This window comes from Allobranchiibius sp. CTAmp26 (genome assembly GCF_017565405.1).
Classification (GTDB): Bacteria; Actinomycetota; Actinomycetes; order Actinomycetales; family Dermatophilaceae; genus Allobranchiibius.
This window is the reverse complement of the sequence record NZ_JAGEKR010000015.1, coordinates 115,344-216,501: the sequence shown is the minus strand read 5'-3', so window position 1 is coordinate 216,501 and position 101,158 is coordinate 115,344. Positions and strand designations below refer to the sequence as shown.

The 101,158-nt window shown below is 69.4% G+C and carries 101 protein-coding genes, 1 tRNA gene and 1 pseudogene (1 of these 103 running past the window's edge); 52 read left to right on the top strand and 51 right to left on the bottom strand.

Annotated features, from left to right (window positions below; translation table 11 throughout):
• Positions 1-138: 138 nt before the first annotated feature.
• On the bottom strand, positions 139-1,086 hold the full coding sequence (locus J4030_RS11555; RefSeq protein ID WP_208049367.1) for an SDR family NAD(P)-dependent oxidoreductase: 948 nt from the start codon (positions 1,084-1,086) through the stop codon (positions 139-141).
• Between the two features lie 34 nt (positions 1,087-1,120).
• On the bottom strand, positions 1,121-2,668 hold the full coding sequence (locus J4030_RS11550) for a DEAD/DEAH box helicase (RefSeq protein ID WP_208049366.1): 1,548 nt from the start codon (positions 2,666-2,668) through the stop codon (positions 1,121-1,123).
• A gap of 209 nt (positions 2,669-2,877) precedes the next feature.
• Between J4030_RS11550 and J4030_RS11545 the strand changes: the two genes are divergently transcribed.
• Complete coding sequence (locus tag J4030_RS11545; RefSeq protein ID WP_208049365.1) at positions 2,878-3,594, top strand: ferritin-like fold-containing protein; 717 nt, start codon at positions 2,878-2,880, stop codon at positions 3,592-3,594.
• On the opposite strand, the gene J4030_RS11540 is transcribed toward J4030_RS11545, so the two are convergent.
• Both J4030_RS11540 and J4030_RS11535 read right to left on the bottom strand, forming a co-directional pair.
• Positions 3,584-4,027 (bottom strand): HNH endonuclease signature motif containing protein, encoded by a 444-nt coding sequence (locus J4030_RS11540; protein ID WP_208049364.1) that lies wholly within the window; start codon positions 4,025-4,027, stop codon positions 3,584-3,586. The two genes, J4030_RS11545 and J4030_RS11540, sit on opposite strands and share 11 nt — an antisense overlap.
• Positions 4,028-4,039: 12 nt before the next feature.
• Positions 4,040-4,837: a DUF222 domain-containing protein gene (locus tag J4030_RS11535; RefSeq protein WP_208049363.1), complete on the bottom strand. Its 798-nt coding sequence runs from the start codon at positions 4,835-4,837 to the stop codon at positions 4,040-4,042.
• A gap of 239 nt (positions 4,838-5,076) precedes the next feature.
• On the opposite strand from J4030_RS11535, the gene J4030_RS11530 reads away from it, so the two are divergent.
• Positions 5,077-5,511, top strand: coding sequence for a GNAT family N-acetyltransferase (locus tag J4030_RS11530; RefSeq protein WP_307864667.1), 435 nt, complete (start codon positions 5,077-5,079; stop codon positions 5,509-5,511).
• Between the two features lie 123 nt (positions 5,512-5,634).
• Here the strand turns inward: J4030_RS11530 and J4030_RS11525 are convergent, their stop codons facing one another.
• Entirely contained in the window at positions 5,635-5,859 is a 225-nt protein-coding gene (locus tag J4030_RS11525; protein WP_208049362.1) for a DUF3107 domain-containing protein, read from the bottom strand.
• A gap of 127 nt (positions 5,860-5,986) precedes the next feature.
• Entirely contained in the window at positions 5,987-6,616 is a 630-nt protein-coding gene (locus tag J4030_RS11520; RefSeq protein ID WP_307864666.1) for a TetR/AcrR family transcriptional regulator, read from the bottom strand.
• A 109-nt stretch (positions 6,617-6,725) separates the two neighbouring features.
• Between J4030_RS11520 and moeB the strand changes: the two genes are divergently transcribed.
• The 3 genes from moeB (at position 6,726) to J4030_RS11505 (ending at position 14,394) form a co-directional block, all read left to right on the top strand.
• Positions 6,726-7,865 carry a molybdopterin-synthase adenylyltransferase MoeB gene (gene moeB / locus J4030_RS11515; RefSeq protein WP_208049361.1) on the top strand — a complete coding sequence of 380 codons (1,140 nt, stop codon included), beginning with the start codon at positions 6,726-6,728 and terminating at the stop codon, positions 7,863-7,865.
• A gap of 65 nt (positions 7,866-7,930) precedes the next feature.
• The gene (locus J4030_RS11510; RefSeq protein WP_208049360.1) at positions 7,931-11,077 is read left to right on the top strand and encodes an ATP-dependent DNA helicase; all 3,147 of its coding nucleotides are present in this window, start codon (positions 7,931-7,933) and stop codon (positions 11,075-11,077) included.
• Positions 11,074-14,394 (top strand): ATP-dependent DNA helicase, encoded by a 3,321-nt coding sequence (locus tag J4030_RS11505; protein WP_208049359.1) that lies wholly within the window; start codon positions 11,074-11,076, stop codon positions 14,392-14,394. Before J4030_RS11510 ends, J4030_RS11505 begins: the two co-directional genes overlap by 4 nt.
• 21 nt (positions 14,395-14,415) lie before the next feature.
• Here the strand turns inward: J4030_RS11505 and J4030_RS11500 are convergent, their stop codons facing one another.
• A complete protein-coding gene (locus tag J4030_RS11500) occupies positions 14,416-15,570 on the bottom strand; it encodes a phosphotransferase (RefSeq protein ID WP_208049358.1) in 1,155 nt (384 codons plus the stop codon).
• A 41-nt stretch (positions 15,571-15,611) separates the two neighbouring features.
• Here J4030_RS11500 and nudC point away from each other — a divergent pair, with 41 nt between their 5' ends.
• The 5 genes from nudC (at position 15,612) to J4030_RS11475 (ending at position 20,591) form a co-directional block, all read left to right on the top strand.
• Entirely contained in the window at positions 15,612-16,535 is a 924-nt protein-coding gene (gene nudC / locus J4030_RS11495; protein ID WP_208049357.1) for an NAD(+) diphosphatase, read from the top strand.
• A gap of 34 nt (positions 16,536-16,569) precedes the next feature.
• Positions 16,570-18,693 carry an ATP-dependent DNA helicase UvrD2 gene (locus J4030_RS11490; protein WP_279538154.1) on the top strand — a complete coding sequence of 708 codons (2,124 nt, stop codon included), beginning with the start codon at positions 16,570-16,572 and terminating at the stop codon, positions 18,691-18,693.
• 128 nt (positions 18,694-18,821) lie between these two features.
• Positions 18,822-19,034: a hypothetical protein gene (locus tag J4030_RS11485; protein ID WP_208049356.1), complete on the top strand. Its 213-nt coding sequence runs from the start codon at positions 18,822-18,824 to the stop codon at positions 19,032-19,034.
• 164 nt (positions 19,035-19,198) lie between these two features.
• Positions 19,199-19,486: a WhiB family transcriptional regulator gene (locus J4030_RS11480; protein ID WP_208049355.1), complete on the top strand. Its 288-nt coding sequence runs from the start codon at positions 19,199-19,201 to the stop codon at positions 19,484-19,486.
• Between the two features lie 274 nt (positions 19,487-19,760).
• Positions 19,761-20,591 carry a VOC family protein gene (locus J4030_RS11475; protein ID WP_208049354.1) on the top strand — a complete coding sequence of 277 codons (831 nt, stop codon included), beginning with the start codon at positions 19,761-19,763 and terminating at the stop codon, positions 20,589-20,591.
• Between the two features lie 15 nt (positions 20,592-20,606).
• On the opposite strand, the gene J4030_RS11470 is transcribed toward J4030_RS11475, so the two are convergent.
• Both J4030_RS11470 and J4030_RS11465 read right to left on the bottom strand, forming a co-directional pair.
• On the bottom strand, positions 20,607-21,929 hold the full coding sequence (locus J4030_RS11470) for an AarF/ABC1/UbiB kinase family protein (protein WP_208049353.1): 1,323 nt from the start codon (positions 21,927-21,929) through the stop codon (positions 20,607-20,609).
• Between the two features lie 18 nt (positions 21,930-21,947).
• Positions 21,948-22,721 carry a hypothetical protein gene (locus J4030_RS11465; RefSeq protein WP_208049352.1) on the bottom strand — a complete coding sequence of 258 codons (774 nt, stop codon included), beginning with the start codon at positions 22,719-22,721 and terminating at the stop codon, positions 21,948-21,950.
• A 124-nt stretch (positions 22,722-22,845) separates the two neighbouring features.
• Between J4030_RS11465 and J4030_RS11460 the strand changes: the two genes are divergently transcribed.
• Entirely contained in the window at positions 22,846-23,439 is a 594-nt protein-coding gene (locus J4030_RS11460; protein ID WP_208049351.1) for a M48 family metallopeptidase, read from the top strand.
• Here the strand turns inward: J4030_RS11460 and J4030_RS11455 are convergent.
• Positions 23,432-24,001, bottom strand: coding sequence for an NUDIX hydrolase (locus J4030_RS11455; protein WP_208049350.1), 570 nt, complete (start codon positions 23,999-24,001; stop codon positions 23,432-23,434). The genes J4030_RS11460 and J4030_RS11455 overlap by 8 nt on opposite strands.
• Complete coding sequence (locus J4030_RS11450; protein WP_307864665.1) at positions 23,998-25,473, bottom strand: zinc-dependent metalloprotease; 1,476 nt, start codon at positions 25,471-25,473, stop codon at positions 23,998-24,000. The genes J4030_RS11455 and J4030_RS11450 overlap by 4 nt, the downstream gene beginning before the upstream one ends.
• Before the next feature lie 121 nt (positions 25,474-25,594).
• Between J4030_RS11450 and J4030_RS18020 the strand changes: the two genes are divergently transcribed.
• The 3 genes from J4030_RS18020 to J4030_RS18540 are packed head-to-tail and all read left to right on the top strand — an operon-like array spanning position 25,595 to position 28,123.
• Positions 25,595-26,584 carry an NAD-dependent epimerase/dehydratase family protein gene (locus J4030_RS18020; protein WP_243763207.1) on the top strand — a complete coding sequence of 330 codons (990 nt, stop codon included), beginning with the start codon at positions 25,595-25,597 and terminating at the stop codon, positions 26,582-26,584.
• A gap of 4 nt (positions 26,585-26,588) precedes the next feature.
• Positions 26,589-27,014 carry a molybdenum cofactor biosynthesis protein MoaE gene (locus tag J4030_RS11445; protein ID WP_307864664.1) on the top strand — a complete coding sequence of 142 codons (426 nt, stop codon included), beginning with the start codon at positions 26,589-26,591 and terminating at the stop codon, positions 27,012-27,014.
• On the top strand, positions 27,011-28,123 hold the full coding sequence (locus J4030_RS18540; RefSeq protein ID WP_208049347.1) for a PDZ domain-containing protein: 1,113 nt from the start codon (positions 27,011-27,013) through the stop codon (positions 28,121-28,123). Before J4030_RS11445 ends, J4030_RS18540 begins: the two co-directional genes overlap by 4 nt.
• A 29-nt stretch (positions 28,124-28,152) precedes the next feature.
• Here the strand turns inward: J4030_RS18540 and J4030_RS11435 are convergent, their stop codons facing one another.
• Positions 28,153-28,692, bottom strand: a complete 540-nt coding sequence (locus tag J4030_RS11435) for a PPA1309 family protein (RefSeq protein ID WP_374221994.1) — start codon at positions 28,690-28,692, stop codon at positions 28,153-28,155.
• A gap of 65 nt (positions 28,693-28,757) precedes the next feature.
• On the opposite strand from J4030_RS11435, the gene J4030_RS11430 reads away from it, so the two are divergent.
• From J4030_RS11430 to J4030_RS11405, 6 genes are all read left to right on the top strand, one after another.
• A complete protein-coding gene (locus tag J4030_RS11430; protein ID WP_208049345.1) occupies positions 28,758-31,361 on the top strand; it encodes a UPF0182 family protein in 2,604 nt (867 codons plus the stop codon).
• A gap of 51 nt (positions 31,362-31,412) precedes the next feature.
• Positions 31,413-31,489: transfer RNA gene (locus J4030_RS11425), tRNA-Met, on the top strand.
• A 249-nt stretch (positions 31,490-31,738) separates the two neighbouring features.
• On the top strand, positions 31,739-32,122 hold the full coding sequence (locus J4030_RS11420) for a dihydrofolate reductase family protein (RefSeq protein WP_208049344.1): 384 nt from the start codon (positions 31,739-31,741) through the stop codon (positions 32,120-32,122).
• Between the two features lie 71 nt (positions 32,123-32,193).
• The gene (locus J4030_RS11415; RefSeq protein ID WP_208049343.1) at positions 32,194-32,928 is read left to right on the top strand and encodes a response regulator; all 735 of its coding nucleotides are present in this window, start codon (positions 32,194-32,196) and stop codon (positions 32,926-32,928) included.
• Complete coding sequence (locus J4030_RS11410; RefSeq protein WP_208049342.1) at positions 32,925-34,673, top strand: GAF domain-containing sensor histidine kinase; 1,749 nt, start codon at positions 32,925-32,927, stop codon at positions 34,671-34,673. The genes J4030_RS11415 and J4030_RS11410 overlap by 4 nt, the downstream gene beginning before the upstream one ends.
• Positions 34,670-34,984 carry an EthD family reductase gene (locus J4030_RS11405; protein ID WP_208049341.1) on the top strand — a complete coding sequence of 105 codons (315 nt, stop codon included), beginning with the start codon at positions 34,670-34,672 and terminating at the stop codon, positions 34,982-34,984. Before J4030_RS11410 ends, J4030_RS11405 begins: the two co-directional genes overlap by 4 nt.
• A 27-nt stretch (positions 34,985-35,011) precedes the next feature.
• On the opposite strand, the gene J4030_RS11400 is transcribed toward J4030_RS11405, so the two are convergent.
• Positions 35,012-35,437: a pyridoxamine 5'-phosphate oxidase family protein gene (locus J4030_RS11400; protein ID WP_208049340.1), complete on the bottom strand. Its 426-nt coding sequence runs from the start codon at positions 35,435-35,437 to the stop codon at positions 35,012-35,014.
• A 124-nt stretch (positions 35,438-35,561) separates the two neighbouring features.
• Between J4030_RS11400 and J4030_RS11395 the strand changes: the two genes are divergently transcribed.
• Together J4030_RS11395 and J4030_RS11390 are read left to right on the top strand one after the other, a co-directional pair.
• Positions 35,562-37,103: an AMP-binding protein gene (locus J4030_RS11395; protein WP_208049339.1), complete on the top strand. Its 1,542-nt coding sequence runs from the start codon at positions 35,562-35,564 to the stop codon at positions 37,101-37,103.
• A gap of 132 nt (positions 37,104-37,235) precedes the next feature.
• On the top strand, positions 37,236-38,222 hold the full coding sequence (locus J4030_RS11390) for an LLM class flavin-dependent oxidoreductase (protein ID WP_208049338.1): 987 nt from the start codon (positions 37,236-37,238) through the stop codon (positions 38,220-38,222).
• Here the strand turns inward: J4030_RS11390 and J4030_RS11385 are convergent.
• The gene (locus tag J4030_RS11385) at positions 38,219-39,187 is read right to left on the bottom strand and encodes a TIGR03619 family F420-dependent LLM class oxidoreductase (protein ID WP_208049337.1); all 969 of its coding nucleotides are present in this window, start codon (positions 39,185-39,187) and stop codon (positions 38,219-38,221) included. The genes J4030_RS11390 and J4030_RS11385 overlap by 4 nt on opposite strands.
• Positions 39,188-39,228: 41 nt before the next feature.
• On the bottom strand, positions 39,229-40,245 hold the full coding sequence (locus tag J4030_RS11380) for an LLM class flavin-dependent oxidoreductase (RefSeq protein WP_208049336.1): 1,017 nt from the start codon (positions 40,243-40,245) through the stop codon (positions 39,229-39,231).
• A gap of 152 nt (positions 40,246-40,397) precedes the next feature.
• On the opposite strand from J4030_RS11380, the gene J4030_RS11375 reads away from it, so the two are divergent.
• Positions 40,398-41,009, top strand: coding sequence for a TMEM175 family protein (locus J4030_RS11375; RefSeq protein WP_208049335.1), 612 nt, complete (start codon positions 40,398-40,400; stop codon positions 41,007-41,009).
• Here the strand turns inward: J4030_RS11375 and J4030_RS11370 are convergent, their stop codons facing one another.
• Entirely contained in the window at positions 41,010-41,351 is a 342-nt protein-coding gene (locus tag J4030_RS11370; protein ID WP_208049334.1) for a hypothetical protein, read from the bottom strand.
• Positions 41,352-41,487: 136 nt separating this feature from the next.
• On the opposite strand from J4030_RS11370, the gene J4030_RS11365 reads away from it, so the two are divergent.
• On the top strand, positions 41,488-41,964 hold the full coding sequence (locus J4030_RS11365) for an SRPBCC family protein (RefSeq protein WP_208049333.1): 477 nt from the start codon (positions 41,488-41,490) through the stop codon (positions 41,962-41,964).
• A gap of 6 nt (positions 41,965-41,970) precedes the next feature.
• On the opposite strand, the gene J4030_RS11360 is transcribed toward J4030_RS11365, so the two are convergent.
• The gene (locus tag J4030_RS11360) at positions 41,971-45,999 is read right to left on the bottom strand and encodes an FtsK/SpoIIIE domain-containing protein (protein WP_208049332.1); all 4,029 of its coding nucleotides are present in this window, start codon (positions 45,997-45,999) and stop codon (positions 41,971-41,973) included.
• A 342-nt stretch (positions 46,000-46,341) separates the two neighbouring features.
• On the opposite strand from J4030_RS11360, the gene J4030_RS11355 reads away from it, so the two are divergent.
• The 4 genes from J4030_RS11355 (at position 46,342) to J4030_RS11340 (ending at position 49,954) form a co-directional block, all read left to right on the top strand.
• The gene (locus J4030_RS11355; RefSeq protein WP_208049331.1) at positions 46,342-47,568 is read left to right on the top strand and encodes a CpaF family protein; all 1,227 of its coding nucleotides are present in this window, start codon (positions 46,342-46,344) and stop codon (positions 47,566-47,568) included.
• Positions 47,565-48,428, top strand: coding sequence for a type II secretion system F family protein (locus J4030_RS11350; RefSeq protein WP_208049330.1), 864 nt, complete (start codon positions 47,565-47,567; stop codon positions 48,426-48,428). Before J4030_RS11355 ends, J4030_RS11350 begins: the two co-directional genes overlap by 4 nt.
• Complete coding sequence (locus tag J4030_RS11345) at positions 48,425-49,330, top strand: type II secretion system F family protein (RefSeq protein WP_307864663.1); 906 nt, start codon at positions 48,425-48,427, stop codon at positions 49,328-49,330. Before J4030_RS11350 ends, J4030_RS11345 begins: the two co-directional genes overlap by 4 nt.
• Positions 49,331-49,393: 63 nt before the next feature.
• Entirely contained in the window at positions 49,394-49,954 is a 561-nt protein-coding gene (locus tag J4030_RS11340; protein ID WP_208049329.1) for a hypothetical protein, read from the top strand.
• 212 nt (positions 49,955-50,166) lie between these two features.
• Here J4030_RS11340 and J4030_RS11335 read toward each other — a convergent pair whose 3' ends face one another.
• From J4030_RS11335 to J4030_RS11275, 13 genes are all read right to left on the bottom strand, one after another.
• Positions 50,167-50,499 carry a hypothetical protein gene (locus tag J4030_RS11335; protein ID WP_208049328.1) on the bottom strand — a complete coding sequence of 111 codons (333 nt, stop codon included), beginning with the start codon at positions 50,497-50,499 and terminating at the stop codon, positions 50,167-50,169.
• A complete protein-coding gene (locus tag J4030_RS11330) occupies positions 50,496-51,368 on the bottom strand; it encodes a phage major capsid protein (protein ID WP_208049327.1) in 873 nt (290 codons plus the stop codon). Before J4030_RS11330 ends, J4030_RS11335 begins: the two co-directional genes overlap by 4 nt.
• Before the next feature lie 147 nt (positions 51,369-51,515).
• Positions 51,516-51,740: a hypothetical protein gene (locus tag J4030_RS11325; RefSeq protein ID WP_208049326.1), complete on the bottom strand. Its 225-nt coding sequence runs from the start codon at positions 51,738-51,740 to the stop codon at positions 51,516-51,518.
• A gap of 9 nt (positions 51,741-51,749) precedes the next feature.
• Positions 51,750-52,175: a hypothetical protein gene (locus tag J4030_RS11320; RefSeq protein WP_208049325.1), complete on the bottom strand. Its 426-nt coding sequence runs from the start codon at positions 52,173-52,175 to the stop codon at positions 51,750-51,752.
• Entirely contained in the window at positions 52,168-52,785 is a 618-nt protein-coding gene (locus tag J4030_RS11315; RefSeq protein WP_208049324.1) for a hypothetical protein, read from the bottom strand. The genes J4030_RS11320 and J4030_RS11315 overlap by 8 nt, the downstream gene beginning before the upstream one ends.
• Complete coding sequence (locus J4030_RS11310) at positions 52,782-54,182, bottom strand: phage portal protein (RefSeq protein WP_208049323.1); 1,401 nt, start codon at positions 54,180-54,182, stop codon at positions 52,782-52,784. The genes J4030_RS11315 and J4030_RS11310 overlap by 4 nt, the downstream gene beginning before the upstream one ends.
• Positions 54,179-55,690: a terminase large subunit domain-containing protein gene (locus J4030_RS11305; protein ID WP_208049322.1), complete on the bottom strand. Its 1,512-nt coding sequence runs from the start codon at positions 55,688-55,690 to the stop codon at positions 54,179-54,181. Before J4030_RS11305 ends, J4030_RS11310 begins: the two co-directional genes overlap by 4 nt.
• 160 nt (positions 55,691-55,850) lie before the next feature.
• Positions 55,851-56,228 carry a hypothetical protein gene (locus tag J4030_RS11300; protein ID WP_208049321.1) on the bottom strand — a complete coding sequence of 126 codons (378 nt, stop codon included), beginning with the start codon at positions 56,226-56,228 and terminating at the stop codon, positions 55,851-55,853.
• A gap of 415 nt (positions 56,229-56,643) precedes the next feature.
• Positions 56,644-56,856: a hypothetical protein gene (locus tag J4030_RS11295; protein ID WP_208049320.1), complete on the bottom strand. Its 213-nt coding sequence runs from the start codon at positions 56,854-56,856 to the stop codon at positions 56,644-56,646.
• Between the two features lie 78 nt (positions 56,857-56,934).
• On the bottom strand, positions 56,935-57,429 hold the full coding sequence (locus J4030_RS11290) for a hypothetical protein (protein WP_208049319.1): 495 nt from the start codon (positions 57,427-57,429) through the stop codon (positions 56,935-56,937).
• Positions 57,426-57,764: a hypothetical protein gene (locus J4030_RS11285; RefSeq protein ID WP_208049318.1), complete on the bottom strand. Its 339-nt coding sequence runs from the start codon at positions 57,762-57,764 to the stop codon at positions 57,426-57,428. Before J4030_RS11285 ends, J4030_RS11290 begins: the two co-directional genes overlap by 4 nt.
• Before the next feature lie 66 nt (positions 57,765-57,830).
• Positions 57,831-58,169, bottom strand: a complete 339-nt coding sequence (locus J4030_RS11280) for a hypothetical protein (protein WP_208049317.1) — start codon at positions 58,167-58,169, stop codon at positions 57,831-57,833.
• A 491-nt stretch (positions 58,170-58,660) separates the two neighbouring features.
• Positions 58,661-60,166 (bottom strand): recombinase family protein, encoded by a 1,506-nt coding sequence (locus J4030_RS11275; RefSeq protein WP_208049316.1) that lies wholly within the window; start codon positions 60,164-60,166, stop codon positions 58,661-58,663.
• Between the two features lie 108 nt (positions 60,167-60,274).
• Between J4030_RS11275 and J4030_RS11270 the strand changes: the two genes are divergently transcribed.
• From J4030_RS11270 to J4030_RS11255, 4 genes are read left to right on the top strand one after another with little or no spacing between them, the layout of a single operon-like run.
• Positions 60,275-60,466: a hypothetical protein gene (locus J4030_RS11270; RefSeq protein ID WP_208049379.1), complete on the top strand. Its 192-nt coding sequence runs from the start codon at positions 60,275-60,277 to the stop codon at positions 60,464-60,466.
• A complete protein-coding gene (locus J4030_RS11265; protein ID WP_208049315.1) occupies positions 60,466-60,879 on the top strand; it encodes a TadE/TadG family type IV pilus assembly protein in 414 nt (137 codons plus the stop codon). Before J4030_RS11270 ends, J4030_RS11265 begins: the two co-directional genes overlap by 1 nt.
• A gap of 56 nt (positions 60,880-60,935) precedes the next feature.
• A complete protein-coding gene (locus tag J4030_RS11260) occupies positions 60,936-61,346 on the top strand; it encodes a pilus assembly protein (protein WP_307864662.1) in 411 nt (136 codons plus the stop codon).
• 5 nt (positions 61,347-61,351) lie between these two features.
• The gene (locus tag J4030_RS11255; RefSeq protein ID WP_208049313.1) at positions 61,352-61,828 is read left to right on the top strand and encodes a pilus assembly protein TadG-related protein; all 477 of its coding nucleotides are present in this window, start codon (positions 61,352-61,354) and stop codon (positions 61,826-61,828) included.
• A gap of 25 nt (positions 61,829-61,853) precedes the next feature.
• On the opposite strand, the gene J4030_RS11250 is transcribed toward J4030_RS11255, so the two are convergent.
• The 4 genes from J4030_RS11250 to J4030_RS11235 all read right to left on the bottom strand — a co-directional run bounded on the left by J4030_RS11250 (position 61,854) and on the right by J4030_RS11235 (position 65,251).
• Positions 61,854-62,537, bottom strand: a complete 684-nt coding sequence (locus tag J4030_RS11250) for a response regulator transcription factor (protein ID WP_208049312.1) — start codon at positions 62,535-62,537, stop codon at positions 61,854-61,856.
• Positions 62,534-64,429 carry a histidine kinase gene (locus tag J4030_RS11245; RefSeq protein WP_208049311.1) on the bottom strand — a complete coding sequence of 632 codons (1,896 nt, stop codon included), beginning with the start codon at positions 64,427-64,429 and terminating at the stop codon, positions 62,534-62,536. The genes J4030_RS11250 and J4030_RS11245 overlap by 4 nt, the downstream gene beginning before the upstream one ends.
• A 127-nt stretch (positions 64,430-64,556) precedes the next feature.
• Positions 64,557-64,736, bottom strand: coding sequence for a hypothetical protein (locus J4030_RS11240; RefSeq protein WP_208049310.1), 180 nt, complete (start codon positions 64,734-64,736; stop codon positions 64,557-64,559).
• Positions 64,736-65,251, bottom strand: coding sequence for a hypothetical protein (locus tag J4030_RS11235; protein WP_208049309.1), 516 nt, complete (start codon positions 65,249-65,251; stop codon positions 64,736-64,738). Before J4030_RS11235 ends, J4030_RS11240 begins: the two co-directional genes overlap by 1 nt.
• Positions 65,252-65,426: 175 nt before the next feature.
• Here J4030_RS11235 and prfB point away from each other — a divergent pair, with 175 nt between their 5' ends.
• A complete protein-coding gene (gene prfB, locus J4030_RS11230; protein ID WP_208049308.1) occupies positions 65,427-66,545 on the top strand; it encodes a peptide chain release factor 2 in 1,119 nt (372 codons plus the stop codon).
• Between the two features lie 4 nt (positions 66,546-66,549).
• Here the strand turns inward: prfB and J4030_RS11225 are convergent, their stop codons facing one another.
• The gene (locus J4030_RS11225) at positions 66,550-66,876 is read right to left on the bottom strand and encodes a thiamine-binding protein (RefSeq protein WP_208049307.1); all 327 of its coding nucleotides are present in this window, start codon (positions 66,874-66,876) and stop codon (positions 66,550-66,552) included.
• A 150-nt stretch (positions 66,877-67,026) separates the two neighbouring features.
• Between J4030_RS11225 and ftsE the strand changes: the two genes are divergently transcribed.
• The 4 genes from ftsE to smpB are packed head-to-tail and all read left to right on the top strand — an operon-like array spanning position 67,027 to position 70,565.
• Entirely contained in the window at positions 67,027-67,830 is an 804-nt protein-coding gene (gene ftsE, locus J4030_RS11220) for a cell division ATP-binding protein FtsE (RefSeq protein ID WP_208049306.1), read from the top strand.
• A gap of 11 nt (positions 67,831-67,841) precedes the next feature.
• Positions 67,842-68,762, top strand: a complete 921-nt coding sequence (ftsX, locus tag J4030_RS11215; RefSeq protein WP_208049305.1) for a permease-like cell division protein FtsX — start codon at positions 67,842-67,844, stop codon at positions 68,760-68,762.
• A 9-nt stretch (positions 68,763-68,771) separates the two neighbouring features.
• On the top strand, positions 68,772-70,064 hold the full coding sequence (locus J4030_RS11210) for a M23 family metallopeptidase (protein WP_208049304.1): 1,293 nt from the start codon (positions 68,772-68,774) through the stop codon (positions 70,062-70,064).
• A 30-nt stretch (positions 70,065-70,094) separates the two neighbouring features.
• The gene (gene smpB / locus J4030_RS11205) at positions 70,095-70,565 is read left to right on the top strand and encodes an SsrA-binding protein SmpB (RefSeq protein ID WP_179479408.1); all 471 of its coding nucleotides are present in this window, start codon (positions 70,095-70,097) and stop codon (positions 70,563-70,565) included.
• A gap of 6 nt (positions 70,566-70,571) precedes the next feature.
• On the opposite strand, the gene J4030_RS11200 is transcribed toward smpB, so the two are convergent.
• Positions 70,572-73,007 (bottom strand): FHA domain-containing protein, encoded by a 2,436-nt coding sequence (locus J4030_RS11200; protein ID WP_208049303.1) that lies wholly within the window; start codon positions 73,005-73,007, stop codon positions 70,572-70,574.
• Between the two features lie 12 nt (positions 73,008-73,019).
• Positions 73,020-73,814, bottom strand: a complete 795-nt coding sequence (locus J4030_RS18290) for an FHA domain-containing protein (RefSeq protein WP_208049302.1) — start codon at positions 73,812-73,814, stop codon at positions 73,020-73,022.
• Positions 73,815-73,908: 94 nt separating this feature from the next.
• On the opposite strand from J4030_RS18290, the gene J4030_RS11190 reads away from it, so the two are divergent.
• Genes J4030_RS11190 through J4030_RS11180 form a run of 3 tightly spaced genes read left to right on the top strand, consistent with a single transcriptional unit; the run spans position 73,909 to position 78,001 of the window.
• The gene (locus J4030_RS11190) at positions 73,909-75,336 is read left to right on the top strand and encodes an NAD(P)/FAD-dependent oxidoreductase (protein ID WP_208049301.1); all 1,428 of its coding nucleotides are present in this window, start codon (positions 73,909-73,911) and stop codon (positions 75,334-75,336) included.
• Positions 75,337-75,371: 35 nt separating this feature from the next.
• Positions 75,372-76,658: a pitrilysin family protein gene (locus J4030_RS11185; protein WP_208049300.1), complete on the top strand. Its 1,287-nt coding sequence runs from the start codon at positions 75,372-75,374 to the stop codon at positions 76,656-76,658.
• The gene (locus tag J4030_RS11180; RefSeq protein WP_208049299.1) at positions 76,655-78,001 is read left to right on the top strand and encodes a pitrilysin family protein; all 1,347 of its coding nucleotides are present in this window, start codon (positions 76,655-76,657) and stop codon (positions 77,999-78,001) included. The genes J4030_RS11185 and J4030_RS11180 overlap by 4 nt, the downstream gene beginning before the upstream one ends.
• A gap of 10 nt (positions 78,002-78,011) precedes the next feature.
• Here the strand turns inward: J4030_RS11180 and J4030_RS11175 are convergent, their stop codons facing one another.
• The 3 genes from J4030_RS11175 to J4030_RS11165 are packed head-to-tail and all read right to left on the bottom strand — an operon-like array spanning position 78,012 to position 79,182.
• Positions 78,012-78,446, bottom strand: a complete 435-nt coding sequence (locus tag J4030_RS11175; RefSeq protein WP_208049298.1) for a PRC-barrel domain-containing protein — start codon at positions 78,444-78,446, stop codon at positions 78,012-78,014.
• Positions 78,446-79,024, bottom strand: coding sequence for a PRC-barrel domain-containing protein (locus J4030_RS11170; protein ID WP_208049297.1), 579 nt, complete (start codon positions 79,022-79,024; stop codon positions 78,446-78,448). The genes J4030_RS11175 and J4030_RS11170 overlap by 1 nt, the downstream gene beginning before the upstream one ends.
• A gap of 8 nt (positions 79,025-79,032) precedes the next feature.
• The gene (locus J4030_RS11165; protein ID WP_208049296.1) at positions 79,033-79,182 is read right to left on the bottom strand and encodes a hypothetical protein; all 150 of its coding nucleotides are present in this window, start codon (positions 79,180-79,182) and stop codon (positions 79,033-79,035) included.
• A gap of 137 nt (positions 79,183-79,319) precedes the next feature.
• Here J4030_RS11165 and J4030_RS18285 point away from each other — a divergent pair.
• A pseudogene (locus tag J4030_RS18285) lies at positions 79,320-79,451 on the top strand (DUF664 domain-containing protein); the annotation flags it as partial.
• 10 nt (positions 79,452-79,461) lie between these two features.
• Here the strand turns inward: J4030_RS18285 and gabT are convergent.
• The 5 genes from gabT to aroA form a co-directional block, all read right to left on the bottom strand.
• Positions 79,462-80,799 carry a 4-aminobutyrate--2-oxoglutarate transaminase gene (gene gabT / locus J4030_RS11155; RefSeq protein WP_208049295.1) on the bottom strand — a complete coding sequence of 446 codons (1,338 nt, stop codon included), beginning with the start codon at positions 80,797-80,799 and terminating at the stop codon, positions 79,462-79,464.
• 88 nt (positions 80,800-80,887) lie between these two features.
• On the bottom strand, positions 80,888-81,682 hold the full coding sequence (gene hisN, locus J4030_RS11150) for a histidinol-phosphatase (protein WP_208049294.1): 795 nt from the start codon (positions 81,680-81,682) through the stop codon (positions 80,888-80,890).
• Positions 81,679-83,448, bottom strand: a complete 1,770-nt coding sequence (locus J4030_RS18535; protein ID WP_208049293.1) for an FUSC family protein — start codon at positions 83,446-83,448, stop codon at positions 81,679-81,681. The genes hisN and J4030_RS18535 overlap by 4 nt, the downstream gene beginning before the upstream one ends.
• Before the next feature lie 2 nt (positions 83,449-83,450).
• Positions 83,451-84,533, bottom strand: a complete 1,083-nt coding sequence (gene rsgA / locus J4030_RS11140) for a ribosome small subunit-dependent GTPase A (protein ID WP_208049292.1) — start codon at positions 84,531-84,533, stop codon at positions 83,451-83,453.
• Entirely contained in the window at positions 84,530-85,831 is a 1,302-nt protein-coding gene (gene aroA, locus J4030_RS11135) for a 3-phosphoshikimate 1-carboxyvinyltransferase (protein WP_208049291.1), read from the bottom strand. Before aroA ends, rsgA begins: the two co-directional genes overlap by 4 nt.
• 40 nt (positions 85,832-85,871) lie before the next feature.
• On the opposite strand from aroA, the gene J4030_RS11130 reads away from it, so the two are divergent.
• The 5 genes from J4030_RS11130 to rsrA all read left to right on the top strand — a co-directional run bounded on the left by J4030_RS11130 (position 85,872) and on the right by rsrA (position 89,493).
• Entirely contained in the window at positions 85,872-86,723 is an 852-nt protein-coding gene (locus tag J4030_RS11130) for an SOS response-associated peptidase (protein ID WP_208049290.1), read from the top strand.
• Between the two features lie 4 nt (positions 86,724-86,727).
• On the top strand, positions 86,728-87,366 hold the full coding sequence (locus J4030_RS11125) for an alpha/beta family hydrolase (protein WP_243763204.1): 639 nt from the start codon (positions 86,728-86,730) through the stop codon (positions 87,364-87,366).
• A gap of 10 nt (positions 87,367-87,376) precedes the next feature.
• A complete protein-coding gene (fgd, locus tag J4030_RS11120) occupies positions 87,377-88,378 on the top strand; it encodes a glucose-6-phosphate dehydrogenase (coenzyme-F420) (RefSeq protein WP_208049289.1) in 1,002 nt (333 codons plus the stop codon).
• 207 nt (positions 88,379-88,585) lie between these two features.
• Positions 88,586-89,236 carry a sigma-70 family RNA polymerase sigma factor gene (locus J4030_RS11115; protein WP_208049288.1) on the top strand — a complete coding sequence of 217 codons (651 nt, stop codon included), beginning with the start codon at positions 88,586-88,588 and terminating at the stop codon, positions 89,234-89,236.
• Positions 89,233-89,493 carry a mycothiol system anti-sigma-R factor gene (rsrA, locus tag J4030_RS11110; RefSeq protein WP_208049287.1) on the top strand — a complete coding sequence of 87 codons (261 nt, stop codon included), beginning with the start codon at positions 89,233-89,235 and terminating at the stop codon, positions 89,491-89,493. Before J4030_RS11115 ends, rsrA begins: the two co-directional genes overlap by 4 nt.
• 75 nt (positions 89,494-89,568) lie before the next feature.
• Here the strand turns inward: rsrA and J4030_RS18675 are convergent, their stop codons facing one another.
• Positions 89,569-89,643 carry a 50S ribosomal protein bL37 gene (locus tag J4030_RS18675; protein ID WP_370639715.1) on the bottom strand — a complete coding sequence of 25 codons (75 nt, stop codon included), beginning with the start codon at positions 89,641-89,643 and terminating at the stop codon, positions 89,569-89,571.
• Positions 89,644-89,778: 135 nt separating this feature from the next.
• On the opposite strand from J4030_RS18675, the gene J4030_RS11105 reads away from it, so the two are divergent.
• The 3 genes from J4030_RS11105 to J4030_RS11095 all read left to right on the top strand — a co-directional run bounded on the left by J4030_RS11105 (position 89,779) and on the right by J4030_RS11095 (position 92,879).
• Positions 89,779-90,069: a hypothetical protein gene (locus J4030_RS11105; protein ID WP_208049286.1), complete on the top strand. Its 291-nt coding sequence runs from the start codon at positions 89,779-89,781 to the stop codon at positions 90,067-90,069.
• Between the two features lie 246 nt (positions 90,070-90,315).
• Complete coding sequence (locus tag J4030_RS18530) at positions 90,316-91,560, top strand: HD-GYP domain-containing protein (RefSeq protein WP_208049285.1); 1,245 nt, start codon at positions 90,316-90,318, stop codon at positions 91,558-91,560.
• The gene (locus tag J4030_RS11095) at positions 91,557-92,879 is read left to right on the top strand and encodes an HD-GYP domain-containing protein (protein WP_208049284.1); all 1,323 of its coding nucleotides are present in this window, start codon (positions 91,557-91,559) and stop codon (positions 92,877-92,879) included. Before J4030_RS18530 ends, J4030_RS11095 begins: the two co-directional genes overlap by 4 nt.
• A 4-nt stretch (positions 92,880-92,883) precedes the next feature.
• Here the strand turns inward: J4030_RS11095 and mctP are convergent, their stop codons facing one another.
• From mctP to J4030_RS11080, 3 genes are all read right to left on the bottom strand, one after another.
• Positions 92,884-94,614: a monocarboxylate uptake permease MctP gene (gene mctP / locus J4030_RS11090; RefSeq protein WP_208049283.1), complete on the bottom strand. Its 1,731-nt coding sequence runs from the start codon at positions 94,612-94,614 to the stop codon at positions 92,884-92,886.
• Entirely contained in the window at positions 94,611-94,886 is a 276-nt protein-coding gene (locus J4030_RS18280; protein ID WP_208049282.1) for a DUF3311 domain-containing protein, read from the bottom strand. The genes mctP and J4030_RS18280 overlap by 4 nt, the downstream gene beginning before the upstream one ends.
• A 75-nt stretch (positions 94,887-94,961) precedes the next feature.
• On the bottom strand, positions 94,962-95,402 hold the full coding sequence (locus J4030_RS11080; RefSeq protein WP_208049281.1) for a MerR family DNA-binding transcriptional regulator: 441 nt from the start codon (positions 95,400-95,402) through the stop codon (positions 94,962-94,964).
• A gap of 89 nt (positions 95,403-95,491) precedes the next feature.
• Between J4030_RS11080 and J4030_RS11075 the strand changes: the two genes are divergently transcribed.
• Positions 95,492-96,673: an acyl-CoA dehydrogenase family protein gene (locus J4030_RS11075; RefSeq protein ID WP_208049280.1), complete on the top strand. Its 1,182-nt coding sequence runs from the start codon at positions 95,492-95,494 to the stop codon at positions 96,671-96,673.
• Positions 96,670-98,220: an acyl-CoA carboxylase subunit beta gene (locus J4030_RS11070; protein WP_208049279.1), complete on the top strand. Its 1,551-nt coding sequence runs from the start codon at positions 96,670-96,672 to the stop codon at positions 98,218-98,220. The genes J4030_RS11075 and J4030_RS11070 overlap by 4 nt, the downstream gene beginning before the upstream one ends.
• A 15-nt stretch (positions 98,221-98,235) precedes the next feature.
• Here J4030_RS11070 and J4030_RS11065 read toward each other — a convergent pair whose 3' ends face one another.
• Both J4030_RS11065 and J4030_RS11060 read right to left on the bottom strand, forming a co-directional pair.
• Positions 98,236-99,534 (bottom strand): MFS transporter, encoded by a 1,299-nt coding sequence (locus tag J4030_RS11065; protein WP_208049278.1) that lies wholly within the window; start codon positions 99,532-99,534, stop codon positions 98,236-98,238.
• A gap of 59 nt (positions 99,535-99,593) precedes the next feature.
• Positions 99,594-100,229, bottom strand: coding sequence for a nucleoside triphosphate pyrophosphatase (locus tag J4030_RS11060; protein WP_208049277.1), 636 nt, complete (start codon positions 100,227-100,229; stop codon positions 99,594-99,596).
• A 147-nt stretch (positions 100,230-100,376) separates the two neighbouring features.
• Here J4030_RS11060 and J4030_RS11055 point away from each other — a divergent pair, with 147 nt between their 5' ends.
• A protein-coding gene (locus tag J4030_RS11055; RefSeq protein ID WP_208049276.1) for a DUF559 domain-containing protein crosses the window boundary here: on the top strand, positions 100,377-101,158 show its 5' portion. Its footprint extends 91 nt past the window's final position; 782 of the gene's 873 nt are visible here — the first part of the coding sequence; the start codon lies at positions 100,377-100,379; the stop codon falls past the right edge of the window.

Below are 101,158 nucleotides of genomic sequence, written 5' to 3'. Positions count from 1 at the left end.
TGGACGGCAAGGTGCGCTACCGCTACGTGATCGACACCAGCACCATCTCCGCCTGACACATCCCAGGCCCGTACGACGACAGGGTCGCGGCGCGCTCCATGGAGCGCGCCGCGACCCTGTTCGTCGTCTACGGGACGGTCAGGCGAACGCGTTCACACCTGTCAGCTGCGCAGAGAGCCGCCACAGCCGTTGCGCCTGCTCCGGGTCGTGGGCCCACTCCTTGACGCCCACCCGGTGCTCGCCGTCGGCCATCGGCGCGATGTCACAGTCCTCGCAGTAGACACCGCCGTGATCGGCGAGCTGCGCGGCGGTGGCGGCCCAGATCTGGGTGGCCGCTCCCTGCTCGGTGGTCTTGAAGACGTCGCTGGGCGTCCCGTGCTCGTCGATCCAGCCCATCGCGATCTGCTCCTCCTTCGGCAGGTGCCGCTGCAGGGGCGTGAGGATGCCACCGGGGTGCAGTGAATAGGCGTGGATCCCGCGGTCCGCGCCCAGCCGGTCCAGCTCGAGGGCGAAGAGCGCGTTCGCGGTCTTGGACTGCCCGTACGCGTCCCACTTGTCGTAGCCACCCGTGAACCACATGTCGTCCCAACGGATCCCGCTGCGGTGGTGACCGACCGAGGACACGCTGACGACCCGGGCACCGTCGGCCAGGTGCGGCCACAACCGGTTGACGAGCGCGAAGTGGCCGAGGTGGTTGGTCGCGAACTGGCTCTCCCACCCGTCGCCGACCAGCTGGTACGGCGATGCCATCACGCCCGCTCCGGCAATCAGGATGTCGAACGGGTCGCCTTGGGCCGCAAGGCCTTCGGCCGCCGTACGCACACTCTGCAGATCGCTGAGGTCGAGTTGGACCACCTGCACGTCCGGCACGTCGGCGAGCGCTTCGCGCGCCTCGGCGACCCTCCGGGCCGGGACCACGACCTGGGCCCCGGCGGCGTCCAGCGCGCGGACGCCCTCGATGCCGATCCCGCTGTAACCGCCGGTCACCAGAGCACGCCGACCGTGCAGGTCGATGCCATGGAGGACCTGGGCGGCCGTCGTGTCTGCGCCGAAACCGCTGCCGAGTGGGGTCTGTGTCGAGGTCATGCCTCGACGCTACGCCGGGTCGACGCGGCCGACTCTAGGAGCCTTGCGCGGAGCCGCCACGGGTGCGACGGCGGCTGCGCGAGCGCGCCGGGCGGTCGCCCGAGGCAGCCGGTGCGCTGCTCTGGGGTCCGCCGCGCTGACCGTCACGGCCACCACGGTCGTTACGGTCACCGCGCGAACGGTCGCTGCCGCCACGGGACGGCGCTCGGTGCGCCTTACCGGTCTCGCCGAGGTCCTCGAGGACCTCGGCGTCCAGGCCGGCGCGGGTGCGCTCCGAGCGGGGCAGCCGGCCGGTGGCCGTGGTCGGGATGTCCAGGTCGGAGTAGAGCTCCGGCGAGGAGGAGTAGGTCTCCGCGGGATCGGGGATGCCGAGGTCGAGGCCCTTGTTGATCAGGCCCCAGCGGGGCAGGTCGTCCCAGTCGACGAAGGTGACGGCGACACCGGTGTTGCCCGCACGGCCGGTCCGGCCGGTGCGGTGCAGGTAGGTCTTCTCATCCTCGGGACACTGGTAGTTGACGACGTGGGTGACGTTCTCGACGTCGATGCCGCGAGCCGCGACGTCCGTCGCGACGAGGATGTCGATCTTCCCGGCGCGGAACGCGCGGAGGGCCTGCTCGCGCGCGCCCTGCCCGAGGTCGCCGTGCAGCGAGGCCGAGGCGAAACCGCGCTCACGCAGGTCATCGGCGACCTTCGCGGCGGTGCGCTTCGTGCGGCTGAAGACGATCGTCAGGCCGCGCTCACGGGCCTGCAGGATGCGCGCCAGCATCTCCACCTTGTCCATCGCGTGCGCGCGGTAGACGAACTGCTCGATCGCGGCGACGGTGTGCCCGGAGTCGCCCTCTTCGTTGATCGCGCGGATGTGGGTGGGCTGGGTCATGTAGCGACGTGCCAGTGCCACGACGGCGCCGGGCATGGTGGCGGAGAAGAGCATCGTCTGGCGCGACGCGGGAGTCATCGCCAGTAGCTTCTCCACGTCGGGCAGGAAGCCCAGGTCGAGCATCTCGTCGGCCTCGTCGAGGACGACGGTCTGCACATAGGACAGGTCCAGGTGGCCCTGACCGGCCAGGTCGATGAGACGTCCGGGGGTGCCGACGACGACCTCGACGCCGGCGCGCAGTGCCTCGAGCTGCGGCTCGAACGCGCGACCGCCGTAGATTGCCGTCACCCGGATGCCGCGCAGCGCAGCAGCGGTCTTGATGTCGCCCATCACCTGATTGGCGAGTTCACGCGTGGGCGCGACGACCAGGGCCTGGGGCTTGCCCGGCGCGGGTCGGTCGTCGTACCCGGGGTCGGTGGGGGATGCGATCCGGTGCAGCAGCGGCACCCCGAAACCGAGGGTCTTGCCGGTGCCGGTCTTGGCCTGGCCGATGATGTCGTGACCGCCGAGGGCGACAGGCAGCGTCATGGCCTGGATGGGGAACGGCGCGTGGATGCCGGAGTCGGCCAGCGCCTGCACGATCAGCGGGTGGACACCGAAGTCGGAGAAGCTGGGCGGCGTCACGGGGCCGGCGGCCTCGGGCACGTAGGTGCCCACGTCGTCGGCGTCGTCGGGCAGGGTGATGTGGTCGGGCTGTGTCGTCATGGTGACGGGGATTCCTATCGAACGGCCCCACGCGTGCGGACACAGAGTCGCGCCACGGGTGAGTGGTTGGGGGAGCCGATCGGAGGATGTCGCTGCCGGCGCGAGCGCTGGCGGAAGTTGATGTCGAACGTGTCGTATGCCGACCGGGCACCTCTTTGACAACCTGCAGTCTACCGGTAGTTCCCATTGGGCCCCGCTAGCATCACGTGATGACCGACACGCCGACGCAGGCTTCCGACGCACGCCCTACCGACGAGGACCTGCAGGACCCCGCTTTCCGGTCGGGCGTGGCGGCACTGCTGGGGGTACTGGCCTACGGCGAGTTGAAGAGCTTCTTCGCCACGGTCGAGGACGCGGGGATGGCGCCCGGTGTCGGCCGCAAGGAAGCGATGGCGGCGTTCGCGGTGCGCGAGTTCGAGCACTATCAGGCACTTTCGGAGCGGCTGCGGCAGCTGGACGTCGACCCGCAGCGGGCGATGGAGCCGGTCGTGGACGCGGTCGACGAATGGCATCGCCGTACGAAGCCGAAGAACTGGACCGAAGGCCTGATGAAGGCGTACGCCGGTCAGTCGATAGCCACCGACTTCTATCGCGAGTGCGCCCAATGGGTGGATCCGACGAGCCGGACGCTCATGCTCGAGGTGCTGGGCGACAACGAGCAGGCCGACTACGTCGAAGCACAGCTGCGCGACGCCATCGCCGCCGATGGCCGGGTCGCCAGCACCCTGGCGCTGTGGGGCCGGCGGTTGGTCGGTGAGGCGATCACCCAGGCGCAGCTGACGATCGCCGAGAACGAGCAGCTGGAGAGGTTCCTGGTCGCTGACGGCTCTGGTAGCGGGATGTCGCTCGAGGAGTTGTCGGAACTGTTCACGCGGCTGACCGACGCTCACAAGGCACGGATGGAGACCCTGGGTCTCACTGCCTGAGCGGGCCGCTTCCTCGGCGGTGGAAGCGGACTTGGTCCAGGTGCAGGATCTCGTTGGTGGGTCCGGTGTAGCGCGGTGGTGGCGCAGTGTCGGGTGGGGGAGGTGCGGCGAGGGGTTCGATGGGGTGGCCGTGGCGGGTGGCGAATCGGAATCGTCCGGGGTGCTCGGGGTCCGGGTGGATGGTGTAGTCGCCGGTGTGGTGGCGGTCGTGGTGGTGGGGGCACAGGCTGATCAGGTTGGTCATGTCGGTGGGACCGCCGTCGGCCCAATGAGTCACGTGGTGGCATTCCAGGTGGTGGATGGTGAGGCAGCCGGGGTAGGTGCAGCCGCGGTCGCGGTCTTCGATCAGGCGGCGGGTGCGGCGGGGCACGATGCGGTGGGTGCGTCCGACGTTGACCGGTGACCCTTCTCTTTCCCAGACGGGCTGGAGCACCCCGTCGCAGGTCTACTTCCTGAGTAGGTGACGGGGCAGCGCGCCGCGTTTGTGGAGCCAGCCGTGTCCGGTGGTGTCTAGGTGCAGGTAGATCCGGAACTTGTCGCCGCGACCGGCGATGTCGGTGGTGCCGATCTGCAGCGAGCGAACGGCGAGTTGTTCCATCGCGTCGGCCATCCGCACCCGCCGCCCCTCGTCCTTGCTGCTGGCACCGGTGGTGGTGGCGAGGAAGAGGGCGTCTTTGGCTTCGGTGAGGGCTTGTTGGACCAGGGCGCCGATGTCGGCGGGTGCGGTGTAGGTCAGGTGGAACCGGTCGCGTTCGAACCACATCGCCAGTTCCGCGGGTTGCGCGGCGACGGAGAACGCGTCCGGCGGCGGTGGGGGTGTATCAGGCGTGTCGGGGTTGTCGGGCTGTTCGGTGAAGTCGTATTTCACCAGGGCGCGGCGCAACTGCGGGACGGTCGCGTGCACCGCCAACTGCACCACTGTCTCGTCGTACCCGGCGGGGGTGTGCGCGGCGACGACCGCAGCCTGCCCGAATGAGAGCCGCCCGGAGTGCACCTCCCGTTGGAGTGCGGGGAGTTCGGTGCTGCGGGTGGCGATCCGGACCAGGTCCCGTGCGGTGGCGGGGGAGACCCCGGCGAAGCAGGTCAACCAGTGTTCGGGGGACCGGATCCCGCTGATCGCCCACGTCTGGTGCTCGACCAGTCGGGTTACCAGGTCGATCAGGTCGGCGTGCGCGGCGTTCAACCGGCCACAGATCACCCCGACCTCGGCTAACGGATCCGTGCGCGAATCACGATCACGCACAGGGCTGTCCGTGCTGTCACTGACAGCTGCGAGGCCCCGTGTCGAACTCATGTACCCATACAAGCACCCACCACCGACAGCCCACGGTTGTCGACGAGGAGCTCTGCATCGGCGGGTGAACATTGGTGCTCGGGCCGCCTGTTGCGGCGCGAGCGCATACCTGTTGAACGAGCCGACCAGATTGTCAGCCGTCACGATGAGGGGACCAGCCTCTGTCGCGCGCTGGATATCCTCGACGCGTGGTGTTCGCCTGCGGAGACGTAGTCGTCGAGTCTGCGACACCGGACCTGGACGAGGTCCTCATGTTGTACCGATCGGTCGGTTGGGTCACCTACGTCGAGGCTCCGCAGGTTCTCCAAGCAGCTCTGGCCGGCTCGACCACCGTGGTGGTCGCCCGCCGCGCGGCGGTCTTGGTGGGTCTCGCCAGAGTCATCAGTGATGGCGCCACGATCTGCTACCTCCAAGACGTCCTCGTCCATCCGGAGGCGCAGCGCGCTGGGATCGGCCGCCGTCTCGTCGAGGCGGCGTTGCGGCCGTACGGCTCGGTTCGTCAGAAAGTCCTGCTCACCGACGATGAGCCCGGCCAACGAGCCTTCTACGAGTCGCTTGGCTACAGCGAGACGCGCGACTTTGGCCCTGGCACGCTGAGGGCGTTCGTCAAGTTTGATCAATGATGCTGCCGGCCCCGGCTGCGACCCGCACACCGCCCATGGAACGTGACCAGCAGTGACGTTCGTCGACGATGAAGGGCACCAAGCTTTCGAACCCCTGCACGGCCGGGCCGTGCGATTGCTGTGTCAGCTGGTGCCGAAACCGACCCGTCGAGCCTGCTCGGAGGCGACGTCGACGTACGCCAGGGCGGACGCCGAGACCGTCACGGTGTGACCACGCTCGTCGGCAAGGACCAGCGGTTCGCCGGACTTCAAGGCGGCCGCGACCAGATCGCGCACCTCGTCCGGGGTCTGCTCGGATTCGAGCACAACTTCGCGTGCCACGTGCTGCACGCCGATCCTGACCTCCATGGGGGTCCTTCCGGGTAGTCGGGGCGGCGTCGTACGCCGGCCTCCTCAGGTCGATTTCCTACCCACCGTAAGCGCCGCGACCCCCAGAAGATTCCATCGGGTGACCGCGCCGAAGGTGGGGCGGTTGCTATTCGCCGGTCTTCGGGAAACCGGCGAGGCCTCGCCACCCGAGCGCGATGACGAGACGCTCGGCCTCGGTGCGCGACATGCGTGTGGCCGGTTCCTGGTGCAACCAGTCCCGCGCGACCACCTGGGCCATGCCGACCAGCGAGACACCGAGCATCTGGGCCTGCTGGGGTGTGAGATCGGTGTCCTCGGCGATGACCGCGGCGATCGAGGCCGCGCAGGCACCGTCCATCTGGCGGACCCGTTGCCGCACCGCGGGTTCGTCGATGAGGTCGGACTCGAAGACGAGGCGGAATGCGCCGTCGTCGCGTTCGACGAACTCGAAGAACGCGCTCATGGCGGCCGCGACACGGGTGGCGTTGTCGTGGGTGGCGGCGAGCGCCTCCTGGACCAAGCGGGGCACCTCGTTGGTGTGCCGGTCGATCAGGGCGAGATAGAGATCGAGCTTGCCCGGAAAGTGCTGGTACAGCACAGGTTTGCTGACGCTGGCTCGGATCGCGATCTCGTCCATCGACGCGGCGTGGTAGCCGGAGTCGGCAAAGACGGCCTGCGCCGCCTCCAGCAGCTGCGCCCGGCGCGCGGATCGCGGAAGTCGCCCACCTCGGGCGTACACATCGGTCTGGCTTCCCACTCTGGCTCCATCCTCCGGCTTGACGCGATCCCGCCGCTGACTGCGTGCGAGCCCACCCCCTACCGGTGAGTTAGGTCGGCATCCTATTCCCACAGCTACCGTTGCCGACGTGACTCGTCAACCGCTGGCCGCCCCTGGACCACCGCTGCGTCGAGACCAGGTGCAGCGGTACTCCCGCCATCTGCTGCTCGACGAGATGGGTGACACGGGTCAGCGGCGGCTCGCCGCGGCGAGGGTGCTCGTGGTCGGAGCGGGGGGTCTCGCCGCGCCCGTCGTCTCCTACCTGGCCGCGGCCGGGGTCGGCCACCTGACCGTCGTCGACGACGACGCGGTGGAGCTGTCCAACCTTCAGCGGCAGGTGCTCTTCACCACGAACGACGTGGGCAAGGGCAAGGCCGAGGCGACGAGAGCTGTTGTGGCGCAGGCGAACCCCGATGTCGACGTCGACGCGGTCGTCGAGCGGTTCGGATCCGGGAACGCGCTGGAACTGGCCGCGGACCACGACCTGGTGGTGGACGCCACGGACAACTTCGACACCCGTTACCTCCTCAACGACACCTGTGTGCTCCTGGGCCTGCCGCTGGTGTGGGCGTCGGTGGAGCGCTTCTCGGGGCGGGCTGCCGTGTGGTCGGCCGGTGAAGGGCCCTGCTACCGCTGCGTCTTCCCCGATCAACCGCCGGCCGGAGCCGTCCCGTCGTGCGCGGAGGCGGGCGTGCTCGGCGCCGTACCCGGCGTGATGGGCGCCATCCAGGCGGCCGAGGCCGTCAAGCTGATCCTCGGGGTCGGCGAACCGCTGATCGGTCGGATCCTCGTGCACGACGCCATGGCCCAGAGTTGGGACACCCTGCCGGTCGCCGCCGATCCGGCATGCCCGGTCTGCGGCGCCGACCCCACCATCACCGCGCTGCCGCGCCAGGTCGCCGAGTCGCCGGTGCCCGAACTCGACCCGCCGGCGCTGCGTGACCTGCTGGCGTCCGGTGCAGCCCGGGTCATCGACGTCCGCACTTCTGCCGAGCGCGACATCGTGTCGCTTCCCTTCACGGAGCATCTGGACGCCGGCGAGGTCGGCGTACGACGAGTCGGCGTCCCGGACGGGCGCACCCTGGTGCTGCACTGCAAGTCGGGCGCGCGGTCCGCGGCCGCCGTCCGCACCCTGCTGCGCGAGGGGTACGACGGGCCGGTCGCCTCGCTGCGCGGCGGCATCCTCGCCTGGGCCGATGAGATCGACCCGGCACTCCCGCGCTACTGAGGACACGCCCCTCCCGGGAGGGTGAAGGTGTCGGTGGCCCGTGATGGGATGCGGGCGTGGTGAGGATGCGACGCGCTGCCGTGTCCGCGGCGCACAGGCCGACGTTGGACGACGTCCAGCAGCAGGTGGTGAGGGGGACCGAACGGTCCCTCGTCGTGCTCGGCGCCCCCGGCACCGGCAAGTCCACCGTCGCGATCGAGACGGTCGTGGCCGCCGTCGAGGGCGGTCTGCGTCCCGACGAGTGCTTGCTGCTCGCGCCCACCCGGGTGCAGGCCGCCGTACTCCGCGACCGGTTGACGGCTCGGCTGCAGGCCACCTCGACCGAACCGGTCGCCCGCACCCACCAGTCCCTGGCCTTCGGGATCCTGCGCGAGGCCGCCGCGCTGCACGGCGAGCCCGCGCCCAGGCTGTTGTCCGGACCCGAGCAGGACGTGGTCCTGCGGGAACTGCTTGCCGGGCACGCCGCCGGTGACGGGGCAGGTCCGCAGTGGCCCGACTTCGTGCGGGAAGCGTTGCCCACGAGGGGATTCCGGGCAGAGCTGCGGGATCTGCTGATGCGCGCCGTGGAGTGGGGACTCGACGGGGAGGCGTTGCGCGAGCTGGGGGTGCGTCACGACCGTCCGGCCTGGGTCGCCGCCGCGCAGGTGCTCGACGAGTACGACCGGGTGACCGCCTTGTCACGCCCCGGCGCGTACGACCCGTCGTGGATCCTCGGCGCCGCCGCCGCCCTGCTCGACACGGACGCCGAGGCGGCTGCGCGACTGCGTCGTCGCACCCGCCTCGTGGTCGTCGACGACGCGCAGGAGCTCACGCACGCGTCGGCGACGCTGCTCGACGCGATCGCGCACCCCGGCGCGCGCCTGGTGCTGCTGGGTGACCCCGACTCCACGGTGCAGGGTTTCCGCGGAGCCGATCCGCGGTATCTGCAGATGCTCGCGGACCGACGGGGTGCTCCCGAGCCGGTCGTACTCCCCAGGTCCTACCGGCTCGGCCCGCAGATCGGCGCCGCGACCGGCCGGGTCGCCGAGCGGATCGGCACGGTCGGTGCGGGCTCTCAGCGCGCTGCCGTACCGCTGGAGCGCGCGGACCACGTCGAGGTCGCGCTGTTGCGCGCGACGTCGCAGGAGGCGGCGTACGTCGCCGCCCGGCTGCGCGAGTGCCACCTCATGGAGGGCGTGCCGTGGTCGCAGATGGCCGTGATCGTGCGCGGGCAGGCTCGGGCCGTTGCGCTGCGCCGGGCGTTCGCTGGATCCGGCGTGCCGGTCGCGGTGCCGGCCACCACGCTGCCGGTCCGCGACGAACCTGCCGTGCGCCCCTTCCTGCTGCTGCTGGAGACCGCGATCGCACTCGTCGACGGGGAGCCCCATCCGATCACCTCCGAGGCCGCCGTCGACCTGCTGACCTCGCCCCTCGGCGCGGCCGATGCGATCGTGCTGCGGCGGATGCGCCGGGTGATGCGCGCGGCCGAGCTCGGCGACGGGGGCAGCCGGTCCAGCGACGAGCTGCTCGCCGACGCGGTGGTGTCCTCCGGCCCGCTCGACGACCCCGAGCTGGCGCCGGCAGCCCGCATCGCCCGTGTCCTGCGCGCGGGCCTCGCCGCGGGCGAGCAGACCGCTGCGAGCGCCGAGACCGTCCTGTGGGCGATGTGGTCGGCGAGCGGACTCGCCGACCAGTGGCGCGAGACCGCGCTCGCAGGCGGGGCGTCGGGGGCCCGGGCCGACCGCGACCTGGACGCCATGATGGCGCTCTTCGCGGCGGCCGCGGCCTACGACGACCGACTGCCGGGATCCGCACCCGCCGGCTTCCTGGAGCACATCCGCGGTCAGGACGTGCCCGGTGACCGCATCGTCCCCGCCGCGCCGGAAGGGGGCTCGGTGTCGCTGATCACCCCCGCTGCCGCCGCGGGCCGGGAGTGGCGTGTGGTCGCGGTGTGCGGCGTCCAGGAGGGCGTGTGGCCGGACCTGCGGCTTCGCGGTTCGCTGCTGGGGTCCGAAGCGCTCGTCGACGTCATGCGGGGTCTGCAGGCCCGGCTCGGGTCCGCCGAGCTGTTGCGCGCGGCGCAGGCAGCGGTCCGGTATGACGAGACCCGGCAGTTCCATGTCGCGGTCAGTCGGGCCGGTGAGCGCCTGCTGGTGACGGCGGTGCGCAGCGACGACGAACAGCCGTCGGCGTACCTGGATCTCATCGACCCGCCGCAGCAGGACGGCGACGGCGCGGCCGCCGAGGCGCGCCAGCCGGTCGGTGTCCCGGTGACGCTCACTCTCACGGGAGCGGTGGCCGCGCTGCGCCGGGAGATCGTGACCGGTCCGCCGCCGGCCGCCGACCGGGCGGCCGACGAGCTGGCCTTCCTTGCCGCGCAGCACGTGCCCGGAGCCGATCCGGCCCAATGGTGGGCGCTCACGCAGCTGTCCGACGACCGGCCGGTGCGCGCCGCGGATGCCGAGGTGCCGGTGTCGCCGTCCCGCGTCGAGGCGTTCGGCACCTGCGGGTTGAACTGGCTGCTCACCAGCACGGGCGGCGACGGACCCGACCTCGGCACCCGCAACCTCGGCACGCTGGTGCACGAGATCGCCGCCCTCTTCCCCGACGCCGACCTCGACACAATGACTGCCGAGCTCGACGAACGCTGGGCGCGGCTGGGCTACGGCGACACGTGGATGAGCGAACGCGACCGGGGCCGGGCCCACCGGATGCTCGCCTATCTGCACGACTACTTCGAGAAGGCCGCGGCGCAGGGGTGGAGTGAGGCCGGGGTCGAGGTGCGAATGGATCTCGTCGTCGGGCGGGCCCGGCTGCGCGGGTCGGTCGACCGACTGGAGTTCAAGGAGGGCGATGAGGGCATCAGGGTCATCGACTTCAAGACCGGGTCGTCCAAACCCAAGGCCGATGACGTCGCCGGCAACGCGCAGCTCGGCGTCTACCAGGTGGCGGTGACCGAGGGCGGGTTCGAGGCGAGCGACCGGACGGCGGGAGCCCAGCTCGTGCACCTCGGCACGGCCGCCGGCAAGAAGAGCTTCCTGCCCCAGCCGCAGCCGCCCTTGGACACCGCCGAGGAGCAGTCCTGGGCCCACGACCTGCTCGCCGAGACCGCCGAGGGCATGTCGTCGGCGCACGTGACCGCCACCCTCAACGAGCGCTGCCGCACCTGCCCGGTCCGCGGCTGCTGCCCGCTGCAGGAGGAGGGCCGTCGGCTGGGGGGCGATCAGGCGTGACATCGCGATGGGGCGCGGCGCATCTGGCCGACCAGCTGGGACTGCCCGCACCGACCGCCGAGCAGACGGCGGTCATCGAGGCACCCGCCGACGAGCCGCTGCTCGTGGTCGCCGGCGCCGGCTCGGGCAAGACCGAGACGATGGCCTCGCGGGTCGTGTGGCTGGTGGCCAACGGGTTCGTGCAGCCCGCCGAGGTGCTCGGCCTGACCTTCACCCGCAAGGCCGCCGGGGAGCTCGCCGAGCGCGTCGGCCGACGATTGCGCCAGCTCACCGCGGTCGGTCTGTGGCAGCCCCCGGTCGACCCCGACGGCACTCGCAGCCTCGCCGACATCCCGACGGTGCAGACCTACCACTCCTACGCGGGGCGGATCGTCTCCGAGCACGGCCTGCGGCTCGGCATCGAACCGGACTCCCGGCTGCTGTCGGAAGCGGCGGCCTGGCAGCTCGCCGCCGAGGTGGTCAGCGCGTACGACGGTCCGATGGAGCGGGTCGACAAGATGGAGTCCACCGTCGTGGCGGCGGTGGTCGATCTCGCCGGTGAGCTCGCCGAGCACCTGCGCAGCACCGATGAGGCGCGCGAATACCTCACGAAGGTCGTCCGGCACATCGAGGGCCTGCCCGCCACCGGGCGCATCAAGGGGTTGTCGCAGGACGACCGGGTGCTGCCCGCGACCCTGCAGGCGCGTATCGACCTGCTGCCGATCATCGAGCGCTACCAGGCCGCCAAGCGGGCGCGCACCAGTCTCGACTTCGCCGACCAGGTCGCGGTGGCGGCCCGCCTGGCGCGCTCCTTCCCCGACGTCGGGGCCGCCGAGCGGGCGCGCTACCGCGCGGTGCTGCTGGATGAGTTCCAGGACACCAGCGAGGCCCAGCTGGTGCTGCTGCGCTCGCTGCTGGTCGCACCGGGTGAGCCGACCCCCGTCACCGCGGTCGGCGACCCGCACCAGTCCATCTACGGCTGGCGCGGCGCGAGCGCGACCAGTCTCTCGTCGTACGCCGAGCAGTTCGGCGGCGAGAGCGGCACCCGCCAGCTGCCGCTCGCCACGAGTTGGCGCAACGACGTCGCGGTGCTGGACGTCGCCGACCGTACGGCGCTGCCGTTGCGCGAGGGGGGACTGCCGGTCGAGCCGCTGCGCCCGCGCCCCGGTGCGGAAGAGGGCGCCGTGGACGCCGCGTGGTTCGAGACCGCCGATGCCGAGGCGGCGTCGGTCGCGGAATGGATCGCGGGGCGTTGGTTCGACCGGCGCGGGAGGCACACCGGCGCGACCGCAGCCGTGCTCTGCCGCAAACGGTCGCTCTTCCGGTCGGTCGTCGAGCACCTGGAACGTGCCGGGCTGCCGGTCGAGGTCGTCGGCGTCGGCGGGTTGCTCACCACCCCGGAGGTCGGAGACGTGGTGAGTCTGCTGTGGGCCGTGCAGGATCCGACCCGCGGTGACCGGCTGATGCGGCTGCTCACCGGACCCGCGATGCGCCTGGGCGCGGCCGACCTCGCCGGCCTCTACGCCCGGGCGCGTGAGCTCAGCTTCCAGGAGAGTGGGGCGCGCCGCGCGGGCGACCTCGAGCAGGACTCCCGGGAGCAGCCCAGCATCGTGGAGACGCTCGAGCGGCTGCCGGACGCGCAGTGGCGCGGCCGGGAGGACGAGCGCATCGGCGAGGTCGCGCTGCACCGGCTGCGCTGGTTGTCCGGGGTGATCCGGCGGGTGCGCGCGATGACGGCGCTGCCGCTGCCCGAACTGGTCGGCGAGGCGGAGCGGCTGCTTGGCGTCGACCTGGAGGTGCTCTCGCGTGCCGAGCACACGCCCGGCTCCGCCCGGGTCCACCTCGACGCCTTCGCCGACGTCGCCGCGCAGTTCACCGCCCAGGCCGATCGACCGACCCCCAGCGGGTTCCTGTCCTGGCTGGACGCCGCGCTGCGCGAGGAACGTGGCTTGGAGACGACGTTCCTGGAGACCAACACCGCCGCCGTCCAGGTGCTCACCGTGCACGCGGCGAAGGGCCTGGAGTGGGACTACGTCGCGGTGCCGGGTCTGGTGGAGGGCACCTTCCCGGCCCACTCCAACCCGACCACCTGGAAGAAGCAGCACGACGGGTGGGCGATCGGCGCCTCCGGCGAGCCCGACCTGCACCACACCTGGGCCACCTCCGACACCGGTTGGACCGGCGGACTGTCCGGGCTGCCCTACGACCTGCGCGGCGACGTCGACGGGCTCCCCGAGTTCGAGTGGGCCGCCGACGACATCGCCGGCTACCGGGCCGCCGTGACCGACTTCAAGGGCCGCGGCGGCGCGCACGCCATCGCCGAGGAACGCCGGCTCGCCTACGTGGCCTTCACCCGGGCGCGGCACGGGATGCTGCTGACCGGCGCCGTCTGGGGGGCCGGCAAGAAGCCGCGGCTGACCTCGCGCTTCCTGCTCGAACTCCTCGACGCCGACCTGGTGCGCCGCGGCGCGTGGGCCGAGCTGCCGACCGATCCCGACGTCGTCAACCCCGCCGACGACGACGACCGCACCGCGACGTGGCCCGGCGACCCGATGGCATCGCGCCGCGCCACGCTGCACGACGGCGTCGAGCGGGTGCGCGCCGCTCTGGAACGCGCGACGGCGGACGGCCCGGTCGCGTTGCCCGACGACGAGCGCACCCACCGCCTGCGGGTGCTGCTCGCCGAGCGCGAGGCGCAGCGGGCCCGCCGCGAACAGCAGGTCGTCCTACCCGCACACCTGTCGACGTCGGCGCTGGTCGCGTTGGCGCAGGACCCGCAGCAGTTCGCGCTCGACGTACGCCGTCCCATGCCCGCGGCGCCCGCGCTCGCGGCCCGGCGGGGCACGGCGTTCCACGCCTGGGTCGAGCAGCACTTCCAGCGCGCCGCCCTGCTCGACATCACCTCCCTGCCCGGGTCCGGCGACGAGGACGCCGACCTCGACGCGGACCTGGAGGTCATGAAGGCCCGGTTCCTCGCCTCGGAGTGGGCCGACCGCACCCCCGTGGACGTGGAGGTGGCGCTGGAGACGTGGATCGACGGGATCAGCGTGCGCGGTCGGGTCGACGCGGTCTTCCCGTCCGCCGACGGTGCGGGCTACGTGATCGTGGACTGGAAGACCGGACGGCGTCCGAGAGGTGAACTGGCCGCCACCCGCGCCGTGCAGCTGGCGGCCTACCGGATCGCCTACGCGCGGTTGCACGGGATCGATCCCGAGCTGGTCGAGGGGGCGTTCTACTACGCGGCGACCGGTGAGACGGTGCGACCACCGCTGCCGAGCGCGCAGGAGATCGCGGCGGTCGTGGGGTCGATCCCGATCGAGGACGCCGACCTCGGCTGAGGTCGCGCGAGTGCCGCCCGGTCAGGTGCGGTCGGTGCTCACGCCGTCGTTCCCCGCGTCGCCACCCTGCTCGCCGGCGTCCTCCGCGACGCCGGTGCGTGGTGCGGGTGCGGCCGTGACGCCACCAGGACGCCCGGCCGTCGAGATCGGGATCTCGACGGTCTCGTCGTCGCCGGACAGGTCGTCCAGCGCCTCGACATCGTCGGGATCCACCGGATCGACCGGGGTCGCCGCGGGCGGTCGCTGGCGCACGAACGGCGACGGCATCAGGCGGTCGTCGTCGGCCGAGGTGTCGGCGAAGCGCCGCAGCGCGGCGGCCCGTCGGTCGATCAGCCGCTCGTCGTCCGCCGCGACCGCGTCCAGCAGCGCGGTCACCCGGTGCAGCTCCGCGCTGAGCCGGATGCGGCGCTCCAGGTGCACGTCCGGTTGCTCGCGGCGCGCTCCGGCGTACGCCTCGAGCACGGTGTCGAACGCGTCGGGGGAGGCCAGCACGAGCAGCGCAGCGAAGTCCTCGGCGGGGTCGGCGACTCCCGCGCGTTCCCACCCGTCGATCGCGGTGACCGTGCCGTCCGCGAGGACGTGCGCGCCCTCGAGGGTGCCGTGGGTGACGCAGGTCGCGAACTTCCAGAGGGTCACTTCCTCCAGTGCGCGTTCCCAGCGGGTGAGCAGCGTGGCGGGCACATGCCCGGTGCTGGCAGCGCGGTCGAGGGCGGCGAGACGGCGCGCGCGGTAGGCGTCGGCGTCGTACGTCGGCAGACCGGCCTCCTCGACCACGCGCGGGTCGGTGTCGTGCAGCGCGGCGATGGAGGCACCGACGGAGCGCGCCAGGCCCGACCCGGCGTCCAGCTCGCGCCACACCATCGGGGCACCGGGCAGCACGGGATGCACGACGACGGTGGTGCCGTCGTCACCGGTGGCCGTCCCCGCGACGTCCGGCACCGCGAACGGCATCCGGGTGCGCAGCAGACGCAGCAGGCCCACAGATGCCTCGAGGGCAGCGCCCGCCGCCGGGTCGAGGGCCGCGCGCACGGTCCAGGCAGTTCCCTCGGGGTCGGTCACGAGCACGGTCTGATACTGCGCACCGGGGGCCGTCGGCAGTTCCTGGACACTCACGGGCCGCAGGGTCGGGGTCGCGGCGTGGGCCAGGGCAGCGAGGGTGAGGATGGGGCGCAGCACGTGCTCAACGGTAAACGCAGGGCGGGCCGTAGCCTGGGACCGTGCCTGCGACACCCACGAGCCTGTCCGATCTGGTGCTGTCCCGCACAACGCTGGACCGCGCCGCCCACCGACGACGCGGACCCGGTCTGCTGCGGCAGCTGCTGACCCGGCCGCAGACCCGGGTCCTCGATCTGTTCGGCGATCGGGCACCCGTGCGAGAGGGCCGACTGGTCCTGCGGGCTCCGGAGAGCGCCGACGTCGATCGGTTGGCCGTCTTCCTCGGAGTGGCCGACGGCGTCGGTGGCGCGGACCTGGTCGCGGTCGACCACAGCGACGAGGAGGCGCCCGAGGACGCGGCGACCATGCGCAGCGTCGGGCTCGACCTCGACACCCATGACGTCGGCATCCTCACCACGGGCCTCGGCATCGTGAACTGGCAGCGCACACAGGGCTTCTGTCCTCGTTGCGGCGCCCGCGCCGAGGTGTCCGAGGCCGGCTGGGGGAGGCGCTGCACCCGTGAGGGCACCGAGCAGTACCCGCGCACCGATGCCGCCGTGATCATGTCCGTGATCGACGACGACGACCGGTTGCTGTTGGCCCGGGGCACCAGGTTCGGGGGCACCACGAACCGGATGTCGGTGCTGGCTGGTTTCGTGGAGCCCGGTGAGTCGCTGGAGCATGCGGTCGCCCGTGAGGTCGAGGAGGAGGTGGGCGTGAGCGTGTCGCAGGTCGACTTCCGCGGCGACCAGCCGTGGCCGTTCCCGGCGTCCCTGATGGTGGGGTTCGCCGCGCGCGCGACCTCGACCCGGCTAGTGCTGCAGGACGAGGAGATCGCCGCGGCACGCTGGTTCAGCCGCAGGGAGCTCGCGGACGCGCTGGGTGACGGGTCGCTCGGCGTACCCCCGTCGTTGTCGATCGCCCGGCACCTCATCGAGGACTGGTACGGCGGGCCGCTGCCGGAACAGGCCGGCGAGAAATGGTGATCCCCGTGGGCCCGAGAGGCACGGTGGGCCGCTGATGGCGAGCGCCGACGAGGTGCTGGCGGGACTGGACCCCGAGCAACGGGAGGTCGCCTCGCAACCGCTGGGCCCGATGTGCGTGCTCGCCGGTGCCGGCACCGGCAAGACCCGGGCGATCACCCACCGGATCGCGTACGGCGTGCTGTCCGGTGCCTATCAGCCCGGCCGGGTGCTCGCGGTGACGTTCACGGCGCGCGCGGCCGGCGAGATGCGCACCCGGTTGCGGGAGCTGGGTCTCCCAGGTGTGCAGGCACGCACCTTCCACTCCGCGGCGCTGCGCCAACTGCACTTTTTCTGGCCGCAGACCATCGGCGGTCCCGCACCGGAGGTGCTGAAGTACAAGGCTCCCGCCGTCGCCGAGGCCGGTTCGCGGTTGCGAATGCGGCTGGACCGGGTGGTCATCCGTGACCTCGCGGCCGAGATCGAGTGGGCCAAGGTCGCCATGGTCACGCCGCAGGGGTACGCCGTCGCGGCGCGCGCCGCCGGGCGGACTCCGCCCGAGCTCGACCTGACCGCGATGGCGCGGCTCTTCGAGACCTACGAGGAGGTCAAGACCGCGCGTGGCGTCATCGACTTCGAGGATGTGCTGCTGCTGATGACCGGCATCCTGGCCGAGCACGCGGACGTCTCCCGCGCCGTGCGGGCGCAGTACCGCCACTTCGTCGTCGACGAGTACCAGGACGTCAACACCGTCCAGCAGGCGCTGCTCGACCAGTGGGTCGGAGACCGCAGCGACCTGTGCGTGGTCGGTGACCCGGCGCAGACCATCTACTCCTTCACCGGCGCCAGTCCGCGTCACCTGACCGACTTCTCCCAACGCGACGGCGTGCGGGTGACGCGGTTGGTGCGCAACTACCGCTCCACCCCGCAGGTCGTGCAGCTGGCCAACCTCGTGTTGCAGGCCGGAGCCCGCGAGAGCGAAGGGGTGCAGTTGCAGGCCCAGTCCGAGCCGGGGCCGGTGCCGCAGCTGGTGCAGCTGCCCGACGACCAGGCGGAGGCCGACGATGTCGCCCGCCGGATCAAGGTGCTGATCGCCGACGGGGTGGCGCCGTCGCAGATCGCGGTCCTCTACCGGATCAACGCACAGTCCGAGGTCCTGGAGCAGGCGCTCTCCGCGGTCGACGTCCCCTACCTCGTCCGCGGCGGCGAGCGGTTCTTCGAACGCGCCGAGGTGCGCTCGGCGCTCGTCCTCCTGCGGGGTGCGGTGCGCTCGGACGACGGCGCCGATTCCCTCGGCAAGGTGGTGCGCGACGTGATCACCGCGGCAGGCTGGTCACCGCGCCGCCCGGGCGGCGGAGCCGTCCTCGAACGCTGGCAGTCGCTCGACGCGCTCGCGACCCTCGCCGACGACTTCGCCGACACGACCGGACTGCGGATGCGGGAGTTCGTGGCCGAGCTGGACCGTCGCGCCAGCGAGCAGCACGCTCCGACGGTCGAGGGCATCACACTGGCGTCGCTGCACGCGGCCAAGGGTCTGGAGTGGGATGCGGTCTTCCTCGTCGGCTGCTCCGAGGGTCTGCTTCCGTTCTCGATGGCCGAGGGTCCGGCGCAGGTCGCCGAGGAACGCCGGTTGCTCTACGTCGGCCTCACTCGCGCCCGCCGCCACCTGACCCTGACCTGGGCGGCGTCGCGCAACCCCGGCGGTCGCGCCTCCCGTAAGCCGTCCCGTTTCCTGCAGTCCGCGACGGCGGTCCTCGGTGAGGGCGCCCGTGGCCCGTCCCGCCCCGACGGATCCGCACGCACCTCCCGGGTGCGTACGGCGAAGGTGAGCAACTGCCGGGTCTGCGGCAAGGTGCTGCATGCGGGTGCCGAGCGCAAGATCGGCCGATGCGGGGACTGCCCGCCGGGTTACGACGAGGCGCAGTTCGAGGCGTTACGGGCCTGGCGACTGGCCGTCGCCACCGCCACGAAGGTGCCGGCCTTCGTGGTCTTCACCGACGCCACCCTGGTCGCGATCGCGGAGCAGAGACCGGCCGATCTGGGTGGCCTGTCAGGTATCTCGGGCGTGGGGGCTCGCAAAGTCGCGACGTACGGCGAGTCCGTGCTCGGCGTACTCGCGGGCGACGACCCGCAATCTGCGGCCGAAAAGTGTTGTGCTGCAATGAAATCCGAAGCAACATGACATTGGTCCAAGAATTCACGGTAAATCAGTTGCCCCGTCTTGTAGGGCACCCGTAACCTCGAACACGTTCAGCCCAGCCGCTTCGGTAGCGGCGTGGGGACCATGACAGCGAAAGGAGGGTCGGCCTGATGGAGAACATCACCGCCACGATCGAGCGCTTGCAGCGCACGGCGATGACGTCTGCCCAGATCACGATGCCGACCCTCGCGGAGTTCGCACGTTGGTCCCAGGGGCGCATTGTCGCTACCGCCATCGAGCGCCCGAAGTTCGCGCCGTACGGCAACGAAGTCGTCGACGACAACGCCCCGTCCCGTTCCGCAGCTTGTGGACCACCTGGCTGACATCAGCTCAGGAGTCTCACCTCCAGGCCGCGGAACCCACCACAGGGTCCGCGGCCTTTTTGTATGTCGCGGCCTTCGCACCGGAAGCGAAACCCATGCAGACCAGCACGACCCGTCAACAGCAAGCCCCCACAAGGGGCGCGACAACCAAGGAGGTGCCGGAGATGATGCTGACCGATCTGATCGATCACACCCAGCAGCAGCAGGACGCCGGGGCACGACTGCCGTGCCGGGCGAACGAAGCGGAACTGTGGTTCGCCGAGAGCCCGCAGGACGTGGAGTTCGCCAAGGCTCTGTGCGGTGACTGCCCGCTGCGGACAGCCTGCCTGGCCGGCGCCCTGGAGCGCTCCGAGCCCTGGGGTGTCTGGGGTGGGGAGCTGTTCGTCGGCGGCGTGACCGTCGCGAAGAAGCGACCCCGCGGTCGCCCGAGGAAGCACCCGGTTGCTGCGTGACCAGCGATCGACTCATGAATCGTCATATTTCACAAGGAGTTTCATCATGCACAGCATGCGGTACGTACAGGCGGTCACTCGACCTCCCGGTCGGACGGAGAAGCGAGGGATCCCTCGACCCGCTCACCAGATCACGAGCGAGGTGCGCCGGATCGAACGGCGTCGCTACAGGAAGCAGTAACACCGGCACCACGGGCCGGGTGGCCCACCACGGCCGCCCGGCCCGTTTGTCGTATCAGGGGACGATGTCGGCAGTCGGTGGGACGCTGACGTGATGGGTGAGACGGAGCAGCGGACCTATCCCGCGGGCGTGACGTGCTGGGTCGACACCGACCAGCCGGACGTCGAGGCGGCGCGGCAGTTCTACGGCGACCTCCTCGGGTGGACCTTCGCCGACGCGATGCCCTCGGCGGCACCGAGCAGATACGTCATCGCCCAGCGCGACGGGCGCGATGCGGCCGCGATCGCCGGCCCGGCGGAGGGCGCCGCTCGCTGGAACACCTATGTCGCGGTCGACGACGTGGACGCCGCCACCGCACGGTTGGCGGGTCTGGGTGCACGGGTGGTGAGCCCGCCGGTCGACGTCGGGCCAGGCGGCCGCACCGCCGCCATCGCCGATCCTGAGGGCGTGCCGCTGCGGTTGTGGCAGGCCCGCGAGCGCCGGGGCGCACAGATCGCGAACTCGCCCGGTGCGTGGAACTTCAGTGACCTGCACACGGCCGATCCCGCGGCCGCCGCGAGCTTCTACTCCGAGGCATTCCAGTGGCAGATCGCCGATCAGGGCTGGCTGACCTCGATCCGGGTCTCCGGCTACGGCGACCACCTCGAGCACACGGTCGACCCGGAGATCCGCACCCGGAACGCGAAGGCCCCCGAGGGCTTCGTCGACGTGATCGGCGGTATCCAGCACACCGGGAAGGGCGAAGAGCCTCATTGGCACGTGACATTCAGCGTGGCCGATCGCGACGAGTCCGTCGCGAAGGTGGAGCGCCTCGGAGGCACCGTGCTGCGCAGCTTCGAGACCGACTGGGTGCATGCGGCGACGATCCAGGACCCGCAGGGGGCGGTGCTCACGCTCAGCCAGTTCGCGCCCGAGAACTGGTGACCGACCTGCTGGTGGTCAGTCCAGCGGCGGGAAGTTCGCGCCGGGTACGGCCCGGTCCACGATCGAGCGGGCGGGCACGGTGCCCTCGATCTGGCTCAGGACCGCGATCCCACCGAGCCAGGCTCGGTGGATGAGCAGATAGCTGGGGGGCAGGTTGAGCTTCAGCCCGGTCGCGAACTGGGCGCTGCGCGGGTCGTTGACGTAGGCGAAGATACTGCGCATCCAGGCTCGGCTGAACTCGAACTCGGCGGTGTGCAACGGTTCGAGGAAGACGCTCAGGTACGCCAGCACCGCCTCGTCGTCCACGCGTACGCCGCGTCGGATGAAGCCCTCGGCGCGCAGCCCCTCCAGCAGGGCTGGCGCGTCACCGTCGACGGCCGCGTTGAGCAATCGGCCCAGCGCCGGTGGCAGGCCGTCGGGCAACCGGTTGATGGCACCGAAGTCGAGGACCCCGAGGCGGCCGTCGGGCATCAGGCGGAAGTTGCCGGGGTGCGGATCGGCGTGCAGCAGCCCCGCGCGCCCCGGCCCGGCGACCAAGAACTCGAGGTAGTGGGCGGCCGCGGTGTCGCGCTGCTCCTGGGTGCCGGAGGAGATGATCGCCGACAGCGGTGTGCCGTCGATCCATTCGCTGACGATCGCCCCCGCGGTGCTGGTCACGACGTGCGGGATCAGGTAGTCGGGGTCGTCGTCGTACGCGTCCGCGAACTGTTCCTGCATGGTGGCTTCGAGCTGGTAGTCGGTCTCCTCGGCCATCCGGCCCTTGAGTTCGTCCAGGATCGGGCCGACGTCGAGACCCGGCACCCAGCTGGTCGTGAGGCGCATCACCCGGGAGACCTGGTTCAGGTCCGACATGAGGGCCTCGCCGGCACCCGGGTACTGCAGCTTGACCGCGACCTGGCGCCCGTCCTTCCAGACGGCTCGGTGCACCTGCCCGATGGAGGCGGCTGCCACCGGCTTCTCCTCGAACGACTCGAACTTGCCGCGCCACCGGGTGCCGAATTCCTCGCGCATGATCCGGCGCACCGACGCGACGGGCATGGCCGGCGCCGAGTCCTGCAGCTTGGTCAGCGTCGCGCGATACGGCCCCGCGATCTCATCGGGTAGGGCCGCCTCGAACATCGACATCGACTGACCGAACTTCATGGCGCCGCCCTTGAGCGACCCGAGCACCCGGAAGAGCTGAGCCGCCGTCTGCGCCTGCAGCTCCGCGGCCACCGCCTCGGCCGGTTTGCCGCCGACCCGCTTGCCCAACCCGATCGCCGTACGCGCTCCGAATCCCAGCGGGAGGCTGGCGAGCTTGGCCGCGCGTACGACGCCCTTGCGGGGCAGGTCTGTCATGACATCGAGTATCACGCATCAACCGTCGGCGTCCGGGCAGCACCGGGGGTGCGCACGCCACAGCCGGTGCTGCACCCGGGGGCTCGGAGTGGTCACGGTCAGCGAGACCCCGACCGGCAGGGGGCGGCCGGTTAGGTGTCCGCGGACCACCAGCCCGACCAATCCGGACACCACGGCGCGCAGGTCGGCGGGGGCGAAGACGGGGACGAGCAGGTCCGGCGCGTCCGTGCCGACGGTCGCGATGGCGGCCCATCCGCGATCCCGGACCGCGCGATGGTGGTCCAGGCATCCCAGGCACGGGCCGACGCCCGGTCGGATGAGCGGGCCGATCACCGCGCGGCCGGCGCCCAACACCACCGGCAGGTGGGGGACGCCCTTGCGGTGCCAGCGCGCGGCGGCCGTGGCCGGCACGTGTTCCGCGGCGATCAGCACAGCCAGCGTGGTGCTGGCGGGGTCGGCGTGCGCGCCCATACCGGTCAGCACCTCGCGGACCGCGTCCGGCACACTGCCCGCGCCGGCGACGGCCACCGAACCCGACACCATGTCGGAGGCGCTCAGTCGTGACGCCGCGTCCCCGAGCAACCGCACCACGTCCGGCCAGCGGGAGGACGGCGGCCGGACGAGGTGCGCGCTGCCCCACTGACGGGCGGTCATCGGTCCCAACCCGACGACCGCCCGCGTCTCGGCGTCACTGAGACCGCTCACGACCAGGGCCCGCTCCGCTCCCAGGCCGAGCTGCACCTCGCCCGGATCCCGCAGGTGGGCGCGGAGCGGAACGGCTGCTGGGCTCATGGTGGGACTCCTCGTCGGTGCGGGAGTCCACACCCTGGCAGCGGGCCACGAAGGGCCGCAGGAGTTGTCCACAGGGCGCCCCTGCCCGCACGGCGCCGACGGTGGGGGCACCTACATTTGGCGTATGACGTCGTCCTCCGTCGCGCTCACGCCCGAACGGCCCGAGCCCGAGGTGGAGATCCGGCGGTCCACCCGGCGCCGGCGCACCGTCTCGGCGTACCGCGAGGGCGAGAAGATCATCGTGCTGGTGCCCGCCCGGCTCTCCGCGCAGGAGGAGGCCCGCCTGGTGGCGGACATGGTCGCTCGGGTGCAACGTTCGGCGGCCCGCCGCGCAGCACCCGGCGACGACGGCTTGCGCGCCGACGCCGAGCGGCTCTCGCAGCGGTACCTCGGTGGGCTGGCCACCCCCACCTCCGTGCGGTGGGTGGACAACCAGCGCACCCGCTGGGGTTCGTGCACACCGACCCGCGGCACGATCCGGCTCTCCTCGCGGCTGGTCGGCATGCCCGCGTACGTCGTCGACTACGTCCTGCTGCACGAGCTGGCCCACCTGCTGCGCCCCGATCACAGCCCGGCGTTCTGGGAGCTGCTCGGTGGCTATCCGCGGCTGGACGAGGCCAAGGCCTACCTCGACGGGGTGGCCTTCGGCGCCGGTCTGCCCGCGCTGGACGATGCGGACGCGGCCGACGTCGACGACCCGGACCGGCCTGCTAGCTGAGGTCCGCCAGCTGCGGGACGACGACCCGCAGCTCGGGGTCGGTGTCGCGCGGCAGGTCCCGCACGGGCCACCACCGCACGTCGTCGGACTCGTCCGAGACGTGGGGGAGTGCGCCGGGTGGGGCCGTCGCGAGGAACCGCAGATCGCGGTGCGACCGGCACCGCCCGAACCGCGAACTCAACTCGTGATGACTGAGGTGTGCCAGACCGGGGCGTGGCCGTAGGCCCGCCAGCCCCGTCTCCTCCGTCGCCTCCCGCAGGGCCGCGTCGGCCACGGATCGGTCGCCCGGCTCGAGGTGACCGCCGGGCTGCAGCCACAGCCGCGCCTTCTTGTGCAGCACCAGGCAGACGTTCTCGCCCCTCGCGTCGAGCACGAACATGCTCGCGGTGAAGTGGTCCGGCGGTCCGCCGCGCCACATCGCCTCCGGGCCGAGGGCCAGCGCTCGCACGAATTCGCCGCGGAGCTGCAGCTGGGCCGGGTCATTCGGAACATGGTGTGCCAGCAGGCTTCTGGCGTCGCTCGCTAGCGGCACGTACTTCTCGTACGCCGGGTCGAGACTCACCCGCGCGGGGTGCCCGGACCGTCGGTGCCGTCCGTGCCGTCCTCAGGATCCTGCTCGCCCTCGAACTCGGCCTCACCCTGCGCGAGCAGAGCGTCCAGCGCCGCGTCGACGTCGTCGCGCGGGGCCTGCACCTGCTCGCCGGTACGCCGCGCGACGTATGCCTGCGGGTCGTCGAGGTCGGCGGCGGTCGGCGCGAAGTCCGGGTGCTGCCACGACTCGTCCCGGGCGTCCGCACCGGCGGCGTCCTCGATGGCCGCGAACAGTCCGGCCGCGTCGCGCAGCCGGCGGGGGCGCAGGTCGAGGCCCACGAGGGAGGAGAAGACGCGCTCGGCGGGCCCGCCGGTGGCGCGTCGGCGGCGTACGGCCTCCGAGAGCGCCGCGGCGTGCGGCAGGTGGCCGTCGGCCGCCCGGTCGCTCACGACGTCGACCCATCCCTCGACCAGGGCGAGCAGGGTCTCCAGGTGGGCGAGCGCGCGGCGCTGCGCCTCGCTCGGCTCTGGCGTGAAGAGCGATCCCTGCAGGGCGCTCTGCATCGCCTGAGGGTCTGTCGGGTCGATGTCGCGCAGCGAACGCTCGATGCCCTCGGTGTCGATGCTGATGTCACCGGCGTAGCTCTGCACGGCGGCGATCAGGGCGGGGGCGAGCCACGGGACCGCGTGGAAGAGCCGCATCCGCGCGGCTTCCCGGGTGGCGACGTAGAGGTGCACCTCGCCGGCATCAACGCTCTGCCCCTCGGCGAACGCCGCGACGTTCGTCGGCAGCAGCACGATCTGATCGCCGTCGAGCAGCGGGATGCCGATCTCGGCGCCGCTCACCAGGTCGCCGGCGAGAGCACCGACCGCCTGGCCGACCTGCATCGCGAACATCGCGTTGCTCATCCGCGCCATCATCGGCTCGATCTGCCCCATCATGGCGCCGGGATCGGTGCCGGCAGGCAGCCCGAGCTGCTCCGCGGCGCCGTCCCCCAGCTGCCCCAGCTGTTCGCGCATCGCGTGCTGGATCGCGTTGCCCACGCCCGTCGCGACCGGCTCCACGAGCCGGCGCCACATCGGCATCGTGTGGTCGACCCACTCCGCGCGACTCCACGCGAGCCCGGGGCCGACGGCCGCGAAGCTGGTGACGTCGTCCAGCCAGAGATTGGCCACCTGCACGATCTGGTCGGTATCGGCCTTGGTGCGCGCGGAGACGGACTTGTCACCGTCCGTCGCGACCTGCTTGCGAGCGATGTCGGTGGCCATCTCGATGTTGAATCCGCCGTCCGCCGGCGCGGACATCATGGCCTGCATCTGCGCCTGCAGCATGCCCATGGTGGCGGGATCCAGACGGTCGATGCCCATGTTCTTCAGCGCCTCCGCGAACTCCGGATGCTCGGCCAGACCTTCGCCGGACAGCAGCGAGCGCAACAGCTCGCCCAGGTCCGGCTGGTCGGGGTCGTTGGGCTCGCCGGGTCTCCCGGTCGGGTAGTCGCTCACGGTGAACTCCTCGGGCGGCAGGGACGGTGAGAGGATGCCTACTCCAGATAACCACGACGGGCGGTCAATGAGTTCCACAGGTCGGCGTGTTCGCGCAGGGCGCAGCGTGGAGACCCTCGCGGTGACACGCCCGTCCGGGCCGATCGCTGCCGCCGTGCAGGCGCGGTGGACCGATCGGGGCGGTCGGGTGGCGCAGCTGGAGGACAACCTCACCAGTCCGCTCATCGGTCCGGGACTACAGGGCGTGAGTGCCCTCGTGCATGTGGTGACCCCCACGGACCTGCTGCGCGACCAGGCCGAGGACCCGGTCGAACGCCGTGACCGGATGGTGCGCGAGGTGCGCACCCTGGTGCTGGCCTGTGCCGCGAGCGCGGTCCGCCAGCTCGTCGTCGTCACCGCGGCCCAGGTGTACGGCGCGCTGCCGGACAACCAGGTCCCCTTGCCGGCCGACGCGCCGCTGCGCGCTCGTGGTCATGCCGGTCTGATCGCCGACCTGGTCGCTGTCGAGGAGGCGCTCGCCGAGGCCGCTCCGGCGTACCCGGGGCTGCGGATAGCGGTGCTGCGGCCGGCGTCCGTGGTGGGCGGCGTCGACACGGTCACCACCCGGCACTTCGCGGCGCCTCGGCTGCTGCGGGTCGCCGGCGCCCGTCCGACCTGGCAGTTCTGTCACATCGACGACCTGGCCACCGCCGTGGAGGTCACCCTCGACCGGCGACTGTCCGGCGCGCTGCCCGTCGCCTCACCGGGGTACCTCACGCAGGAGGAGGTCGAGCAGCGCAGCGGCATGCGGGCCGTGGAGGTCGGGGCGAGCACCGCCGGCGCCATCGCCGGACGACTGCATCGGCTCGGCACCCTCAAGTCGCCGGAGTCCGATCTGGACTTCGTCATGCACCCCCTCGTGGTGGACACAGCGACCCTGCGCGCCGCGGGGTGGACCCCCGCGTACGACAATGACCTCTGCCTCGCGGTGCTCCTCGAGGACGTCGCTGCGCAGACCCGCGGCGCGCCGCGGTTCGGAGCCAGGGACGCGGCCGCGCTCGGTGCTGCCAGTGCGGCGGTCGCCGTCGGGGCGACGGCTGCGATCATGCGGCGCCGACGACGGAAGGGCTGAGCCGGTGGATCACGATGCACGGGTGCGTCTCGCGCAGCTGCGCGACACCCCCCTGTCGGTCGACGAGGTGCTGGAGGCCGTCCGCGGACCCGAGGCCGGTGGGGTCGGGCTCTTCGTGGGACAGGTGCGTGCGCACGACCACGCCCAACCCGTCGTACGACTGGACTACACCGCGCATCCGACCGCCGAGCAGACGCTGCACGACGTCGTACGCGGCGTGCTGACCGACGAGGTCACCGCCGCCGCTGCGGTGCACCGCACCGGAGAGCTCGTGGTCGGCGACCTGGCGGTGGTGGTGGCCGTCAGCGCCGCACACCGCCACGCGGCGCTGCGGGTGTGCTCAGAGCTGATCGATGTTCTCAAGACCACGGTCCCGATCTGGAAACACCAGGTCTTCGCCGACGGCACGGATGAATGGGTGGGTTTGTGACGACCTCGGACGACACGGGCGACGCGAGACGCGAGGGCGGGGCAGGAACGTCACGGCTGGGCGGGCTGCGCCCCCGCACGGTGGTCTGGTTGGTGGTCGCCGTCGTGCTGGTGCTCGTCGTGGCGGCCCTCAACCTGATCCATGTGCCGGTCGCGATCCTGCGGCCCGGGCCGGCGCAGAACACGCTGGGCGACCTCGACGGCAGGCCGGTGATCTCGATCTCCGGGCATCCGACCTACCCGACGTCCGGCTCGTTGGACTTCACCACCGTGTCCCTGGCAGGGGGCCCGCAGTACCCGGTGACCGTGTGGGAGTGGGCGACCGCCCACCTCAACAGCAACGCGCAGATCGTGCCCGCCGACGAGTACTTCCCCAAGAACGTCACCAGCAGACAGGTGCAGCAGCAGGACAGCACCGACATGGCCGACTCCCAGCAGACCGCCCAGGTGCTGGCGCTGCGGACGGCGGGCATCCAGGTGCCCGAGACCGTCTCGGTTGGGCTGCTGAGCCCCGGATCGCCGGCGGCGAAGTACCTGAAGGTCAGCGACGTCGTACGCAGCATCGACGGCACGCCGCTCACCCGCCTGGCGACCGCGCGGGCGGTCCTGGACAAGGTCCCCGCCGGCACCACGGTCACCCTGCAGATCACGCGCGCCGGCAAGCCTCTGACCGTACGGATCAAGACCGCGAAGAACCCCCAAGGGAAGGGGTCGCTGCTCGGGTTCTACCCGGTGCCGAACTACACGCTGCCGTTCAAGGTCGATGTGAACGCCGGCGACGTCGGCGGGCCGTCGGCGGGCAACATGTTCACCCTCGCCATCTACGACAAGCTCACTCCCGGATCCCTCACCGGCGGTAAGAAGTTCGCCGGCACCGGCACCATCGCGGAGGATGGCAGCGTGGGGCCGATCGGCGGTATCCGGCAGAAGATGGTCGGTGCGCACGACTCCGGTGCGAAGTACTTCCTCGCGCCGGCCGCGGACTGCAGCGAGGCCCACGGGCACATCCCGTCGGGCCTGACGGTGATCAAGATCGCCTCGTTCGCGCAGGCCGTCTCGGCCGTGAAGATGGTCGCAGCCGGCCAGGGGTCGGGCCTGCCGTCCTGTTGAGCGCGGCGCAGCGGTGCGGCGGCGGCGCCTCAGGCGGTGAGCGTGGCCCGCAGCGCCTCGACCAGCCCGGGGGCGATGTCCTGACCGATGGCGACCTTGTCGTCCGCGTCGTGGGCGCGCTGTCGCAGCAGACACACCGAGGCGCCGTCGCGCAGCACCGCCACGAGTAGCCGGACGTCCTGGCGGTCCGGGTGCGCGGCGAGTGCTTCCGCTGCCTGCTCCGGATCGGCCGGCAGATCGTTCTCCGCGTCCGGCGGCACGACCAGGCGCTCGACGGCCAGCGCCACGCCGTCGACCTCGGGCGGCCACGCGAGCCGGCCGAGCATCGACTCCAGGGCCGAGGTCGGCGCCAGCCCCTCCTGCTCGATGGTGCTCAGCCCGTCGGGTGCTGCGGCCCCGAGCTGAGCGGCGAGCGCCGGTTCGCGGGCGAGCAGCCCGGCGTTGCGGGCGATCGCGAACAGACGCGGTGCCTGGTCCCAACCGGCGGCGGCGACGTGGCGTTCGGTGTCGACCGCGCACTCGATCAGGGGAGGCAGGATCGTCTCGGAGGTACTCGGCATACCTGCCATCGTGCCGCACCGCCCCCGCCGCTAAGTTGAGGGCGTCGTTGCCCGGTGCGTGGACGGAAGACCCGATGAGTGCTGCGGACGGTTCCGGGCGCTCCGGAGGCGCCGGATCCTCCGACGTGCGCGCCCTGCCGCGGCTGGATCGCCGACGGCACTCGCTGCTGCGGCTCACCGTCACCGTCGTCGCCGTGCTCGTCGGCGGCAACATCGCGGTGAACCTGTGGACCCAGCACCTGTGGTTCGAGAACCTGCAGTACGCCGGGGTGTACGGCGTGGAGCTGCGCACCCGTGCGGCGCTCTTCGCCGCGGGCTTCCTGCTGGTCGAGGTGCTGTGCCACGGCAGCGTGTGGCTCGCCTACCGTTACCGGCCGATCCGGGTGCCGGACGCCGCCGGTGAGGCGATGCACCGTTACCGCGTGGCGATCGAGCCGTTCCGCCGTGCGGCGTTCGCGATCGTGCCGCTGCTGCTCGCAGTGCTCACCGGGGTCAGCGCCTCGAGTCAGTGGCAGACGCCGCTGCTGTGGTGGGCGCGACAGAGTTTCGGGCAGACCGACCCGCAGTTCCACCGTGACATCGGCTTCTACGTCTTCACGATGCCGTTCATCGAGATGCTCATCGGCTTCGGCACGGTGATCCTGATCCTGGCGCTGGTGCTGGCCACCGTGACCCACTACATCTACGGCGGCATCACCGTCACCGAGGGCAGACTCACCGTCACCCGGGTCGCCCGGCGACACCTGTGTCTGCTCGCCCTGGCCCTGCTGCTGGTGCGCGCCGCCGGATGGTGGTGGGGCCGGTACGCGCTGGTCTACCGCACCGGCCGCACGATCACCGGCGTCGACGACACCGACGTGCGGTCGACGCTGCCGGTGCACGCGATCCTCGCCTGCGCCGCCGTGCTCACGGCGCTCGCGTTCCTGATCACCTTGCGTACGCGCAGCTGGCGGTGGCCGGCCGCCGCGGTGTCGATGCTGATGGCCACCGCCGTGGCCTTCGGCGGCATCTACCCCGAGATCCTGTCGGCGGTCCGCGGCAGCTCGATCCGCTCGGCGAGCGAGGCGACCTACCTGCAGCGGCAGATCGACGGCACGCGCACGGCGTACGGCGTCTCGGACGTGACCGTGCGCGACTACACCGCCGGTGCCACCCCGACGGCGGGGCTCGCGGCGGCCGCGGCCGGCGCGCCGGTACTGGACCCGACGGTCGTGACCAATGCCTTCCAGCAGCTGCAGGGGCTCACGCCCCCCGCGGCGTTCGGGGGGCTCGACGTCGGCCGCACCGGAAGTGGCACCGCGGCCATGCCGACGGTCGTCGGCGCGCGGGGCGTCGACGTATCGGGTCTGCCTGCGAACAGACGGGATTGGGTCGGTCAGCACCTGATCTACACGCACGGCACGGGGGTGGTGACCGCCCGCGCCGACGTCACGACCGCGGGTGGCGCGCCGTCGTTCCTGACCGACTCCGCCGCCTCCCGCAGTCGCATCTACTTCGGTGCGGGACTGCCGTCGTACTCGGTCGTGGGCGGCAAGCCGATCGAGGCCGACGGCACGGCAAGCACCGGATTCCGGTACGACGGGCGGGGCGGGGTCGCGTTGGGGGGAGTGCTGCGCCGGCTCGCGTACGCCGCGAAGTTCCGGTCGCTGGATCTGCTGACCTCCAGGGCCGTCAGCACGTCGTCTCGGGTGATCTACGAGCGTGATCCCGTGGACCGGGTGCGGCAGGTCGCGCCCTGGTTGTCCGTCGACGACGACGCCTACCCGGTGCAGTCCGGCGCTCACACCCTGTGGGTCGTCGACGGCTACACCACCTCCGACCACTACCCCTACTCCGAGCACCAGCCGCTGACCACCGCGTCCGGCGCACTCGGCCGGCCGATCAACTACCTGCGCGCCTCGGTGAAGGCCACGGTCGACGCGTACGACGGGACCGTACGGCTCTACGCCTGGGACAGCAGCGAACCGGTCCTGCGGGCCTGGGAGAAGGTCTTCCCGGGCACGGTGCGGCCGCGCTCGCAGCTGCCGGCCGCGGTGCTCTCGCAGGTGCGGTATCCCCAGGGTCAATTCGAGATGCAGCGCACGGTGCTCGCCGCGTACCACGTGAGCGACCGTGCGACCTTCGCCGACGGGAGGGCGCACTGGTCGGTGCCGGTCGACCCGACGACCGGCGCCGGTGTGCCGCAACCCTCGTACTACCAACCGGTCACGTTGCCCGGCGCGTCCGGCCCCGGGTACGCGCTCACCTCGACGTACGTCGGGGAGGACGGCACGGGCCAGGCCACCGGCTACCTGGTGGCCGGGTCCGACCACGGGACGACGCCCGGCCAGGTCGGCGCGGGGTACGGCCGGCTGACGCTGCTACGGATCAGCGGCTCGGCGCGCGGTCCAGGACAGTTCCAGGACGACCTGAACTCCTCGGCGCAGCGCTCCTCGAGCATGCCCGGCACACTCAGCCAGTTCTTCATCACGCAGTCGCGCCAGAAGGCGGTGGTGAGCAAGGGCGACCTGCTCACCCTGCCAGCGGCAGGCGGGATACTGCAGATCGAACCGCTGTACGTGGTGGCCGAGGGAAGCGCCTACCCGGTGCTCAAGGCGGTCGTGGTCGGCTTCGGCGGCCGACTGCGGTGGGGAGCGACGCTGCAGGACGCGCTCACGGATCTCTCGACGGCCCCTTAGTTCGGCTCGATTTTGCGGCACGGCGGCCCTCCCGTAAGCTGATCTCACCGACGCGGGGTGGAGCAGCTCGGTAGCTCGCCGGGCTCATAACCCGGAGGTCGCAGGTTCAAATCCTGCCCCCGCTACCAACGCGTCAACGAGAAATCCCCGGGCCACACGGCCCGGGGATTCTTGCTGTCCGGGGTGGTTCTGCCGTACCTGGGGTGCAGGGAAGTGACCGCAAGGCCGATACCCCACCCACCGACGTACGCCCAGCGCAGGAAAGTGACCGCTCGGCCGATATTCGACCGAGGGCGGGATCCGCGGAGGGCCTTCCTCGCCGGCCCGGGTTCCCTAGCGTTCAGCGAGCAGCGGACGAGCGCACACCGGGAGTGAGCATGGGCAAGGTAGTCGCCGACATCTCGATCTCACTGGACGGTTACTTGACAGCGCCGGGCGCGGACCTGGTGAACGGGCTCGGCGTCGACGGCGAGCCCGTACACGCTTGGGTCCTCGAAGAGCCGCGGTCTGCCGTCGATGAAGAGGTCCTCGCGAGCAGCTTCGCGCGCACCGGGGCGGTGGTGATGGGCGGGGCCAACGTCATCGACCAGGGCCTGACGGCAGGGGTGGTCGACGAGCTGCGCATCCACCTGTCGCCCGTGCTCTTCGGCGGCGGCACGCGGCTCTTCGACCTGACCGGTCGGATGACGCTCGTGCAGCGTGAGGTCACGGTGTCACCGAAGGCGACCCATCTCACGTACGACGTAGTGCTGGCGCGCTGAGTGCTCTCAACGCCGCCTCAATGCCGAGCGAGCACCGGGTGGCGTCCTCGTTGGTGTGATTACCATCACACATGGCCTCGTCCGTCACCGCGTCGACCAGGGCCCCCGCAGCGCCGCGGGTGCTGGTGGTGGACGACGACGCGGCGGTCCGGACCGTCGTGCGGTGGCAGCTGGACGATGCCGGCTTCCAGATCCTGGAGGCGGGCGACGGGCCGTCGGCACTGCGCAGGATCCGGGACGATCGGCCCGAGCTGATCGTGCTCGACCTGTCCATCCCGGGTCTGGGTGGGCTGGACGTGCTGCGGGCGGTCCGCGCAGGCCGGGCCGGCCGCGGCGATCTGCCCGTCATCGTCCTGTCGGGTGGCACCGGGGAAGAGGACAGGATCGCCGCGCTCGACCTCGGCGCCGACGACTACCTGATCAAACCGTTCTCACCCGGCGAGCTCGCTGCGCGCGTTCGATCGGTCCTGCGGCGCAGCGTCCCCGAGCGGTCCGCCGACGCCGTCGTCATCGGCGCCCTGCGCATCGATCGCGCCGGTCGCCGGGTCCATCGGGGCGGCATCGAGATCGAGCTGACCCCCAAGGAGTACGACCTGCTGGTCTTCCTCGCGACCCACCCGCGGCACGTCTACACCCGCAGTCAATTGCTGGAGAGGGTGTGGAACTCATCGTCGGAGTGGCTCGGCGAGGCGACGGTCACCGAGCACGTGCACCGCTTACGGCTCAAACTGGAGGCCGACTCCTCGCACCCGCGACTCCTGCGCACATCTCGTGGGGTCGGCTATCAACTGATGGACGGCGCGTGAGCGAGCTCTCGCTGTCCGAGGTCGACAGCGACACCGTCGCCCAGGATGCGCAGGCGTTGCTGGACCGACAGACCCAGGTGCTGGATCTCATCGCCGGTGCCGCGCCGCTGCGCGAGGTGTTGGCGCTGATCCTGGTATCGCTGGAACAGCTGATGCAGGGCGCGTGCTGCTCGATCCTGCTGATCGACCGCGCGCACGGCAGCCTGCACCACGGCGCAGCGCCGAGCCTGCCCCCGGAGTACGTCGCCGCCATCGACGGCATGACGATCGCGGACGGTGCCGGCTCGTGCGGTACGGCGGCCGCGCGCAACGTCGCGGTCGTGGCACCGGACGTGCGGACCGATCCTCGGTGGGCCGCGTACCGGCATCTCGCCGAGCCCGCGGGCCTGCGCAGCTGCTGGTCCACCCCCATCCCCGGGCGGGACGGCCGCCCGGTCGGTACCTTCGCCGTCTACCACCGCAGACCTCACCACCCTTCGCTACGCGAGCAGTCGCTGGTCGACCGCTTCACCCATCTCGCCGCCGTCGCGATCGAGCACGCGGGACTGGTCGGCGACCTCATGGAGAGCGAAGAACGCTTCCGTACGTCGTTCGACGACAACTCGCTGGGGATGGCGATCCTGGGGCTGGATCGTCGGGTCGTCACCAGCAACCTGGCGCTGGGCGGCCTGGTGGGTGGCGGACGGGACCTGATCGGCAGCACGCTCGCCGACCTCGTCGCGGCCCGGCCCATCTCCCCGGGATCCTGGCTCGACCGGCTCGATCACCCGGGAGCGGCACCCGTGTCCTTCGCCGCCGCTCTGAGGCGTCCCGACCGCGAGGACCTCGATGTCGAGGTCACGGTCGCCCTGCTCATCGGCCGCGACGGACTCCCGTCGCAGTATGTGGTCAACGTGCTCGACCTGACCGAACGGCGAGCGGCCGAGCGAGATCGTCGAGCGCGGCTGGAGGCGGAGACCGCACGTCGCACGGCGGAGGAGCTGGCGCACGCGCGGTCGGAGCTGCTCGCGGCCGTCGGCCACGAGGCGCGGACGCCTCTGCAGACGATCGTCGGCTTCGCCGAGCTCCTGGGCACGCTCGACCTGGACGAGAGTCGCCGCCGTGAAGCTCTCGAGCACGTCGGCGCCGCGGCCGGCCACGTCATGGATCTGCTGACCGACGTGCTCGACCTGAGCCGGATCGAGGCCAGTGCGCTCCCGCTGACGCCGGAGCCGATCCGCGTCGCTGACCTGGTGACCGAGGTGTTCGGGCTGCTCGCACCTCAGGCGCAGCAGCGCGACGTCCGGGTGTCGCTTGACCTGGGACGCGAGGTCGCGCTGGCCGACCCCCGTCGCCTCCTGCAGGTCTTCCTCAACCTCGTCGGCAATGCGATCCGTCATGGTGCGGCCGGTGGGCGGGTCGTCGTCCGCGGGCACCCGACGCCCGACGGCACACACCTGCTCCTGTTCGTCGACGACGACGGACCCGGCATCAGTCCCGAGGTGCTCCCGCGGATCTTCACCCCGTTCCCGCGTGCCGGGCTCCGCGATTCGCCGGCGGCTGCCCGGGAGCCCGGCGGCCCGGCGTACGGGGAGAGCATCGGCCTGGGGCTCGGACTCGCGCACGGTCTGATGCGGGCCATGTCCGGCGACCTGTCGGTGGCGCACTCCGGTCCGTCGGGCACGTCGATGCGACTGCGGATCCCACGGGGAAGACGTCCGGGCCCCCTCGTGCCCGGCAACACCGAGAAAGGGAACCACCCATGAGCAGCACTCTCTACGCCTGTTACCGCCCGCCGGCCGACCCGCACGCCTTCGACCAGCACTACAAGGAGGTTCACTCGCCGATCGCCCTGAAGCTGCCGGGTCTTCGCAGCTTCACCGGCACCACGCCGTCGGCGGGCCCGGACGGAAGCCCCGCGCCGTACTACTTCATCGCCGCGCTGACGTTCGACGACGACGCGTCGCTCGCGTCCGCGCTATCCGGACCCGAGGGCAAGGCGGCCGTCGACGACCTGGCCAATTTCGCCGGAGCCGGCGTCGACCTGATGACCGGCCCGACGGTCGCCTACTCCTAGTCACCGGCACCGCCGCACCGGCGGGCCTCAGGAATCGGAGGCTGCCCACCCGGAGACGCGGACGATGCGGCAGACCAGCACGCGGTGGAAGGGTTTGTCGGCGTACTGGGCGACAGTGCGCGCCAGCCGGTCACCGAGCGCATCCACCAGCTCGGTGGCCGGAGTGGCGACGTGTTCCAGTTCCGCGCGCACCCACCACAGCCGCGACCAGTCCTCGGTCTCCCAGTGCTCGATCAGCAGCGTGCCGCGCGGATCGGCCGCGAGGTTGTCCTCGCGCTGCAGCCGGGACCGGGACTTGGGTTTCACGCGGTCGATGGGCACTCCAACGTGTCCCTCGTGGACGGCGTACACGACCGGTTGTGGATCGGGCCCCCGGTCGGGGTGCAGGGTGGCGAGCACTCCGTGGACCTCGCGTTCGAGGCGAGCCCGGGCGGTGTCGGCGTCCAGTTTCATGGCGGCTCCCGTGCGCGGGCCGGACACCCGTGCGCACCTGCATGCTAGGCGGCGCTCATCATGCCTTCATCAACGCCGATCGCGGCGCCTTGACCCGTGAGCCGACCCGGGTGAGGTTGGCCTGATGAACCTCGCCACGTGGGTCGAGCGCAACGGACGGCGGATCGGCGAGCGGGCGGCCCTGGCCGACGGCGTCCGCGTGCATTCCACCTGGTCGCAGTTCGCCGCGCGCGTCGCCGCGCTCTCCGCGGGACTGCGTGACCGGTGCGGCCTGTCGCCGGGGGACCGGATCGCGATCGTGATGGGCAACCGGTCCGAATACCTCGAGGCGCAGTACGCCGCCTGGCGGGCCGGCCTCGTCGTCGTTCCGGTCAACGCGCGGCTGCACCGGGCGGAGATCGCCTACATCCTGGAGCACAGCGCCACTGCGGTGGTCGTGACGGACGCGGACCACGCGCCGGACGTGCAGGCGCTCGTCGGGGAGGTGGCCTCCTTGCGGACGGTCGTCGTGGCGCCCGGGGAAGCGTGGGAGGAGTTGATCGGCGACGAGCCGGGCCCGTTGGTCGATCGGCAGGCGACCGACCCGGCATGGATCTTCTACACCAGCGGGACCACCGGCCGGCCCAAGGGCGCGACCCTGACCCACGGCAACCTCCTGATGGCGTCCCTCAGCTACTTCGCGGACATCGACCCGGTGGCAGCCACCGACAGCGTGCTGCACGCCGCGCCCCTCTCCCACGGAGCGGGGCTCTACGGACTGCCGCACGTGGCCCACGGCGCGGTCAGCGTCATGCCCGGGTCTGGCGCGCTCGACGGTCCCGAGCTGTTGGCGTTACTGCGCAGGTGGCCGGGCATGTCGTTCTTCGCCGCCCCCCTGATGGTCAAACGCCTGGCGGCCGATCCCGCGCTGCAGGGCGCCGACCTCGACGGGCTGAAGACGATCATCTATGGCGGTGCGCCGATGTATCTCGCAGATCTGGAGCACGCGATGCAGACCTTCGGACCGCGGCTGGCGCAGATCTACGGCCAGGGTGAATCGCCCATGACGATCACCGCCTTGTCCAAGGCGGACCACGCGCAGCGCGAGCACCCGCGGTGGCGGGAGCGGATGAGCAGCGTCGGCTTCGCGCGTACCGACGTCGACGTGCGGGTGGTGAACGAGGACGACCGGGAGGTGTCGACCGGCGAGGAGGGTGAGGTGGTCGTCCGTGGTGGCGTCGTCATGGACGGTTACTGGGGCGACGCCGAGGAGACGGCCAAGGCGTTGCGCGACGGTTGGCTGCACACCGGGGACATCGGCAGCCTCGACGCGGAGGGGTGCCTCACGCTGCGGGACCGCTCCAAGGACCTCATCATCAGCGGTGGTCTCAACATCTATCCCCGGGAGATCGAGGAGGTGCTGTTGCGCCACCCGGACGTCGATGCGGTCGCCGTGGTGGGTCGGCCCGACCCCGAATGGGGCGAGGCGGTCGTGGCGTTCGTCGTCCCGGAGGAGGGGAGGCGGCCGTCGACCGACGAGCTGGACCGACTGTGCCTGGATCAGATCGCCCGGTTCAAGCGGCCCAAGGACTACCGGTTCGTCGACGCGCTGCCCGTCAACAGCTACGGCAAGGTGCTCAAGCGCGAGTTGCGGGAGCAGCTGAGCGACGAGCCGCCGCAGCGTTGAGCAAACGATGAGCACCGTTTCTCTTGCGGCCACTACGCCCCGGAGGTTGAGTACGTCACAACGGCAACCCATCACGCGCCGGCGGACCCCGACGGGCGCGCACCGGTCTGCCCCGAAGGAGATGACGGACTGATGAAACTCGCTCTGTACCTGCCCACCTTCCGCAACCACGTGACGGTCCAGGAACTCGCCGACCTGACCGATCTCGCCGAGGAGCTCGACTTCGACTCGGTGTGGACCCTGGACCGGGTCATCGTGCCCGAGGCCTCCGACCGCGGGGAGCTGAAATACCCCTTCGGGATGATGGACCAGTTCCCGCTCCAGATGCCGGTGGAGGCGAAAGGCAAGTGGTTCCAGGGCTGGCCGCTGCTTCCCTGGCTCGCAGCGCGTACCGAGAAGGTCCGTATCGGGATGAGCATCACCGACACGCCGTACCGCTCGCCGGGCGTCTTCGCCGCGGAGTGCGCCACCATCGACCATCTCGCCGAGGGGCGGCTCAACGTCGGGCTCGGCGCGGGGTGGATGCCGGAGGAGTTCGACGCGGCGAGTGCCACCCACCTCTTCCCGCGCCGGCACGGGCATGTGCGGGAGACCATCGAGATCTGCCAGGGCATCTGGGCCAACGAGACCTTCGAGTACCACGGCGAGTTCGCCGACTTCGGGCCCTCCGGCTTCGGGCACCAGCCGCTGCAGAAGCCCGGCCCGCCCATCTACTTCAGCGGCCTGAAGGACGCCCGGCGTTCGGCCCGACGGATCTCGAAGTACGGCCTCAAGGGGTGGATCGGCATCCAGGACACCCCGGCGGAGCTCGCCAACTGGCGCAAGGCCATCGGGCACGAGCTGGAGCCGCTCGGCAAGTCCATCGAGGACGTCGAGATGTGCAGCATGATCTGGTTCACGATCACCGACACCGAGGTGGACCAGACCGACAACCACAAGCTGACCAACCTTCTGGTCGGCACCGAGGCGCAGATCGCGGACCGGCTGAAGAGCTACCAGGAGGCGGGCATGCACATGCCGCTGCTGTGGCCGCCGTTCGCCGACGTGCCGGTCTCCAAGACCTTGGACGACCTCAAACGGCTGAAGAACGACATCATGCCCAAGGTCGACGCTGCCTAGCGGTGAGCGAGAGCCAGCAGCACCTCATCGGCGTACGACGTCGCCTCGTCGGGTGTGACGCCCGGCGACACGACGTGCGGGGAGAAATTGAGGTCCAGGATGACCTCGGTGACGCCGCTGCGCCGTAGCCGCACGAGGTCGTCGTGCAGTTGTTCGGCGGTGCCGCGGTAGGCGGTGCGGCGGCCCGGGTCCGAAGCGGTCAGATCGGGTACGACCCGCACCACGAACCGCAGCTCGTCCGGGCGGCGGCCGGCTTCCCGCGCACCTTCGCGGACGAGCGCGATCGAGTCCGCCGCCCGCACGGGGTCGGTATCGGCGCTGCCGATCCAGCCCTGGGCGAGCCGCCCCGCCCGGCGCAGGGCCGCGGGCGCGGCGGCGCCCACCAGCACCGGCGGGTGCGGTGACTGGACCGGAGCCGGACCCGTGCGCGAGAGCGGCACCGTGTAGAACTCGCCGTCGAACCGGACCGGGTCCTCGGTCCACAGGGCGACCAGGGCGCGCAGGTATTCCTCCATCCGCGCCCCACGGCGCTCGAACGGGATCCCGGCGGCGGCGTACTCCGCGCGCATCCACCCCATCCCGAGACCGACGGTCAGTCTCCCGCCGCTCAGTTGATCCAGCGAGGCCATGGCCTTGGCGAGCAGCGCCGGCGCGGTGAACGGCGCGCAGAGCGTGGCGGTCCCCAGCCCGATGCGCGAGGTGTGACCGGCGATGTACGCGAGCGGCAGGACGGCGTCGTGCACGGCCAGGTACGACGGGTGGTCGGCGGGACGGTCCGACGGTGGCCGGGCGCTCGCCTCGTCCCCGGACTCCTCGGCGACCGGGGAGAGGACGCGCTGGAAGGTCCACAACGAGGCGTACCCCAGCTCCTCGGCGCGACGAGCGACGTGCACCATCGCAGCGGGTGTCGCCCATGCGCCGGAGACCGGGAGGCCGAAGCCGATGAGCGGCAGGTCCTCGTCCATGACAGGGAGTCTGCCGCCGGACCGTCGCCGGTGGTGCGTGTTCAGCGCCAGCCGAGCTCCGGAGCCAGGTGGCGCACCACGCTGTCCAGGACGTGCACGTTGTAGTCGACGCCGAGCTGGTTGGGCACCGTCAGCAGGAGGGTGTCGGCCGCGGCGACCGCCTCGTCGTCGGCGAGCTCTTTGACGAGCTGGTCCGGCTCCCCGGCGTACGACTTGCCGAAGCGGGCCAGGCCGCCCTCGAGCTGACCGACCTGGTCCGTGCTGTGGGTGTCGCGCCAAAAGTACGCGCGGTCCGTCTCGTTGACGATCGGGAAGATGCTGCGGCTCACCGACACGCGTGGCTCGCCGGGGTGGCCGGCGGACTTCCAGGCGTCGCGGAAACGCTGGATCTGCTCGGCCTGCAACTGATGGAACGGCACGCCGGTGTCCTCGGTGAGCAGCGTCGAACTCATCAGGTTCATCCCCTGCTCACCGGCCCACTCGGCGGTCGCGCGCGACCCGGCGCCCCACCAGATGCGCTCGCGCAGCCCAGGGGAGTGCGGCTCGATCGGCAGCAGACCGGGCGGGTTGGGGAACATCGGGCGCGGGTTGGGCTGCGCGAACCCCTTGCCCTGGATGACCTCGAGGAAGGTGCTGGTGTGCTCGCGCGCCATCGCGGCGTGGTCGCCGTCCTCGGGTCGGTAGCCGAAGTAGCCGTAGCCCTCGATGACCTGCTCGGGCGATCCCCGGCTGATGCCCAACTGCAGCCTGCCCTCGGCGATGAGGTCGGCGGTGGCCGCGTCCTCGGCCATGTAGAGCGGGTTCTCGTAGCGCATGTCGATCACGCCGGTGCCGATCTCGATGCTGCTCGTCTTGGCACCGACCGCCGCGAGCAGCGGGAACGGCGCCGACAGCTGGCGCGCGAAGTGGTGCACCCGGAAGTACGCGCCGTCCGCGCCGATCTCCTCGGCGGCGACGGCCAGGTCGATGGACTGCAGCAGCACGTCCGAGGCCGACCGCGTCTGCGACTGCGGCGACGGTGTCCAGTGCCCGAACGACAGGAACCCGATCTTCTTCATGACGGGTAGAACGACGGTGCCGGGGTCAGGATTCCTGGCCGGCGTGCGTCGTCGATCACCGATCGAGCATCGGCCCGGCATGCTGAGATGGGCCGTCGGGCGCGACCGCCGACGATCGACGACCGCGAGCCCACCGGTGCAGGAGGAACCCGATGGACAAGACCAGCCTGGAAGCCTTCTCCGACGGTGTCATCGCCGTCGCCATCACGTTGCTGGTGATCGATCTGCGGGTGCCCGAACCCGCCCGCGACGTCTCTCTCGCGCACCGACTCGGTGAGCAGTGGCCGAGCTTCGCGGCCTACGTCGTCTCGTTCCTCACCATCGGGGTCATCTGGGTCAACCACCACGCCACGCTGCGCCGACTGCGGGCCGTGGACCGCTCGATCCTCTTCCTCAACATCGCTCTGCTGATGACGATCGTCCTGCTGCCGTTCACCACCGCGCTGATGGCGCGCTACCTCCTCGTGGACTCCGGACGCACCCTCGCCGCGGCCCTCTACGGAGGTTCACTGCTGCTGATGTCCGCCGTATTCCTCGCGATGAACTGGCATCTGCTGCAACGCCGGACCCACCTGCTGCACGCCCACATCACCCCGGCCTACCGGCGCCATGTCCTGTCCCGCAACCTGATCGGCGTGGCGCCCTACCTCTTGGCCACGGCCGTAGCGTTCGTCAGCCCCTACCTGACGCTGGCCATCTCCGCGGCGGTCGCCGTCTACTTCGTGCTTCCGGGCACGACACCGGACATGCCCGGCGACGCCTGATCAGGAGTTCTTCGCGGCTTCCTCGACGGTGAGCTCGGCGGTGGGCATCACTTCGAGGCGCTCGTCCGGGATCGGCGTACCGCTGCGGACGGACAGCCCGAACGTGCCGTCGGCGAGCCGCTTCTCGGCGCGCTCGATGGCGGCCAGGCGGTCGCGCAGGCTGGCGGCGGTGGCGTCGTCGACCTCGTCGGCGGCCAGCGGCTGCGCGGAGTCCACCTCGTCCCCCGCGTCGCCGCGGCCGGTCTCGCGGTCCTGGTCGAGGGTGGAGTCCAGGTGGGTCAGCAGGCCCTGGACCTCCGCCCGTTCTTCCTCCAGCAGGGTTCGCGCGCGGTCTGCGTCCATCGGTGCACCTCCGGTGCGTCGTCGTGCTCCAAGCCGCCGAGTCGTCGTCCCGCTCGCGCCGCAGTCCGCCACCTTAACCCGCCTCCGTGGGCGCGATCGCCGACCGTACGGCCGCTCGCTGCGTAGGCTCACGGCCATGCCGTCACCGTTGATCGTCTCCGCCAGTCGAGCCATCCCGGTGCCGGTCGACGACGCGTTCGAGCGCACGATGACCACCCCGCTGCCGCAGCTCTTCTCTCGCCGCTACGGCGTGCTCCCGGCGGTGAAGGAGACCACCGGTTTCACGCCGCCCTGGGGCAGCGACGCGGGGCAGACCCGGACCGTGCGCACCGCCGACGGCGGGTCGATGCGGGAGACCCTGCTGGCGATCGACCGGCCGCGATCCTTCGCCTACCAGTTGAACGGCATCACCGGGCCGATGGTCGTGCTGGCCGCGTCGGTGGAGGGGGAGTGGGCCTTCGCCCCCGTCGGCACCGGCGCCCTGGTCACCTGGTCCTGGACGATTCGTGCGGCGAACGCCGTTGGCTCACTTGCACTTCCGACGTTCGGGCGGATGTGGCAGGGCTACGCGCGCCAGGCTCTCGAGGAGCTGGAACGGGTGCTGCTCGCCTGACGCTGGTCACAGGGTCGCGACCTGGATCTCCTGCACCGAACCACGAACCACGAGCAGCCCGCGGCCCTGTCGCGGCCGGTCGGCCGGACCGACTCGGATGCCGAAGAGGTCGCCGTCGTGTCGTCCTGGTTGCAGCAGCACCCCGGTCTGTCGGCGGCGCAGCTCGGGCGCCAGTCCTCGGTACGACGTAGCGAGGTCGGAGGCGACCCCACTGGCGCAGACGATGCCCCCGGTCGACCGGTTGCGCGCCAGATGTTCCAGCACGGCCGGCTCGGCGGGCATCCCCGTCAACTGGTCGGCGTCGTCGACCAGGACGGCGCCGTCGGGGTGCTGGGAGAACCAAGCGCCCACCGCCGCCAGATCGTCGTACGGCAGCTGTGTGACCGCGGGCGGCAGGTCCGCGGGTGGAGCAGCTGGTCCCATCCATCCGACCGCCCGCGAGGGACTGAGCGTTGCAGCGAGCACGGCCAAGGTCGTGGTGCGTCCACTGCGTGAGGGTCCGCAGACGAGCCAGCCCGCCTCGCCACGCGCGCCGAGGGGAAAGCCCGCAGGACCGTCGACAGTGCACCCCAGCACCACGACGCCAGGGTTGGTCGCGTCGAGCCTCGCCAGCTCGACCCGATCCGGTAAGGCATCGATGCGGTGCGGCGAACCGGTTTGTGCCGCAACCGGATGCGTACTCGCTTCGTCGGTCAGTGCGAACTGCAACTCCTCACCTCCCGGCAGCAGAAGACCACGACCAGGCGGCATGTCGGCGGGGATCTGCGCGGCGCGCAGCCCGACCATCAGCAGGTCCGACGGGTCAGCCATCCGGGTCGCGATCGTGCTCGTGAAGAGTGCGCTCACGCGGCCGGACAGCAGCGCACGACCGCCGGTAGCCAGCACGCTGACCCCGACCGACGGGCCGTCGCGCAGGATCTGCGTGATCCGGTCCTCCAGACCGCCGACGGTGTGTTCGTTGCTCAGCTCCTGGAAGATCTCCCAACCGTCCACCACGAGCAGGATGCGCGGGTCCTCGCCGGATGAGGCGAATCCCGCACCGCCGTAACGCAGTTGACGCTCGCTGATGGTGCGGGTGAGCCATTCCACGAGACGCAGGGTGCGCGACAGTTCGTCGCGCAGAACGACCGCGCCGGCGTGCGGCAGACGCCCGATGCTGCCCAGCCCCCCGCTGCCGTCTAGCACATAGACGTGCAGGCGGTCGCACGGCCACATCGCCGCGGCCGCGCGGATGAGGTTGTGCACGGAGGTGGTCCGCCCGCTGCGCGGCCCACCGACGATCGCCAGGTGACCGTCGCCGTCCACGTCCCATCCGATCGTCGACTGCTGCTGCTCGTCCGGGAGATCCACCACCCCGAGAGGAACGGCCCATGGTCCGGATTCGCGGAGGCCCAGATCCCGCAACGGTTTCGTCACTAGGTCGGACGCGCGCACGTGGCGAGGAAGCGGTGCCAACCACGGCGACGCGGGCCGGCGTAATCCGGCGTCGTGCGCAGCTGAACGCACTGCCCCGGTCAGGACTCGCAGACCGGTCGGCGCGGCAACGTCTGGTGCCTCCGCTGGCCAGATCGGAGCTCCGGACCTGGGATCGACGCGCGCCACGCGGACGGGATGATCGGCGGTGCGCACCGTCGCACCCGTCCAGGCCGTCTGCAGGACGCACGGTGCGCCGCCGCCTGTCCGGACGATCGCACGCCCGGGCAGCGAGGCCGAGATCGCCGCGGCGGCGTCCGTCTCGATGACGTCCTGTGAGTCAGAGGCATCGCGGACCCGCAGCGCGATGCGGAGGTTGAGGTTCGCACGCATGTCGGCGGAGACCGCACCCGCCGGGCGTTGGGTCGCGAGAATCAGATGGATCCCCAGCGAGCGTCCGACGGCCGCGATGCGCACCAGTCCGTTGATGAAGTCCGGCAGTTCCTCTGATAACACTCGAAATTCGTCGATCACGATGCACAACCTCGCGAGGGCCTCGTGGCGCCCGGCCTGGTCGTAGTCCCGGATATCCGACGCGCCGACTGCTGCCAGCAGGCGCTCGCGACGACGTACCTCCGCCTCCAGCGACCGCAGCGCTCGCGAGGTCAGGTGCGCGTCGAGGTCGGTGACCAGGCCGAGCGTGTGGGGGAGGCGGGCGCAGTCCTGGAACGCGGCACCGCCTTTGTAGTCGATGAGCACGAACGTCAATCGGTCGGGTGGGTTGCCCAGCGCGAGCGAGGTGATCAAGGTCTGCAGCAGCTCGGACTTGCCTGCTCCCGTCGTACCGGCCACCAACGCGTGCGGCCCGTCGACCGCGAGGTCGACCCAGAACGGGCCATCCGATCCCACGCCGAGTAGAGCGCGCGGGGTGGGCGTCGACGTCGCCCAAAGCCGTTGCACCGCCTCCGCATCGGAGATATCGACCCCCAGGTGGGCGCGGACCAGGGTCATGTGATCGACGCGAGCGGGCACCTGTTGCTCCGGTTCGTCCGGTCCCGCGTCGGCCAGTGCTGCGAGTGCGCGAGCCGTCGCTGCGACCAGGGAGGTGACGGGCAGGTCGGGGCGGAACTCGGTGTTGTCGAGCCTGCCGCGGTCGGGCCGGTCGACGCGGACGGTCGCAGTGCAGGAGCCGGGCAGCTGCGCCTGGTCGTCCTCGAGAGCCAGCACTGCCAGCCCGTACGTCGTGGCCCGGGTGAGGAGATTGGCGACCGCCGGTGGGGCGGCCCCGTCGACGACGAGGAGCGTGCGGGGTGGCGAGTCATCTCCGAATTCGACCAGTTGTGAACACCATTCGGCGAAATGCACGTCGTCCGGGTCGGCCACCATGACGCGAGGCTGCGACGCGGGATGGTCGAGCAGATGAGGCAGCACCATCATGTCGCCCCAGTGATCGCGGGCGGCGCTGTCCGCACAGATGATCACCATGCTCAGGTCGCGCGGTGACTGCCAGGCGGCCAGCTGGAGGAGGATCCCCGAGGCTGCCTGATGACGCAGCCGACCGCTCACACCCACCACGCGGTGCTCGATCAGCGACAGGGTGATCGGCACCTCGTGCACCGGCAGGGCGCGCGTCGCGACGCCGGTTTCCGCGACGTGCACCCGACTGGCCAGGGAGCCGGTGCCGAGCCGGAACAACAGGTGGTCCTCTTGGTGAGGCGCGCGGCGCCACACCGAAGCCGTGCGCAGGACCGCGTGCTGCGCGGCGTGGGTGAGAGGGGGTGCGAGCGTGTGGCGCAAGGCCTGCTCGACGTGCACCGCGGCCGCGCAGTCCGCCTCGTGGCGCATTCGAGCGACAGCGTGGGCCCGCGCGTCGGCTCGATGACGTCCGCGGGAGGTGCCACGGTCGCCGGCGTACTGGGCGATGACCATCACGGGGCTGAGGAGCGCGAACATTGCGAAGAGCGGGTTGCGGAAGACAAGGACCATCGCGGCAGCCAGCAGCAGGGGTACGAGTGCGGACACCCACGGGAAGCCGCGCCGCGTCGCAAGATCCGGAGCGCGTGGTGCGGTGAGCTCGATGTCGTGCAGTCGTGGCACGGTTCGCGGTGGCCGGTGGATGAGGTATCGGCCCGCCCCGTCGGTCTGTAGGTCTTCGCGCGCGCGTCCGGCCCGCTCGAGGGCGAAGGTGGTCCCACCGACCCGCAGCCGTTGCCCGACGCGGAGCTCGACGACGTCGGGACCCACCGGGGTGCCGTCGATCCATGTGCCGTTGGTGGAGCACAGGTCACGCACGACGACGCGTCCCTGCTCGATGCGCAGCTCGCAGTGGCGTCGGGACAGGTCGTCGTCGTCCAGCGTCAGATGGTTTTCGGGAGCGCGACCGACAGTCACCCGTTCGCCGGTCAGGGCTGAACGAGCGCCCACGCACGGCCCTTCGGTGGCCGTCAGCTCGAGCAGACTCGGCGGTTCGCGCGGTGCCGGGACATCACCGACGACCGTCTCGTTGACTAACGGTGGCAAGCCGATCACGGCATCCGCGCGCAGCCGAGTCGGCCCGACGTACGCCGGATCGGGCGCCTCGAGAGCATCGGCGACCTGCGACCAGACCGTGTTGACGGGCACCTGGAGGCACCATGTGCGCACCAACCCCGCAGCCGACCGCACGGTGCACAGACGCAGCGTGACGGTCGAAGAGGGCGGTCGTTCCATCCGGGGAGTATCAGCGGGTTGTCCCGTGGGCCGCTGCGCCAGTTGTGGACAACCCGCTGCTGCCGAAACGAGGGTGCTGATCACCACATCGCTGAGGCCCGCGGGGCCGATGGGGCGCGCGTGGTGGGAGATGTGCGTCGACCTGGAATGAGCCGGGCGATTTCTGTGGATAAGCCGAACGGCACCTGCGGAACTGCTTGCATGAAGGCCTTGTCTGCATCGGACAGATCAGACGGTCACCGGCGAGGGGGCGACATGAACGGGATCCAGGTCGTCGAGGGCGAGGTCCGCGAGCTCATCCGCAGGCAGCGGCTGGACCCCACCACCGAGGCCGTCCAACTGCGGGGCCTCGTGGGCGATGTCATCAAGGACTACGAGGAGCGCAGCCTGCACGGCGGGATGGACCCGCTCGGAGATGTCGAGCACGCCACGCGAGCCGTCCTGGACGCCGTCGTCGGCTATGGGCCTCTGCAGCCCTACCTCGACGACCCCGGAGTGGAAGAAATCTGGATCAACGACCCGGCCCGGGTCTTCGTGGCCAGATCGGGAGTGGCCGAGTTGACCTCCACGATCCTCACGCAGGACCAGGTGAAGAACCTGGTCGAGCGGATGCTCAAGCCCTCCGGTCGCCGAATCGACTTGTCCTCGCCGTTCGTCGACGCATCTCTGCCCGACGGTTCGCGACTGCACGTGGCGATCCCCGACGTGACGCGCAACCACTGGTACGTCAATATCCGCAAGTTCGTCACCCGCGCCCATCAGCTCGACGACCTCGTGCGGCTCGGCACGCTCACCCACCAGGCGGCACGCTTCCTGGCCGCGGCCGTCGCGTCCGGGCTCAACATCCTGGTTGCCGGTGGCACCCAAGCGGGCAAGACCACGACCTTGAACTGCTTGGCAGCGGCGATCCCCAGCAATGAGCGCGTCGTGTCCTGCGAGGAGGTCTTCGAGCTGCGCCTCGGCATCCGCGACTGGGCGGCGATGCAGTGCCGCCAGCCCAGCCTGGAGGGCACCGGGGAGATCCCGCTGCGTCGCCTCGTCAAGGAGGCACTGCGCATGCGTCCATCGCGGATCATCGTCGGGGAGGTCCGCCAGGAGGAGTCGTTGGACCTGCTGATCGCCCTGAACTCCGGCCTCCCCGGGATGGCGACCTTGCACGCCAACTCGGCTCGCGAGGCGATCGTGAAGATGTGCACGCTCCCGTTGCTGGCCGGCCCCAATGTCAGCTCCTCCTTCGTGGTCCCGACCGTGGCGAGCTCCATCGACCTGGTGGTGCATCTCGGTCTCGAGCGCGACGGCGGCCGCCGGGTGCGGGAGATCGCCGCCATCCCCGGGCGCGCGGAGAACGAGATCATCGAGATCGCCGAGCTCTTCGTCCAACGTGACGGCGAACTCGTCCGCGGTGATGGATTCCCTCCCCATCAGGAGCGATTCGCACGAGCTGGGTACGACGTCGCCCACCTGCTGGGTGACCGCGCATGACCCTCCTGCCACCCGTGCTGCTCGGCCTCGGGCTGTTCTGCATCTGGTGGTCCTTCTGGCCGCGGGAGGAGCGGGTCGTGAAGCCGACCACGCCCAGCTGGCGCGACAAGCTGTCCGACGCCATCGCGCAGAGCGGACTCGGATCGATCAGCACCAACCAGCTCCTCGTGGTCTCCGTCGGCGTCGGGGTGCTGGTCTTCCTGTTGGCGATGGCAACCACGTCGGTAGTGCCGATCTCGTCGGCTTTCGGTCTGATCAGCGGATACGCACCGATTGCCTTCGTGCGAGGCAGGGCGCGGCGACGGCGTACCCAGATGCGCGAACTGTGGCCCGACGTGGTCGACCACATCGCATCCGCGGTCCGTGCCGGAATGGCGCTGCCCGAGTCGCTCTCCCAACTGTCCGTGCGCGGGCCGGAGGAGTTGCGTCCGGCGTTCCTGGACTTCGCTCACGACTACCGCGCGACCGGCAACTTCCAGAGTTCGCTCGACGCCCTGAAGCTGCGACTGAGCGATCCGGTGGCTGATCGACTCATCGAGTCCCTGCGCATCGCGCGCGAGGTCGGCGGCACGGACCTGGGGCGGCTGCTGCGCACGCTGTCGTCGTTCCTGCGCGATGACGGACGCACCCGTTCCGAGCTCGAAGCGCGACAGAGTTGGACCGTCAACGCGGCACGTCTCGCGTTGGCGGCTCCCTGGATCGTGTTGGCGATGCTGGCAACTCGCGGCACGTCACTGCGGGCCTACCAGCAGCCGACCGGTGTCGTGGTGCTCATCGTGGGCGCCGCGGTGTCGATGGTGGCCTACCGCATCATGCGGCAGATCGGCCGGTTGCCCGACGAGGCGCGGGTGATGCGGTGACATCCTCCGCGTCCTGGGCCGGGGCACTCATCGGGCTCGTCCTCGCGGCCGGGCTCGCGTTGATGTGGCTCGGGCTGCCCGCGCGGCGTCGGCCAGGCCTTGAGGCGAGGATCGCGCCGTACGTCGACGACACCCCGCGCCCGTCGCGTCTGCTGCTGAGCTCCGATGAGCACCTCGAGGTGAGCCGGATCTTCGCACCGTTGCTGCACCGGCTCGGCATGGTGGTCGAGCGGGTGCTCGGGGGCGCGACCTCCGTGCGGCGGCGGATGGAACGCGCCGGCCTGCCACCGGACGTCGAGGGGTTCCGGGCGCAGCAGGCGCTGTGGGGTGTGGCCGCCGGCCTCGCGGGCACCTTGTGGGTGACCCTGCAGGTCCTGGGCGGAGGCACCTCGGTGGTCAGCGCGGTCGGGATCATCGTGATCAGCGTGGCCGCCGGGGTGGTTGCTCGCGACCAGATGCTGACGCGGGCGGCAGAGCGGCGTGAAGCGCAGATCCTCGCCGAATTCCCGGCGATCGCGGAGATGCTCGCGCTCGCGATCACCGCGGGTGAAGGCGCCGCCGCGGCGCTGGAGCGCGTGACGAAGCTGTCCTCGGGCCAGTTGTCCGGTGAGCTCGCGCGCTGCCTGGGCGACGCCCGGTCCGGATACACGCTGCCCGCGGCGCTGGAAGGCCTCGCCGACCGCACCGGGATCCCGGGGTTGGCCCGCTTCGTCGACGGCGTCGTGGTCGCGGTCGAGCGGGGCACGCCGCTGGCGGACGTGATGCGTGCCCAGGCGCAGGACGCCCGCGACGCCAGCAAACAAGCACTCATCGAGCTGGGAGGGCGACGCGAGATCACGATGATGATCCCGGTGGTCTTCCTGGTGCTCCCCGTGACAGTGGCCTTAGCAGCAATCAAGTAGGAGGCATCATGCGGGTCTAGGCGGCAACGACCGATCGCCCCGGGGTTGAGCTATCTTGCGGCTGTGAAATCAGAATCCGCAGTTACGACGTTCGGCGGCGTGCTCGTCGGTGCCGCTTTGAGCGCCGTTCTCAGCAGCGATCAAACGGCGCTCGTTCGTGTCTTGGCGACGTTAGTGACGTTGGGCGGCGCGTATCTGCTGTTAGCACCGTCAGTGGGTTGGCGGTTCCCTGGCAAAAAACTGGACCAGCAACGCGAGCTAGCCGTCGAAGCGCGCGTGCTCTCGGCAGAGATTACAAGATTTTCAGCAAACAACGATAGTAGGTCGATAGGCCGCCTCAGTTCCCAGGTGCGTAAACATGTTGACGAGGATGGCATGAGCATCATTTGGGACTGGGAGAACGAGCAGGATTCGAAGCGATCAAGTGCGCACATGTCTGACTATCAGAGACGGTTCCAGCGAGAGGCTGAGTCGGTGTACCGGCGTGCATTACACCTGGGCTGCGCAGATGAGAAGAACGAATTTTACTTTGCGTGGCCCACAAATAGTCTTGGCATCGAATCCACTGCCACGCTGCTGGGGGAGATCGCGGATCGGCTGGAAGATAAGTTAGCTGGAAAGTAGAAGCGAACGTGGCCACGCTGGGAGTTAACGGACCAGCGTGGCCGCGCTCGGTGCACGGCGTCTTGAGGCGGTTTAGACCCGTTCGCCGTGCTGCTGAGCGGTGTTCGGTCGACCATGGACCTGACCAGTCGGGGCCGCTTACTGCCGCTCTTTTATTGCACGGTGAAGGCGATGAAACGGACCCCGTGCAGTACAAGTATCGGACGCGCGGATCAGACGACGACCGTCGTTCGCCACATATCGAGGGCGGCTCGCTCGTGGATCGACCAACCCAACACACCCGGCGTGGAAGACACCGCGCCGATGACCGACGACCGTTCCTGCGAGGGGTTGACCAAACTCCGCGCGGTCGCTGTGACGATCGCGGACGCGATGCCCTCAGCGCACGTGCTCTCGTCCCACCAGCCCTGCCCACGGGTGTACGCCCTGGCGGCACGGGTGACCGCTGCTAGGTGCTGCTCGATCTGCTCCGGTGCCACGCTGTCGGCGTCCCAACCTAGGAAGGTGAGAACGTCGACAGCTGTCGGTACGGCTACCTGCGTCATGCTCGCTCGATGCCGGACAGCACTAGGAACTTGTCAGGGTTGAGCACGGCCAGATCCAGACGGGCCACGGCGCGCAGACCGGTTTCGTCGGTATCGGCGTAACGCTCACGGAGCACCACGACCTGGCCCGAGAGGTCACGCACGACAACGCAACCCGACATGTCGGCAAGTAGTCCGCGCCCGGTAGGAGTAGCGCCTGTGGTGCTAGGCAGGCGGTCAGTGACGATCACCGGGATGCCTCGGAACGTCAACTGACCGGCTGCGGTGATGTCCGATTCCCACAGGTAGCGGCCCGTGGAGTCCTTGACGCCTTCGAGCCCCGCTACGTCGTCGGGGTGCAGAAAAAACCGTAGCGAGGTCTGCTGCACGTACTTGCGGGTGATCGTGGCCTTGGCCCTTAGCAATTTGTCGAACGTCATTGGTCCGCCGATGTCCAGGCTCGGCAAGTTACGGTTGAAAATTCCCTTAATGTCAGTCACGCCCGAACCACCAGCACCGAACAGCGCGGTATCGGCCTTGCGGGATACGCCTTCGACTAGGCGGGACTGGATGATGCTGGACAGGTCTAAGACGCTGCTGCGGAGGTCAAGGTTCGACACCCTCACGATCTGCTTCAGCCCGGACATCGTGGACGGCATCGCGGGGATGCCCCCGATGGATAGGTCGGACTCGGGAATCTGCTCAACCTCGGCCACGTACGCCGGGTCGTCTAGGTCATCGGTGAGTGTGGGGAAGGTGACGGGCGCGGCTGAGTCGATGATTTGCACGCCGGAACTGAGGAACTGTGACGCCTGAGCTAGAGGAAGTTCTAGGGACTTCTGAACGGCGGTCTGGATGGCCGCTGCTGTGGTTACTGTGGTAACAGACATGGGGGTGCTCCAATGGCATTGAAATTCTCACTGCGTGGAGCACCCGGCCCTACGCTCTAGTGGGGCACCTGGCCCTCACTAGAAGTATCGGACGTGAGAAACCCCCGGCGGCCGTTGCATGCGTTGCGGCTACCGGGGGTGGCTGTTTTATCGCTTGTTGACGTGCTTTCGGTACGCCTCGTCCCCCACTGCCTTGCTGCTCGTCTGTCCGTCACGTATCGCCCACAAGACGGTCTGAGACTCGGCCATATCGTGCGTGATGGGAACCTGGTTTTCCTGGTCGCCGTCAATCCATAGAACTAAATGCGCTCTTTCGCCTGTCCCCACCCATTTCCAGCCGAACTGCTTAGCAAGGTCGTCTAAATCGCTCATGCCCTTAGGTTACGCGCTGCGGAGGGCCTCCACTAGAGAAATATTTGCTAAGCCGTCGTCGCGGAAACCCTGCTGTACGTCGCCCCGTGCACGGGCTAGGTGCGGCTTAACCTTGATGAATGCTTCGGCGGCTGCGGCAATCTTGTCGGCGTCGGGCATCCCGCCCTCGTCGGCCAGGTCCTCGGACCACGGCAGGTCGGTGCTGTCCTGCAACATGTCGCCCGCGTGGACGGTGATCGCTAGCTCGCGCACTCGTGTGGATAGGGCGTCGGCGCGCTCAGTCGCATCCTTGGCCGCTACGCGATTCGTTGCGGCTTCCTGGCGCAAGTTCTGCACGTACGGAAGGTCGAACGTCGTAGCGGCGTCTTCCTGGCCCTCCTGCGTGCCTTCGTCTGTCTGGGTTGCTGTGTCGGTGTCTGTCGCGTCGTCACTCATGTGATGCTCCTGCTTTGTCGTGTGCATGGTCGCTGTATCCAAGGTCGAACACGGGCTCTGGGTAGCACCCACAGTTGGGGTGATCGCGGAACTCGTCGCCTAGGTCGTAGTGCTGCCCCTCGCGCTCCGCGCAGTAGTCACACGGGTCGGAATCGGTGCGCCAAATCCACCCGGAGCTGCCGAAATCCGCCGAGATGTCGATCAGCTCGTCACGTCCGTACTGCTCCAACGTGGAAGTGACGAACCTCTCGATGCGTGCTTGTGCAACCTCTGGGGTCTCGGTGACGGTGCGCAGTGAGGCGGCGTCGCGGTCGCGGTAGTCGTCAATGACACGGCCCGCTACCGGCTGCGCTGGCGCGACAGCGGCAACGGTCACGTGGGCGATGTGCTGGACCACGATTCTCGAAACGTGCAGCGCGTTGCACGCGGTCTCGATGAACTGGTCTCGTGTGCTCTGCCCTGCGGACACCGATGCCCACGACGCAAGGATCGGAACGACGGGCGACACTGCGCGAACTCGCTGCGGAACTTGCGCGAACGTGAACGTGGGAGCACCGACAGGTGCAATGGGCGGTCGTTGCTTCGGCGGGGCTGGCACGACGGTAATCACGCGGCACCACCCATCGGCGCGACCGGCGGACTAGGTAGCTGCGGCGTGGTGCTCGCTGCGAGAGACGCATACACGGCTTCTGAGGCTGCGTCCCGCTGAATCTCAGCAATCTCCTCGGGCGCGTATCCAAGGCGACGGAGAGCGGCAGCGCGGGATAGCAAACCGGCACCCCTTAGCTTCACTATGGAATCTGCCTCGGCAGCTTCGGACGAATAACGCGGGTCGGCGCGGATCACGGAGGCGTCCACGTTCAGGGGTGAGCCACCGTCCCGTAGGGCGACCTGCATTGCCACGATCAGGCTCCACGCCGTGTCGTGGATGACGCACCGATCCTCCGCGCGGCTGGTCAGGGTCAGACCAGAGGTCACGATCGCCTCGGCGCTGGTCGGGTTGTGGTGACCAACACCGAGCACGTTCGCGGGCAGACCGGACAGACCCGCGATGATCTGCAAAACCTGTGAGATGAGCCGGTCGTACGCGGCACCGTCGCCCGCTGGCAGAGAGCCAAACTTCACATCGCCCTCGCCCGCGATCCAGGTGCGATTTTTCTCGTCAAATGGGTTGGCAACGTTGCCATTTGCGTCCTGCGGGAGGGCCGCGATCCCTGTCGCGTACCTCTGCGGGCGGGCGGTGTACTCGCTACCGACAGCCGCATCCGTCAGAAACTTTTCTAGTAGGTCGTTAGCTGCCATGAGGGGGGACATCTCGGAGTCGCCCCACTCCACAGCTTCGGTGGTGAGTGCGTTCGTGATCGGGACCAGCAATGGCACGCCTAGCGGGTTGACAACCTCCGCCAGTACGTCCCAGCCATCGGGCGGCACCATCACGTTAGGTGGCAATGCGTTGGGGATCGTCGCGTCCGGCACGCTCGCGCGGGACTGCAAGACGAAAGTGCGATCGGGCAAGTAGAGCGCACCGCGCACTCTGCCCGATGGGCGGTCATACCAGCGCTTGAACGCCTCTGTGCAACGCCCTGTCAGCGGATCAGCGGTCCATGCGCACTGCAACGCGGACTCGGGTCGTACGACTGGCACAGAGCCGTCAGGAGACCATACCGACACGGCGGCACGACCAGCGATGAGACTGCCCTTCGTGACGTGACCTGCACCCGCGACCATGCCACTACGTCGCCAGTTAGCCCACAGGTCAGCGTCGGTCTGCCCACCAACGCTTAGCCCGACGATGCGCATGCGCTGGCTCAACTCATCGACGGCGACCTTGCAAAAATTCGCCGAGACCCGTTGCAGGCGATCGCCCAACGCCTTCCGTGCCTCAGGTGACAAGTAGCTCAACGGCGATTCACCGTCGTACCTGTCCAACAGCGGACGGGCGAGAAACTGGCTTTGGTCAACTTTTTTCGACAGGCGAGACACAACCTCTAGGACAGTTTCACTCATGCGAACCCCCACACCTGCGCGGGTTTCTGGACCGGCTGGCTGTCGTGGTAGAGCGCTCTAGTCATCGCCATGATGGACGCGACCGCGCCGTCAATTTTCTTCTCGCGCTTCGGCCCCTTGTGGACCTTCCCGCCGCGCGGCGTCTCGGTGAAGTGACAGTTGAGAAAGTGGGAGGTGAAAACCTCATCCCGGACAACCTTGACGGTGCCTGCTCGAATTCGCTGGTACATCGTGATGGTTGGTCCTCCCATGCGCGAGTCGTTCTGCGGGTAGAGGACAGTCGGATATCCCTCCTTGGTAAGTATCGACAGCGGCAACTCGTAGTGCGCCGGGTCAGCGACGAATTCCACGACGTTGTACGACTTGCACAACTTGCGGACCGCGTTCATCACGGCTTCCGGGTCGGTGCGGTACCCGTCGTCCTGCTCGGCCGGAATCCACGCGGCCAAGAGCTCCAATTTCGGAACTTCCTCCACGGTGCACCCAACTAACACGGTCGTGTCATCGGTCACGGCACCGTCGAGCGCGAGCGTAATTTTTGCGCCAAGCGAAATCTTCTCGTCCGTGAGCAACGGCTCAATGTCCTTGGAGGACAGCCACACGTCGTCGGTCTTATCGGTGAACGTTGCGAGCCGCATCCTGCGGTAGTCAGATTCCCGGCTCGACTTGCGCGAGGTAGCCAACATGTCGCGCGTAAGCAGGGTGCCCAGGGAAGGGTTGGCAGCCTTCTCGCAGTGGCGGCACGTGATCGGGTGAGACGCGTCCCCGCTGTGCTCCTGGTAGTAAAAATCCTTGGACGGTGACAGCTTCGCTTGATCGGCCAACCTCCACAGAACCGAGTCAGACGACGCGGGCGGGGTGCTGAACGCGAGCACCTGCGACCCCGGCAATTTCGTCGCCCCGAACAGTGCAGCGGCCCACACGGCATCGTTGACGACGTGGAGCTCATCGACCACGAACGTGCCGCCGAAACCCTGCAACGCGCCCTCGTCGGACGGCAACGGCTGCACCAGCCCGTTGTTAAACGGCGTCACGATGCGGTCCGCGTGCAGCTTGGTTCGTTCCAGTAGCTCCGGGCTCGTGGCGATCATGCGGTGCACCGCCATAAACACGTGGTTCGCTTGGCGGATGTCCTTCGCGACAACGGACAACTGAGGGCTGACTGTCTCATCGGCGTACAGGAGGTAGCAGAGGATGACGCTCGCAAGGAAGCTTTTTCCGTTGCCTCTGCCACAGACCAGCGCTCCTTGCGTCGGGCGAGCACCCTTGGCAGGAAAGATGCCTCGCAGGAACCGCAACTCCCACGGCATGAACGACACCGGCTGCAACGCACCCTTGCCGGCTGGGGTAAGCAAGAACTTCTCCGCGAACGCCTTGACCCGGTGCCAGTCACGGGCGGACGGCAGGTCGGAGAGATCCAGCGCGCTCATCGTCCGTGCGCGCTTCGGCCCAGCGGTCACACCGTCGAAAATGGCGGGCACCTGCTCTACAAATTCGAGTGTCGTCATGCGGTGTGACCTCCGTTCAGATGTTGGTTTGTGTTGGATGTGGTGGCAGTTGCGATGAGTTAGTCGGTGAAGGGGAAACCCTGGCGGTCGGAAACCCCTTGCCGGGGGCGGGATCCTGCCCCTGGGGTCGAATCCTGTTCAATTCCAACATGTTTGAACATCACGTGCGGTCCTCGAATCCATCGCGGATGGCGCGCTCGATGCGGTCGATGTACTCGTCCGAGTTGTGCCAGAACGTTTTCTCTTCCTCGCGCGCTTGTGCGTACTGCCAGTAGTCCGTACCGCCGCCGACCTCGACCCGCGCCTCGATGCGGTCGTGGCTCTCGTTGACGTACGCCTTCTCGCTGGCCTTCAAGGTCCCCGCTACGACGTCCCTGCGGTGCGATGGTCCAACCGGCAAGTGCGCTGCCACGTGGATCGCGTACTCGTCTGCGATCCGGCGAATCTCGACTTTCGTCTCGTCGATTCGCTGCTGAGGAACCGTGTCGAACCACGCGCGCATGCGTGCGATGTCACTCGAAAAATTTTGGTGCGTCATGCTGCACACTCCTTCAGCCACACGTTGTGACGTTCACTGCCAACTTGTGCGCTGCCCAACTCGCGATTACATCTGTCACATAGCACTTGTACGTCTCCGATGGTCAGTCGCTCGTTGGTCACGTACTTGCTGAACGCCGACGGTTGGTGATCGAGTTGGAGAGACTCGTGCTCAGCAAGTTGGTCGGCAGTGCGCAGACACAGTGAGCACCACGGCTGTAGTGCACGGCATACACGGCTGAGGTTGCGCCACTCGGCGGCACGTGGGCCTTGCCTGTCTGGTCTGTTTGCGCGTGTACGTGTGATGCCGCGTGCCTTGCTCCTGTTGTGCTCACGCCTGCATGGATCGCACCTGCCCGTTGTGCACGCTGCTGCGGTGCCACACAACAAGCACGGTGTCAGCATCGCTGGCTCGCTCATGACGGGCCTTCTACGAGTAGCTCCAGTGCACGCTGTCTGCTGGCCTCAACGGCTGCGAGAGCGGCATCTGTGCTGCCCGCCTCTGCCTCGATGTAGGTGCTCACCCGCAGGGCCAGCCACGCCACCATCATCCGAAGATCGCCGTCGTGCTCGGGTGCGAGCGTCGTGATCATGGCCTCGCTGTCATCGCGGATGGTTGCTTCGAGCACTCGGAAGCACGTGAGGGACAGGTCAACATTGCGTTGCCAACTCTCAACTGACTGAGTGTTTTTCGATTCTCCCAACACTTAGACCACCACATCTGAACCATTGGAGTTGAACAACGCCAGTTCGTAACGTGCGGACAGCATCACGGCACCGTCGCCGTCCGGCACGTCGAACAACTGAGGTTCACCCTGACGTCGTGATGTGACAACCTCGGTCCATGTGTCAGAGGTTTGGAGATCCAGCAGGGTGTCGCATCGCTCGTACATCGCGAGTGCTCGTGAGTGCGCGTTGAGGGCGACAGGTCGGTGGTCTGCGTCACGTTGATGATCGGCGTAGAAGTTCATCACGAGGATCGCGTGACGTACCCCGGTGTGCCACTGATCGCGCTGCCAGCCATCGGACGCTTCGAGGCACACCGCGTACGCATCCCCTGAGCCTGCGATGTCGAACGGTGCGTACTTGACCCACAACTTGATGCCTACGGCGCTCAGCGGGTCGCGTAGACGTGTGCACGCGGTATCGGCAGCGGTGCGCGCTTCGTAAATTGGTGTGGTGCTCGTGGTTGTATCGGTCATGGTGCCTCGATGAGTTGGAATTCGTAATGGTCGGCGCTGCCTCGGAAATCGAACTGCACCCCGCTAGCCGCAAGGACGATGAACCTCGACGGGCGGATACCCACGACGGCGACGCGGTCATCGGGACGAATGTCCGTGCTCGGCCCGGTGATGAGGACGGCGCGCCGCTTCGCAGTATCGTCGCGAACTTGTGACTCGTCGCTGGCAAACTTTTCGAGAGCCACGAAGCAAGAAATTTTCGAATAAACTTCTGACCAACTCAACTGACCCGTGGCAGAGTCGAGCGTGCCACGGGTGATGGTGGCTCGCTGCGTGAGATGACTACGGATGTTCATGCCAGAAGTATCGGAACCTTGGCACTCGACCCTGGCGGGTCAGTCGGATGAGTTAGATGCTTGTAGTCACGAAGTTGTGTGTTTCAAAATCTGATTGAGCCCACCAGGACCATAAAAACTGTGCATCGTGTCCAGGCCACCAAGGCTGAGGGCGCCCATGCGCGTTGCAACGTCGCTGAGGTCTTTGAGGATGTAGGTGCACCACGCGCCCACCTCGTCAGCGGACCCTAGAAGGCGGACATCCGCATCGAACGCATCTACGTTGAGTGCATGCGATGTGCGGATAATTGCATGGACATGCACAGTGTTGGTGAGGGGAGAAATCTCAGGTACCCAGGCGAGGAGTGCGTGACGCTCCTTCGCCTTGCGCCATGACGCCAACTGCCGACTGAACGACGCGTGCACGGCTCTACGGTCATAGGACTCGACAGAGGTAGCTACGTGCTCCGTATAGGCGTACACGTAGTGCGAGCGCTGCGCGCTGAGGACTAGACCACGCTGCCTACGTCTGACGTTATAGCCGCCATGCTCGATACACCGTAGTGATGAGCAGTAGTTGAGAGCGTGGAGTCTTGCACACACCTTGTAGTCCAACGTCGCTACTTCGTCGTACGTCTCTACAAGTCTTGTGTACGACTCAACTGTGTGACTCTTCCTACTACTCTTTACAAGTTGCTCATCGTAGTGAGAGGGGTCGGAGTTATGGAGGCATAGATAAGTACAGCGATGCTTACCCGGTGTCGATTGTACTTTGGGTTGTACCATGGTAAACTTTCGAGGAGCGATTTTAAGAACACCCTGCCTGGTCTGCCAAAGATGGGCGGGGTGTTCTGCTGTCTATAACAGCATCGTCCATAATACTCTTTGTATGCCTAGTCGGGCACCAGTTCTGTCACTCAGTCATACTCAACCGTCGTTAGCTCCGTCAGGTTGTCGAAAGACATTGCCGGTCGAGGCAGACAATCGAATTTGAGTCGCGCTTGCTGCTTGAACTTTTCTCCCAGTCCATAGCCCGATGCGTAGTGCCGTGACCGCACCGTCACGATCCACACCTGCTGCACCTGGCGACGCCTCAGGTCTAAGTGTTGGGCATCGAATCGGGTCCGGATCGCGGTCGCTGCATCGAGGTCCACACGTCCTGTCTCGCTGATCGGTGCAGCCATCGATGCAGCCAGAGCAAACCGTCGTGACAGAGCCTCCGTAACGGCTTCTACGGCGCTGTGTCGGTCCTCGATGCCTCCCAGCACGTCGGCAGCCTCAGCCGCCCTGAGAGAGCCGGATTTCATCATGGCGATGATGCCCGCGCGCTCGGTCTCTAGCTCGCCGCGCTCACCTTGTAGACGTACGTACTCCGCCCGGTCGGCATCGGACGGTGCGAGGTCGCTCACGTCGGCATCCATGTAGAACCGAGTCATGGCTCTAGCCACTTCAGAGTCGAGCAACTCACGCCGTATCGTCAGATTGCACGATCGCGCGGAGCATGTGTATGCCCCGACACGAGCACCTTTGCCGTCATCCATCCGACGCGCCTTCATGGGCGACCCGCACGCTCCACAGAGTGCTAGCCCGCTCATGAGCGTTGTGGGTTTCGGACCGCCATCCGCACCGAAGACGCCTTTAACGCGGGATGGGTCCAGCAACACGGCGCGCACAGCTTGCACCGTTTCAAGGTCGGTGATTGCTGGATAGAGCGCCTCACCTACCGGCTCGCCCTTGTGCTCAAGCTGCCCAGCATTGCGCCATCGCGTAAGTACGCCCTTGACCGTCTTGACGTGCCACTGACCGCCACGGGCGGACGGCACGCCTGAGGCATCCCACTTGCGGGCGATGGAGTGCGCTGAGAGCCCGTCAAGGGCATCCTGTAGTCCCTGACGGACAAGTACCGCCTCAGCGTCTACTAGGTCACCTGACGCACTTGTGTAGCCGAACGGGCGAGGTCCACCACTAGCGCGGCCGGCGGCGCGCGCACGTTCCTTTGATGCCAAGATGCGCTGACTCTTTGTCTCGCTCTCACCTTGTGCCACCGATGCCAGGATGCGCGCTGTCTGCCGACCCGCTGGTGAGTTGAGGTCAAGGTCGCTGCTCCACACCGTGGACAACCGGACGCCTGTCGCCTCCACGAGCTGCACCAGGTGCTCTAGGTCGGTCATGGAGCGCGTCAGCCTGTCGATGTGCCTTGCGACGACATGAGTCACCTGCCCGGTGCGGATAGCTGCCTCCAGTTCGGACCACTGCGGACGGTCGAGCATGCGTTTCTTGTAGGCGCTCGTAGCGTCCTCGCTGTACTCGGCAGCGTCCTCAATACCGTTGTGCTCCAACCACTCTCGGCACAGTGCTCGCTGTCCGGCGATGCTGTCGCCCTTGTCGGCGCTGCTGTGGCGGAGGTACATAGCTGAGGTCATGCCTCTAATTATACCTATGCATTCGCCATCTATCCCGGCCTCAGCAGCCTCAATCTCTGAAAACGCACGTCACCGATGAAAGGGAACGCCATGAAATCACTGTCCAGGATGTCCGACCGGCTCACCCGTCGCCTGATCGAGGCGCCCTCCCGGATGGCCGATGAACGCGAACGCGGTGACGTGCCCGGGTGGGTGCTCATCACGCTGATGACGGCCGGGCTGGTGACGGCACTGTGGAAGTTCGCGCAGCCGCAGCTGACCTCCCTCTTCGGCAACGCCATCAACTCCGTCAAGGGCTGATGACCGCGGTCGCGGCCGTCCGCGACCGGTTTCGCTCACCGGGCACCGACCGGGGATCGGCGGTGGCCGAGTTCGCGATGGTCGGGTCGCTGGTCGTGCTGCTCTTCCTCGCTGCCTTCCAGGTGGGGTTCTCGCTCTTCGTACGCAACACCCTGATCGCCGACGCGGCTGAAGGAGCCCGGTACGGCGCACGCGCCGACGAGTCACCGGGGGCGGGTGCCCAACGGGCCAGGGATCTGATCGGGTCATCGGTGTCCTCCCGGTACGCGCGGCATGTGACGGCGTCGGTGGAGCAACGCGCCGGGGTCACGGTGGTCGTCGTACGGGTGCGGGCGCCGTTGCCCGTGGTCGGCCCGTTCGGCCCGTCGCAGAGCCTGGACGTGAGTGCGCACGCGTACGAGGAGCGGCAGTGATGCGGTGCGCGGCCCGCTTGCGGGCACGTCTCGGTCGGGCAGATCGGGGCAGCGCGGTGATCGAGTTCGTGGTGGTCGGGATCCTGATCACGATGCCGGTCTTCTACCTGGTCATCGCGCTCGCTCGACTGCAGGCGGGCGCGTACGCCGTCACGCAGGCCGCCCGCGAGTCGACCCGCGCCTACGTCACCGCCTCCTCGGACGGCGCCGGGATGGGCCGCGCCCGTGCGGCAGCCCGACTCGCGTTCGCCGATCAAGGATTCACCGACCGCGGGGACATCTCGCTGACGTGTTCAGCACAACCATGCCTGACGCGCGGAGCGACGGTCGGGGCGTCCGCCGATCTGGGTGTCGACCTCCCTTTCATCCCCGACTTCCTGCGGTCGGCGGTACCGAGCACCGTGCACCTGCATGCCCGACACGTCGAGCCCGTCGACCGATTCGGTGCGCAAGGGGTTGCGCGGTGACTCGGATGGTTGACGCGCTGCGCCGTCGGCTGGGGGAGGACCGCGCCGACCGGGGACGGATCATCATCCTGTGCGCGGGTCTCTTCGCGCTGCTCGGACTGCTCATCATGGGCGGGGCCGACGTCACGAGCATCCAGCTGGCGAGGGTGCACATGCTCGACGCGGCCGACGCCGCGGCGCTCGATGCGGCGGATGCTGCCGACAAGGGTGCGATCTACCGCGGCGGAGTCGGCAGCACCGTTGCCCTGTCGAGCGATTCGGTGGAGGTGGACGCTCGGCGCGAGCTCGCCGCGCAGGAGCTGCCTGCTCACGTGGCCGGCTGGGCGGTCGTCGACGGCACGGGCTCGCCGGACGGGCGGACCGCTGTGGTCAGGGTGAGCGGCACCGTGCACCCGCCGCTCTTCGGTGGGTTGCTCAAGGCCGTCGGCGGCGACGTGACGATCACCGTGCAGGCCAAGGCCCGCTCGGACGTCGACCCCTGATCGGCGGGGACCAGCTGGCCGTCCGCTACGGGTGTTCGGTCGCGCTCTTACCAAGGTCGTGGTCGCGCGCGAACGCGATCAAAGCCGGGCGGGTGGGCAGGCCGGTCTTGGCGAGCAGGCCGCTCACGTTGTTGCGGATGGTCTTCTCCGCCAGGAAGATCCGGCGGCCGATTTCGGCGTTGCTCAGGCCCTGTGCGACCAGGCGAAGAATCTCGACATCGCGCGCAGTGAGACCGTCAAAGCCGGCCACCGCGGGACCCTGTCCTGGTCGGCTGAGGATCCCGGGAATGCGGTCGGCGAGGTGCCTGTCGAGCACGAACTCGCCGCGGGCCAGAGCGAACACGGTGCTGGCGATGGACTCGGCCGCCGTCTCCTTCAGGAGGTAGCCGCGGGCGCCGGCGCGCAGCGCAGCCATGGTCGCGGCGTCCGTCCCGTCCATCGTCAGGATGAGCAGGGCGACCGTCGGGAACTCGGCCGTGATGCGGCGAGTGGCCTCCACCCCCGAGCCGTCGGCAAGGTGCAGATCCATGATGACCACGTCGGGCCGATGCGTCGCGACGCAGGCCAGGGCGTCGGCCACGGTGCCGGCCTGCGCGAGTACGTCGATACCGTCCTCGGCCAGCAACGCCACCAGTCCGTGCCGGAACACCGGGTGGTCGTCGACGACGACCACGGACGCGCGAGCGTCGGCGTGAGCGGTCGCCGTCATCGGGAGACCTCCGCCGCCGCGATGGGCAGGCGCGCTCGCACGGCCGTCCCGAGACCTGCGGTCGATTCGAGGCTGAAGTTGCCGCCGAGTTCCTCGATCCTCGCCTGCATCGAATGGATGCCGAGGCCTCCCGGTCGGCTGGCCGCACCCCCGATGCCGTCGTCGCAGACCGCGAGGTCGAGCAGGCTCTGCTCGACCCGCAGCCGCACATTGATGGCGCTGGCCTGCGCGTGGCGGTGGGCGTTGGTGAGGGCCTCGCTGATCACGCGGTAGGCCACCACCTCGAAGACCGGCAGGACCGGATCGAAGTCCTCGACGTCCACGACGACCCTCGGTGCCCCGTCGCAGCAGGCCAGCGACCGCACCGCGTCGGCGAGGCCGACATCCTCCAGGGCCCGGGGACCGAGCGCGTCGATAACGCTGCGCAGGTCGCTCGCGGCGTGCGCGATGGTGGTGCTCAGGACCGTCAGCGCGTCGTCCACGCCTGCCGTGTCGTCGCGCTGCAGGCGGCGTCGCGCGGTCTGCGCCTGCAGCGCGGCCGCGGCCAGGGACGGGCCCACGTCGTCGTGCAACTCGCCCCGCACCCGCCGGCGCTCGGCCTCGCGGGCGACCGCGAGGCGTTCGCGCGAAGTCGACAACTCGTCGGTGAGACCGACGGCGGCGACGGCGTTGGCCAGGGGCGCGCACAGGTCGAGGATAAGTCGTTCGTCGGCGCGCGAGAACGTCTCCCCGGGCGCGCGCGGGCTGATCTCCAGCCGTCCGACCTCCACGGCTCCGGACCGCAGAGGGACTGCGATCGCCGCGCGCCCGTCGGCGCGACCGACGAGCAGCACGCCGTTGCGCAGGATTCGCACCCCGGGGCTGCGCAGTCGGTAGGCGAGATCCTCGGCGGCCCGTTCGAGCGCACCGAGCGGGTCCGCGCCGCCCGAGAGCACCTGCGTCGTGTGCGCGAGCGCCGCGTAGGGGTCGCCTCGGTCGCCGTAGAGCCAGTGCCCGATCCACCGCTGCAACAGGCCGCGGACGGGTCCGAATGCGAGAGCGATGACGGCGGTCGCGATGACAGACCCGAGCCGGCCGTGGACATGGAGCCAGGTCGAGGCCACCTGGACCACGAGCACGTAGACCCCGATCAGCACGCCGGACAACGCGGCCCAGGTGACGCTGCGTCCGATCGCCAGCTCGATGTCGTACAGCCGCAGTCGCAGCACCGACAGGAGCGCGGCGGCCGGGATCAGCAGGAAGCACGCGTCTTGGAGGACGACGCCGGGAGTTCCGAGCGGGCCCGCGATGGAAAACGCGACAACGACGACCACGCCGGCGGCGAACAACGGCAACAGTTGGCGACGGCCCCGCTGGTCGGCGTGGACCATCCTGAGGATCAGCACGACGAGCGAGGCGATGGAGCAGCCCAGCACGCCGACGAGTGCCACACCGGTCGCGATGTCGGCGCCGGGGACCCCGACGGGGTTGGCGATCGTCGAGTGCGGCCCGCTGTGGAGCGGAGTCGACAGCGCCTGGCCCACGGTGACCGCCGCGATCAGCACCAGCTCGGCCCGCAACAGCCAACGCTGCCAAAGCTGTTCGGTCCCTTCCGGGAACACCAACGGCAACACGGTGACGATCAGCAGCAGGCCCGGGACCCACGACCACTCCGACAGCCAGATGGCCCACCGGTAGCCGACCTGTGCGGGCCGTGCCGCGTCGGCGAGGCCGGAGCAGAGCAATCCGAACCCTGCGGTGATCCCGACCGCGGCGAACAAGAGCGCGACCGAGTGGCGGGGTCGCCGTACCAGGATGAGGGCTGCCACCAGACCGCACGCGACGGCCAGTGCAGCGTCGCCGATCTCGTGCCCGGTGACCAGGTCGTCGAAGCTCGGCCTGCTCAGGGACATGACCAGCCCCGTCAGCGCCAGCGCGGCCGGGATGACGGTACACGTCAGCGCGAGGCCCCGACGGTGACGGGGCCTCACGGCGGACGCGATCGACATAGCCCAGGATGGGAGCGGGAGTCTGACCCGGTCAAGCAGAACGCGGACCGGTGCGGGCAACCAGGATGACCACGGCGCCCGCGGCCAGAGACCAGATCAGTCCCACCAGCGACGCGACGCCCACGCCCACCGTGCCGGAGGCGAGAGCCCCGACGATGGTGAGGACGGAGAGCCACCAAGGCACGACCCGGGCCATCAGGACGCCGATCATCAGCAAGAGCATTCCGAGCGACAGCACCGGGATGGCGACGAACGAGATCGGCAGGGCGGCAGTGGACTTGTCAGGAAGTCGAGCACACGCACCTGCGCCGCGCTGTCGACCGTGGCGTGATGCATGCCCCAGGCGAGGTAGCCGTCGACGACCTCGCCCAAGGCGTTGCTGATCCCGCCCACGATCAACAACGCGCCGCCGACATACCGAAGGACGGCACCCCGGCGCGTGTCGATGCGCCACAGGGCGACCGCCAGGAGCACGAGGAGCAGCGAGGCGAGCGCGTAGACGAGGTGCACGGCGAGCAGTCGATCCGCCACCGCCGGGATGTGGGCCACGACGTTGGCGGTGGAACCGCCGAGGTCGGGGAGGGCGACGTTGCTCAACGTGAACAGCACGGGTGCTGCGACAGCGAGCACGGTCGTCGTCGCGGCGCGGAGCGCGCGGGTCGGGTCGGAGTCGAGCCGCGGCACGGTCGGGTCGAGAACCGTCGCGGTCTGGGTGGATCCGGTCATCTGTGTCTCCAGGCGTGATCGTCGTGGGCGACGGACCGTGCGGCCCGCTGCGCCAACGATCGAGCGCCCGACGTCCCGGCGACCAGGGACACCGGTCCCCACTCCGAGCGACCGCGGACCGGCGGTTCAACGGTCGAAACGGCCGATCGCCGACCAGCACGTAGGCTGACCTGTTGTGGCTGTCGATTTTCCCGCTGAACTGAAGGACCTGCGTACGACGATGGGGTCGGTGCGCGAGGTCAGCGACCTCGACAGCCTCCGCGCGCAGATCAAGGACCTGGAAGCGCAGTCCGGCGCCCCCGACCTGTGGGACGACCCCGAGCACGCCCAGGCCGTCACCAGCCGGCTGTCGCGCGCCAACTCCGAGCTCGAGCGCATCGAGACCATGGACCAGCGCATCGACGACCTGGAGATCCTGGTGCAGCTCGCCATGGAGGAGAGCGACGAGGACGCCGTGCAGGAGACCGAGCGGGAGCTGCGGTCGTTGCAGAAGGCCGTCAGCGAGCTCGAGGTCAAGACGCTGCTGTCGGGGGAGTACGACCAGCGCGCCGCCGTCGTGACGATCCGCTCCGGTGCGGGCGGGGTGGACGCGGCCGACTTCGCCGAGATGCTGCTGCGCATGTACCTGCGCTGGGCGGAGCGCCACGGCTACTCGACCAAGGTGATGGACACGTCGTACGCCGAGGAGGCCGGGCTGAAGTCCGCGACCTTCGAGGTCAACGAGCCTTACGCGTACGGCAACCTCTCGGTCGAGGCCGGCACCCACCGGCTGGTGCGGATCAGCCCCTTCGACAACCAGGGCCGCCGGCAGACCTCGTTCGCCGCGGTCGAGGTGGTGCCGCTCATCGAGCAGACCGACGCCATCGAGATCCCCGACAACGAACTCAAGATCGACGTCTTCCGCAGCTCCGGCCCCGGCGGCCAGTCGGTCAACACCACCGACTCCGCGGTCCGGATGACGCACATCCCGACCGGCACCGTCGTCTCCATGCAGAACGAGAAGTCGCAGATCCAGAACCGCGCCGCCGCCCTGCGCGTGATGCAGTCACGCCTGCTCCTGCTGCGTCGGGCGGAGGAGGCCGCGGAGAAGAAGGAACTGGCCGGCGACATCAAGGCCAGCTGGGGTGATCAGATGCGCTCCTACGTGCTGCACCCGTACCAGATGGTCAAGGACCTGCGCACCGACCACGAGGTCGGCAACACCGCGGGCGTCTTCGACGGCGACATCGACGGCTTCATGGAGGCCGGCATCCGCTGGAAGCGCACCGGGGAGCGCGAGGCGGAGAACGCCTGACCCCTCACTCGGGCGGGCCGGGTCGGTCCGTAGCGGTCAGGCGTGACTCGACCCGGGCGACCTTGGCGTCGAGCTGACCGTCGTACCCGGGCCGTAGGTCGGCCTTGACCACCAGGCTGACCCGCGGGCTGTGCTTCGCCACCGCGTCGCAGGCGGCCTTGATGACCGGCATGCACTGGTCCCAGTCGCCCTCCAGAGTGGTGAACATCGAATCCAGGCGGTGCGGCACGCCGGACTCGCGAACGACGCGGATCGCGTCCGCGACCGCGGCGCTCACCGAGCCGTCCGGGTCGTCGGTGGTGGACGGGGCGACGGAGAAGGCGAAGAGCATGCGTTCACGGTATGCGCAGTCGGCGAGTCTGCTCGGCGAAGGGCGGCCGGCGGCATAATCTCGGCCGCGAAGGGCCACGCCAGTCCCACCAACCATGCCATCACTGCCAGCCCCGTCGCAGCCGAACACCGAAGGACCCCACCCCCGCGCATGATCCGCTTCGAGAACGTCACCATGAAGTACGGCGCCAACGACGCGCCGGCTCTCGACGACGTCTCGCTCGACATCGGCCGGGGCGAGTTCGCGTTCCTGGTCGGTGCGTCCGGCTCCGGGAAGTCGACCCTGATCCAGCTGACCACCCGTGAGCTCGTCGCCACCCGCGGCAAGATCCTGGTCGCCGGCAAGGACCTGCGCGCGATGCCCGACCGGCGGGTGCCCATGCTGCGACGCGAGATCGGCGTGGTCTTCCAGGACTTCCGGCTGCTCGACGGCAAGACCGTCTACCAGAACGTCGCGTTCGTGCTGAAGGTGCTCGGCGCCAAGCGGCACGTCATCAAGCAGCTGGTGCCGGAGACCCTCGAGCTCGTCGGTCTGGAGGGCAAGGCACGCCGGATGCCGCACGAACTGTCCGGTGGCGAACAGCAGCGGGTCGCCATCGCGCGGGCCGTGGTGAAGAAGCCGCCGATCCTGCTGGCGGACGAGCCGACCGGCAACCTGGATCCGGAGATCAGCGAGGACATCGTCAAGGTGCTCGACCGCATCAACAAGACCAACACCACCGTCGTGGTCGCCACCCACGATCAGGGCATCGTCGACAACTTCGCGAAACGCGTCATCGAGCTGCGCGGCGGCACCGTCATCCGCGACGAGCAGAACGGGCGGTACGCCGAGATGCTCGCGCCGACCTCGGCGCGCCGGACCCGGCCCGCGGGAAGCCCCGGAGGTCCGGGACGTCCCGCACGCAGACCCGCCGAGGACCCGACGACCGTCGCCGGCTCGCCGGCAGATCGCTGAGCGGCACCGGTATGCGACTGCAGTTCATGCTCGGGGAGATCGCCAGTGGGATCCGCCGCAACGCCTCGATGATGGCGTCCGTCGTGCTGGTCTCGATGATCTCGTTGTTCTTCATCGGCACCGGTCTGCTGGCGCAGCGAGAGGTCGATCTCGCCAAGGGGTACTGGTACGACAAGGTGCAGGTCTCGGTGTTCCTCTGCACCTCCCAGAGCAGCGACGTGCCGTCGTGCGCCGACGGCGCGGCCTCCCCGGTGCAGACGGCGTCGATCAAGCGCGAGTTGCTGGCCCAGCAACCGCTCGTGGAGCAGGTCTACTACGAGTCCTCGACGCAGGCCTACAGCCGCTTCAAGACCCAGTTCGCGTCCAGTCCCTATCTGTCGCAGATCAGCCCGCAGTCGATGCCGGCCGCGTTCCGGGTCAAGCTGAGCGACCCCAAGAGGTACGGCGACGTCGCGAGCCTGGTGAGCGGCGCGGACGGCGTCGAGGCGGTGAGCGACCAGGGCAAGGTGCTCGACACGTTCTTCAAGATCCTCAACCTGCTCAGCATCGGCGCCGTCGTCCTCGCCGGCCTGATGGCGGTGTGCGCGGTCCTGCTGATGACCACGACGATCCGACAGGTGGCCTTCTCACGCCGGCGGCAGGTCGGCATCATGCGGGTCGTCGGCGCCTCGAACTCGGTGATCTACCTGCCGTTCGTGATCGAGACGATGGTGGCGACCCTGCTCGGTGCGGTGCTCGCGATCGCCGGCCTGTGGGCTCTGATCCACTTCGGCATCAACCATCTGTTCAACCACGTCGGCAACGGCGGGGACCTGGTGAGCCTGATCGGCACCGACGATCTGTGGGCCATCACGCCCTGGATGTTCCTCGGCACGGTGGTTCTTGCGTTGTTCACGGCCTGGTTGACCCTCCGACGCCACGTCCGGGTGTAGGTATTCGCTATGCCGATCCCGGTGCGTATCGTGCGCGTCCTCGCCGGCGCCCTCGTGGCGATCAGTGCGACGACGGTGTCGGTGCGTGCGTATGCCGATGATCCCGGCACCGCGAAGAAGAAGACCGACGCCCGCATCAGGACCACGGTGGCCGACCTCGACGACATCGGCGTGGCGTTGGTGGCCGCACAAGCCAGGTTGGACAGCACCACGAAGGCCGTCGCCGGCGCCCGTCGGCAGGTGAGCGCCAAGCAGTCCGCCCTGACCGGAGCGCAGAACCACAGCACGATCGTCGCCGGTGAGCTCAGCGCCGCACAGGCGACCGAGGGCAAGAACGCCGCGGCCATCAAGCTCACCGCGGCCGCCCAGGCGCGCACCACGATCCTGGTCGGCGGCATCGCCCGGCGCAGCTACGAGGCGGGCGGTCTCGGCAACTTCGCGTTGACGCTGCAGATCCTGGGATCGGGCGGCTCGAACGGCTCGGCCGTCGCCGATGAGGCGTCGATCGCCGACCTGCTGCTGCGCCAGCAGAACGGCGTACTGACCAAGCTGTCCAGCCAGCGCGCGACCCAGAAGGCGCAGGGGCTGACCCTTGCTGCGACCCGCCGGCGGGTGGCCGGGTTGAAGATCCAGGCGGACAACGCGGTCATCGCCGCGACGACGGCACGCAACGAGGCGCAGACCGCGCAGACCCGGCTCGTCGCCCTGCAGCACAGCCAGACCGTGGCCCGCAACGGCCTGTCGAAGCAGAAGACGGTCGAGCTGGCCAATCTCAAGGTCCAGAAGGCCGAGTCGGCGCGGCTGGGCGGCATCCTGCGGGCCCGCGCGATCGCTCTCGCCAGACTGCAACGGCGCGCGTGGTCCACCGCGACGGCCAAACCGGCCGCGTTCGCGCCGCGCGGCAACGGCTTCTTCACCCCGCCCATGCCGCTGTCCAGCATCGTGTCGGTCTTCGGCATGCGGCTGAACCCGGTGTTGCACGTGATGATGCTGCACGCCGGTGTCGACTTCCCGTACGCATGTGGCACGCCGGTGCGTGCGGCCGCTCCGGGCACCGTGATCGAGGCGGCCACCGACAGCATCGCGGGCGGCCACATCGTGATCGACCACGGTTTCGTGCGAGGTCAGAACCTCGCCAGCGAGTACGAGCACCTGAGCCGTTTCGTGGTCCGCAGCGGGCCGGTCCAGCGCGGCCAGCTCATCGGGTACTCCGGTACGACGGGCCGCTCCACCGGCTGTCACCTGCACTTCGCGGTGCTCGACAACGGCACCTACGTCGACCCGATGATCTGGTTGCAGTAACCGGTTTGCCCCGCTCCGTACCATTGACGGGTGCCCAGAGAATCCGGCAAGAAGATCATTGCCAACAACAAGAAGGCGCGTCACGACTACCTCATCGAGGACACGGTCGAGGCGGGCCTCGTCCTCATGGGCACCGAGGTCAAGAGCCTGCGGATGGGTCGCGCCTCCCTCGGCGACGGCTACGCCAGCGAGCGTGACGGCGAGCTGTGGCTGGAGAACGTGCACATCCCGGAGTACCTCCAGGGCACCTGGACCAACCACTCCGCGCGCCGCCGTCGCAAGCTGCTGATGCACCGCGAGGAGATCGAGAAGCTGCTGATCAAGTCGCGCGAGAGCGGGCACACGCTGATCCCGCTGTCGCTCTACTTCGTCGACGGCAAGGTCAAGGTCGAGATCGCGCTGGCCCGAGGCAAGAAGCTCTACGACAAGCGGCAGGCACTGCGCGAGCGTCAGGACGACCGCGAGGCGCAGCGCGCCATGTCGCTGCGCCGCAAGCTCTAGGACTTTCTACTCGCCGGTGTTCCGGGTGATGCGCCACAGCGTCAGACCGGCGAAGAGAGCGGTCAGCACCAGGAGCATCGACGCGGCGAGCGTGCCGTTGCTCACCGTGTGCTGCCACAGCGGGTCCTTGTCGTTGAGCGTGAACCGGTCGAGGTCGACGGTGACCGCGGCGAGGCTGAACCCCCACCGCGCCGGCGCCAGCCAGGACACCTGCTCCAAGACGATCCGGCCGGTGACGGGGAACAGGCCGCCGCACAGCACGAGCTGGGCCATGATCGAGACCACCAGCAGCGGCATCACCTGCTCGGAGGTGCGCACCAGGCTCGACATGAGCAGGCCGAGCGCCATCGCCGACAGCGCGGTGAGCCAGCAGGCGATGATCAGCTCCAACGTCGGCGAGCCGAGGAGGACGGCGCTGCTCGGCGGCGCCTTGCGCGTCTCGACCAGCAGCACCAGCACGACCGCCTGGAGCAGGGTGAGCAGGCCGAAGATCAGCAGCTTGCCCAGCACGTAGCCGGTGCTGGACAGGCCGACGGCCTTCTCCCGCTTGAAGATCGCTCGTTCGCCGACGAGCTCGCGGACGCTGACCGCCGTACCCATGAAGACTGATCCGAGGATCAGGATCACCAGGATCTGGCTGGCCTCGATGCCGGCACGCGGGACCGGCTGGCCGCCCTGCAGGAACGTGGTGAAGGACATGCCGTATCGGCCGGGCACCACCATCGTGAGCAGCGCCAGCACGATCGGCAGGAGCACCATGAAGGCGGCGTAGCCGCGGTCGGCGAGGATCACGCGCAGGTGCCGGCGGGCCAGGGTCGACAGCTGCGAGGTGATGCTCTGCTGGCGCGGGGGCCGTTCCTGCGGGCCGCCGAGACCGCGCGGTGCGCGCAACGGGCCCGCCACCTGCTCGTCCTGCATCGGTGAGGTCCGGAACCGGTGCTGTACGCCGTCGGGATCGGCCGTGACCGTGTTGAAGACGTCCGCGTGATCGCGGGCGCCGAAGAACGCCAGCAGCTGGTCCGGCGGGCCGAAGTAGGCGACCTTGCCGCCCGGCGCGAGCAGTAACACCTTGTCGCAGACGTGCAGGTTGGCGACGCTGTGGGTGATCACGGCAACCGTCCGGCCGCCGTCGGCCAAGTCGCGCAGGGTCTGCATGACCTGCTTGTCCAGGCCCGGGTCCAGCCCGGAGGTCGGCTCGTCCAGGAAGAGCAGGGACGGCCGGGTCAGCAGCTCCAGTGCCACCGAGGTGCGTTTGCGCTGCCCGCCGGACAGACGGTCGACGCGGGTGTCGGCGTGCGCGGACAGCCCGAGTTCGGCCATCACCTCCTCGACGCGCTGCATCCGCAGGTGCGCGTCCAGGTCGTCGGGGAAGCGCAGCTCCGCTGCATACCGCAGCGCCTGCCGCACGGTGAGCTGCCGGTGCACGACGTCGTCCTGCGGGACGACGCCGATGCGGTGCCGCAGGTCCTGGAAGTTCTGGTAGAGGTCGCGGCTGTCGTAGTAGACCTCGCCGCTCGTCGCCGGCTGGGAGCCGGTCAGCGCCTTGAGCATCGTGGACTTGCCCGCGCCGGACGGGCCGATGATCGCCAGCAGGCTCGACCCCGGCAGCGCGAACGACACGTCGTCGAGCAGCAGCATGCCGTCCGACAGCGCGTACGACAGGTGGTTGGCGATGAAGGCGACGTCGCCCTGGTCGACGCTGGCGACCAGCTGCCCGTGTCGCACGGTGAATCGGGAGTGCCCGACCGCGAGCAGGTCGCCCTCGCCGAGGCGGCCCACCTCGACGCGCTGCCCGTTGACGTAGGTGCCGTTGCGGCTGCCGAGGTCGCGCACCTCGAATCCGCCGTCTTGGGGGGCCAGTTCGGTGTGGCGGCGCGAGACGAGCAGATCGTCGAGGACGACCTGGTTCTCCAGCCCGCGGCCGATGCCGAGGACGGCCGGTCCCGACGGCTGCCGTCCGTGCTGGTCCGGTCTGAACTGCTCGGGTGCCGGAATGACCTGCGGCACCGAGGAACTCACTGCGGCGTACCCGCCGGGCTCGGGTCGCCGCTCGGGCATCGGGCCGCTCGGCAACTGGTAGCGGTCGAACACCACGCCGGTGTTGCTGGGTGCCAGGGCGGGCGGCGTGAATCGGACCTGCAACGTCGGGCCCTGCGCCCCACCGAGCCGGATGACGCCCCCGGCCGGTACGACGGTCGGCGCGGTGATCTGTCGGCCGTCGATCCAGGTGCCGTTGGCACTGCCGAGATCGGTGGCGACGACGGTGGCGCCCTGGCGGGTCAGGCCGAGGTGACGTCGCGAGGCACCAGCCTCGGGGATGGACAGATCGCAGTCGCGTGACCGCCCGACGATGATCGACTCACCGGGCGCGAGCGGGCGTGCACCACCGGGGAAGGTCAGGGCGAGGTCACCCGCGTGGCCGCGGTCGTCGTGGCCGTCCATGGACGCGGCGGCTCAGACGCTCACGAGCCAGCCGTCGCGCACTTCGAACGTGGTGGCGCCGATGCCCAGCCGGTCTCCCTCGTGCAAGGCCGTGCGGTCGACGCGGTGTCCGTTGACGTAGGTGCCGTTGCGGCTGCCCAGGTCCTGCAGGACCAGCCCGTCGTCGTCCGCGGTGATCCGCACGTGGTGCCGCGAGACCAGCATGTCGTCCAACACGATGGAGTTGCCGCGTCCACGACCGATGGTGAGCGCCTCGTCGTCGTCGGCGTCCGCCGGGGGCTCGGGACTGCGCGGTTCGGCCGCCCGAGCGGGTTCCTGAGCCGGTTCCTGAGCCCGTTCCTGGGTCGGGACGGGTGCCGGAGCAGGTTCGCGAGCCGGTGCTGGAGTCGGTGACGGCACCGGTTCGGGGAAGGCGACCGGCGCCGGCTGCTTGTCCAGCGACGGAGCCGGTGTCAGGGCCGGGGCCGGCGGGTGGATCGAGGACTCGGTCACCGGTGCCGGCGGCACGAAGACCTCCCGCGGCTGCGGCGCGTCGAACGGGTGCGGGCCGGACCACCCGCGCGGGGCCGCCGGGGATGTCGTCCGCTGCCAGTCGATGGGTGCGGCCTGCGCCGTGCGCGTCTGCCGGTCGGTGCCGCCCTGCTCGCCGTAGTGCTGCCGAGCGGCGGAGTCGGTGCCCGACCGCCCCTGTCCCTGCGGGTCGTCGTACGGCGGCCGATCGGCTCCGGCCTGCTCACCGAAGTGCTGCCGAGCGGCACCGGTGCCGCCGCTCTCGGCCGGCCGGTAGGGATCGTGCGGGTGGCTCATCGCGTCTCCACTGGTCTTGCGAACTTGGTCACAACGGGCCCCACACTAATGCTGCACGGTGCGTGATCACTGCGGTCCGGACTACGTTGGATTCATGCAGGCATCCCAGGAACACCAGGCGACTGGGCGGCATCGAGTCGTCATCATCGGTTCGGGCTTCGGCGGACTCTTCGCCGCACGCGCCCTGAAGAATGCCGATGTCGACGTGACGCTGATCTCCGGCACCACGCACCACCTCTTCCAGCCATTGCTCTACCAGGTGGCGACCGGAATCCTCTCCGAAGGTTTGATCGCGCCGTCGACCCGGGAGGTGCTGGCCCGGCAGAAGAACGCGCAGGTCTTCTTCGGGCACGTCACCGATATCGACGTCGACAAGCGCCAGGTGGTCACCGACGCCCTCGACCAACGGCAGGTCTACGACTACGACAGCCTGATCGTCGCTGCCGGTGCCGGGCAGTCCTACTTCGGCAACGACCACTTCGCCCGGTTCGCTCCGGGCATGAAGAGCATCGACGACGCGCTGGAGCTGCGCGGCCGGATTTTCGGATCCTTCGAGCTGGCGGAGATGGCCGCGGCGTCCGGACGCACCGACGACGTGACGCGGTTGATGACGTTCGTGGTGGTCGGCGCCGGCGCCACGGGCGTGGAGATGGCCGGTCAGATCGCCGAACTGTCCAAGCGGACGCTGTCCCACGACTTCCGGGCCATCAAGTCCCAGCATGCGCACATCGTGCTGCTCGACGCGATGGACAAGGTGCTCCCGCCGTACGGCGACCGTCTCGGCGGCAAGGCCAAGCGCCGCCTGGAAAAGCTGGGGATCACCGTCACCCTCGGCTCGAAGGTCGTCGACGTCGACGCCGAGGGCATCGAGTACGAGTCGCACGACGGCACCCGGCACCGGATCGAGGCGCTGTGCAAGGTGTGGGCCGCCGGAGTCTCCGCCAGCCCGCTCGGCAGGATGCTCGCAGAGCGCACCGGCGCCCAGGTCGACCGCAACGGCCGCGTGCACGTCGAGAAGGACCTGACGCTGCCCGGCCACCCGGAGATCTTCCTGGTCGGCGACATGATCGCGCTGGACAACCTGCCCGGTGTCGCGCAGGTCGCGATCCAGGGCGGAAAGTACGCGGCAAAGCGGATCAAGGCCCGCCTCGCGGGAAAGCCCGACGACAAGCCGTTCCACTACTTCGACAAGGGCTCGATGGCGACGGTCTCGCGGTTCAGCGCTGTCGCCAAGATCGGCAAGGTCGAGGTCTCGGGCTTCGTGGCCTGGGTGATGTGGCTCGGGGTGCACCTCGTCTACATCATCGGCTTCAAGAGTCAGATCGGGACGTTCTTCCACTGGATCGTCTCCTTCCTCGGCCGCGGTCGCGGTGAACGCACCTCGACCGAGCAGCAGATCTACGCCCGGATCGCCATCCAGAAGCTCGGTGAGGACTTCACCCCGTCGATCACCAACTCCGACGCGGACCTCGAGCGGAGCCGCGCCGTCGCCATCGACCGCCTCGCCGGGGAGACCGGCTGAGCGGCGCGGCGTACCCGTCTCCCTAGGGTGGGGGCATGCCGCTGGACTATCAGGTCGAGACCCGCACGCTGCCCAACGGGTTGCGGGTGGTCGTCTCACCGGACCACAACGTCCCCACCGTCGCGGTCAACCTGTGGGTCGCCGTCGGATCACGCCACGAGGCCGTCGGCCGTACGGGGTTCGCGCACCTCTTCGAGCACCTGATGTTCCAGGGCTCGCGCAACGTCGCCGAGGGCGAGCACTTCTCCCGACTGCAGGCCGCGGGCGCCCGGCTCAACGCCACCACGTGGTTCGACCGCACCAACTACTTCGAGGTGGTGCCGACCGGCGCGCTCGACCTGGCGCTCTGGATGGAGGCCGACCGGCACGGTTTCCTGCTCGACGCGGTCAACCAGGGCAACCTGGACAACCAGCGTGACGTGGTCAAGGAGGAGAAGCGCCAGCGCTACGACAACCGGCCCTACGGCAACGCGCTGCCGGACATCTACGCGGCGGTCTTCCCCGAGGGGCACCCCTATTACCACAGCACCATCGGCTCGATGGACGATCTGGACGCCGGGTCGCTGGAGGACGTGCGGTCCTTCTTCGCGGCGCACTACCGACCGAGCAACACCGTTCTCACGTTGTGCGGCGATGTGAGCGTCGAGGCTGGATTCGACGCCGCCGCGACGTACTTCGGCGGCCTGCCCACCTTGGACCGACCGCCCGTACCGCCGTCCGCGCCGCTCGACCCGTTGACCGCCCCGGTGCGGGTGGAACGCCTCGAGGAGGTGCCGAGCGACCGGGTCTACACGGCGTTCCGGCTGCCCGGTGACCGCACCGAGGACTACCTGGCCTGCGAGCTGGCGATGGACCTGCTGGCCGGGATGGCCACGTCGCGGCTCTACCGACGCGTCGTACGCCGTGAGCGGCTGGCCGACCACGTCTTCCGCAGCGCGTTCGGTCTCGCCGGCGGGGTGTCGCTCGGCATGCTGGGCGCCGACGTCGCGCAGGGCCACAGCGTCGCCGAGCTGGAGTCCGCCGTGCACGAGGAACTCCGTGCGCTGGCGGCATCGCCGCCGACGGAGGAGGAGATGCAGGTGCTGCGGGCCGGCGCGACTCGGGACGTCCTGCAGGCGTTCGCGAGCACGCAGGAGCGGGCCGACTTCATCAGCCAGTACACCCTGCTGCACGACGACCCGACCTACGTGAACACCCATCTGGAGGAGTTGCTCGCCGTGACGCCCGAGCAGATCCGGCAGGCCGCGGCGCGGTACCTGCAACCGGACAACGCCGCGACGGTCGTCTACCGCAGGACCGACAGCGTGAAGGACGAGGCATGACGAGCATCGAACGCCCCCAGGTTCGACCGCCTGCCCCCTGGTCGTTCCCCGAGCCGGTCGACACGACGCTGCGCAACGGCGTGCCGCTGTCGGTCTTTCACCGCCCCGGCCAGCACGTCGCCTCGATCCAGGTCGTGATCCCGCTGCCCGCAACCGTGGAGCCGGCGGACCGCGAGGGCCTGGCCACGATCGTGTCGCGCACGATGGACGAGGGCACCCGCTCGCACACAGCGGACGAGTTCGCCGGCCTGCTCGAGGGCAGCGGCATCGCGCTCGGCGCGAGTCAGACCCTGCTCGGTCTGACCGTGCAGCTGGAGGTCGCGACCGGTGCGCTGCGGCCGGCGCTCGAACTGGCCCTGGAGTGCCTCACGGAGCCCGCCTTCCCAGAGGAGGAGGTCAGTCGCCATGTCGCGCAACGGCTTTCCGACATCGAGCACGAGCTGGCCGACCCGGGCTCGCGGGCGGCATTGGAGTGGATCGACGCCTACTACGACCCGTCCGCACGGGCCAGCCGCCCGGTCGCCGGACGCACCGCGACCGTCGGTGCGATCGGTGCGGCCGACTGCCGTGACTTCCACGCCGCGCACGTGACCCCCGACGCCGCTCGGGTGGTGATCGCCGGAGACCTCGACGCCGCTCAGGTGCACACCGCCGTCGACGCCACCTTGGGCACGTGGTCGTCGAAGGGCGCAGCCCCGGCCACCTCCGGCGTACTGGACCTGCCGCGCACCCGCGGCGACCGGGTCGTCTTCGTGCACCGGCCCGGGTCGGTGCAGACCCAGGTGCAGCTCGGCTGGGCCGGACCGCCGCGTCGCGTGGACGGCGGTTGGGCGCCGTACCCGGTGCTCGGGTACCTGGTCGGCGGCTCGCCCGGGGCGCGCATCGACCGCGTGCTGCGCGAGGACAAGGGCTACACCTACGGATTCGGTGCGGGCTTTCGGCCCCGCGGCGCCAGCGGCACGTTCGTGGCTGGGGGTTCGGTGCGCGGCGACGTCACGGCGCCGGCTGTCGAGCTTCTCTGGGAGGTGCTCGACGGCATCGCCGACGGCTTCACCCCGGAGGAGCTGCGCTCGGGCGTCGACTACGTGGGGATGACCGCACCGGGTCGGTACGCCACCGCGGACGCGGTCGCCGACGAGGCGGCCGCACTCGCCCTGGACGGGCTGCAGACCGGGTTCGTCACCGACTATCTGAGCGACCTGCGGCGCCTCTCCGCCGATGACCTGGCACAGGCGTGGGCCCGGTGGGGGAGTGAGCCGCGCACGCTGGTGCTGGTCGGTGATGCCGAGGCGCATGCGGACGCCGTACGCGCTCTCGGCCGCGGTGATCTCACGGTCGTCTGAACGAGACCGCTCAGTCGATGTCGAGGACGGCCGCGTAGGTGCCGATGCCGACCAGCGCGTCACCGCGGGCCGTGCCGTCCGGGTAGTGGATCTGCTCGAGCAGACCGGTGCTGGGGTCGAAGTCGACGTCCTTGACCTCTCCGAGGTCGTCGCCACGGGTGCTGAGCGCGCGCTTGCCGATGAGCTGGTAGTCCTTGTCGGACAACTCCTTCATCGGACCGTCGGCCACCGACAGCACCTCGACGTCGGCCACGGTGACCGCGTCGTCGCCGAAGCCGGTGATGTCGCTCCAGGCGAGGATCTCGCCGTGCTTGTCGGTCTTGCGCAGCACGAGCGCTGAGATCCTGCGCTGCGGGACGTCGATCACGAACCGGGACACCTTCCCGATCGTCTCCGCGGTGGCGAGGCTGACGACCTTGAGTCCGGTCGCCTTCTTCAAACGCATCAGCGGTCCGCCTTCAACTGGGCCCGGAACTGCTCGACGGCCGCGCCGAAACCGGCGAGGTCGTGTCCGACGAAGTCCTTGGCGCTCGCCGGCACGATGAGGTGCTCGCCGGAGACGGAGATGGTGTCCGGCAGGGGGATGAGTACATCGGTGCCGCTGCTGCCGAGCGCTTCGGAGGCCTCGATCTCGTATCCGACGACGTCGCACTGCCCCTCGCCGCCCTGCGACACCTCGATGATGACGTCGACGACCTTGCCGAGATCCACGCCCGCGTCGGTGAGCACCTGCGAGCCCAGCACGTTGCCTCCGGATCCGCCGCTCGAGGCGGACCTGTCCAGCACGGCGCCGGTGGATTCCAGGGCGCCCTCGTCGGTGATCATCACCGCATCGGCGCCGAGCGAGGCGACCGAGGTCCAGGCCAGTGCCTGCTTCAGCGGACCGGCGAACAGCCCGCGTCCCGCCAGGGTGAAGCCGCCGACCTGACCGCCGCCCGCGGCGTACACCACGTCCTTGATCTGGGCGACGTCTTCGCCGCCCATGGTGACCACCGGCAGCTTCGCGAGCTTGGAGGTGCGCATGAGCCGGGTCATCGGTCCCCGCCGCCCTTGGTGCGCGGTGAACCGGCCGGGTCGACGATCACGCCGCCGCGCCGCCGCCGAGCCTGGATGGCGAGGACGGCCCCCACCAGCAACAGGACGACCACCACGATCACGATCAACCAGACCCACCAGGTCATCGCGGAACCTCCATGTTGTCAGTCGAACTCGTCGTACGACGGTCACGCCCGGACGGCTGCGTCCACGCGGCCGACCACTGCTGCCGACACTAGTCCACACCCAGGGGTGCAACATGACGACCGAGGGCCCGAACCCTCAGCAGCCGGCGCGGCGTTCGGTGCCGCCCTCGACCATGTCGCTGCTCGTGCACCGCGTAGAGGAGTACGCCCGGCACTGCGGGCACGCCGACCTGCTGCGGGAGTGCGTGGACGGCCGGGTCGGCCAGTGAGGCCCTCCCGTCAGGAGCCGAAGGCCTCGGTGAGGACGTCCAGACCCTCGTTCAGCAGATCGTCGGAGATCACCAGCGGCGGCAGCAGACGGATCACATTGCCGTAGGTGCCGCAGGTCAGGATGACGACACCCTGCTCGTGACACTTCTTGGCGACGGCCGCGGTGCGTGCGGCGTCCGGCTCCTTGGTGCCCGGCTTCACGATCTCGATCGCGAGCATGGCGCCGCGACCGCGCACGTCACCGATCTCCGGTGTGGTCTCCGCGAGGGTGCGCAGGCGTGCCTTCACCAGCTCCTCGATGTGGGTCGCGCGCTCGAGCAGGCCGTCGGCGGCCATGGTCTCGATGGCGCCCAGGGCAGCGGCGCAGGCGACGGGATTGCCGCCGTACGTGCCGCCGAGGCCGCCGGCGTGCACGGCGTCGAGCAGCTCGGCGCGACCGGTCACCGCGGCGAGCGGCAGGCCGCCGGCGATGCCCTTGGCGGTGGTCACCAGATCGGGCACCACGCCCTCGTGGTCGCTGGCGAACCAGGAACCGGTCCGCGCGAACCCGCTCTGCACCTCGTCGGCGATGAACACGATGCCGTTGGCCGTGCACCAGTCCGCCATCGCGGCCAGGAAGCCCGGCGCGGGCACGATGAAGCCGCCCTCGCCCTGGATCGGCTCGATGATGACCGCGGCGATCTGGTCGGCGCCGATGGCCTTCTCCGCGGCACCGATCGCGCGCTGCGCGGCCTGCTCGCCCGTCATGCCCTCGGGGTCGCGGAACGGGTACGACGTCGGCACGCGGTAGATGTCGGAGGCGAAGGGTCCGAAACCCTTCTTGTACGGCATGGCCTTGGCGGTCAGAGCCATCGTGAGGTTGGTGCGCCCGTGATAGGCGTGGTCGACGGCGACGACTGCGGTGCGACCGGTCGCGTAGCGCGCGACCTTGATCGCGTTCTCGACGGCCTCGGCGCCGGAGTTGAAGAGCGCCGACTTCTTGGCGTGGTCTCCGGGGGTCAACTCCGCGAGCTTCTCCGCGACGGCGACGTACTCCTCGTACGGGCTGATCATGAAGCAGGTGTGGGTGAAGTCCGCGACCTGCTGCTGGACCCCGGCCACGACGCGCGGGTCGGAGTTGCCGACGGTCGTGACCGCGATGCCCGACCCGAGGTCGATGAGGGTGTTGCCGTCGACGTCCTCGATCACTCCGCCGCCCGCGCGGGCGACGTAGACGGGCATCGTCGACGCGACTCCGGCCGCGACGACCGCGGCACGGCGTTCGGCCAGCGCGCGGGACTTCGGGCCGGGCAGCTCGGTGCGCAGCTCGCGCCGCTGGGCCAGATCGGTGTGCTCGACGACGGTCATGGGTACTCCTTCGGGACGGCTCCGGAACGACGTCGACATCGTCCCGGGAGAAGTGTGCCACCGCGCTCTTTCGATATCGAAAAACGGATCAGCGCAGGCGGGCGAGGACCTCGTCGTGCAGCAGCCCGTTGGTGGCGACCGCGTTGCCGCTCCAGCAGCCGTCGCGCCCGTCCAGTCCGGTGAACCGGCCGCCGGCCTCGGTGACGATCGGCACCAGCGCGGCCATGTCGTAGTCCTCCAGCTCCGGCTCCGCAGCGATGTCGACGGCGCCCTCGGCCACCAGCATGTAGGACCAGAAGTCGCCGTACGCGCGGGTGCGCCAGCACTCGTCCATGAGCGTGACGACGGCGTCCAGCCGGTCCCGCTCGCGCCAGCCGGTCAGGCTCGAATAGGAGAACGACGCATCGGACAGCTTCGAGACACCTGAGACCGCAATGGGTTTCGCGCTGGAGAGGGACCGGCCGGTCCAGGCTCCGGTGCCCCGCCCGGCCCACCAGCGGCGCCCCAGCGCGGGCGCCGAGACAAGGCCGACGACCGGTTCGCCGGCGTCGATCAGGCCGATGAGGGTGGCCCAGACGGGCACGCCGCGCACGAAGTTCTTGGTGCCATCGATCGGGTCGATGACCCACTGGCGCTCACCGGTGCCGGTGACGCCGTACTCCTCGCCCTTGACGCTGTCGCGCGGGCGGGCCCGGGAGAGCTGGGAGCGGATGATGCGCTCGGCGGCGAGGTCGGCCTCGCTCACCGGTGTCAGATCGGGTTTGGTCGAGACCGAGAGATCGTCGGCGCGGAACCGCTCGGTGGTGGTGGGCTCGACCGCGTCGGCGAGCACGTGCGCGATCCGCACGTCGTCCTCGTACACGCGGTCAGCGGGTGGGATCATCCCGAGACCGTATCCGCGGCCGTAGCCCCGTCGCGCGCCATCCCGATGCGCAACACGTCGTGCAGGTCGTCGGCGAGCTCGTGCGCGTCCACCAGGGTGCGGCTGACCGGCGGGAGTTTGGACAGGATGCGCTGCAGCCGCGCGGCCATCGCATCGGCGTGCAATGTCGCGGGCGGGTCGACCGTCCAGCACGCAGCGAGCACCGTGTACGACACCTTGTTGAGGGCCGCTTCGAGCGCACCCCAGCTGCCGAGCGTGAGCGGCAGATCCTCTTGGGCGATCTGCAGCACCTGTGCGCACTGCAGCTGCTCGAAGGACAGATCACGGCGCGACTCGAAGCCCGCGGGCGTCGACTGCTCGCCGTCCGCCAGCATCACCAGGACACGCTCCAGCGCGCGCAGCGCGCGCCGGTACTGGCGGCGCACCAGGACGATCGGCGTCCCACGGCTGCTGACCCAGATCACCGCGAGTGACGATGCAGCCCCGACCGCCGTGTCCACGATCCGCAGGCCCGCGATGTGGCCCACCGGCTGGTAGGGGTTGTTCGCGGTGGAGATGAGCAGCGCCATCGGCGTGATGAAGATCCCGCCGAGCGCGTAGTTGCGCACCACGACCATCTGCATGGCGAAAACCAGCAGCAGGGCGACGCCGAGCAGGAGCAGGCCGCTCACGTGCATCGCATGCAGCGCGAAGAAGACGAGCACCCCGGCCAGCGTGCCGGCGAGCCGGTGCAGTGCGCGGTGGGTCAAAGAGAGCCGGTCGGCCCCCACCGTGATGATGAGCGCGGTCGTGAGCACGGCCCAGTAGGGGTGCCCGAGATGCAGTCCATAGGAGATCGCGCAGGTGATGAGGACCGCGGCGGCGAGACGACGTGCCGCGAGCCAGGGCAGCGACCGCTGGGACAGCCCCCAGCGCAGCAGGTAGGGGAACGACGGCGACCCCAGGTAGCGCTGCTCCTCCATCTGGGCGGCCGCGATCGGGGCGTCGTGCAGTCCGGCGAGGGAGATGCGTCGGACCAGCTCGGTATGCACCTGTCGCAGTCGCAGATTCGTCCGGGTCCATCGCCGGCTGTGCGGGGTGGAGCCGACCGCGGCCTCGAGAACCGTGCTGGCACGGAACACCGCGGCGTAGGCCCGGTCGCGCAACCGGCCGCGTTCGGCGGGATCGCCCTCATCGGGGACGGTGCTCGTGTACGCGTGCACGGCCTCCTCGGCCTCGTCGATGGCGTCGTCCACGGTGGTGTCGCGGCGCGCGATCTGCAGCAGCAGCGACGCCAGACACGCGCTGCCGGTCCCGAGCGCGTTGATCTCCACCACGGTGTGGACCGGCACGTGCACGGTCGGCAGGTACGACGCGATCGCCGCACCCATGATCAGGAACATCGGCCCGGGCTGCTCGCCCACCAGCGCGTTGTAGGCGAGCACGACCACCAGCGAGATCAGGACGAGGACGACGGTGAGCAGCCAGGGTCGCGAACCGGTGAGCGCGCCGAGGGTCACCGAGGCGAGGTATCCGACGTACATCGTGGACAGGATGATCAGCCGCTCCCGCCACGGCCTGGAGCGCGCGATGGTCGCCAGGAAGGCTCCGGTGAGACCGATGATCGCCAGCGAGGGCGACAGGACGAGGCCGACCACCGTGAGTGACACGGCGGTGAGGAAGGTCGCCTCGAGCGCGAACTTCCAGCGGCCCGGGGCGACCGGTTTGATCTCGGTGAAGTTGAGCACCTGCCGGCTGACAGTCTCCGGCACACCCCAGGTCGCCACGGTCAGTGCTCGTCGGGAGCTGGCAGGACGGGTTCTTCGGGCTCGTCGGGCGTCGTCGCGTGCTCGTCGGAGGTGCCGGCGCGCGAGCGCAGCAACCGGCGCAGCGACTCCAGTCGCGACGGGCCCGCCGGCCCGGCGTTGCCGCTCGCGACCCAGGCGTCCAATCCGCACTCCGGCTCGTCGTGGGTGCACCCGCGAGGGCAGTCGTCGGTGCCCGCCGCCAGGTCGGGGAAGTGGTCGATGATCCGGTCCAGGTCGACGTGCGCGAGTCCGAAGGACCGCACGCCCGGGGTGTCGATGACCCACCCGCCGTCGGCGAGGGGGAGCGCCACCGCGGAGGTGGAGGTGTGCCGACCCCGGCCGGTGACGGCGTTGACGATGCCGATCGCGCGGCCGGCGTGCGGCACGAGCGCGTTGACCAGCGTGGACTTGCCGACCCCGGAGTGGCCGACGAGCACGGTCATCCGGTCCTGCAACCGCTCGCGCAGGTCGGACAGGCCGTCGTCCGCATCGTCGCCCTTGGTGCCGCTCATGGACGTCGTCACCACGTACGGCACGTCGAGCGAGACGTAGTCCTGCAGGAACTGGGCCGGGTCGCGCAGGTCGGACTTGGTGAGGACCAACAGCGGGTCCATGCCCGCGTCGTACGCCGCCACGAGACACCGGTCGACCATCCGCGGTCGGGGCTCCGGGTCGGCCAGCGCCGTCACGATCGCGAGTTGGTCGGCGTTGGCCACGATGACCCGCTCGATCTTGTCCGAGTCGTCCTCGGCGGTCCGGCGCAGCAGGCTGGTCCGCGGTTCGATACGTACGATCCGCGACAAGCTGCCCGGGTCGCCGGTGGTGTCGCCCACCAGACCCACCCGGTCGCCCACGACCACGCTCTTGCGGCCGAGCTCGCGGGCGCGCATCGCGATCACTGGCCGGTCGTGCACGAGGCAGGTCCACCGTCCGCGGTCCACGCCGATGACCAGCCCGATGACGGCGTCGGCATGCGCCGGACGCTCCTTGGTGCGCGGCCGCGAGCCGCGGCGCCCCGGGCGCACCCGGACGTCGCTCTCGTCGTACTCGCGCTGCCTGCTCACCGGGTCCCGACCCGGTCAGCGTTGCCCAGCATCGAGTCCCACAGCGTCGTGAAGGTGGGCAGGGTCTTCGCCACGGTCCCGATGTCCTGCACCTGCAGCCCGGGCACCCGCAGGCCGAGCACGGCACCCGCCATCGCCATCCGGTGATCGGCGTAGGTGTGGAAGAGGCCGGGCGACAACGGTTTCGGACGCAGGATCAGACCGTCGTCGGTCTCGGTGACGTCGGTGCCGAGGGCGCCCAGTTCGGCGGCGAGAGCGGCGAGCCGGTCGGTCTCGTGCCCGCGCAGATGGGCGATGCCGTGCAGGTGCGAGGGAGCGTCCGCCATCGCGGCCAACGCCGCGATCACCGGCGTCAGCTCGCCGACGTCGTGCAGGTCGACGTCGAGGGAGCCGATCTGGCCGTCGCCGCGCACCGACAGGCCGTCGCGATCCAGGCGCACCTCGGCGCCCATCATGTCCAGGATGTCGCGGATCTGGTCGCCGGCCTGGGTCGTGGTGTGCGGCCACGCAGGCACGCGCACCTCACCGCCCGCGACCAGCGCTGCGGCGAGGAACGGCGCGGCGTTGGACAGGTCGGGCTCGACGTCGACGTCGAGGGCGAAGATCTCCGACGGCTCCACACGCCACTGGTTCGCGTCGCTGTCGTCGACGATGACGCCGGCGTCGCGCAGCACCTCCACCGTCATCTCGATGTGCGGCAGCGACGGCACCGGTTTTCCGTCGTGCACGACGGTCACGCCCTCGTCGTACCGCGCACCGGCCAGCAGCAGCGCCGAGACGAACTGGGAGGAGCCCGACGCGTCCAGGTGCACGGTGCCGCCGGCCACCCGTCCCGACCCTTCGATCGAGAACGGCAGCCCGTCGCCCTCGACAGGCACGCCGAGCGCGCGCAGCGCGTCCAGCACCGGACCCATCGGCCGGCGCCGTGCACCCTCGTCACCGTCGAAGTGCACCCGTCCACGCGTCAGCGCGGCCACCGGAGGCAGGAACCGCATCACGGTGCCCGCCAGGCCGCAGTCGATCTGGGCGGGGCCGCGCAACGCGGCGGGGTCGACCCGCACCGTCTCGGCGTCCTCGCGGTCGATGCGCGTGCCGAGCGCACGCAGCGCGTCGGCCATCAGCAACGTGTCACGAGACTCCAGCGGAAGTCGCAACCGGGAGGTGTCTGCGGCGAGCGCCGCGAGCACCAGATACCGGTTGGTGAGGGATTTGCTGCCGGGCACCGTGATGTCGGCATCGATCGGGCCGGCCGCGTGCGGCGCCTGCCAGTCGTGCGGATCCAGGGGAGGGTTGCTCATCGGGACCTACGGTATCGGCGCCCGGCCTACGCTCGCCCCCATGTGTGGACGGTATGCCGCGACGTTCAACCCCGACGATCTGGTCGATCAGATGGAGATCGAGCTCGACCGGACCGCGGACGCGACCCGTTCGATCCTGGTCAACCCCCAGGACCCGCCGGCTGGACGCCCTGACTGGAACATGGCGCCGACCAAGCAGGCGCCGGTCGTGCTCACCCGGCCGGACCGCTCGGAGAAGGGCACCGGCGACGAGCAGGCCGTCCGGCAGCTGCGGCTGCTGACCTGGGGGCTCGTGCCGAGCTGGGCCAAGGACACCAAGGTGGGGATCCGGATGATCAACGCCCGCGCCGAGACCCTGCTGGACAAGGGGGCGTTCGCGAAGGCGGCCGTCGCGCGACGGTGCCTGGTGCCGGCCGCCGGGTGGTACGAGTGGCAGGTGAGTCCGACCGCGACCACCAAGGGCGGCAAGCCGCGCAAGCAGCCGTTCTTCGTGCACCGCGCGGACGAGGACCTGCTGGCCTTCGCGGGCGTGTACGAGTTCTGGCGCGACCGCAGCGCGGCCGAGGACGACCCGTCGGCATGGGTGGCGTCGTTCTCGATCATCACGACCGGCGCCGAGGACGGCCTGGACCGGATCCACGAGCGACAGCCGTACGTGCTCGACCGCGACCTGTGGGACGAGTGGCTGGACCCCGCGCAGCAGGACCCGGACTTCGTGCGCGCGGCGCTCGCCGATCACGACCCCGGCAGGTTCGAGGCGTGGCCCGTCGGTCCGGCGGTCAGCTCCGGTCGCAACAACGGCGCCCACCTGCTCGACCCGGCGCCCGAGAGCGAGCTGGTGGGCGTCGTGGATCCCACCATCGGCCAGGTGCTCGGCCCCGTCGAGGAGTGAACCGATGCCGCTGTCCGTGAGAGAGATCCAGACCCCGCAGGGGCCGGCGCGGGTGCACGTCGAACGCCCCGGGCGAGCGGCTCCGACCCGCGGATCGCTGGTGCTATCGCACGGCGCCGGCGGGGGAGTGGAGGCAGCGGATCTGGTGGCGCTGCGGGCATTGGTCGACGACGGATGGACCTACGTGCGCGTGGAACAACCGTGGCGAGTGGCGGGTCGGAGGATCGCGACACCGCCCCGCACACTGGATGCCGCATGGGTGCCGGTCCTCGCCGCGCTGTGCCGGGGTCGGTGGGCGCTGCCGCGGCCGCTCGTGGTCGGTGGGCGCTCCGCGGGTGCCCGGGTCGCCTGCCGGACGGCCTCCCAGGTCGGCGCCGACGCCGTCCTCGCGCTGTCCTTCCCCCTCGTCCCGCCGTCGGGTGGGCCGAGCCGTGCCCACGAGACCCAGCTGGTGCTCGACGCCCGGCTGCCGCTGGCCGTCGTACAGGGTCAGCGCGATCCGTTCGGCACCCCCGACGACGTCCGCACAGCGCTGGGAGAGGCGGCTGCGGTGTACGCCGTGCGCGGCGACCACAGCTTCGGCAGGCACCCCGAGGACGTGCTCGTCGCGACCGAGGGGTGGCTGAGCGCGCTGACGCAGTAGCGTCGAACCCATGGCACTTCGCATCGGGTACAAGGCATCGGCCGAGCAGTTCGGCCCCACCGAGCTGGTGGATCTGGCGGTCGCGGCGGAGGCCGCGGGACTGGACAGCGCGTTCGCGTCCGACCATTTCCAGCCCTGGCGTCACGAGGGCGGCCACGCGCCGCACGCGCTGACCTGGATGGCGGCCGCGGGCGCGCGCACGGAGCGCATCGTGCTCGGCACGTCCGTGCTCACCCCCAGCTTCCGCTACAACCCGGCGGTGCTGGCCCAGACCTTCGCCACCATGGGGTGCCTCTACCCGGGTCGGGTGATCCTCGGCGTCGGCAGTGGGGAGGCGCTGAACGAGGTCGCGGTCGGCCTGGACGGCTGGCCGGACTTCAAGGAGCGGTTCGCGCGCCTGCGGGAGTCGGTGCGGCTGATGCGTCAGTTGTGGACCAAGGAACGGGTGACGTTCGAGGGGGACTACTACCGCACCAGCGACGCCACCATCTACGACCGTCCGGACACCCCCATCCCGGTCTACGTCGCGGCCGGCGGGCCCACCATGGCCAAGTACGCCGGTCGGATGGGCGACGGTGTGATCGTCACCTCCGGCAAGGGCCGCGAGCTCTACGAGGACAAGCTGGTGCCCGCCATTCAGGAAGGGATGTCGCTGGCCCACAAGGAGGCCGGGGACACCGAGCAGCTGCTCGAGGTCAAGATCTCCTACGACCGCGACCCGGAGAAGGCCTTGGAGAACACCCGGTTCTGGGCTCCGCTGGCCCTCACCGCCGAGCAGAAGAACTCGCTGCACGACCCGATCGAGATGGAGCGCGCGGCCGACGAGCTGCCGATCGAGCAGATCGCCAGCCGTTGGATCGTGGCGTCCGACGCCCAGACGGTGCTCGACGGGATCGCGCCGTACGCCGAGCTGGGTTTCACCCACTTCGTCGTGCACGCACCCGGGTCGGACCAGCGCCGTTTCCTGGCCCAGTTCGCCGAGGACGTGCTGCCGGCCCTGCGCGAACTGTGACGCCCCGGGGAATGTGACGCGACGCGACCCTGTTGGAACAAGGGTCGTAGACCGTCAGTACCCCCGTGAGGAGGCAGCGTGTTCGCCCTGTCAGAAGCACCGGTCGGCGAGGTCCGCCATCCGGGCACCCGTCCCCGAGACGCAGTGCTCCCGGCCCCGTTCCGCCCCGCCGACGCGCCCGCTACCGGCGGACTAGGCTGGCGGGTGATGACTGACAACGACACCGTGGCTGCACAGGAGCGGGTGAACACCGACGACGGCAACGTCGACGTCTCCACCGAGACCGACGCCGAGCGGGCGGCCCGCTTCGAGCGGGATGCCATGCCCTACCTGGACCAGCTCTACAGCGCCGCCCTGCGCACGACGCGCAACCCGACGGACGCCGAGGACCTGGTGCAGGAGACGTTCGCCAAGGCGTACGCGGCCTTCCACCAGTACAAGCCGGGCACCAACCTCAAGGCCTGGCTGTACCGCATCCTCACGAACAGCTACATCAACACCTATCGCAAGAAGCAGCGTCAGCCGCTGCAGTCGGACGCGTCGGAGATCGAGGACTATCAGCTCGCCCGGGCCGCGTCGCACAGTTCAGCCGGATTGCGGTCGGCCGAGACGGAGGCGCTGGATCACCTTCCGGACTCCGACGTGAAACGTGCGCTGCAGGAGATTCCCGAGGATTTCCGGATGGCCGTCTACCTCGCGGACGTCGAGGGCTTCGCGTACAAAGAGATCGCCGAGATCATGGAGACGCCGATCGGGACGGTGATGTCCAGATTGCACCGTGGTCGTCGCATGCTGCGGGAATTGCTGACCGACTACGCCACAGAGCGCGGGTTCATCCGTGAGGAGGCCAGGTCATGAGCGACGGTTGCGACGCCTACATCAGTCAGCTCTACACCTATCTCGACGGCGAGCTGAGCGACAGGGAGTGCGCTCAGTTGCAGGCCCATCTGGAGGACTGCCCGCCATGTCTGCAGGAATACGAGCGCGACGCGATCCTCAAGGCGCTCGTACGACGGTCCTGCACCTCTGAGACCGCGCCGGAGACGCTGCGCGCCCAGATCCTGACCCAGATCACCACCGTCACGGTGACCGAGGTGCGTGTGCACCGCAACTGACCCAGCAACTAAGACCGAAGGCCCGCATCCCCCTCGGGGGATGCGGGCCTTCGGTCGTTCCTGACCGGTGATGCGTCAGGCGTTGGGCTTCTTGCCGTGGTTGGCCGACTTGCCCTTGCGGGAACGGCGCTTGCGTGCGCGCTTACTCATGAGGTCCTCCTGCTGACCGGCGGCCTCGGAACGGCTGCGGTGGTCGATCGACTGCGGTCCCCAGGGTATCGCGCACCTCACGCGCACCCGACCACGCCGACGGTGGGGCCATTTCGGCGTTTGAGGCCCTGTTCGGTGTGCGTCACCGATCGGATTGGTCAAGGTTCAGTAAAAATTGCCAGATCTTGGCAAACTATACCGTTTGAAGGTGGACTTTTTACCCGCTCTTTTGACATGGTCTTCCTCAACGGGTTCAGCCAGACGCCCGAAGCCGCCAACCGCGGCACTCATACCACAGCCCAACCGGGCCGAGAGAAGGATTTCACAATGCTCACTTCCGCCACTTCTGCCAGCACCGCCACTTCCTCCTTCACCGGTTGGATTCCGCGCGTGAACAACTTCACCGGTTGGATTCCCCAGCGTTGATCCTGCCGGGGTATCGAACCTCGTAGTCTCTACAGTACGAAGTTGTTGGCCTTAGCTGTCGATTAGAGCCGACGGATTGCCTGTCGGAGGGTGAACGTGGCAGACCGCAGTTACAGGCTGCTGAGCAGTCAACGGGTCCTGATAGCTGGCCTGTCGCTAGCCGCAGTATCTGGGTGCGTCGTGGCCAGCAGGCTCTCACTGTCGGTAGTGAGGTCCCCGTCGTGGTTCCCAGTTTTTTGCCTTGCTGTGATCGGTGTTATTGCTGAATCAAACCTCGGTCGCATCAGGCGCACACAATCTCTTTCACTCACCACTGTCGTCGTGCTGACAGCATTGCCGCTGTCGGGCATGTACGGGAGTGCGATCGTGGCAGTCTGTAGCACCGCTCTGTTGCTTACCTCCGACACCCCATTGATTGCGCGCACGTTCAACACCGCGACCATTGGTATCTGCGCCATCGCCGGAGCAGCGGCCTATTCGATCTTTGGCGGTTATTCACCTATCCCTGGATCGGCAGATGCGGCTGCACTCATCGTCCACGTGCTCATACCACTGCTGATCGCGACGGTCGTGCAGTTCGGGCTAAACGTTCTGTGTCTCAGCGGGATGCTTGCGTTGGCGGAGCACCAGTCTTTCTGGGTGACTGTCCGCGAAGCAGTTCTCAACGCATGGGCGCCGTACCCCTTCTATCCGGTCATTGCCTTGGTACTCGCCGTCCTGTGGGCGTCGGCGGGTCTCGGCGCGATCAGCATCCTGCCGATCGTCGCCCCCCTCCTTATCGCGCAGTGGTCGGTGGCGTTACAGGCGGAGGAGAACGACGCGCACCTGCGGACGGTCGAGACCCTGGTCGCCGCCGCGCAGGCCAGCCAGCCGATGCTGCACGGCCGTAGCGCGTGGGTGGACGCGGTCTCCCGTGAGATCGGCCTGGAGCTGCGGCTCTCCTCATCGCTGATGCAGTCTCTGCAGTACGCAGCCCTGCTGCACGACATCGGCCTGGTCGCCCCGGCAGCGCACACGCCGGGCGAGCGACTCACCGGTAAAGAGCTGCGCTGGATCAAGGCCCATCCGCAACAGGGGGTGCGCATGCTGCAGGGCATCGACTTCCTGTCCGATGCCATCGTCGCCGTCGGGCACCATCACGAGCGCTGGGACGGCAACGGCTATCCCTCCGGTCTCGAAGGCGACCAGATCCCTATCCTGGCCAGGATCCTGGCCGTCGCGGACGCCTATTGTGCACTGATGGCCGCGGATCCCGACGTGAGTGGCGAGCACCTCGACGCCGTCGCCGAGCGCAGTCTGGACGCACTGCGCCCCCTCGCCCACCAGCAGTTCGATGCCGAAGCTGTGGAAGCCCTCGTGCGTGCACACCCGCGCGCGGTCGAGTCCCTGCGCGTCCTGATCGCCCGTCAGCCTCCTCAGCCGGTCCCCGGCGTCGACCCGCACCTGCCGTGGGTCTCGGCGATGTTCGCCTCCGCCCGGTCACAGCCATGAAGCTCCGCCAGCCCGGTGTCCTGCGGTGGAGGCTGCGCCTCGTGTGGGTCATCCTCGCCGGCGTCATCCTGTTCGCCGCCTCCGTGCGGGTCGTGAGCACCGCAATCTCCGGTGCTCGGATACCGGGCTGGGACGCGGCGATCCTCGCCACCCTGACAGTCGCCATCGCCCTTGGTTCGGCATTACCCGTGCAGATCGGGCGGGCCCGTGCGATCGCGCCACTAGCGACCGCATCGTCCGTCGCGCTGGCCCTGGCCTCCAGCCGACCGGTTCAAGCGCCGGTGACCTACGCGCCGTCCACCGCGATCGTCTGTGCGGCGATCGGCTACATCGGCGGCGTCGGTCTGCGACGCGCCTGGCAGGGCACCACCAGCCGCTCGATCGCGGTGGCGGTGCCTGTGGTCACCGTGTCGCTCGTGTCGGTGCTCTACCGGTGGTTGCCGATCTGGGGCGGGGACACCAGTGCGGAGATGTACTCGGAGTGGGATTCGCAGCGGTGGAAGGCCGTCTGCGTGATGACCGTGGCCGCCCTGCTCCCAGTCTTCGGGGAGCTGATCATGGTGGGGCTTCTCGTCAGCCCGATCCGCACGCTCGGAGCGTTCCTGGCAGAGACCCTGCGAGACCTGGGCCCGATCTACGGTGCGGCCCTGTCGACCGGGATCGCCATGGCCATCGGGTTGCAGTCGCTCTCCTTGTGGGCCGTGCCCCTGGTCGTGATGCCCCTGGTGCTCGCCCGCTCGGCGCTGCGCCGCGCGTACAGCGTGCAACGCGAACGACGACAGACGATCGCTGCGCTGTCGACGATGACCGACGTCGCGGGGTACACCCGCCCGGGCCACTCGGCGCGGGTCGCGGACCTCGCGCGCCGGGTGGGTGAGCGGATGAGGCTGACCGAGCAGGAGCTGATCCTGCTCGAGGACGCCGCGCTCCTGCACGACATCGGCCAGGTCTCGCTCAGCGCGCCGATCCCCGGTGGCGCCACCGTCGAGGCGGCCCCGCTGGATCAGTTGAGCATCGCCCAGGAGGGCGGTTCGATCGTCCGGCGCAGTGGTGTGCTGGACGACATCGCCGTCATCATCGAGGCACAGACGGTCCAGTACCGACAGGTCCGCGAACTTGGCGAGAACGTCCCGGTGGCCTCTCGCATCATCAAGGTGTGCAACGCCTTCGACGACCTGACGTCGGGAAACTCGATCATGGAGGACGCCGCCTTCGAGCGTCTGTCCCTGGGCCTCGGCTACGAGTACGACCCGGCCGTCGTCTCGGCCCTGCAGCGCGTCTCGGGCCGCTCCGACGAAGTGCGCAGCATCCTGCGCTGACCGCCTAGGTGGACGACCTGGTCGGACCCCCACCGCCCAGCGCGGCGTCGTCGTACGGCTCGGGGTCGTAGGCGGCGACGCGCGGGTCGTCGGCGTCCGCGAAGTAGTCGCCCACGATGGTCTCGTCGTGGCCGCGCGGGACGAACCGCTCGAGGACCACCGTCAGCACGGCAGACACGACGATGTTGATGATGAGCGCGGTGAAGGCGATGTAGCCCAGCTTGCCGATGATCGGGATGTCGGCCGTCGAACCGCCGAAGTGCGCCACCTTGGTGGCCGGGTTCGCGACGCCGTACGCCGACCAGGTGCCATAGGCCATCGCCAACGCCCAGCCGATCAGGAGCGCCCAGCGGTGGAACCAGCGGGTGTAGAGGCCGAACACGATGGCCGGGAACGTCTGCAGGATCCAGATCCCGCCGAGCAGCTGCAGGTTGATGGCGTTCTGCTTGTCCATCGTCAGGACGAAACCGACCGCGAAGACCTTCACCACGAGGGAGGCGATCTTCGAGACCTGCGCCTCGTGCTTGGGTGACGCGTCCGGGCGCAGCCACTCCTTGTAGATGTTGCGGGTGAAGGTGTTGGCCGCCGCGATCGACATGATCGCCGCCGGTACCAGTGCGCCGACTGCGATGGCCGCGAAGGCGATTCCCGCGAACCAGCTGGGGAACTGGTCCTCGAACAGCTGCGGGATCACCAGTTGGGCGTTCGGCTTGCCGTCGGCGCCGATCGGGGTGGTCTTGGCGGCGATCGCGACCCACCCGAGCAACGCCAGGAGCGCCAACAGGAAGGAGTACGCCGGCAGGATGGCGGCGTTACGCCGGATGGTGTTCCGGCTCTTGGCCGACAGGCTCGCGGTGATGGAGTGGGGGTACATGAACAGAGCCAGCGCGGATCCGAACGCCAGCGTCACGTAGGCCCACTGCTGTTTCGGCGCGACGAGGGTCGAACCGTTCGGCTTTCCGGTGACCTTGTTGGCCGCATGCATCTTGGTGTCGGCCGCGTCGAAGATGTGACCCCAGCCGCCGACCTTGGTCGGCAGGTAGATGACCGCGACGACGATGACCAGGTAGATCAGCGCGTCCTTGACGAAGGCGATGATCGCCGGTGCCCGCAGGCCGCTGGTGTAGGTGTACGCCGCGAGGACCGCGAAGGCGATCAACAAGGGCAGATCCTTCGCCAGCCAGTTGCCGCTGCCACCGATCCCGGCCACTTCCAGGACCGCCTGGATGCCGACCAGTTGCAGCGCGATGTACGGCATCGTCGCGACGAATCCCGTCACCGCGATGGCGAGAGACAGCCCGCGCGATCCGTAACGGCCGCGCACGAAGTCGGCGGAGGTGACGTAACCGCGCCGGTGGCTGACCGACCACAGCCGCGACATGAAGAAGAAGATGATCGGGTAGGCCACGATCGTGTAGGGGACCGCGAAGAAGCCGGCCACCGCACCGGTTGCGAACATCGCCGCAGGGACGGCGACGAACGTGTACGCCGTGTAGAGGTCGCCGCCGAGCAGGAACCAGGTGACCCAGGTGCCGAAGGATCGACCGCCGAGGCCCCACTCCTCCAGGCTGTCCATCGAAGCCGCGCGCCTCCAACGGGCGGCCATGAATCCCATCACGGCGACGATCACGAAGATCACGATCAGCACCGTGAGCGCGACTCCGTTGACGCCGGTGTTCGGGCGCGAGGGGTCGGCGGCGGAGTGGAGCACTGACAGCGGGGAGAGCGTGGTCATGCCTCACCCCGTTCGTCGCGGGCCATCGGGCGGTGCGGCCGGGCGCGCAGCGAGACGAGGTAGGCGGAGTACGTGAACGCGGCGCAGAGGAAGACCCACATCATCTGGTACCAGACGAAGAACGGGAACCCGCCGAGTTCGGGGGAGCGTCGGGAGTACCAGCCGACCGGGATCAGCGCCAGCATGGGGACGGCAAGCAGGGCTCCCGCCAGCACCTGCAGCCCCCGGTTTGCGGGCGGCGCACCGTTCTGCGATTCCGGTTGGTGGGACACGGGAGACCTCCTGTTGCCGCACACGACGGTCCTGGTCCCGTCGGCTCGTGCCCGCAAACTATCGCGTGAGCCGGATCACACTGAAGTCCGGCTGGGCGTGTCCTGTGACCGGGCCGGCACCGCCCGATTCCCGCGCAGCGTCGCGAGGTCGGTCTCGCACCGCCGCTCCAGTTCGGCCAGTTCCGCCAGCGAATCCTCGATGTCCCGTCGGCGTGCCTCCAGATCGGCCCGGCGGTCGCTGATCTGGCCGAGCAGATACCGCAGCTGACCCACCCGACCCGGCTGGTCGTCGTACATGTCGACGATCCTGCGGATCTCCTCCAACGGGAAGCCCAGGCGGCGGCCGCGCAGGATCAACGCCAACCGGGTGCGGTCGCGCTTGCTGAACACCCTTGTGGTGCCTCGGCGTTCGGGGGCGATCAGGCCGAGCTCCTCGTAGTGCCGCAAGGTGCGGTGGGTGACCTCGAATTCGGCGGCGAGCTCGGCGATCGACCACGTGCGCTCGCGAGTTGTCATGACGGTGAGCGTGCTTTACGTTTACGTCGACGTCAAGTGCGTCGACGACCCGGCTCGACGCGCCGAACGCCCTTCACGAGAGGCAGCCGATGTTCGAGCTCACCAAGGACCACGACGACTTCCGTCACGCTGTGCGCGATTTCGCGGCCGACAAGGTCGCGCCGCACGTCGCCCGGTGGGACCGCGAACACCACTTCCCGTCCGACCTCATGCCCCAGCTGGGCGAGCTCGGGCTCTTCGGTCTGGTCGTGCCGCAGGAGTACGGCGGCGCCGGGCTCGAGCACGGCGGCTTCACCTACCTGTGCCTCGCCATCGAGGAACTGGGCAGGGTGGACCAGTCGATCGGCATCACGCTGTCGGCAGGGGTCGGCCTCGGCATCAACCCGATCCTGAGCTACGGCACGGAAGAGCAGAAGCAGACCTTCCTGCCCGACCTGGTCGCCGGTCGCACGCTGGCGGGCTTCGGCCTGACCGAGCCGGACGCCGGCTCCGACGCGGGCGCGAGCCGCACGAAGGCGACGCTGGCCGACGGATCATGGACGATCAACGGCGCCAAGGCGTTCATCACCAACTCCGGCACGGACCGCACCTCCGTGGTCACCGTCACCGCGCGCACCGGAACGGCTGCGGACGGGCGACCGGAGATCAGCGCGATCATGGTCCCGTCCGGGACTCCCGGCTTCACCGCGGAGAAGCCGTACGACAAGCTCGGCTGGCACATCTCCGACACCCACGGCCTGACCTTCACCGACTGCGTCGTACCGGAGGAGAACCTGCTGGGGGAGCGGGGACAGGGGTTCCGTCAGTTCCTGAAGATCCTCGACGACGGCCGGATCGCCATCTCGGCCCTCGCGCTCGGATGCGCGCAGGCGTGTCTGGAGCTGGCGACGGACTACGCCAAGACCCGCACGAGCTTCGGCCGCCCGATCGGGGTCAACCAGGGCGTCTCCTTCCAACTCGCCGATCTGGCGACGTCCGTCGAGGCGGCCCGGCTGCTGACCTACAAGGCAGCCTGGCTGAAGGACGAGCAGGAGGCCGGCCGCCGATCCGTCGCCGAGGTCAAGCAGGCCGCAGCCATCGCCAAGCTCTACTCCACCGAAGCGGCCGTGGTGGCCACCCGGACCGCCACCCAGATCTTCGGCGGCAACGGCTTCATGGAGGAGTACCCCGTCGCGCGCTTCTATCGCGACGCGAAGATCCTGGAGATCGGCGAGGGCACCTCCGAGGTGCAGCGCATGGTCATCGCCCGCGGTCTGGGTCTGCCGGCGTGACGCACCCCACCGACCCGCGCGTCCAGGACGCCCGGAAGCGGCTGCGCGCGGCGTACGACGCGGCGGCCGAGCCCACCGAGGCGGCGCGCGCGAAGCTGGATCGTCAGTCGAAACTGTATGTGCGCGAACGCATCGCGCTGCTCTTCGACGAGGGCTCGTTCGTCGAGGACGGCCGCTACGCGAACTCGACCGCAGCGGGTCTGCCCGCCGACGGCGTGGTCACCGGTCGGGGCACCGTCGACGGGCGGGCGGCCATCGTGGTGGCCAACGACCCGACCGTGAAGGCGGGCTCGTGGGGGGCTCGGACGGTGGAGAAGATCGTGCGGGCCACCGAGATGGCCCTGCGCGAGGAACTGCCGATCTTCTGGTTCGTCGACTCCGCGGGCGCTCGGATCACCGACCAGGTCCAACTCTTCCCGGGCCGTCGCGGCGCCGGGCGGATCTTCCACAACCAGGTGGCGCTGTCCGGTCGGGTGCCGCAGATCTGCTGCCTCTTCGGACCGTCGGCCGCCGGCGGCGCGTACATCCCGAGCTTCACCGACGTGCTGATCATGGTCGAGGGCAACGCCTCGATGTACCTGGGCAGCCCGCGGATGGCCGAGATGGTCGTCGGCGAGCGGGTGTCGCTGGAAGAGATGGGCGGCGCGCGGATGCACTGCACCGTCAGCGGAGTCGGCGACCTGCTGGTCGAGGACGACACCGAGGCCATCGAGCTCGCGAAGCTGTACTTCTCGTACATGCCCTCGACCTGGCGTGACGAGCCGCCGTCGTACGCCGCGGAAGCCCCTGTCGCTCAACTGGATTCCGACACCGTCCCCGAGATCGAGAGCCAGCCGTTCGACGTGCACGACGTCATCGACGGCCTTGTCGACGAGGACTCGTTCTTCGAGATCAAGCCCCTCTTCGCGCCCGAGCTCGTCGTCGGGTTCGGGCGGATGGACGGCCGCACCGTCGGATTCGTGGCGAACAACTCCGCGGTGAAGGGCGGCGTGCTCTTCACCGACAGCGCCGACAAGGCCGCGCGCTTCATCTGGACGTGCGACGCGTACTCCATCCCGCTGATCTATCTCGCGGACGTGCCGGGCTTCATGATCGGCTCGGAGGTCGAACGCGGCGGCATCATCCGGCACGGCGCCAAGATGGTCTCCGCAGTCTCCGAGGCGACCGTGCCGCAGTTCTGCGTCGTGGTGCGCAAGGCGTACGGCGCCGGCCTCTACGCGATGGGCGGCCCCGGCTTCGGACCCGATGCGACCCTCGCCCTGCCCACGGCGCGCATCGCGGTGATGGGCCCGGAGGCCGCGGTCAACGCGGTGTACGCCGGCAAGATCGCTGCGCTCGAATCCGACTCCGCGCGTGAGGAGTTCGTGCGCGAGAAGCGCGAGGAGTACCTCGAGGACGTCGACATCCAGCGTCTGGCGGCGGACCTGGTCGTCGACGGCGTGGTGGAAGCCGAGGACCTGCGCGGTGAGCTGCTGGCCCGCCTGCGCTACGCCGTACGCCGGGACCGGTCGTTCACCGAGCGCCGGCGCGCCATCCCACCGGTCTGACCCGCCGCGCCCGCCTCAGGCGGGTTGCTGCGCGCCCGCCCCTGCCAACGCCGTCCTCGAGGTGCCGAAGCTGATCCCCTTGCGTTCCGAGCCGATCAGCGTCAACAGGATGACCGCGATCAAGACGGGCACGATCGTCACGGACAGCGCGAACGCGTAGCCGTGTGAGGACGCCAGGGACTGCTGGATCGGCAGGTTGAACGCCGCCAGGCAGTTGCCGAGCTGGTAGGTGACGCCGGGGTAGAACCCGCGGATCTCATCCGGCGAGAGCTCGGTCAGGTGCGCGGGGATCACACCCCACGCGCCCTGCACCATGACCTGCATCAGGAACGAGCCGAGGATGATCAGGCCGAGGCTGGTGGAGTACGCGAAGAGCGGCACGACGGGCAGCCCGAGGATCGCGCACGCGATGATCAGCGCCTTGCGGCCGTAGCGCTCGGACAGCATCCCGGCGATCGCACCGCCGGCGATGGCGCCGATGTTGTAGATGACCGCGATCCAGGTCGCCGCACTCTTGCTGAAGCCCAGACCCCCGTCGTTGCTCGCCTTGAGGAACGTCGGGTAGAGGTCCTGGGTGCCGTGGCTCATCCAGTTGAACGCCGTCATCAGCAGCACCAGGAAGACGAACCGCTTCCAGATGGTCGGGTTGGCGAAGATCTGGCGCACCGAGGTGTTGCTCTGCTTGACCCGCTTCTGCGCGGACTCCCAGACCTCGGACTCCTGCACCCGCGAGCGGATGATGAGGCTGATCAGCGCCGGGATGATCGACAGCGCGAACATCCACCGCCAGGACAGGTCCAGCCATCCGGTCACCACGAGGGCTGCCAGCGCGGCGAAGAGGTAGCCCATCGAGTAGCCGCCCTGCAGCAGCCCCGAGAAGAAGCCGCGGCGTTCGGCCGGGATCTTCTCCATGGCCAGCGCGGCACCGAGGCCCCACTCGCCACCCATGCCGATGCCGTAGAGCATCCGCAGGCCGATCAGCAGCCAGAACGCATTGTTCGGCACGAAGGCGCAAGCGAATCCGACGACGGAGTAGAAGACGACGTCGACGATCAGTGGCAGGCGACGCCCGGAGCGGTCGGCCCACAGCCCGAAGAGGAACGCTCCGACGGGGCGCATGATCAGCGTCATCGTCGTGATGAACGCCATCTCACCGAGGGTCTTGTGGAAGTCCTTGGCGATGTCGGCGTAGATGAGCACCACGATGAAGTAGTCGAACGCGTCCATGGCCCACCCGAGGTAGGCCGCAGCGAACGAACTGCGTTGATCCGAGGTGAGTTTCACCCTGACGGGCGCTGTTGCTGCATCGGACATCCGTGGCTCCCTAGAACATCGGTTGTCTGTGCACCGTACTCATCGCAGTGGCCTGCGTCTCATCGGTGGGGCGCGCTCCACAGCTCATGCCATGCCACCTCGAGCTGCCCGAGCATCTCGCGGAGGGTGGTGAGGCTGACGCCCACGACGTTGTGGAAGTCGCCCTCGATGGCCGTGACGTACGCGCCCCCGAGACCGTCCACCGTGAATCCGCCGGCGACCGACAGCGGTTCGCCGGTGGCGACGTACGCGTCGATCTCGGCGTCGCTGAGGTCGGCGAAATGGACGACGGTCGAGCAGGTCACGCCGAAGGTCGCGCCCGTGGATTCGGCGCGTTCGTCGATGAGCCAGTGGCCGGTGTGCAGCACACCCTCGCGACCCCGCATGGCTCGCCAGCGCGCGATCGCAGTGTCCGCGTCACCTGGCTTCCCGTACTCCCGGCCGTCCATCTCGAGGACCGAATCGCAGCCCAGCACAACGCAGTCCGTGACATCTTCGCGGCTGCTCACGTCCTCGCACTTGGCCCGAGCGAGCAGGAGCGCGACATCGGCGGGTTCGAGATCGGCGTACGCCGAGCGCGCGCTCGCGACGACGGCCGGTTCGTCGACGCCGGACACCACGACCCGAGGCTCGACGCCGGCCGAGCGCAGGGTGGCGAGGCGGGCGGGGGAGGCCGAGGCCAGCACGAGACGCACCCCGCGACCCTACCTACCCGCCGAGATCGAGCTGAGATCCGGATTCGGGAGGGTGTGGTGGACCGAACATCGCGTCAAGGCCGGAACTGAGCTAGTGCCTGTGGATGAGTCCACGGGTCGATCGCCCATTCTTGGCACTCTCACCTCATGCGCCGACGTCCGTTGCCTGCCGAGCTCGGGGAAGTCTTCTCCCGGGCGCAGGCCATCGACGCCGGGGTGAGCCTCAAGCGGCTGGAAGCGGGCGACCTCACCAGTCCGTTCCGCGGTGTGCGAACGACCTCCCCGGCACTGGACCTGATCTCGCGGGCGCGCGCGCTGCTGACCGTCCTGCCCGAGACGGCGGCATTCAGCCACGCGTCGGCCGCGCTGCTGTGGGGAATTCCGCTGCCGCGTCTGCTCGAGGAAGCCAAGAGCCTGCACGTCACCCTTCCGGCCGGCGCCAACACCTTCGTCCGCGACGGGGTGGTGGTGCATTACGGGGACAGACCCACGATGCGGTGTCCCGCGGGGCTCCCCGTCACCGAGCCTGCCGCGACGTGGTGTGACCTGTCGGCTGGCATGGTGGTCGACGACCTCGTGGTCGCAGCTGACGACCTCTGTTATCGCTCGCTGAGCGGCATCGCTCAACTCGAAGGCGCGCTTCGGGTGCACCCGGGCAGACGCGGCCGGGTCGCTGCGCGGTCGGCGTTGCCGCTTGTTCGGGCCGGGAGTGCCTCGCCCGGTGAGACCCGGACGCGACTGCTCCTAGGCCGCTGGTGTCTGCCCGAACCCGAGCTCAACGTCGACGTGTTCGACCGGTGGGGCGGCTGGTTGGCGCGAGTGGACTTCCTGTGGCGGTCGAACCAGGTGGTGGCCGAGTACTACGGCGCGGTGCACGAAAGTTCGTGGAGCAAGGATCTGACCCGAGCAGCTCAATTGGAGGACGCCGG

Bases quoted from the DNA above. Each gene is read 5' to 3' on its own strand.
- J4030_RS11555 (WP_208049367.1), bottom strand. From the start codon at position 1,086: ATGACCTCGACACAGACCCCACTCGGCAGCGGTTTCGGCGCAGACACG.
- J4030_RS11550 (WP_208049366.1), bottom strand. From the start codon at position 2,668: ATGACGACACAGCCCGACCACATCACCCTGCCCGACGACGCCGACGAC.
- J4030_RS11545 (WP_208049365.1), top strand. From the start codon at position 2,878: ATGACCGACACGCCGACGCAGGCTTCCGACGCACGCCCTACCGACGAG.
- J4030_RS11525 (WP_208049362.1), bottom strand. From the start codon at position 5,859: ATGGAGGTCAGGATCGGCGTGCAGCACGTGGCACGCGAAGTTGTGCTC.
- J4030_RS11510 (WP_208049360.1), top strand. From the start codon at position 7,931: ATGCGACGCGCTGCCGTGTCCGCGGCGCACAGGCCGACGTTGGACGAC.
- J4030_RS11490 (WP_279538154.1), top strand. From the start codon at position 16,570: ATGGCGAGCGCCGACGAGGTGCTGGCGGGACTGGACCCCGAGCAACGG.
- J4030_RS11485 (WP_208049356.1), top strand. From the start codon at position 18,822: ATGGAGAACATCACCGCCACGATCGAGCGCTTGCAGCGCACGGCGATG.
- J4030_RS11480 (WP_208049355.1), top strand. From the start codon at position 19,199: ATGATGCTGACCGATCTGATCGATCACACCCAGCAGCAGCAGGACGCC.
- J4030_RS11475 (WP_208049354.1), top strand. From the start codon at position 19,761: ATGGGTGAGACGGAGCAGCGGACCTATCCCGCGGGCGTGACGTGCTGG.
- J4030_RS11470 (WP_208049353.1), bottom strand. From the start codon at position 21,929: ATGACAGACCTGCCCCGCAAGGGCGTCGTACGCGCGGCCAAGCTCGCC.
- J4030_RS11465 (WP_208049352.1), bottom strand. From the start codon at position 22,721: ATGAGCCCAGCAGCCGTTCCGCTCCGCGCCCACCTGCGGGATCCGGGC.
- J4030_RS11460 (WP_208049351.1), top strand. From the start codon at position 22,846: ATGACGTCGTCCTCCGTCGCGCTCACGCCCGAACGGCCCGAGCCCGAG.
- J4030_RS11435 (WP_374221994.1), bottom strand. From the start codon at position 28,692: ATGGCAGGTATGCCGAGTACCTCCGAGACGATCCTGCCTCCCCTGATC.
- J4030_RS11430 (WP_208049345.1), top strand. From the start codon at position 28,758: ATGAGTGCTGCGGACGGTTCCGGGCGCTCCGGAGGCGCCGGATCCTCC.
- J4030_RS11420 (WP_208049344.1), top strand. From the start codon at position 31,739: ATGGGCAAGGTAGTCGCCGACATCTCGATCTCACTGGACGGTTACTTG.
- J4030_RS11415 (WP_208049343.1), top strand. From the start codon at position 32,194: ATGGCCTCGTCCGTCACCGCGTCGACCAGGGCCCCCGCAGCGCCGCGG.
- J4030_RS11405 (WP_208049341.1), top strand. From the start codon at position 34,670: ATGAGCAGCACTCTCTACGCCTGTTACCGCCCGCCGGCCGACCCGCAC.
- J4030_RS11400 (WP_208049340.1), bottom strand. From the start codon at position 35,437: ATGAAACTGGACGCCGACACCGCCCGGGCTCGCCTCGAACGCGAGGTC.
- J4030_RS11395 (WP_208049339.1), top strand. From the start codon at position 35,562: ATGAACCTCGCCACGTGGGTCGAGCGCAACGGACGGCGGATCGGCGAG.
- J4030_RS11390 (WP_208049338.1), top strand. From the start codon at position 37,236: ATGAAACTCGCTCTGTACCTGCCCACCTTCCGCAACCACGTGACGGTC.
- J4030_RS11385 (WP_208049337.1), bottom strand. From the start codon at position 39,187: ATGGACGAGGACCTGCCGCTCATCGGCTTCGGCCTCCCGGTCTCCGGC.
- J4030_RS11380 (WP_208049336.1), bottom strand. From the start codon at position 40,245: ATGAAGAAGATCGGGTTCCTGTCGTTCGGGCACTGGACACCGTCGCCG.
- J4030_RS11375 (WP_208049335.1), top strand. From the start codon at position 40,398: ATGGACAAGACCAGCCTGGAAGCCTTCTCCGACGGTGTCATCGCCGTC.
- J4030_RS11370 (WP_208049334.1), bottom strand. From the start codon at position 41,351: ATGGACGCAGACCGCGCGCGAACCCTGCTGGAGGAAGAACGGGCGGAG.
- J4030_RS11365 (WP_208049333.1), top strand. From the start codon at position 41,488: ATGCCGTCACCGTTGATCGTCTCCGCCAGTCGAGCCATCCCGGTGCCG.
- J4030_RS11355 (WP_208049331.1), top strand. From the start codon at position 46,342: ATGAACGGGATCCAGGTCGTCGAGGGCGAGGTCCGCGAGCTCATCCGC.
- J4030_RS11350 (WP_208049330.1), top strand. From the start codon at position 47,565: ATGACCCTCCTGCCACCCGTGCTGCTCGGCCTCGGGCTGTTCTGCATC.
- J4030_RS11335 (WP_208049328.1), bottom strand. From the start codon at position 50,499: ATGACGCAGGTAGCCGTACCGACAGCTGTCGACGTTCTCACCTTCCTA.
- J4030_RS11330 (WP_208049327.1), bottom strand. From the start codon at position 51,368: ATGTCTGTTACCACAGTAACCACAGCAGCGGCCATCCAGACCGCCGTT.
- J4030_RS11325 (WP_208049326.1), bottom strand. From the start codon at position 51,740: ATGAGCGATTTAGACGACCTTGCTAAGCAGTTCGGCTGGAAATGGGTG.
- J4030_RS11320 (WP_208049325.1), bottom strand. From the start codon at position 52,175: ATGAGTGACGACGCGACAGACACCGACACAGCAACCCAGACAGACGAA.
- J4030_RS11310 (WP_208049323.1), bottom strand. From the start codon at position 54,182: ATGAGTGAAACTGTCCTAGAGGTTGTGTCTCGCCTGTCGAAAAAAGTT.
- J4030_RS11305 (WP_208049322.1), bottom strand. From the start codon at position 55,690: ATGACGACACTCGAATTTGTAGAGCAGGTGCCCGCCATTTTCGACGGT.
- J4030_RS11300 (WP_208049321.1), bottom strand. From the start codon at position 56,228: ATGACGCACCAAAATTTTTCGAGTGACATCGCACGCATGCGCGCGTGG.
- J4030_RS11290 (WP_208049319.1), bottom strand. From the start codon at position 57,429: ATGACCGATACAACCACGAGCACCACACCAATTTACGAAGCGCGCACC.
- J4030_RS11285 (WP_208049318.1), bottom strand. From the start codon at position 57,764: ATGAACATCCGTAGTCATCTCACGCAGCGAGCCACCATCACCCGTGGC.
- J4030_RS11275 (WP_208049316.1), bottom strand. From the start codon at position 60,166: ATGACCTCAGCTATGTACCTCCGCCACAGCAGCGCCGACAAGGGCGAC.
- J4030_RS11270 (WP_208049379.1), top strand. From the start codon at position 60,275: ATGTCCGACCGGCTCACCCGTCGCCTGATCGAGGCGCCCTCCCGGATG.
- J4030_RS11265 (WP_208049315.1), top strand. From the start codon at position 60,466: ATGACCGCGGTCGCGGCCGTCCGCGACCGGTTTCGCTCACCGGGCACC.
- J4030_RS11255 (WP_208049313.1), top strand. From the start codon at position 61,352: ATGGTTGACGCGCTGCGCCGTCGGCTGGGGGAGGACCGCGCCGACCGG.
- J4030_RS11250 (WP_208049312.1), bottom strand. From the start codon at position 62,537: ATGACGGCGACCGCTCACGCCGACGCTCGCGCGTCCGTGGTCGTCGTC.
- J4030_RS11245 (WP_208049311.1), bottom strand. From the start codon at position 64,429: ATGTCCCTGAGCAGGCCGAGCTTCGACGACCTGGTCACCGGGCACGAG.
- J4030_RS11240 (WP_208049310.1), bottom strand. From the start codon at position 64,736: ATGATCGGCGTCCTGATGGCCCGGGTCGTGCCTTGGTGGCTCTCCGTC.
- J4030_RS11235 (WP_208049309.1), bottom strand. From the start codon at position 65,251: ATGACCGGATCCACCCAGACCGCGACGGTTCTCGACCCGACCGTGCCG.
- J4030_RS11225 (WP_208049307.1), bottom strand. From the start codon at position 66,876: ATGCTCTTCGCCTTCTCCGTCGCCCCGTCCACCACCGACGACCCGGAC.
- ftsE (WP_208049306.1), top strand. From the start codon at position 67,027: ATGATCCGCTTCGAGAACGTCACCATGAAGTACGGCGCCAACGACGCG.
- ftsX (WP_208049305.1), top strand. From the start codon at position 67,842: ATGCGACTGCAGTTCATGCTCGGGGAGATCGCCAGTGGGATCCGCCGC.
- J4030_RS11210 (WP_208049304.1), top strand. From the start codon at position 68,772: ATGCCGATCCCGGTGCGTATCGTGCGCGTCCTCGCCGGCGCCCTCGTG.
- J4030_RS11200 (WP_208049303.1), bottom strand. From the start codon at position 73,007: ATGGACGGCCACGACGACCGCGGCCACGCGGGTGACCTCGCCCTGACC.
- J4030_RS18290 (WP_208049302.1), bottom strand. From the start codon at position 73,814: ATGAGCCACCCGCACGATCCCTACCGGCCGGCCGAGAGCGGCGGCACC.
- J4030_RS11190 (WP_208049301.1), top strand. From the start codon at position 73,909: ATGCAGGCATCCCAGGAACACCAGGCGACTGGGCGGCATCGAGTCGTC.
- J4030_RS11185 (WP_208049300.1), top strand. From the start codon at position 75,372: ATGCCGCTGGACTATCAGGTCGAGACCCGCACGCTGCCCAACGGGTTG.
- J4030_RS11180 (WP_208049299.1), top strand. From the start codon at position 76,655: ATGACGAGCATCGAACGCCCCCAGGTTCGACCGCCTGCCCCCTGGTCG.
- J4030_RS11175 (WP_208049298.1), bottom strand. From the start codon at position 78,446: ATGCGTTTGAAGAAGGCGACCGGACTCAAGGTCGTCAGCCTCGCCACC.
- J4030_RS11170 (WP_208049297.1), bottom strand. From the start codon at position 79,024: ATGCGCACCTCCAAGCTCGCGAAGCTGCCGGTGGTCACCATGGGCGGC.
- J4030_RS11165 (WP_208049296.1), bottom strand. From the start codon at position 79,182: ATGACCTGGTGGGTCTGGTTGATCGTGATCGTGGTGGTCGTCCTGTTG.
- gabT (WP_208049295.1), bottom strand. From the start codon at position 80,799: ATGACCGTCGTCGAGCACACCGATCTGGCCCAGCGGCGCGAGCTGCGC.
- hisN (WP_208049294.1), bottom strand. From the start codon at position 81,682: ATGATCCCACCCGCTGACCGCGTGTACGAGGACGACGTGCGGATCGCG.
- aroA (WP_208049291.1), bottom strand. From the start codon at position 85,831: ATGAGCAACCCTCCCCTGGATCCGCACGACTGGCAGGCGCCGCACGCG.
- J4030_RS11130 (WP_208049290.1), top strand. From the start codon at position 85,872: ATGTGTGGACGGTATGCCGCGACGTTCAACCCCGACGATCTGGTCGAT.
- J4030_RS11125 (WP_243763204.1), top strand. From the start codon at position 86,728: ATGCCGCTGTCCGTGAGAGAGATCCAGACCCCGCAGGGGCCGGCGCGG.
- fgd (WP_208049289.1), top strand. From the start codon at position 87,377: ATGGCACTTCGCATCGGGTACAAGGCATCGGCCGAGCAGTTCGGCCCC.
- J4030_RS11115 (WP_208049288.1), top strand. From the start codon at position 88,586: ATGACTGACAACGACACCGTGGCTGCACAGGAGCGGGTGAACACCGAC.
- rsrA (WP_208049287.1), top strand. From the start codon at position 89,233: ATGAGCGACGGTTGCGACGCCTACATCAGTCAGCTCTACACCTATCTC.
- J4030_RS11095 (WP_208049284.1), top strand. From the start codon at position 91,557: ATGAAGCTCCGCCAGCCCGGTGTCCTGCGGTGGAGGCTGCGCCTCGTG.
- mctP (WP_208049283.1), bottom strand. From the start codon at position 94,614: ATGACCACGCTCTCCCCGCTGTCAGTGCTCCACTCCGCCGCCGACCCC.
- J4030_RS11080 (WP_208049281.1), bottom strand. From the start codon at position 95,402: ATGACAACTCGCGAGCGCACGTGGTCGATCGCCGAGCTCGCCGCCGAA.
- J4030_RS11075 (WP_208049280.1), top strand. From the start codon at position 95,492: ATGTTCGAGCTCACCAAGGACCACGACGACTTCCGTCACGCTGTGCGC.
- J4030_RS11065 (WP_208049278.1), bottom strand. From the start codon at position 99,534: ATGTCCGATGCAGCAACAGCGCCCGTCAGGGTGAAACTCACCTCGGAT.